Annotated in this window: 96 protein-coding genes, 3 pseudogenes and 1 riboswitch; of the genes and pseudogenes, 56 read left to right on the forward strand and 43 right to left on the reverse strand. The window is 71.0% G+C overall.

Annotated elements, in window-relative coordinates; translation table 11 throughout:
• Window positions 1-38: 38 nt before the first annotated feature.
• From Y09_RS04880 to Y09_RS04910, 8 genes and pseudogenes are all read right to left on the reverse strand, one after another.
• A pseudogene (locus tag Y09_RS04880) lies at window positions 39-752 on the reverse strand (transposase); the annotation flags it as partial.
• A gap of 118 nt (window positions 753-870) precedes the next feature.
• Window positions 871-1,497, reverse strand: a pseudogene (locus tag Y09_RS04885) (transposase family protein); the annotation flags it as partial.
• 168 nt (window positions 1,498-1,665) lie between these two features.
• Complete coding sequence (locus tag Y09_RS17110; RefSeq protein WP_148639528.1) at window positions 1,666-2,127, reverse strand: hypothetical protein; 462 nt, start codon at window positions 2,125-2,127, stop codon at window positions 1,666-1,668.
• 274 nt (window positions 2,128-2,401) lie between these two features.
• A complete protein-coding gene (locus Y09_RS04890) occupies window positions 2,402-2,779 on the reverse strand; it encodes a hypothetical protein (protein WP_053916521.1) in 378 nt (125 codons plus the stop codon).
• A 64-nt stretch (window positions 2,780-2,843) separates the two neighbouring features.
• The gene (locus tag Y09_RS04895) at window positions 2,844-3,584 is read right to left on the reverse strand and encodes a ParA family protein (protein WP_148639529.1); all 741 of its coding nucleotides are present in this window, start codon (window positions 3,582-3,584) and stop codon (window positions 2,844-2,846) included.
• A 66-nt stretch (window positions 3,585-3,650) separates the two neighbouring features.
• A complete protein-coding gene (locus Y09_RS04900; protein WP_234695636.1) occupies window positions 3,651-3,935 on the reverse strand; it encodes a single-stranded DNA-binding protein in 285 nt (94 codons plus the stop codon).
• A gap of 149 nt (window positions 3,936-4,084) precedes the next feature.
• A complete protein-coding gene (locus Y09_RS04905) occupies window positions 4,085-4,516 on the reverse strand; it encodes a hypothetical protein (protein WP_053916522.1) in 432 nt (143 codons plus the stop codon).
• 58 nt (window positions 4,517-4,574) lie between these two features.
• Entirely contained in the window at window positions 4,575-4,886 is a 312-nt protein-coding gene (locus Y09_RS04910) for a hypothetical protein (RefSeq protein ID WP_053916523.1), read from the reverse strand.
• Window positions 4,887-5,169: 283 nt separating this feature from the next.
• Between Y09_RS04910 and Y09_RS04915 the strand changes: the two genes are divergently transcribed.
• Together Y09_RS04915 and Y09_RS04920 are read left to right on the forward strand one after the other, a co-directional pair.
• Window positions 5,170-5,877: a DsbA family protein gene (locus tag Y09_RS04915; RefSeq protein WP_053916524.1), complete on the forward strand. Its 708-nt coding sequence runs from the start codon at window positions 5,170-5,172 to the stop codon at window positions 5,875-5,877.
• Window positions 5,874-6,101: a hypothetical protein gene (locus Y09_RS04920; protein ID WP_053916525.1), complete on the forward strand. Its 228-nt coding sequence runs from the start codon at window positions 5,874-5,876 to the stop codon at window positions 6,099-6,101. The genes Y09_RS04915 and Y09_RS04920 overlap by 4 nt, the downstream gene beginning before the upstream one ends.
• Before the next feature lie 92 nt (window positions 6,102-6,193).
• Here the strand turns inward: Y09_RS04920 and Y09_RS04925 are convergent, their stop codons facing one another.
• From Y09_RS04925 to glpX, 3 genes are all read right to left on the reverse strand, one after another.
• On the reverse strand, window positions 6,194-7,141 hold the full coding sequence (locus tag Y09_RS04925) for a VOC family protein (protein WP_053916612.1): 948 nt from the start codon (window positions 7,139-7,141) through the stop codon (window positions 6,194-6,196).
• A gap of 427 nt (window positions 7,142-7,568) precedes the next feature.
• On the reverse strand, window positions 7,569-8,270 hold the full coding sequence (locus tag Y09_RS04930) for an NUDIX domain-containing protein (protein ID WP_053916526.1): 702 nt from the start codon (window positions 8,268-8,270) through the stop codon (window positions 7,569-7,571).
• A 144-nt stretch (window positions 8,271-8,414) separates the two neighbouring features.
• Window positions 8,415-9,407, reverse strand: a complete 993-nt coding sequence (gene glpX / locus Y09_RS04935) for a class II fructose-bisphosphatase (RefSeq protein ID WP_053916527.1) — start codon at window positions 9,405-9,407, stop codon at window positions 8,415-8,417.
• A 387-nt stretch (window positions 9,408-9,794) separates the two neighbouring features.
• Here glpX and Y09_RS17115 point away from each other — a divergent pair, with 387 nt between their 5' ends.
• Together Y09_RS17115 and Y09_RS04940 are read left to right on the forward strand one after the other, a co-directional pair.
• The gene (locus tag Y09_RS17115; RefSeq protein ID WP_148639530.1) at window positions 9,795-9,980 is read left to right on the forward strand and encodes a hypothetical protein; all 186 of its coding nucleotides are present in this window, start codon (window positions 9,795-9,797) and stop codon (window positions 9,978-9,980) included.
• Between the two features lie 327 nt (window positions 9,981-10,307).
• Window positions 10,308-11,243, forward strand: coding sequence for an aldo/keto reductase family oxidoreductase (locus Y09_RS04940; RefSeq protein ID WP_053916528.1), 936 nt, complete (start codon window positions 10,308-10,310; stop codon window positions 11,241-11,243).
• A gap of 39 nt (window positions 11,244-11,282) precedes the next feature.
• Here Y09_RS04940 and Y09_RS18090 read toward each other — a convergent pair whose 3' ends face one another.
• Window positions 11,283-11,414, reverse strand: coding sequence for a hypothetical protein (locus Y09_RS18090; protein ID WP_255351642.1), 132 nt, complete (start codon window positions 11,412-11,414; stop codon window positions 11,283-11,285).
• 102 nt (window positions 11,415-11,516) lie between these two features.
• On the opposite strand from Y09_RS18090, the gene Y09_RS04945 reads away from it, so the two are divergent.
• The gene (locus tag Y09_RS04945) at window positions 11,517-12,557 is read left to right on the forward strand and encodes a Gfo/Idh/MocA family protein (protein ID WP_053916529.1); all 1,041 of its coding nucleotides are present in this window, start codon (window positions 11,517-11,519) and stop codon (window positions 12,555-12,557) included.
• Between the two features lie 154 nt (window positions 12,558-12,711).
• On the opposite strand, the gene Y09_RS17805 is transcribed toward Y09_RS04945, so the two are convergent.
• Both Y09_RS17805 and Y09_RS04950 read right to left on the reverse strand, forming a co-directional pair.
• A complete protein-coding gene (locus Y09_RS17805; RefSeq protein WP_010551855.1) occupies window positions 12,712-12,840 on the reverse strand; it encodes a putative transporter small subunit in 129 nt (42 codons plus the stop codon).
• A gap of 101 nt (window positions 12,841-12,941) precedes the next feature.
• The gene (locus tag Y09_RS04950) at window positions 12,942-14,657 is read right to left on the reverse strand and encodes a sodium:solute symporter family protein (protein ID WP_053916530.1); all 1,716 of its coding nucleotides are present in this window, start codon (window positions 14,655-14,657) and stop codon (window positions 12,942-12,944) included.
• A 484-nt stretch (window positions 14,658-15,141) separates the two neighbouring features.
• Between Y09_RS04950 and Y09_RS04955 the strand changes: the two genes are divergently transcribed.
• Window positions 15,142-16,059 (forward strand): RimK family alpha-L-glutamate ligase, encoded by a 918-nt coding sequence (locus Y09_RS04955; protein WP_053916531.1) that lies wholly within the window; start codon window positions 15,142-15,144, stop codon window positions 16,057-16,059.
• Between the two features lie 102 nt (window positions 16,060-16,161).
• Here the strand turns inward: Y09_RS04955 and Y09_RS04960 are convergent, their stop codons facing one another.
• A complete protein-coding gene (locus Y09_RS04960) occupies window positions 16,162-17,532 on the reverse strand; it encodes an LLM class flavin-dependent oxidoreductase (protein ID WP_053916532.1) in 1,371 nt (456 codons plus the stop codon).
• Window positions 17,532-18,335 carry a 3-oxoacyl-ACP reductase gene (locus Y09_RS04965; RefSeq protein ID WP_053916533.1) on the reverse strand — a complete coding sequence of 268 codons (804 nt, stop codon included), beginning with the start codon at window positions 18,333-18,335 and terminating at the stop codon, window positions 17,532-17,534. Before Y09_RS04965 ends, Y09_RS04960 begins: the two co-directional genes overlap by 1 nt.
• A 213-nt stretch (window positions 18,336-18,548) precedes the next feature.
• Window positions 18,549-18,642, reverse strand: a riboswitch (TPP riboswitch).
• Window positions 18,643-18,825: 183 nt separating this feature from the next.
• Here Y09_RS04965 and Y09_RS04975 point away from each other — a divergent pair.
• Entirely contained in the window at window positions 18,826-19,731 is a 906-nt protein-coding gene (locus Y09_RS04975) for a hypothetical protein (RefSeq protein ID WP_053916535.1), read from the forward strand.
• A gap of 711 nt (window positions 19,732-20,442) precedes the next feature.
• Complete coding sequence (locus Y09_RS04980; RefSeq protein ID WP_053916536.1) at window positions 20,443-21,273, forward strand: C40 family peptidase; 831 nt, start codon at window positions 20,443-20,445, stop codon at window positions 21,271-21,273.
• A 76-nt stretch (window positions 21,274-21,349) separates the two neighbouring features.
• Here Y09_RS04980 and Y09_RS04985 read toward each other — a convergent pair whose 3' ends face one another.
• A complete protein-coding gene (locus tag Y09_RS04985) occupies window positions 21,350-21,760 on the reverse strand; it encodes a four-helix bundle copper-binding protein (protein WP_053916537.1) in 411 nt (136 codons plus the stop codon).
• Window positions 21,761-21,989: 229 nt separating this feature from the next.
• Between Y09_RS04985 and Y09_RS04990 the strand changes: the two genes are divergently transcribed.
• Genes Y09_RS04990 through Y09_RS05005 form a run of 4 tightly spaced genes read left to right on the forward strand, consistent with a single transcriptional unit; the run spans window position 21,990 to window position 24,650 of the window.
• Window positions 21,990-22,574 carry a YdhK family protein gene (locus Y09_RS04990; RefSeq protein ID WP_053916538.1) on the forward strand — a complete coding sequence of 195 codons (585 nt, stop codon included), beginning with the start codon at window positions 21,990-21,992 and terminating at the stop codon, window positions 22,572-22,574.
• Window positions 22,574-23,227, forward strand: coding sequence for a CueP family metal-binding protein (locus Y09_RS04995; protein WP_234695645.1), 654 nt, complete (start codon window positions 22,574-22,576; stop codon window positions 23,225-23,227). Before Y09_RS04990 ends, Y09_RS04995 begins: the two co-directional genes overlap by 1 nt.
• A gap of 59 nt (window positions 23,228-23,286) precedes the next feature.
• Window positions 23,287-23,883: a TlpA disulfide reductase family protein gene (locus tag Y09_RS05000; protein ID WP_053916615.1), complete on the forward strand. Its 597-nt coding sequence runs from the start codon at window positions 23,287-23,289 to the stop codon at window positions 23,881-23,883.
• Entirely contained in the window at window positions 23,883-24,650 is a 768-nt protein-coding gene (locus tag Y09_RS05005; RefSeq protein ID WP_010534540.1) for a cytochrome c biogenesis CcdA family protein, read from the forward strand. Before Y09_RS05000 ends, Y09_RS05005 begins: the two co-directional genes overlap by 1 nt.
• A gap of 34 nt (window positions 24,651-24,684) precedes the next feature.
• Here the strand turns inward: Y09_RS05005 and Y09_RS05010 are convergent, their stop codons facing one another.
• Window positions 24,685-25,755 carry a cell wall metabolism sensor histidine kinase WalK gene (locus Y09_RS05010; RefSeq protein ID WP_053916617.1) on the reverse strand — a complete coding sequence of 357 codons (1,071 nt, stop codon included), beginning with the start codon at window positions 25,753-25,755 and terminating at the stop codon, window positions 24,685-24,687.
• Between the two features lie 67 nt (window positions 25,756-25,822).
• Window positions 25,823-26,503, reverse strand: coding sequence for a response regulator transcription factor (locus tag Y09_RS05015; RefSeq protein WP_082358639.1), 681 nt, complete (start codon window positions 26,501-26,503; stop codon window positions 25,823-25,825).
• 192 nt (window positions 26,504-26,695) lie between these two features.
• On the opposite strand from Y09_RS05015, the gene Y09_RS05020 reads away from it, so the two are divergent.
• The 10 genes from Y09_RS05020 to Y09_RS05070 all read left to right on the forward strand — a co-directional run bounded on the left by Y09_RS05020 (window position 26,696) and on the right by Y09_RS05070 (window position 37,094).
• A complete protein-coding gene (locus tag Y09_RS05020) occupies window positions 26,696-26,932 on the forward strand; it encodes an SHOCT domain-containing protein (protein ID WP_053916540.1) in 237 nt (78 codons plus the stop codon).
• 31 nt (window positions 26,933-26,963) lie between these two features.
• Window positions 26,964-28,466 (forward strand): multicopper oxidase family protein, encoded by a 1,503-nt coding sequence (locus Y09_RS05025; RefSeq protein ID WP_053916541.1) that lies wholly within the window; start codon window positions 26,964-26,966, stop codon window positions 28,464-28,466.
• Window positions 28,467-28,883: 417 nt separating this feature from the next.
• Window positions 28,884-29,228, forward strand: coding sequence for an NADH-quinone oxidoreductase subunit A (locus tag Y09_RS05030; protein ID WP_010534535.1), 345 nt, complete (start codon window positions 28,884-28,886; stop codon window positions 29,226-29,228).
• Window positions 29,219-30,460 carry a hypothetical protein gene (locus Y09_RS17815; protein WP_234695637.1) on the forward strand — a complete coding sequence of 414 codons (1,242 nt, stop codon included), beginning with the start codon at window positions 29,219-29,221 and terminating at the stop codon, window positions 30,458-30,460. The genes Y09_RS05030 and Y09_RS17815 overlap by 10 nt, the downstream gene beginning before the upstream one ends.
• Complete coding sequence (locus Y09_RS05045) at window positions 30,453-31,388, forward strand: complex I subunit 1 family protein (protein WP_053916544.1); 936 nt, start codon at window positions 30,453-30,455, stop codon at window positions 31,386-31,388. The genes Y09_RS17815 and Y09_RS05045 overlap by 8 nt, the downstream gene beginning before the upstream one ends.
• A 3-nt stretch (window positions 31,389-31,391) precedes the next feature.
• On the forward strand, window positions 31,392-31,955 hold the full coding sequence (locus Y09_RS05050) for an NADH-quinone oxidoreductase subunit J (RefSeq protein ID WP_053916545.1): 564 nt from the start codon (window positions 31,392-31,394) through the stop codon (window positions 31,953-31,955).
• A complete protein-coding gene (locus Y09_RS05055) occupies window positions 31,952-32,254 on the forward strand; it encodes an NADH-quinone oxidoreductase subunit K (RefSeq protein ID WP_010534530.1) in 303 nt (100 codons plus the stop codon). Before Y09_RS05050 ends, Y09_RS05055 begins: the two co-directional genes overlap by 4 nt.
• Window positions 32,251-34,164 carry an NADH-quinone oxidoreductase subunit L gene (locus Y09_RS05060; protein ID WP_053916546.1) on the forward strand — a complete coding sequence of 638 codons (1,914 nt, stop codon included), beginning with the start codon at window positions 32,251-32,253 and terminating at the stop codon, window positions 34,162-34,164. The genes Y09_RS05055 and Y09_RS05060 overlap by 4 nt, the downstream gene beginning before the upstream one ends.
• Entirely contained in the window at window positions 34,161-35,657 is a 1,497-nt protein-coding gene (locus Y09_RS05065) for a NuoM family protein (protein WP_234695638.1), read from the forward strand. Before Y09_RS05060 ends, Y09_RS05065 begins: the two co-directional genes overlap by 4 nt.
• Window positions 35,658-35,660: 3 nt before the next feature.
• Window positions 35,661-37,094, forward strand: a complete 1,434-nt coding sequence (locus Y09_RS05070) for an NADH-quinone oxidoreductase subunit N (RefSeq protein WP_200716757.1) — start codon at window positions 35,661-35,663, stop codon at window positions 37,092-37,094.
• Window positions 37,095-37,971: 877 nt separating this feature from the next.
• Here Y09_RS05070 and Y09_RS05075 read toward each other — a convergent pair.
• Window positions 37,972-38,598 (reverse strand): TetR/AcrR family transcriptional regulator, encoded by a 627-nt coding sequence (locus Y09_RS05075; RefSeq protein ID WP_053916548.1) that lies wholly within the window; start codon window positions 38,596-38,598, stop codon window positions 37,972-37,974.
• Window positions 38,599-38,855: 257 nt separating this feature from the next.
• Between Y09_RS05075 and Y09_RS05080 the strand changes: the two genes are divergently transcribed.
• The 9 genes and pseudogenes from Y09_RS05080 to Y09_RS05120 all read left to right on the forward strand — a co-directional run bounded on the left by Y09_RS05080 (window position 38,856) and on the right by Y09_RS05120 (window position 48,716).
• Entirely contained in the window at window positions 38,856-40,331 is a 1,476-nt protein-coding gene (locus Y09_RS05080; protein ID WP_234695639.1) for an MFS transporter, read from the forward strand.
• Between the two features lie 124 nt (window positions 40,332-40,455).
• On the forward strand, window positions 40,456-40,671 hold the full coding sequence (locus Y09_RS05085) for a heavy-metal-associated domain-containing protein (RefSeq protein WP_053916550.1): 216 nt from the start codon (window positions 40,456-40,458) through the stop codon (window positions 40,669-40,671).
• A 200-nt stretch (window positions 40,672-40,871) separates the two neighbouring features.
• On the forward strand, window positions 40,872-41,618 hold the full coding sequence (locus Y09_RS05090; RefSeq protein ID WP_234695640.1) for a hypothetical protein: 747 nt from the start codon (window positions 40,872-40,874) through the stop codon (window positions 41,616-41,618).
• 48 nt (window positions 41,619-41,666) lie between these two features.
• Window positions 41,667-43,940, forward strand: a pseudogene (locus tag Y09_RS05095) (heavy metal translocating P-type ATPase).
• Window positions 43,941-43,976: 36 nt separating this feature from the next.
• A complete protein-coding gene (locus tag Y09_RS05100) occupies window positions 43,977-44,240 on the forward strand; it encodes a YHS domain-containing protein (RefSeq protein ID WP_053916552.1) in 264 nt (87 codons plus the stop codon).
• A gap of 74 nt (window positions 44,241-44,314) precedes the next feature.
• The gene (locus Y09_RS05105; RefSeq protein WP_082358640.1) at window positions 44,315-45,508 is read left to right on the forward strand and encodes an FAD-dependent oxidoreductase; all 1,194 of its coding nucleotides are present in this window, start codon (window positions 44,315-44,317) and stop codon (window positions 45,506-45,508) included.
• 18 nt (window positions 45,509-45,526) lie between these two features.
• Entirely contained in the window at window positions 45,527-47,713 is a 2,187-nt protein-coding gene (locus tag Y09_RS05110; protein ID WP_148639532.1) for a heavy metal translocating P-type ATPase, read from the forward strand.
• A gap of 27 nt (window positions 47,714-47,740) precedes the next feature.
• A complete protein-coding gene (locus Y09_RS05115) occupies window positions 47,741-48,070 on the forward strand; it encodes a metal-sensitive transcriptional regulator (protein ID WP_053916555.1) in 330 nt (109 codons plus the stop codon).
• A gap of 196 nt (window positions 48,071-48,266) precedes the next feature.
• Window positions 48,267-48,716 carry an endonuclease/exonuclease/phosphatase family protein gene (locus tag Y09_RS05120; RefSeq protein ID WP_053916556.1) on the forward strand — a complete coding sequence of 150 codons (450 nt, stop codon included), beginning with the start codon at window positions 48,267-48,269 and terminating at the stop codon, window positions 48,714-48,716.
• Window positions 48,717-48,725: 9 nt separating this feature from the next.
• Here the strand turns inward: Y09_RS05120 and xylB are convergent, their stop codons facing one another.
• Together xylB and xylA are read right to left on the reverse strand one after the other, a co-directional pair.
• Window positions 48,726-50,135: a xylulokinase gene (xylB, locus tag Y09_RS05125; protein WP_053916557.1), complete on the reverse strand. Its 1,410-nt coding sequence runs from the start codon at window positions 50,133-50,135 to the stop codon at window positions 48,726-48,728.
• Between the two features lie 310 nt (window positions 50,136-50,445).
• The gene (xylA, locus tag Y09_RS05130; RefSeq protein ID WP_053916558.1) at window positions 50,446-51,639 is read right to left on the reverse strand and encodes a xylose isomerase; all 1,194 of its coding nucleotides are present in this window, start codon (window positions 51,637-51,639) and stop codon (window positions 50,446-50,448) included.
• A 203-nt stretch (window positions 51,640-51,842) separates the two neighbouring features.
• Here xylA and Y09_RS05135 point away from each other — a divergent pair, with 203 nt between their 5' ends.
• Window positions 51,843-53,006, forward strand: a complete 1,164-nt coding sequence (locus Y09_RS05135; protein ID WP_053916559.1) for an ROK family transcriptional regulator — start codon at window positions 51,843-51,845, stop codon at window positions 53,004-53,006.
• Between the two features lie 9 nt (window positions 53,007-53,015).
• On the opposite strand, the gene Y09_RS05140 is transcribed toward Y09_RS05135, so the two are convergent.
• The gene (locus tag Y09_RS05140) at window positions 53,016-54,059 is read right to left on the reverse strand and encodes a LacI family DNA-binding transcriptional regulator (protein WP_053916621.1); all 1,044 of its coding nucleotides are present in this window, start codon (window positions 54,057-54,059) and stop codon (window positions 53,016-53,018) included.
• Between the two features lie 312 nt (window positions 54,060-54,371).
• Here Y09_RS05140 and Y09_RS05145 point away from each other — a divergent pair, with 312 nt between their 5' ends.
• The 6 genes from Y09_RS05145 to Y09_RS05170 are packed head-to-tail and all read left to right on the forward strand — an operon-like array spanning window position 54,372 to window position 60,613.
• Window positions 54,372-55,700, forward strand: coding sequence for an extracellular solute-binding protein (locus tag Y09_RS05145; RefSeq protein ID WP_053916560.1), 1,329 nt, complete (start codon window positions 54,372-54,374; stop codon window positions 55,698-55,700).
• A 2-nt stretch (window positions 55,701-55,702) separates the two neighbouring features.
• Window positions 55,703-56,692, forward strand: a complete 990-nt coding sequence (locus Y09_RS05150) for a carbohydrate ABC transporter permease (RefSeq protein WP_053916561.1) — start codon at window positions 55,703-55,705, stop codon at window positions 56,690-56,692.
• Between the two features lies 1 nt (window position 56,693).
• On the forward strand, window positions 56,694-57,506 hold the full coding sequence (locus Y09_RS05155) for a carbohydrate ABC transporter permease (protein ID WP_053916562.1): 813 nt from the start codon (window positions 56,694-56,696) through the stop codon (window positions 57,504-57,506).
• Window positions 57,507-57,546: 40 nt separating this feature from the next.
• Window positions 57,547-58,770 (forward strand): Gfo/Idh/MocA family protein, encoded by a 1,224-nt coding sequence (locus tag Y09_RS05160; protein WP_082358641.1) that lies wholly within the window; start codon window positions 57,547-57,549, stop codon window positions 58,768-58,770.
• On the forward strand, window positions 58,767-59,528 hold the full coding sequence (locus Y09_RS05165; RefSeq protein ID WP_053916563.1) for a ThuA domain-containing protein: 762 nt from the start codon (window positions 58,767-58,769) through the stop codon (window positions 59,526-59,528). Before Y09_RS05160 ends, Y09_RS05165 begins: the two co-directional genes overlap by 4 nt.
• A complete protein-coding gene (locus Y09_RS05170; protein ID WP_053916564.1) occupies window positions 59,525-60,613 on the forward strand; it encodes a Gfo/Idh/MocA family protein in 1,089 nt (362 codons plus the stop codon). Before Y09_RS05165 ends, Y09_RS05170 begins: the two co-directional genes overlap by 4 nt.
• A 12-nt stretch (window positions 60,614-60,625) precedes the next feature.
• Here the strand turns inward: Y09_RS05170 and Y09_RS05175 are convergent, their stop codons facing one another.
• Window positions 60,626-61,300 (reverse strand): maleylpyruvate isomerase N-terminal domain-containing protein, encoded by a 675-nt coding sequence (locus tag Y09_RS05175; protein ID WP_053916565.1) that lies wholly within the window; start codon window positions 61,298-61,300, stop codon window positions 60,626-60,628.
• Between the two features lie 9 nt (window positions 61,301-61,309).
• Window positions 61,310-62,887, reverse strand: coding sequence for an aspartate:alanine exchanger family transporter (locus Y09_RS05180; protein ID WP_053916566.1), 1,578 nt, complete (start codon window positions 62,885-62,887; stop codon window positions 61,310-61,312).
• Window positions 62,888-63,175: 288 nt separating this feature from the next.
• Here Y09_RS05180 and Y09_RS05185 point away from each other — a divergent pair, with 288 nt between their 5' ends.
• A complete protein-coding gene (locus Y09_RS05185) occupies window positions 63,176-64,258 on the forward strand; it encodes a Gfo/Idh/MocA family protein (protein ID WP_053916567.1) in 1,083 nt (360 codons plus the stop codon).
• A 94-nt stretch (window positions 64,259-64,352) separates the two neighbouring features.
• Here the strand turns inward: Y09_RS05185 and Y09_RS05190 are convergent, their stop codons facing one another.
• Both Y09_RS05190 and Y09_RS18095 read right to left on the reverse strand, forming a co-directional pair.
• Complete coding sequence (locus tag Y09_RS05190; protein ID WP_053916568.1) at window positions 64,353-65,753, reverse strand: HNH endonuclease signature motif containing protein; 1,401 nt, start codon at window positions 65,751-65,753, stop codon at window positions 64,353-64,355.
• Between the two features lie 6 nt (window positions 65,754-65,759).
• Window positions 65,760-65,882 (reverse strand): hypothetical protein, encoded by a 123-nt coding sequence (locus Y09_RS18095; protein WP_255351644.1) that lies wholly within the window; start codon window positions 65,880-65,882, stop codon window positions 65,760-65,762.
• Between the two features lie 326 nt (window positions 65,883-66,208).
• Here Y09_RS18095 and Y09_RS05195 point away from each other — a divergent pair, with 326 nt between their 5' ends.
• From Y09_RS05195 to Y09_RS05225, 7 genes are all read left to right on the forward strand, one after another.
• The gene (locus Y09_RS05195; RefSeq protein ID WP_234695641.1) at window positions 66,209-66,742 is read left to right on the forward strand and encodes a MarR family winged helix-turn-helix transcriptional regulator; all 534 of its coding nucleotides are present in this window, start codon (window positions 66,209-66,211) and stop codon (window positions 66,740-66,742) included.
• 48 nt (window positions 66,743-66,790) lie between these two features.
• A complete protein-coding gene (locus tag Y09_RS05200) occupies window positions 66,791-68,080 on the forward strand; it encodes an MFS transporter (protein ID WP_053916569.1) in 1,290 nt (429 codons plus the stop codon).
• A 264-nt stretch (window positions 68,081-68,344) separates the two neighbouring features.
• Window positions 68,345-69,868 carry a mannitol dehydrogenase family protein gene (locus tag Y09_RS05205; protein ID WP_234695642.1) on the forward strand — a complete coding sequence of 508 codons (1,524 nt, stop codon included), beginning with the start codon at window positions 68,345-68,347 and terminating at the stop codon, window positions 69,866-69,868.
• Window positions 69,868-70,872 (forward strand): L-idonate 5-dehydrogenase, encoded by a 1,005-nt coding sequence (locus Y09_RS05210; RefSeq protein WP_053916570.1) that lies wholly within the window; start codon window positions 69,868-69,870, stop codon window positions 70,870-70,872. The genes Y09_RS05205 and Y09_RS05210 overlap by 1 nt, the downstream gene beginning before the upstream one ends.
• A gap of 38 nt (window positions 70,873-70,910) precedes the next feature.
• The gene (locus tag Y09_RS05215) at window positions 70,911-71,564 is read left to right on the forward strand and encodes a bifunctional 4-hydroxy-2-oxoglutarate aldolase/2-dehydro-3-deoxy-phosphogluconate aldolase (RefSeq protein WP_053916571.1); all 654 of its coding nucleotides are present in this window, start codon (window positions 70,911-70,913) and stop codon (window positions 71,562-71,564) included.
• The gene (locus Y09_RS05220) at window positions 71,561-72,526 is read left to right on the forward strand and encodes a sugar kinase (RefSeq protein WP_053916572.1); all 966 of its coding nucleotides are present in this window, start codon (window positions 71,561-71,563) and stop codon (window positions 72,524-72,526) included. Before Y09_RS05215 ends, Y09_RS05220 begins: the two co-directional genes overlap by 4 nt.
• Window positions 72,527-72,577: 51 nt before the next feature.
• Window positions 72,578-73,369, forward strand: coding sequence for an IclR family transcriptional regulator (locus tag Y09_RS05225; RefSeq protein ID WP_053916573.1), 792 nt, complete (start codon window positions 72,578-72,580; stop codon window positions 73,367-73,369).
• An 8-nt stretch (window positions 73,370-73,377) separates the two neighbouring features.
• On the opposite strand, the gene mgtE is transcribed toward Y09_RS05225, so the two are convergent.
• A complete protein-coding gene (gene mgtE, locus Y09_RS05230) occupies window positions 73,378-74,733 on the reverse strand; it encodes a magnesium transporter (RefSeq protein WP_053916574.1) in 1,356 nt (451 codons plus the stop codon).
• 94 nt (window positions 74,734-74,827) lie between these two features.
• Between mgtE and Y09_RS05235 the strand changes: the two genes are divergently transcribed.
• On the forward strand, window positions 74,828-75,568 hold the full coding sequence (locus Y09_RS05235) for a sulfite exporter TauE/SafE family protein (protein ID WP_053916575.1): 741 nt from the start codon (window positions 74,828-74,830) through the stop codon (window positions 75,566-75,568).
• Between the two features lie 85 nt (window positions 75,569-75,653).
• Here the strand turns inward: Y09_RS05235 and Y09_RS05240 are convergent, their stop codons facing one another.
• From Y09_RS05240 to Y09_RS05255, 4 genes are all read right to left on the reverse strand, one after another.
• Window positions 75,654-76,163, reverse strand: coding sequence for an SRPBCC domain-containing protein (locus Y09_RS05240; RefSeq protein WP_053916576.1), 510 nt, complete (start codon window positions 76,161-76,163; stop codon window positions 75,654-75,656).
• 116 nt (window positions 76,164-76,279) lie between these two features.
• Window positions 76,280-77,545 carry an MFS transporter gene (locus Y09_RS05245; RefSeq protein ID WP_053916577.1) on the reverse strand — a complete coding sequence of 422 codons (1,266 nt, stop codon included), beginning with the start codon at window positions 77,543-77,545 and terminating at the stop codon, window positions 76,280-76,282.
• A 10-nt stretch (window positions 77,546-77,555) separates the two neighbouring features.
• Window positions 77,556-77,735 (reverse strand): hypothetical protein, encoded by a 180-nt coding sequence (locus tag Y09_RS05250; RefSeq protein WP_053916578.1) that lies wholly within the window; start codon window positions 77,733-77,735, stop codon window positions 77,556-77,558.
• 64 nt (window positions 77,736-77,799) lie between these two features.
• A complete protein-coding gene (locus Y09_RS05255; RefSeq protein ID WP_010551897.1) occupies window positions 77,800-78,375 on the reverse strand; it encodes a DUF664 domain-containing protein in 576 nt (191 codons plus the stop codon).
• 135 nt (window positions 78,376-78,510) lie between these two features.
• On the opposite strand from Y09_RS05255, the gene Y09_RS05260 reads away from it, so the two are divergent.
• Window positions 78,511-79,488: a YafY family protein gene (locus Y09_RS05260; protein WP_053916579.1), complete on the forward strand. Its 978-nt coding sequence runs from the start codon at window positions 78,511-78,513 to the stop codon at window positions 79,486-79,488.
• Window positions 79,489-79,520: 32 nt separating this feature from the next.
• Here Y09_RS05260 and Y09_RS05265 read toward each other — a convergent pair whose 3' ends face one another.
• Complete coding sequence (locus Y09_RS05265; RefSeq protein ID WP_053916580.1) at window positions 79,521-80,363, reverse strand: sulfite exporter TauE/SafE family protein; 843 nt, start codon at window positions 80,361-80,363, stop codon at window positions 79,521-79,523.
• A gap of 196 nt (window positions 80,364-80,559) precedes the next feature.
• On the opposite strand from Y09_RS05265, the gene Y09_RS05270 reads away from it, so the two are divergent.
• A complete protein-coding gene (locus Y09_RS05270) occupies window positions 80,560-80,760 on the forward strand; it encodes a hypothetical protein (RefSeq protein WP_053916582.1) in 201 nt (66 codons plus the stop codon).
• A 78-nt stretch (window positions 80,761-80,838) separates the two neighbouring features.
• Here the strand turns inward: Y09_RS05270 and Y09_RS05275 are convergent, their stop codons facing one another.
• Window positions 80,839-81,510, reverse strand: coding sequence for a DAK2 domain-containing protein (locus Y09_RS05275; protein WP_053916584.1), 672 nt, complete (start codon window positions 81,508-81,510; stop codon window positions 80,839-80,841).
• Window positions 81,511-81,521: 11 nt separating this feature from the next.
• Complete coding sequence (locus Y09_RS05280; RefSeq protein ID WP_053916586.1) at window positions 81,522-82,520, reverse strand: dihydroxyacetone kinase subunit DhaK; 999 nt, start codon at window positions 82,518-82,520, stop codon at window positions 81,522-81,524.
• A 130-nt stretch (window positions 82,521-82,650) separates the two neighbouring features.
• Here Y09_RS05280 and Y09_RS05285 point away from each other — a divergent pair, with 130 nt between their 5' ends.
• Entirely contained in the window at window positions 82,651-82,962 is a 312-nt protein-coding gene (locus Y09_RS05285; protein ID WP_082358644.1) for a DUF3592 domain-containing protein, read from the forward strand.
• Between the two features lie 213 nt (window positions 82,963-83,175).
• Here Y09_RS05285 and Y09_RS05290 read toward each other — a convergent pair whose 3' ends face one another.
• On the reverse strand, window positions 83,176-84,288 hold the full coding sequence (locus Y09_RS05290; RefSeq protein ID WP_053916591.1) for a 3,4-dioxygenase subunit beta: 1,113 nt from the start codon (window positions 84,286-84,288) through the stop codon (window positions 83,176-83,178).
• Window positions 84,289-84,640: 352 nt separating this feature from the next.
• On the opposite strand from Y09_RS05290, the gene Y09_RS05295 reads away from it, so the two are divergent.
• Window positions 84,641-85,315 (forward strand): histidine phosphatase family protein, encoded by a 675-nt coding sequence (locus Y09_RS05295; RefSeq protein WP_053916629.1) that lies wholly within the window; start codon window positions 84,641-84,643, stop codon window positions 85,313-85,315.
• 72 nt (window positions 85,316-85,387) lie between these two features.
• On the opposite strand, the gene Y09_RS05300 is transcribed toward Y09_RS05295, so the two are convergent.
• From Y09_RS05300 to Y09_RS05325, 6 genes are read right to left on the reverse strand one after another with little or no spacing between them, the layout of a single operon-like run.
• Window positions 85,388-86,101 (reverse strand): sirohydrochlorin chelatase, encoded by a 714-nt coding sequence (locus tag Y09_RS05300; RefSeq protein ID WP_053916593.1) that lies wholly within the window; start codon window positions 86,099-86,101, stop codon window positions 85,388-85,390.
• The gene (locus Y09_RS05305) at window positions 86,098-86,964 is read right to left on the reverse strand and encodes a uroporphyrinogen-III synthase (protein ID WP_053916595.1); all 867 of its coding nucleotides are present in this window, start codon (window positions 86,962-86,964) and stop codon (window positions 86,098-86,100) included. The genes Y09_RS05300 and Y09_RS05305 overlap by 4 nt, the downstream gene beginning before the upstream one ends.
• The gene (gene cobA / locus Y09_RS16785; protein WP_234695643.1) at window positions 86,961-87,911 is read right to left on the reverse strand and encodes a uroporphyrinogen-III C-methyltransferase; all 951 of its coding nucleotides are present in this window, start codon (window positions 87,909-87,911) and stop codon (window positions 86,961-86,963) included. The genes Y09_RS05305 and cobA overlap by 4 nt, the downstream gene beginning before the upstream one ends.
• Window positions 87,908-88,294 carry a nitrite reductase small subunit NirD gene (gene nirD / locus Y09_RS17640; protein WP_053916597.1) on the reverse strand — a complete coding sequence of 129 codons (387 nt, stop codon included), beginning with the start codon at window positions 88,292-88,294 and terminating at the stop codon, window positions 87,908-87,910. The genes cobA and nirD overlap by 4 nt, the downstream gene beginning before the upstream one ends.
• The gene (gene nirB / locus Y09_RS05320; protein WP_148639533.1) at window positions 88,291-90,852 is read right to left on the reverse strand and encodes a nitrite reductase large subunit NirB; all 2,562 of its coding nucleotides are present in this window, start codon (window positions 90,850-90,852) and stop codon (window positions 88,291-88,293) included. The genes nirD and nirB overlap by 4 nt, the downstream gene beginning before the upstream one ends.
• On the reverse strand, window positions 90,849-91,817 hold the full coding sequence (locus Y09_RS05325) for a formate/nitrite transporter family protein (RefSeq protein WP_053916599.1): 969 nt from the start codon (window positions 91,815-91,817) through the stop codon (window positions 90,849-90,851). The genes nirB and Y09_RS05325 overlap by 4 nt, the downstream gene beginning before the upstream one ends.
• A 260-nt stretch (window positions 91,818-92,077) precedes the next feature.
• Between Y09_RS05325 and Y09_RS05330 the strand changes: the two genes are divergently transcribed.
• The 3 genes from Y09_RS05330 (at window position 92,078) to codB (ending at window position 95,159) form a co-directional block, all read left to right on the forward strand.
• Window positions 92,078-93,058 (forward strand): LLM class flavin-dependent oxidoreductase, encoded by a 981-nt coding sequence (locus Y09_RS05330; RefSeq protein ID WP_053916601.1) that lies wholly within the window; start codon window positions 92,078-92,080, stop codon window positions 93,056-93,058.
• A gap of 275 nt (window positions 93,059-93,333) precedes the next feature.
• Window positions 93,334-93,879: a nucleoside deaminase gene (locus tag Y09_RS05335; RefSeq protein WP_053916603.1), complete on the forward strand. Its 546-nt coding sequence runs from the start codon at window positions 93,334-93,336 to the stop codon at window positions 93,877-93,879.
• Window positions 93,876-95,159 carry a cytosine permease gene (codB, locus tag Y09_RS05340; protein ID WP_053916605.1) on the forward strand — a complete coding sequence of 428 codons (1,284 nt, stop codon included), beginning with the start codon at window positions 93,876-93,878 and terminating at the stop codon, window positions 95,157-95,159. Before Y09_RS05335 ends, codB begins: the two co-directional genes overlap by 4 nt.
• Before the next feature lie 37 nt (window positions 95,160-95,196).
• On the opposite strand, the gene Y09_RS05345 is transcribed toward codB, so the two are convergent.
• Complete coding sequence (locus Y09_RS05345) at window positions 95,197-95,442, reverse strand: hypothetical protein (protein ID WP_148639534.1); 246 nt, start codon at window positions 95,440-95,442, stop codon at window positions 95,197-95,199.
• A 129-nt stretch (window positions 95,443-95,571) separates the two neighbouring features.
• On the opposite strand from Y09_RS05345, the gene Y09_RS05350 reads away from it, so the two are divergent.
• Window positions 95,572-96,741: a DNA cytosine methyltransferase gene (locus Y09_RS05350; RefSeq protein ID WP_053916632.1), complete on the forward strand. Its 1,170-nt coding sequence runs from the start codon at window positions 95,572-95,574 to the stop codon at window positions 96,739-96,741.
• A 161-nt stretch (window positions 96,742-96,902) separates the two neighbouring features.
• Window positions 96,903-97,613, forward strand: coding sequence for a GIY-YIG nuclease family protein (locus Y09_RS05355; protein ID WP_234695644.1), 711 nt, complete (start codon window positions 96,903-96,905; stop codon window positions 97,611-97,613).
• Window positions 97,614-97,896 lie beyond the last annotated feature (283 nt).

A 97,896-nucleotide genomic window follows, 5' to 3' on the forward strand; every position in this document is an offset into this window, starting at 1 on the left:
CCGCGCCGCCATCTCCTACACCCTCATCTGTGAAGAGCCTTGAAACCGGAGAACCCGTCCATTGCGACGACCTCGACTCCGTCGCGGAACTCGGCGGTCTGGCCATCGAGCCAGGCCTTGAACACCTTCTTCGAGCGCCTCGGGACCATGTCCAGCAGTCTGGAGGAGCCGGTGCCGTCGCGGATCGGGGTCAGGTCAATGATGACGGTGACGTATTTGCTGCCCCGGCGGGTATGGGACCACACGTGCTCGTCCACGCCGATCACACGGACCCCGTCGAACCGGGTGGGATCGTTGATCAACAGTTCCTGGCCGTTGGCCAGAATCGCGTCGTTGGCGGTGTTCCAGGCGACCGCGAGCCCGGCGGCGATCCGTGCGACGGACAAGCGATCGATGACTACGCCCTTGAGCGCCCACAGCGCTGCATGCCGGGAAAGGACCGCGCGAGGTTCGGCGGCGGCCGAGGTGTCCTGCCGCCACACGCTGCGACAGTCCGGGCACCGGTAGCGGCGCACTCTGACCTGCAACATCGTGGGCCTCCAGCCCATCGGGACGTGGGCGAGGCGACGGACGACGGTTCCTCGGGAGACGCCCTGCTGACCGCACTGGTGGCACCAGTTGTCCGGGTCGAGCACGCGGCATTCGAGGATCGAGCGGTCGGCGCCGATCGACTGTTTGGTCGAGGTCAGGCCCAGCCGATCGAGCTGGCAGAAGGTATCGAGATCGGGCGCGGTGAAGGTAGCGTTGGGCACGTCGAGGTCTTCCAGATGGCGAGCGTAGGAACTTCCATCTTCGGGAGACCTCGACGTCTATCCCCGGACCGACGCGCCCACACCGCCATCGACCGCTACACCCTCATCTGTGAAGAGCCGCTTTCGAGCGGCCCTCGATCATGTCCAGCAGCCGCGCGGGACCCGTCTTGTTCCTGGTCGGCGTCAGATCGATGACCACGGTGACGTACTTGTCACCGCGCCGGGTATGGCGCCACACATGCTCGTCCACCCCGATCACACGGACGTCGTCGAAGCGTGTCTCGTCGTTGATCAGCACGCGTCGGCCCTCGGCCAGGACCGCTTCGTTCGCCGTGCGCCAGGCGACGCCCAGCCCGGCCGCGATCCTCGAGACGGAGAGGTGGTCGATGACCAGGGCCTTCAATGCCCACCGGATCCCGCCATGGGAGAGCTTCGCCCGTTCGGGTGCGGCAGAGGTGGTGTCTTCCCGCCACCGGGCTCCGCAGTGCTGGCAGTGGTAGCGGCGGACCCGCAGCAGCAGAGTCGTGGGCCGGTGGCCGAACGGCTCGTGCGCCAGGGACCGCGAGATCGAGCCGCGCGACGTTCCTCGAGCGCCGCAGCTGCGGCACCACGGATCCGCGACGGCCAGGCGACACTCGAGCACAGCGCGATCGGCCGTGATGCGCTGCCCGACAGCGATCAGGCCGAGATCGTCCAGGCCGGTGAAAGTCGTCAGATCAGGGGTCGCGAAGGTAGCGTGGGGCACGTCGAGGTCTTCCAGATGGCGAGCGTCAGAACTTCCATCATCGGGAGACCTCGACGTCTATCCCGGCACCGACGCGCCCACCCCGTGACCCGCACCTACACCCTCAGATGCGAAGAGCCGCTAAACTGGACACCCTCGAAGCGCGAGAGGCCTGACCTTATTCAAAGGTCAGGCCTCTCGGACTCGAACAAGTAGTGCTCCCGAAACACTCCACACTACTCCGAAAAGTGCCATGGCGATTGCCCCCCATGTTGCTCCAGGCGTGGTGAATCCAAGGTCCCACATCACATATAGAGCGCCAATCGACAGAACCGTGAACGCGGCGGCAAAACTGACCGAGGCGTACACGTAGCCCGACTCGACCACAGATGCCGCACTATCTCGATTACGAATCCTATCGAGTGCTGCGGCGGCAATCATCAGCTCGAGAAGCAGCAGCTGAACCCAACCCCATGCCAGGGCAGTGGAATACCACGGAGCAAGCTCCGGAAAAGCCCTAAGCGTACTTTCCGCTATTTCCGGAAGTGCCCACACTTGAATGCCGATAAGGACGGCAACGGCTACGCCTGCTGCGGCCAGCGTCCACCCCTTGGCGCTAACTCTCATAGTGAACTTCTCATCAATTGACATTGCCACTTCCAAATCTGTGATTGTGCGTAAATCGGTTGGGTTTGGACTGTTCGGTTGTCGGGAGAGCACGATTCGGCACAGTCCGCGATGGGTCCTCTTACTGGGTGGGGCTCCAAGTGAAGTCAGCGTGGGCGTTGTCGTGGTGGGCCTGCGCAGCGTCCACGGCATGCGCGAGACTCATCCGCTCGCGGGGCGTGAGCGCGACGGCCGCGGTTCTGACGGTGCGGGCGAGATGGGCGATGTCGAGAGGGTCTGAGGTCGTGCTAATAGCCTCTCACTCCCCCATCGGTCGACCGCGCGGGATGCTGCCGGCCTCGAGGTCGGGGAACGGCTTGCCGCTGTTGTACTTCTTCTCGCGGCGCTCCACCTCGGCCATGACGGCTTTGTGGATGAAGTCGGAGAGGCTGCGGTCCCCCTCCTCGCGGTCGGTGTGGCGGAAGGCTCCGCGCATCCGGGCGGTGTCGTCCTGGGGCTGGTAGAACGTGACCTTTGGCGGGTACTTCTTCCCGGTCGGGGCTGCCGCCGGGGCGAAGGTCCGCTCCGCGCGCGCCGGGGCCGGCGCCGGGGACTGTTCCGGGGCTGGCGTGGGCGGGTTGACGGGGCTGCCCCCGGCGAAGGGGCTGGTCTTGCGGGGCTTGTTGGTGGTGGCCATGGGGTCATGCCTCCTGGGTGATGGTGTGCAGATGGGCGGTGTAGAGGGCTGCGAGCTCGTCGCGCTATGCGCGGGGCATGGCGGTCCATTCGTCGATGCCGGCGCCGGCGGCCATCGCGGCGGCGATGCCGGCGCGGTATGGGATCGGGGGGTCCAGCAGTGGGAAGTCCATGGCCTCCGAGGCGCCGCGTAGTTCGTCGAGCCAGGTGCGGGCCTCGCGCTCGCGCGGGCGGTAGCGGTTGACGATGACGCCCGTCAGGCGCAGGGAGGGCCGGTAGTGCTGGCGGACCAGTCCGATGGTCTGGATGAGCTGCACGAGTCCGTGCGAGGCGAAGCGGTCGGCCTCGGTGACGGCTGCGGCGATGTCGGCGGCGGCCAGGGCGTTGATGGTGAGCTGATCGAGGCTCGGGGCGCAGTCGATGAGCACGAGGTCCCACGCCTCGCCGGCGGCGGCGAGAGCGTCGCGGAGGCGTCCCTCGCGGCCGATGGCGGTCTGGATTAGTTCATCGCGGACGAGTCCAAGGCTGCCGCCACCGGTGGTCGGCAGGACCTCGAGACCGGGCCAGACGCCCGGAACGATCACGTCGGCCACGGTCGCGTCGGTGCGGGAGCTGAGGACGTCTGCGAGGCCGGCTGCGTCCTGAGGTAGCTCCTCGGCGACTAGGGCGGTCGTGGCGTTGCCCTGGGGGTCGGCGTCGACCACGAGCACCCGGAGGCCTTGGCGCACGGCGGCGCGGGCGAGCTGCGCGGTGGTGGCGGTCTTCCCGACGCCGCCCTTCTGGTTGCACATGGCGATGGTCTTCACTGGTGGCGACCTCTCGGTGGTGGAGGGTGGGGAGGGGCCGGCGGTTCGGCCCCTCCCCTACTGCGGTCACTCGCTGGGCTGCTGCTTCTTGCGGGGCACATGGACGCCCTGGCCGCGGAAGCTGACGCCGATCTGGTCGGCCCGCACGTTGTGCTGCACCCGGGTGGTGCCGTCCTTGGCGGTGTACTCGGTAACGTAGTAGCGGGCGGCGAAGATCACGCGCACGTTGCCGTCACGCTCGGCGGTGGCCACCAGGCGCTCGGCGTCACGGCCGCTGACGGCGACGTCGTGGGCGATGGCCGGGCCGTCGACGAAGTCGTCGCCCTTCTTGATGCTGTCGGTGACGATCACGCGGGCGTAGGTGTAGCAGCCGCGCTCCCCTGCTGGAGCTTGGGGGTGACGGCGAGGTTTCCGGTACGGACGATGTAGCTCATTGGGAGCCCCCTTCGTATCGGTGCATCCATTGTTGTCAATGGAGTTACTGGGGTCAATAGTCCTGGCTAGTTCATCCCCTCCTCGCTATCGGCGGCGTGGGAAGCGGAGGGCGAGTGCAGCTCGTGCGGCAGCTCGCGGGGGTCAGCCTGCCAGGCGCTCACGGTGGACTCGGGCCAGCCGGCGGCTATGGCGCGCTGCGCCTCGTCGCCGTGGGCGAATCCCTGCCACTGCGGGTCGTCCGAGAGGGCGATGGCGAGGTGGCGACGGGTCAACCTCATGCCGGCACAGATGAGGCCAGCGGCCTCCTCGTGTACGCGGTGGCAGCGGGAGCCGTCGTAGCCGCCTCGCACGAAGATGTGGCCGCACCCGGGGCCCCTCTCCCCCGGCAGCAGCTCGCCGCGCTCGTAGCGGGTCTGGTAGCCATCGAGGGAGTCGTCTGCGGTGGCGGCGGCGACGTCCTGTCGCTCGATCTCGTCGAAGATGGAGAGCTGTTCCACGGTGGCCTCCTTGGTCATGGCTCTATTGCCCCTAATAGAGTTAGTGGGGTCAAGAGTGTTAGGCGATTCGGTGGGCGATCGCGGAGTGTCGGCGGCCGGCGTCGCCGGTGCCGCATCCGTCGCACGCCGTGGTGCTGCACGCCGTCGGGGCGGCTGCGGTGAGTTCGGTGGCGTAGGGGTAGCTCCACTGATCTTCCATCCACATGGCGGCCTCGTCCGTGGCGGGGTCGCCGGTGTCGGCGCTGGTGTGGCCGGCCAGGGCGAGTGCGCACTGTTCGCACGGGGAGAGCGTGAAGGCGTTGGGCGTGTCGGCGGGCAGCTCGTAGCGCTCCATGGAGGGGCTGATGTAAGTGGTGGCGGTGCGGGTCATGACGGCTCCTTGGCTGGTAATGGAGGTATTGGGGGAGGGGCCGGCGGTCGGCGCCGCCGGCCTCTGGGGGTGGTCAGGCGAGGTAGTAGCGTCGGCCGAGGCGCTGCGCCTCGATGCAGCGGGCGATGTGCTCGGCGTCGCCTGCGCCCCGAGCGAAACCCGACCCTCTCCCCTGGCCGCCCCCAGATCCCACCAGTACAGTTTTCAAGGACACAGCTTCCACGCCGCCCCGTCGGCCGCCGTTCCCGCGCTCCGACTGCACCCACTCCCTCCGGAGGATCCGATGACCACGTCCCAGGACGCCCCGACCGACGCCGCCCCGCTGATCACGGTCGACGTGTGGACCGACGTGGTCTGCCCGTGGTGCTACGTCGGTGAGGCCCGCCTCCACGATGCGATCGAGGCCGAGGGGTTGACCGGCCAGGTGCACGTGCGCGCGCATTCCTTCGAGCTCGATCCCACCTCTCCCGTCGGCGGCTCGCAGGACAACATCGAGCACCTGGTGCGCGCCAAGGGCATGCCGGCCGAGCAGGTGCGCGAGATGGAGGCGCAGATCAAGGCCATGGCCGAGGAGATCGGTCGCGAGTACTCCACCGAACGGCCGATGGCGAACACCCGCGGCGTGCACCGCGTGATGCAGGCGATCGGCGCGACGCACGGGGCCGACGCCGCGACCACGTTCTTCCTCGAGCTGCAGCGCGGCTACTTCACCGGCGCGCTGAACCCCTTCGAGGCCGACGTGGTCCTCTCCCGCGCGGTCGCCGCCGGTCTCGAGGAGCAGGTCGCGCGCGAGGCGCTCGAGGGCGGTGCGCACGACGAGGCGGTCGAGGCGGAGGTGCGAGAGGCGGCCTCGATGGGCGCCCGCGGCGTGCCGTTCTTCCTGTTCAACGACAAGTACACGGCGCCCGGGGCGCTGCCGACGGACGCCTTCCGTCAGGCGCTGCGGCAGATCGCCGAGGAGGCGCGGGCCGAGCGCGGGGAGCGGGCATGAGCGACACCGACCGCACGCACGACGACGCCGCCGCCGCCGAGGCAGCCCTCCGCCCCGCGAGCAGCGCCCACCCCGCACAGCCCGACGCCGCGCAGGCCGGCACCGTCCGATCCGAGGCGACCGAGCCCGAGGCCGCACCGCAGCCGCTGACCTCGCTCTCCTCGCTGCTGGGCGGATCCTTCGCGGGCGGACGGGCCTGCGACGCCGACGGCAGCTGCGACTGACGCGACTCCCGAACGACCTCCAGACAGAACGGGACCGACCTCCGGAGGGGTCGGTCCCGTTCTGTGTGCGGCGGCTCCGCGTCCGCGGGTGCTCAGCGGCCGAGCAGCTCCTCGGTGCCGGTGCCCGGCAGGCTCAGGGTCACAGGGGTGCCCCACGGGTCCTCGACCCGGACCGAGCGGCCGGTGTCGGCGAAGGAGAGGCCCGCGCGGCTGAGGCGGGCGGCCAGCGCATCGAGGTCCTCGCGGCCGGGGAGGGTGATCGCCACGTCGGCGAGACCCAGGGCGGTCGCGCGGGGGCCGGCGCCGCGGCTGTTCCAGGTGTTCATCGCGACGTGGTGGTGATAGCCGCCTGCGGCGGCGAAGAGCGCGCCCGGGTGGGACCCGGCCGTGGTCTCGAAGCCGAGGGTGTCGACGTAGAAGCGGCGGGCGATCTCGACGTCCCCGACCTGCAGGTGGACGTGGCCGACGATGCCGGGGCGCATGCCAGGGGTGGCGCCGACCTCGTCGGTCAGGTGCTCGGCGAGGTACTTGTTCGGGTCGATGAACAGGGTGTCCATCGCGACCTGGCCGTTCGTCCACTGCCACTGGTCGCGGGGGCGGTCCCAGTACAGCTCGATGCCGTTGCCCTCGGGGTCGGTGAAGTAGAAGGCCTCGGAGACGAGGTGGTCGCCGGTGCCGGCGAAGCGGGAGCGGGGGTCCTGCGCGGCGCGCAGCACGGTGCCAGCGAGGGACGCCTGGTCCTCGAAGAGGATCGCGGTGTGGAACAGGCCCGCCTGGCTCGGGTCGACGCCGGGCAGCCCCGGGGTCGCGACGAGGCGGAAGAAGGGGACGTCACCGCGGCCGAGCACGCGGTGGACCTCGCCGCCCACGCGGGCGCGCTCCTCGATCGGCTGCAGTGCGAGGGCGTTCTCGTAGTAGGAGCTCATCAGCTCGAGGTCGCCGACGCGCAGGGTCACGGCGTCCATGGCGAGGTCGGCGGAGAGGTGCTGCTCGCCGACGGTCCGGGCGGAGGTCGAGGAGGTCAGGGGCGAGGCGGTCATGGCGAGCCTTTCGTGCGGCGGGGGCGTCGGGACCAGCATGCGCCCTCCTGATAGACACTTCAAGCATTAACTGTTCGCGCGTGCTCCACGCCATAGCGTCGGATGCGACGGGGAGGGCGCTGCACACCTCATCCCGGGCAGGACCGAGGGCGGTGAGCACTGCTCACCGCCCTCGTGCCGAGTCCGCTCTCCCCTGCCGACCCGGGGTCCTCCCGCCACGACCCCCGTTGCCGGAGGGAGGCGATGCATAGACAGTAGGCCCGTCGAGGGCTCGTCCCGAGGGACTCAGGTCCCGTCGACCGGACGCCGCTCTGCCGGCGGTGTCGCGCACGGGCCGATGGTGAGGCGAGGTGCACACATGGCCGGCTCGCACCACCTTCGGCCCGTCGACGACACGAGAGGCTGCTGGTCGCAGCGCCGGTCCGGGTCAGTCCCCGGCGCGCAGCAGCGGGGGGACGAGCGAGGTGCCGGAGCCCGCGCGGTACAGCCGGGCCGGGCGTCCGCCCGTCGGCGCCGCGTGGCGGTCCAGCTCCATCAGGAAGCCTTCGGAGCGGGTGGCCTTGCGGTGGAAGTTCCCGGCGTCCAGCGAACGGCCCCAGACGCTCTCGTACACCCCGCGCAGCTGCGAGATCGTGAACTCCTCGGGCAGGAAGGTCACCGCCAGGGTCGTGTACTCGAGCTTGCTGCGCGCCCGCTCGATCGAGGCCTCGAGCACGGTGGCGTGGTCGAAGGCGAGGGAGATGCCGTCGAGGTCGGCGATCGACCACCAGCGCGCGTCGGCCACGTCCTCGCCGCGCAGGGGGTCGGGCAGGTCCGCGCCGAGGGCCATGAACGCGACGGAGACGACGTGCCCGCGCGGGTCACGGCCGGGGGCGCCGAAGGTGCGCACCTGCTCGAGGTGCACGGCGCCGCTGCCCAGGGACGCCTCGTCGGAGAGCACCCGGTAGGCGGCGCCGTCGAGGTCCTCGCCGTATTCGATGAAGCCGCCCGGGAGGGCCCATGACCCCTTGTGCGGCTCGTCGTCGCGCTGGATCAGCAGCACGCTCAGCTCACCGCCGCGGAGCGTCAGGATGATCAGGTCGACCGCGACGTGGATCTCGGGGACGCTGCTCTGGGGCGAGGAGGGCATGCGTCCACGATAGGCGGGGTTCTGGTCACTGTGACACCAGTTGGTCGGGCGACTCACAGGTAATCTCCGCGCAGGCGCGTGGCCTGCACGGACAGGTGCCGACGGGTCGCACGCCCCGGCGCGTCGCCCGTCGGCCCGTCCGGCTCACTCGGAGAGCCAGCGGCCCCACTTGTCGGCGCGGTGCTCGGCCTCGACCAGGCGGACCGTCCCGGAGGTGGAGCGCATGACGATCGACTCGGTGACGATGCGGTCGTGGCGGTAGCGCACGCCGCGCAGCAGGTCGCCGTCGGTGATGCCGGTCGCCGCGAAGTAGCAGTTGTCGGAGGTGACCAGGTCGTCCGTGGTCAGCACGCGGTCCAGGTCGTGGCCGGCGTCGATCGCCCTCTGCCGCTCCTCGTCGTCGGTCGGGGCGAGGCGGCCCTGGATCATGCCGCCGGTGGCCTTCACCGCGCAGGCCGCGATGATGCCCTCGGGGGTGCCGCCAGTGCCCAGCAGCATGTCCACCCCGGCGCCGCGGGCGGCGGCGATGGCTCCGGCCACGTCGCCGTCCATGATGAACTTGACGCGCGCGCCGGCCTCTCGGATCTCACGCACCATCGCCTCGTGGCGCGGACGCTCGAGCACGCACACGGTGACCTGGTTGACGGGCTTGTCCAGCGCCTTCGCGACGAGCTTGATGTTCTGCTCGATCGGCAGGCGGAGGTCCACGTACTCCGCCGCCTCGGGCCCCACCACCATCTTCTCCATGTAGAACACGGCCGACGGGTCGTACATGCTGCCCTTCTCGGCGACGGCGAAGACGGCGAGGGCGTTGTTGTAGCCGAGCGCGGTGAGGCGGGTGCCGTCGATCGGGTCGACCGCGACGTCGACGTCGGGGCCCGTGCCGTCGCCGACCTGCTCCCCGTTGAACAGCATCGGGGCCTCGTCCTTCTCGCCCTCGCCGATCACGACCGTGCCGTTCATCCGGACGGTGTCCATGAAGGAGCGCATGGCGTCGACGGCGGCGCCGTCGGCCCGGTTCTTGTCGCCCGCGCCCACCCAGCGGCCGCCGGCGATGGCGGCGGCCTCGGTGACGCGCACGAGCTCGAGGGCGAGGTTGCGATCGGGGGCGGTGGGTGTGGAGGCGGGCGTGGTCATCGGGGGTCTCCCTCGTCGTCGAGTGCGGGTCGTCGCATGCGTGCGCCGGGCGTCCTGACCTGCCGGGGCGACAGGCCGATCGGTGCCTGACGTGCGAGTCCGACTGTAACCGACCGGCGCCGCCCGGCGGGCTGCTCCGCCCGGGAAACCGTCCCGCGCCCGCGGCGGCCTGCCTCCACGGCGGGGCGTGCCTCTGGTGGAGGAGTTCGGCGCCGCGACCGGGCCACCGGAGCTGTTCGACAAGGACACCGACGCCGCACTCACGGCCGAGAACCGGTCCGCCGGGCAGCGGCCTGAGGAGAGGGTGCAGGAGGAGACGGTGCCGTACGTCCTCGCCGGTGCTGCGATCGGCTCGGCGGTAGGCATCGGCGGTAGCGTCCACCACGGGTGCTCGAAGCGCCGCACTGGGACGTTCTCGCCCCGCACGTGCTGGCGAGGATCGAGGAGCGGGTACGGCGGGACGCCCCGCCCGAGCAGGTGGCGATCGAGTCCTCGCAGCTCGGCGACGGGGTCGGCGCGCTCGGCGCGGCGGCGCTCTTCCTGCAGCGGGAGCTCTCCCCCGCCGTCCGCTGACCCTCCCCTCGCGCTGCCGCGCTGGCCCCGCCGCAGCCGACGTGCGAGTCCTGCCGCACACAAATGCGCTCTCTGCGTGACCTCAACCGCCATAGGGCATTGAGGTCACGCAGAGAGCGCAGAAGTTTGCGGGCGGCGGGGGCAGGGTGACGGGAACTGGGCAGGACCGGAGGCAGAGGACGGGGAGGCAGAGGACGGGGAGGCAGAGGACGGGGAGGCAGAGGCCGCGCGGCGGGGGCGCGTAGGCTTCTGTGCGGCGGCGCCGCACGGGCGTCCTGCGCCGCGCAGCACCGCGGCACCCGCCCCGAATGCCGACGAGGTCATGCCATGGAGCAGTTCACCCTCCCCCACACCGACATCACCGCGCCGAACGTGGTGCTCGGCCTGATGCGGATCGCCGAGAAGTCCGACGAGGAGATCCGCACCCTGGTCCGCACGGCCCGCGACGCCGGGATCGACTTCCTCGACCACGCCGACATCTACGGCGGACAGAAGCACCGCTGCGAGGAGCGCTTCGCCGAGGCGCTCGCACTGACCCCGTCGGAGCGCGACCAGGTCACGATCCAGACCAAGGCCGGGATCGTGCCCGAGGGTCCGTACTTCGACTACAGCTACGAGCACCTGGTCGAGTCGGTCGAGGGCTCGCTGCGCGCGCTGCGCACCGACCGCATCGACATCCTGCTGCTGCACCGCCCCGACGCCCTGGTCGAGCCGGAGGAGGTCGCGCGCGCCTTCGACGAGCTGCACGCGAGCGGCAAGGTGCGCCACTTCGGCGTCTCCAACCACACCCCGCGCCAGATCGAGCTGCTGCAGAAGCACCTGGACCAGCCGATCGTCGCCAACCAGCTGCAGCTGTCGATCACGCACTCGACGATCGTCGCGCAGGGCGTGGCCTCGAACATGCAGGGCAGCGACCAGTCGATCGTCCGCGACGGCGGCGGGATCCTCGACTTCTGCCGCCTGCACGACATCACGATCCAGGCCTGGTCCCCGTTCCAGGCGGGCTTCTTCGACGGGGTCTTCCTCGGCCATCCGGAGCATGCCGAGCTGAACGCCGTCATCGACCGCCTGGCCGCGAAGTACGACGTGACCCCCGAGGGCATCGCCACCGCCTGGATCACCCGCCACCCCGCGCAGATGCAGGTCGTGCTCGGCACCACCACCCCGCAGCGCGTCGCGGACTCCGCCGCCGGCTCCGACATCCCTCTGACCCGCGCCGAGTGGTACGAGCTGTTCCGCGCGGCCGGGTGGATCGTGCCCTGAGCCGGGCCCGCAGCGCCCTCCCGCGTCGGCGCGCCCCGCTCAGCAGATCCCGCCGACGATCCCGAACGCCCGCAGCACATGCACCACGGCCAGGAGCAGCACGAACCCGGACACCCCGAGCACGACCCCGGCGTGCATCGGCGAGTGATGGGGGCGGCGCAGGGCGGGCATCGCATGGCAACGGATACCGCTCCGTCACCCCACCGGAGAGAATGGCCGGGATTCTCTCTGTCCACCCAGGTGCCGCAGCGGAGCGGCGAGGAGGCACGGCTCATGGCGCAGCGTCGCATCGGTCTGATCGGCTACGGGGACGTCTCCGTCGTCCATGTCGGGGCGGTCGAGGCGATCGACGGGCTCGAGCTCGTCGGCATCGCGGACGTCGACCCCGCCGCGCGGGAGCGCGCCGCCGCCGACACGGGGCTGCCGACCTTCGCGAGCGCCGAGGAGCTGATCGACGCCCTCGGCCCCGACGCCGTGCACGTCACCACGCCGCACGACCAGCACGTCGGCCCCTCCCTCGCCGCGCTCGAGCGGGGCGTGCACGTGCTCCAGGAGAAGCCGCTCGCGCACACCCTCGCCGAGGGCGAGCGGCTGGTCGAGGCGCTGGCCGGCGCTTCCGGGCCGCGGGCCGACGGCGGAGCGGGCGCGCCGAAGATCGCGATCTGCTTCCAGAACCGCTACAACCGCGGCAGCCAGGGGCTGCACCGGCTGCTCGCGAGCGGTGAGCTCGGCGCGGTGCGCGGCGCCTACGCCTCGGTCGTGTGGTCGCGCTCGGCGGAGTACTACGCGGCCAAGCCGTGGCGCGGCCGGTGGGAGACCGCGGGCGGCGGTCTGCTGATCAACCAGGCGATCCACACCCTCGACCTCGTGCAGTGGCTGCTGGGCCCGGTCGAGCGGACCGAGGGCCTCGTCTCGCAGAAGAAGTTCGCGGGCGTCGTCGAGACCGAGGACACCGCCGACCTCGTGCTCCATCACGCCTCCGGCATCACCACCACCTTCTACGCCACCCTCACCGCGCCGGTCGCGCGGCCCGTCGAGCTCGAGGTGGAGACCGACAACGCCTATCTCGAGGTCCGCTCCGGCAGCGTCGGCGGGCTCACCGTGCGCTGGAAGGACGGCCGGGTGGACAGCTTCTCCGACCGGGTCGCGACCGCGGGAGGCCGCTCCTACTGGGGCGTCTCCCACGAGGAGCTGATCCGCGACTTCTACGCCGGGCTGGACTCCGAGGCGCCGTTCTGGATCGGGCCCGCCGAGGCGATGGACTCGCTGCGGATCCTCAAGGACGCCTACCGCAGCACCGGCGTCGGGAACTGACCCCGCCTGGCCCGGTGGCGTTCGCATCGCCGGACCGTCGGCACCAAGGGGCCTCCAGCGGCACGCCGCGACGACTGTCGTCGCACCGTGCCGCTGGAGGCCCCTTTCTGCAGGTGCCCGCAGCGCACCGGCCGCGCAGGCCGGCGAGCGGGTCTCAGATGATCGAGCGGCCCTCCTTGCGGGCCTCGCGCGCGTCCTTCGCGAAGCCGCGGACGATCGTGATGAGGATCCCGAGCACGAGCACGGGCCACATGAGCACGTAGGCGGTCAGCAGAGCGGTCATGGTGTCTCCTTCGAGGAGCGGGGCCGGCGCACGGCCGGCAGGAGCGGTGGTCGGGGCGGCCCCGTCGTCACGGGGCCGCCGGAGGTGAGGGTGCCGCCGGGTCAGCGGACCGGGCCGCGGCCCGCCATGCGGTCGTCGTCAGAGAGGCCCTCGAGGTCGGAGGCGGTCGTCTCCTCGTCGAAGTCGCCGGTGACCTTCTTGATCACCGAGAAGTCGAAGTCCTGCGAGGAGCGGACGCTGAGCGCCCAGCACACCAGGAACGAGACGGCGTAGGCGACCAGCGATCCCGAGAGGGTCTCGAAGTCACGCAGGTATCCGAACCCGAAGGGCAGCACCGCGATGGTCGCCGTCGCGCCGATCACGATCGCGGCGCGCAGCCCGAAGAAGCCGAACGCCATGATCCCCAGCACCACGCCCACGCCGACGATCGCCAGCAGCTCGACCACCAGCGCCCAGACGCCCTCGAGCGGGAGGAGCTCGAAGCGCACCGGAAGGAACACCACGAGCGCGGCGATCACGGAGAGGGTGAAGGCGCGGTTGGTGACCTTCTTCCAGTAGAAGGAGGCGATGACCGGGAACACGAGGCAGCCCCACAGGGCGCCCACGAACACCAGCAGGTCCAGGATGTTGAAGCGCGCGGTGGCGAAGTAGAGCGCGAGACCCGTCGCGACGATCATCGTGATCCGGCCGATGAGCAGCATGAGCTTCGGGTCGACGTTCTTCCGGCCGACCGACTGGCCGTAGAAGTCGGTCATCACGATCGAGCTCAGCGCCGCGAGGTCGGAGTCCGCGGTGGAGGACAGCGAGCCGATGATCATGACGAAGGCGAGCGCGACCAGGGCGACGGGCAGGTAGGTGCCGACCATCTGCGGCATCAGGTTGTTCACGTCGCCGCCCACGGGCTCCACGCCCAGGTACAGCGCCATCACGCCGAGCATGCCCACGCCGATCACGGTCGCGCCGTAGCCGACGGTGGCGGTGACGAAGGTGGGCTTGATGAGGTCCTCGCGCACGGCGAAGAGGCGCTGGGCGATGGTCTGGTTGCCGATCGCGTAGGCGAGCACCGCGGCGATGTAGGGGGCGCCCTGGTTCATGAAGGCGTCGGAGGAGAAGAAGCTCTCCTGCTGCGGGGTGACGTGCCCGGCCGCGACCCCCTCGGCGAACATCGAGGGGCCGCCGGCAAGGAAGAACACCGCCGGGATGATCACGACGGCCGCGCCGAGCATTGCCATGACCTGCGCGAAGTCGGTCAGGACGGAGGCGCGGAAGCCGGACCACAGGGTGTACAGGAGCACACCGCCGGCGATGATGAGGATGCCCGCGCCGAAGCTGAGCGGGGAGAGCATCGCGATGATCGCGCCGCCGGCGATGAAGTTCGAGGTCAGCGAGATGACGGAGCCGAGCACGTTGGAGCCGGCGAGCATCACCTGCGAGGAGCGGCCGTGGCGGGCGTACATCACCTCGGCGAGGGTGTGGGCGCGCGGGGCGACCTTCCGGATCCGCTTGCCGAAGGGGTAGATGAACAGGATCATCAGCGCGCCCCAGAGCCCGTAGTGGATGGGGCCGGAGACGCCGTAGGTGTACCCGGCGGTCACCGAGGCGTACATCGAGGACGCCCAGATCCAGGTGGCGGTCATGGAGGCGGCGGAGACGCCGAAGCCGATGCGGTTGCCGGCGGTCATGTAGTCGTCGGCGTTCTCCTGCTTGCGGGAGATCGCCACGGACATCCACATCGTGCCCCCGTAGAACAGGAGCAGGAGCAGGGCGATCCCGATGATCCCCAGCTGGATGATCTCGCCTGAGGGCGCGGGCGGCATGGACTTCCTCTCGTCGCGGTGGACCGGTCACGTGCGGCCGGTCCCCCGCGCCGCAGGGCGCGTCGGGCCAGACGGGGCCCCAAGCGGGGCCGACCGGCGATCGACCCCGTCGCGGATCGCGTCGAATCTCGCCCGGGCGAGGCCTCGCCTCAGCGCCGCATGGGGCGCACCCTGACGGCGGGGACGGGTGGGCCCTCCCGGGCCGCTCCCCCGCCCTCGATCACGCGTGGAGTCGCATAGATACTCGCACAACCCTCAGCGGATTGCCAGGTGACCACCCGAAGGCCGACCTTTCCCGCAGGTCATGAGCGATTGCCGATTGTCCGACATTCACAGACAAGCCACCGGTGCACCAAGGGCGCATGCTCCGCATACAGATGCAGCATCGACCGTCGGCGCACGCCTCGGCCGGGGTGCACGGTCCCGCCCGTCCCGGGGCGGACGCGGCGTCGAGCCGCTCACCACGCGCCCTACCCTCGATGCCATGACGCGCATCGGCATCGTGACCACCTCCCCCGGCGCCTTCACCTCCACCGATCCCGACCGCGACTGCGCCCCGCTGGTCGCCGCTCTCCGCGACCGCGGCGTCGAGGCGACCTCGCTGGACTGGCACGACGCGTCGGTCGACTGGGCCTCCTGGGATCTCGCCGTGCTCCGCAGCCCCTGGGACTACGCCCAGCATCCCGCCGAGTTCGCGGCGTGGCTCGAGCATGCGGGGACGCGGACCCACGTGCTCAACGAGCCGGAGCTGATCCGCTGGAACATGGACAAGCACTATCTCCTCGAGCTCGAGGCCGAGGGGATCCCCGTGATCCCGACGAGCTACCACCGCACGCTCGACCCGGTCCGCGACGCGCTCGCGGCGCCGACGCAGGCCGCTCACGTGGTCGTGAAGCCCGCCGTCGGCGCGGGATCGCAGCGCACGGGCCTGTTCGCGCGCGAGGACCCCGCCGCGCTCGCCCTCGCCCGGCAGATCCTCGACGCGGGCGGGACCGTCATGGTGCAGCCCGAGGTGCCCGAGCTCTCCGACGGGCTGGAGAAGGCGGTCTACACCCTCGACGGCCGCTTCACCCATGCGGTCGCCAAGGGCGCGCTGCTCGCCCGCGGCGGCGGACTGCGCGGCGGCCAGTACCAGGAGAACCCCCAGCTCGTCGGGGCCTCGGCCGACGAGCAGGCCTTCGCCGAGCGGGTGCTCGCGGCGGTCGCCGAGGTGACCGGCCTCGGCACGCCGCTGTACGGGCGGATCGACCTGGTCGACTCGGCCGAGCACGGGCGGGTGCTGATCGAGGCGGAGCTGTTCGAGCCGACCTACAACCTGCACCTCGCTCCGGAGGTGACGGAGCTCTTCGTCGACGCGATCCTGGGGCGGGTCCGAGCGACGGAGCCCGAGCGCTCGCTCTGAGGGCTCGGGGCGACGCCCCTTCCGCGGGAGGGGCCGGCGCCGCGAACAGGCCCCGTCCCCTCCCTCAGCGGTCCCGTCCGACCGGCCGCTCGCCAGCGTCGGTCAGCTCCCCGTCGGCGCCGGGATTCCCTGCGGCGGCCGCGGCAGGCCGAGATGGTCGCGCAGGGTCGTCCCCTCGTACTCGCGGCGGAAGCGCCCACGCCGCTGGAGCACCGGCACCACCTGGTCGACGAACTCCTCGATGCCGCCCGGCAGGGTGGGAGGCATGAGGTTGAAGCCGTCGGCCGCTCCTGCGTCGACCCAGCGCTCGATCTCGTCTGCCACCTGCTCCGGGCTGCCGATCACGGTCGCGTGGCCACCGCCTGCGGCGAGGAGCCCCAGCAGCTCGCGGACGGTCGGGCGGGCGATCTCGAGGATGCGCAGCACCGTGGCGTAGCGGCCCTTCGGCCCGGTGAACTCCTCCAGCGGCGGCAGCGGCGGGACCGGGGCGTCGAGCTCCCAGTCCGACGTGTCCTGGCCGACGAAGAAGGAGAGCTGGCGCAGCGAGTCCTGCACGGGCAGCAGGGCGTCGAGCTCGGCCTTGCGGCGTCGAGCCTCCTCCTCGGTCGAGGCGACGTAGGGGACCAGCCCCGGCATGACGGCGAGGGCGTCGGGGTCGCGTCCGAGCGCCGCCGCGCGGGAGCGGATGTCGTTGCGATAGGTGCGGGCGGAGGCGAGATCCCAGGCCACGGCGTAGATCCCCTCGGCGTGGCGGGCGGCGAGCGCGCGCCCGGGCTCCGAGGCCCCGGCCTGGAAGAGGACCGGGCGGCCCTGCGGCGGGGTCGGCACGTTCAAGGGCCCGTCGACGGCGAAGGCCTCCCCGCGATGCAGCGGCGGACGCAGGAGAGCGGGGTCTACGTAGGCGCCGTCCGGGTCGGCGAGGATGCTGTCCATCGGCCAGGACTCCCACAGCCCCTGGAGCACCTCGAGGAACTCCCCCGCCGTGGCGTAGCGCTGCGCATGGCCCGGCAGGGCGGTCATGGAGTGGTTGCGAGCCTCCTCGTCGGTCATCGAGGTGACGACGTTGACCCCGGCCCGGCCGCGCGAGATGTGGTCCAGGCTCGCCAGCAGCCGGGCGGCGTGGAACGGGTCCCAGAAGGTGCTGGAGACCGTCGTGACCAGCCCGACCCGTTCCGTGGCGCGGGCCATCGCGGTGAGCGCGGTGAGCGGTTCGAGCATCCAGGCGGGACCGCGCTCGACGCCGGCCGTGCCGATCGACTGGCCGTCGGCGAGGAAGACCGCATCGAGCCGGCCCCGCTCCGCGATCCGCGCGAGCTCCTCCCAGTACGTGATGTCCGCGAGGCGCTCCACCGAGGAGCCGGGCGCACGCCAGGCCGCGGAGTGGTGGCCGCAGGCATGGGCGAACAGGTTCAGTCGCACCGGGCGGCGGGCGGCGCCGGTCACGGAGGCATGGGCATGGCCGTGGGTGACCATCAGTCCATCACCAGCCCGCCGTCGACGACGAGGTTCTGCCCGGTGATCGCCCGTGCCCAGGGCGAGGCGAGGAGGAGCACGGCGTCGGCGAGCTCGGCGGGCGTGGTCACAGAGCGCAGCGGGGTGCTCGCGGCGATCGCGTCGAACACCGTCTCCGGGGTCGCGGAGCTCGCGTCGGTGGTGCGCAGCAGGCCGCCGCTGACCATGTTCACCGTGATGCCGCGGGGACCGAGGTCGGCGGCGAAGGTGCGGGTCAGGGCCAGCAGCGCCGCCTTCGCCGCGGTGTAGTCGTGGTAGGGCACGACGGGGTGCTGGAGGAGGTTCGTGCCGATGTTGACGACGCGTCCCGAGCCGGCGCGGTCGAAGCCGGGCAGGGCGGACTGGATGGTGTGCAGCGCGCCCTGCACGGCGCCGGAGAACTGTCCCGCGAAGGCCTCGTAGCCGATCTCGTGCGCCTTCGCGCGGGCGTCCCCGTCGAAGGAGAAGCCGGCCAGGGCGTTGTTCACGACGGTGTCGACGGGGTCGCCGAACTCGGCCTCGGCCCGGGCGAACAGGGCCTCGACCTGGTCGCGCTCGCGCACGTCGGCGCGCACGGCGATCGCCCGGCCGGGGTGCGCGTCGGCGATCTCCCGGGCGGCGGCCTCGCTGGTGAGGTGGTCGATGACGACCCTGGCTCCCTCGCGGAGGAACGCCTCGGTGAGGGCCCGGCCGAGGCCGCGAGCGCCGCCGGTGACGAGGACGACCTGCTCGGAGAGCGGCGGGGCGGTACGGGAGGCGCGGGTGGTCGGGGTGGAGGGTGTCATGGTCGTGCGGTCCTTTCAGGGCATGCGAGCACGCCCGCCGCCGAGCGGGAGGGACGTGTCGCGGTCGGAGCAGGGCCGGATCGGGGCGCGGCGCTGCGCGGGAGGCGACACGGGGACCGGGAGAGGGGATGGCGGCGTGCAGGGCGGCGGCGTGCCGGTTCGCGACCAGCACGGCCCTGGCCCGCAGGACCGTGGCCTGCAGGGCGACAGCGCACAGCGCATCGACGACATCCCTCCGCGAGCATGAACTCGATCAGGTTCTCCGGGTGTGCTCTCAGCCCCTGGCGGGGCACCCCGTGTCGATCACCGACTGTACCCGCCGCCGGCCGCTGGGCGCTCCCGGTCTCGTCGAGCTGCCTCCCAGCTCGTGGAGCTGCGGCACGTCCGCCTCCGGGGCGGGCGCACCGGGAGGAGCGAGCGGTGGACACGACGGGCCTTTCGACGTCCGAGGGGTGACGACGACAGCGTGGCGGGCCGAGATGACGAGCCGGTGGCCGCGGGGCTGGCCGACACCCTCATCGTCATCGAAGCCACCGACCCGGTTCAGGGCGGGGAACGACTCCAGCAACTGGTGCTGCCCACCGATCCGAAAGCCCCCATCACGTTGCAGGCCGCGTCGACACCACCGGTCAAGAATCCCCTGCTCGGAGCGCTGCAACTCGGCCACCACCGCGAGCACCTGACCGCGACTAGCCAACTCGCCTTCCGCACCGGCGCCGCCCATCCCCGACACCCGCTGCCACCGCATGCATTACGCGCCGCCTCGCGGCACCTGCTGCTGCCCGAACATCTTTCGACCGGGCGCCCGCTGACCGTCGCGCACATCCCCCAGGCGATCTGGACCGGCTCGCTGCCCCAACTCGATGCGTCCGATCCGATGGCCCACGCAGAGATCTCCCTTCTACTGGCCCGGATCGGCACCAGTCGCCCTTGGTCGCACCTCACCGTCGACCTAGGCCTCCCCCGCGCCTTCCCCTCCACCCTCGCCCGACGCATCCGCGCCAGACGCGCCCACGGAACCTGGCCCACCCTGCTGAGCCAACTCGAACAGCTCCTGGACGAACTTCAGGCGCACCCGCCGTGGGCCCACTACCGCCACCGCCGCATCCTCGCCGACGACCTCCGCCTGCTCTCGCAAGCCCTGACCTCGGCCCATCCCCGGCACGAGACGCCCATACTCGCCGTACAACGGCGGTTCTGGGAGCTCTTCACCGGCGGCGAAGCCTACTTCGCCCCGCGTCCCCTCGCCGTCCCCGCCGATCATCACGCCAAATGGAGGCAACGGCGCGAGGAGCTCGACGCCGAGCAGATGGAGCTGTTCGAGGCCGCCTTCCGGATCCTCGACCACTCCAGCCCCCTGCGACTCGGCAGACCGCTGAGCTGGCAGCCGCCTTGAAGCGGAGACTTCACTTACCAGCTCACCCCTCCAAACGGGGTACCCATCGGCATCGACGCGCTTCCCTACGTCCTCTCCAACAGCGCGCTGACCCTCCTCGACCAGCAATCCCACGAAGGCAACCGAGCCGCCGCCGCGAAAACCGCCTTGTCCCGCCGCAGCGGCCAGCCAGGTGCTCTCGACGCGAAGACCGCTGACTACTGGTCTGGCCCTCTCGCCACTCTCTACAGCGATCTCAAGAGCAACACCCTGATCCCCGACCGCCCAACCCTGCCCGCGCTACCCTTCCGGAACCGCTACCGCGCATGCTTCCCCGCGGAGCACCTCTCCGGACTCGACAGTCCGAGTCCGTCCAAGGAGGTTCAGTCACGGGCACGTGCACCTGTCCCTGATACCCCCAGCCAGGAAGCTCAGCACTCTCCACGCCACCCGAGAGGCTGAGGACAAGCTGGGTCCACGTTCCAACTCCGTACCCCTGAGGGGTAAAGCGGAGTCCTATCTCTGGGGGTATCTGGGGGATGGCGTCAAGCCTCAGTTAAATCCTCGCGCAGAGCCGTCCATCGCTGTTCTGCTGAGCCGCGCAGGGCCGTAGGTTGATCTCGCCGCCCACGACATGAGCCGTCCCCTCGATGCTCGCTCCGCTGTCGCTGTGGCCCCGACGAAGTCATCAACTCCCGCCCGACTCGAGTGGGAAATTTACGGAGTAGAACCATGGCCCAGAACAACACCCACCGCGCCGTCGGCCGAGCAGTCACGCCTGTCGGGACCGCCGGCCGCGCACTGCGGGGCACCGGTAGTGCCGCTGTGCTCGGCACGGTCGTCATCGGCTCCGCACTGCTCGCGGGCCCCGCGCAGGCCGCCCCCGCCGGCTCGCCCGCCGCACCTGCCGTTGCTGCGCAGGCTTCAGCCCCCACGGCACCGGCTCCTGCACATGCGACATCCGCGCTTGCGGCCGAGAAGCTGCGGTGGGGATCGCAGGGCTCGTCGGTCGAGCAGCTCCAGACGGCACTGAACGAACACGGTGCCTCGCTGTCGGTCGATGGCAAGTTCGGCAAGCTCACCCATGGGGCCGTGAAGGACTTCCAGCGCTCGCATGGCCTGAAGATCGACGGCATCGTGGGCCCCGAGACGCGCGGCGCACTGAACGGCGGCGCATCGACCTCGGGCGGTGGAACCTCTGCTCCCGCCCCCTCGAACTCCGCGACGAACTCGCAGCAGGCGATCGTCGACGCCGCGCGCAGCCAGATCGGGGCCTCCTACTCGTGGGGCACCTCCAAGCCGGGCGTCAGCTTCGACTGCTCGGGCCTGAGCTCCTACGCGTACGGACAGGCCGGCATCGACCTGCCCCGCACCTCGTCGCAGCAGGTCGCGGCCGGCACCACGATCTCCAAGTCCGAGGCCCAGCCCGGTGACCTCGTGGTGTGGCCCGGCCACCTCGGGATCTACGCCGGTGGCGACACGGTCATCGACGCGGGGCGCACCCCGGGCGCCGTCACCGAGCGGACCATCTGGGGTTCGCCGACCTTCGTCACCTTCCGCTGACCGCAGGTCGCAACGCCCGCGCAGAGGGAGCCCCGACCAACGGTCGGGGCTCCCTTTGCGTGCAGAGGCAGCGGTATCAGCTGATCGAGGCCAACAGCTCTGCACAGGCCTGCTCGCAGCGGCGACAGGCGTCCGCGCAGACCTTGCAGTGCTTGTGCATTTCAGCGTGCTTCTCGCACTCCTCGGCGCAGGACCGGCACGCCGCCTGACACGCCTCGAGCAGGGCACGGTTGAGGGCGACGTTCTTCCCGGTCTGGCGGGATAGGACCCGGCCGGTGACCTCGCAGACGTCGGCGCAGTCCTGGTTCAGGCGAATGCACTGGGTCAGCTCCGCCACCATGTCTTCGGCCAGGCAGGCGTCCGCGCAGGCGGTGCAGGTCTGGGCGCACTCGAAGCAGGCCTCGATGCATTCGGCGAGCTTCTGCTGGTCGATGGTGCCGAGGTCCTTCGGGTAGGTCTGAAGCATTGATGCGACGTGATGGGTCATGATCCTGCTCCTTCTCGTTCCGGACGGACCGGCGGATGCCGGCCCGTCCTGACGACGCTAGCCATCGCCCCCCGAAGGACGGAAGCGGATAGACCACTCGTTTGGAGGCGATGCGGAATGACTGGCCAACGTTGTGCTCAAGAAGTCAAGATCTGACCTTGAGGAGACCTTGATCTAGGGGTCATAGGCTGGTGCAAAGTGTCCTCTGACTATCTGACTAGGAGAAATCATGCGTTCTCGTCGCTCTCTCGGCCGTCTCGCGGCCGTCGTCGTCACCGGTGCGATTGTGTTTGCCGGCTGCACCGACAGCGGGTCTGAGGAGGGTCACACGCCGGGCGAGTCAGAAGCGTCGGAGGCGTCCGATGGTGGTGGCCACGGCGGCATGGAGCACCCGATGGATGGCGGCCCTGCGCCCGAAGGTATGGCGTCTGCGGAGGATCCCGAGTTCCCGGTCGGCACGGAGGTGACGCTCACGGCGGACCACATGGAGGGCATGGAGGGGGCGACGGCGACGATCTCGGGCGCCTTCGACACCACGACCTACTCGGTCAGCTTCACGCCGACCGATGGCGGTGAGCCGGTCACTGACCACAAGTGGGTCGTTCACGAGGAGCTCGAGAACCCGGGAGAGGCACCGCTGGCAGAGGGCACCGAGGTGGTCATCACCGCCGATCACATGACCGGGATGGAGGGTGCTGAGGCCACCATCGACAGTGCCACCGAGGAGACCGTGTACATGGTCGATTACGAGGCCGACGGGATGATGATGACGAACCACAAGTGGGTCGTCGAGAGCGAGATCGAGCCTGCGTGATGACCTCCCCGTCGAGCCCTCGAAGTGCGCTCGCCTCCTCCGGGGGTAGGCCCCGTCGTCGCACCGGCCGGTTGCCGCGCCGATCGCTCGTGCTCGGTGCCGGCCTGTTCCCGCTCGTGGTCGCCGGCTGCGGGGCCGGTGGGTCCGAGCCCGCATCCGTCACGAGCGATCAGGAGCTGCTTCAGGAACATGGCTTCGCCGACGCGGACGCGCACGAGATCATCGACCGGCTCGAAGCGCTCCCGGTGGCTGAGCGACCGCAGGACCTGATTGCCAGCGTCACCGCGACGTCTCTCCAGCTCCAAGACGATGCAGAGCGAAAGGCCGAGCTGCCCCTTCCCGAGGACCAGTTCTACTTGTCGGTGGCACCGTTCATCGAGACCACCCACGAGTGCGCCTTCCACAGCCTGACCACGTGCCGCGGAGAACTGCGCAGCCGCGAGCTCACCGTGAGCGTGGTCGACAGCAGCTCGGGCGAGGCCTTCGAAGAGGGCCCTCGCACCACGCATGACAACGGGTTCCTCGGTCTCTGGCTACCGCGTGGAATCACCGCGGAGCTCACGTGCACCCTCGAGGACTACACAGGGACCGCGTCCATCTCGACCCAGGCGGAGGATGATCTGACCTGTCTGACCAGTCTCCAGCTGACGTGAGCAGGCGAAGCACCCGGTCCGCCTTCTGGCATTCGGTGGTCGGCCCAACTGGGCGGAGCGTGACACCACGCCTGAGTCGGCGGACCACGCTGCGGCGGGGCGGTAGCCTGCTCGTCCTCGCGCCCCTTCTTGCGGCGTGCAGCGGTTCTTCGGATGCGGCGAGTGAGGCGAACGCCGGGTACGTCTCCGGTGATGGGGTTGTCGTCGAGATCCCCCCGGAGGGACGCGCCGATCCTCTGGAGCTTCGGGGAACCACCTATGACGGCGACGACTTCGACTCCACGGCGCTGCGCGGTGCACCCTTGCTGATCAACGTCTGGTATGCGTCGTGTCCGCCGTGCCGGGTCGAAGCACCGGCGCTGAAGGCCGTGCACTCCGAGTACAGCGCCCTGGGAGTGGAATTCATGGGCGTGAACACGCGCGACAAGGCCGGGCCGGCCGCCGCGTTCGAGGAGACCTTCGGCATCACCTACCCCTCGATCCCCGACACCGACGGCGCGGTGATCGCGTCCATGGACGGCAGCGTCTCGCCCAACGCCGTCCCCACGACTTTGATCCTCGATGCTGAAGGACGAGTAGCCGCCCGGATAGCGGGCGCAGCCGATCAGAGCACCCTAAAGAGCCTCTTGGATGCCGTGCTTGCGGAGGCCGCCTGATGGGTGAACTGTTCGCCACCACCGTGCTGAGCGGCCCCCTGGCCGCAGCCCTGCTGCTGTCGATGGTGGCCGGTCTGGTCGCGTTCCTCTCGCCGTGCGTGCTTCCGGTGGTCCCCGGCTACCTCGGATACATCACCGGGCTCACCGGAGGAAGCGCCGGGCCGCCCCGCACCGGCGATCCCGGGGAACGGCCATGGCGCCTGGTCACCGGCGCTGTGCTGTTCGTCGCGGGCTTCACGGCGGTGTTCCTGGTCATCGGCGGTTTCGTCGGTGCACTCGGGTCATTGGTGATCCAGTACACGAGCGCGATCAATCGGATCTCCGGGGTGCTGGTCATCCTCATGGGCCTGGTGTTCGTGGGAATCTTCCCCCGCCTCTCCGGTGTGAAAAGGATCCGGAAGCGCCCCGATGCCGGACTCGCCGGCGCCCCGCTGCTCGGGATCACGTTCGGCTTCTCCTGGACCCCGTGCATCGGGCCGACGTTCGCCGCAGTCGCCGCACTCAGCCTCGGGGAGGCCTCCGCGAGCCGCGGCGCTCTCCTGGCTTTCGGCTATGCGATCGGGCTCGGGATCCCGTTCATCCTCTTCGCTCTCGTGTTCCGGCGCGCCCTAGGAATCTCCAGAGTGCTGTCCCGGCATCGCCGCACGCTCCAGATCGTTGGCGGCTCCGTGCTCATCGCCATCGGACTCCTGCTGGTCTCCGGAGTGTGGGAGCAGTGGATGGCACTGCTCCAGGTGCGGATCGGCAACTTCACCACGATCGTCTGATCGCTGAGCCCGCCGTACGCGGCCGGCTCAGCGGTCAGACGATTGCTCGGGGCAACCGGATGGTGAAGGTGGCTCCCCGCCCTGAGCCCTCACTGGCCGCGGCCATGGTCCCGCCGTGCGCATCGACCAGGGCTCGACTGATCGTCAGGCCGATGCCTGAGCCGGAGTTCTCACGGGTGCGGGAGCTGTCGGCGCGGAAGAAGCGTTCGAACAGGCGAGACCGGTCCTCAGCGGTGAACCCTTCGCCGTCATCCGCTACCGCGATCTCCACCGTGCTGCCGTGGGTGGCTGCCGAGACCGTGACGGTGCCTCCGGGGGAAGTGTGCCGCAGAGCATTGCTCAGCAAGTTCCCAAGTACTTGGGCGAGGCGGTCCGGGTCCGCGTGGATCGTCACGGAGTGGGGCAGGGCGACTTCTCGTCGTAATGCCACACCCGCTGTCTCAAACCGTTCCTCCCATTCCTGGAGTGCTGATGCCAGCAAGTCATCGACGGCGAGGGGGTGCAGCTGTACCGGGAGCTGGCCCTCCTCGGCCCGGGACACCTCACTGATGTCGTCGGCCAACCGCGACAGTCGCACGGTCTGGCCGGAGAGGATGGGCATGGCCGCATCGGCTTCGATGACGCCGTCGGCCATGGCCTCGTGATGCGCGGAGAGGGTGGCGATCGGGGTGCGCAGCTCATGCGCGAGGTCGGCGAGCAGCTGGTGTCGGGTCTCTTCGACGGCATCCAGACGTGCAGCCATGTCGTTGAGCGTGGCCGCCAGCGAATCCAGCTCGGTCCCGGCTCCGACGGAGGGCACGCGTGTGGAGTAGTGGCCTCGGGACAGCTCATCGACAGCGGAGGTAAGGCTCTGAAGCGTCTGGCGGAGTCGTCGCGCCAGATTCCAGGTGACGAGGCCTGCAGCTAACAGAGAGACGACCAGGCCGACGCCCAGCGCAAGGGCAAGAGCGTCGCGGTAGGCACGTTCGATGTGGACGAGCTCGTCGCTGCCCACCGGGAGGTCGGTCTGGAGCAGGTGGTAATGGAAGACGGCAGGTCCGATGATCACTGTCAGGACCGTGATGGTGAGCGCACCGGCGAGCAGCACGATGAGCTGGCCGATCATCAGGCGCGAGGCCAAGCTGGTGCCAGGCCGGACCGTTCGAACAGAGGTACTGGGGGCGGTCACGAGCTCATCCCTTCCCCATCCGGTATCCGATACCGCGCACCGTGGTGATGAACCGTGCGGACTCAGCCGACTCGTCGAGCTTCCGGCGGAGGTTGGCGATGTGCACATCGACGAGATGGTCATCTCCGATCCAGCTGTCGCCCCAGACGGCTTCCATCAGCTGTCTGCGGCTGAAGGCCTGGCCCGGCCGGTGCGCCAGGGTCATCAGGAGCCCCCTCTCGGTGGGGGTCAGCGGGACCATCCGGCCAGCGAGTCGTACTTCCTGCGCAGCAGTGTCGATCTCAAGCTCGCCGAACGTACGCACCATGCCTGAAGCATTCCCTGACTCGGCGCGGGGCCTACGCAGCACGGCCTGGACCCGGGCGACGAGCTCACGCACGCTGAACGGCTTGGTGAGGTAGTCATCCGCCCCCACCGAGAGCCCCACCAGGCGGTCCACCTCCTCGGATCGCGCCGTCGTGATCAGCACGTAGCAGTCCGAGAAAGTGCGGATCCTGCGCATCACCTCCAAGCCATCTAAACCAGGCAGGCCGAGATCGAGGACGATCACGTCCGGCGCCAGGGCACGGGCCATCTCCACCGCCTCCGGACCGCTCCGCGCGCTCGCAGTCGCGTAGCCGGCCTTCGCGAGATACGCCTGGACGACGTCCGACAGCGCCGCTTCGTCCTCGACGACGAGAACCATCGCTGCGGCTCGAGCCGATTCACTCCTCATGAGCTCCAGTCTGGTCTCCGTTCCTGGACACCGCGCGTCTATGGAGGTGCAGGCGGACTATCTGGACCGGATCTTGAGGAACTCTCGACGAGATCTTCCCCCGCCCCGGGGGAACCTGGTGGGGACCGTGTCGCGTACGTACTCAACCAAGGGAGCTGCTCGATGATGCCGACCGATGCGATGTCGTGGCTGATGTGGGCGATGGTCGCCGGCCTCCTCGTACTCCTCTGGACCTCGGCGCTGCTGCTGGCACGCACCGTGTTGCCCGGGCGCCCCCGACGCGCTCGGGACGAGAACGAGGCGATCGGGGAACTCTCGCTGCGCCTGGCTCGAGGAGAGATCACGGCCGATGAGTTCGAGCAACGACGACGACTGGTCTTGGACGCCTTTCGGCCATGACACCACCCCTCGCTCTAGAAGGACTGCACCTGTGAAGACTTTTTCCCGCCGCACCGTGTTCTCCGGAGGCCTCGGCGCGGCAGCACTGACGCTCGCGGCATGTGGCGACCGAGCCGCTCCGACCGAAGTTGGAGGCTTCGCACCGCCTCCTGCCCTGACGCCGAAAGCCGGTCAGAACGTCGTCACCCAGACCCTCGCCGCGGCGCCGACGACGGTGGACCTCGGAGGGAAGACGGTCTCGACCTGGGCATACGGCGAGACCCTCCCCGGGCCGCCGATCCGCGCCACAGCCGGCGACCTGCTGCGCATCACGCTCGAGAACCGGCTGCCGGAGACCTCCACGATCCACTGGCACGGCATCCGTCTGCACAACGCCGCCGACGGGGTGCCCGGCATGACTCAGGACCCGGTCGAGCCGGACACCTCCTACACCTACGAATTCGTCGCCCCCGACCCCGGCACCTACTTCCTCCACTCCCACGTCGGCCTGCAGCTCGACCGCGGGCTCTACGCCCCACTGATCATCGACGACCCCGACGAACCCGGGGACTACGACGCGGAATGGATCGTGACCCTCGATGACTGGATCGATGGGACCGGGCAGACCCCCGATGAGGTCCTGGCCGCGCTGACCAGCGCCGGGCCTTCGGATGCAGGCGGCATGGACCACGGCAACATGCCCATGGGCGACGACGGACCTGGCGGCATGGACCACGGCGGCATGCCGATGGGGGACGAGCCCTGGGGCGACGCCGGTGACGTGGCCTACCCCCACTTCCTGGTCAACGGCCGGGTTCCCGAAGCACCGGAGATCTTCGAGGCGAAGCCCGGCCAGCGCGTGCGCATCCGTCTGATCAACGCCTCCGCCGACACCATCTTCGCTCTCGCGCTCGGCGACCACGACCTCTCCGTCACCCACTCGGATGGATTCCCCGTCGAACCGGTCACCGCCAAGGCGCTCTACCTCGGCATGGGCGAGCGCTACGACATGGTGGTCACCGTGAAGGACGGCATGTTCCCTCTGGTGGCGCGGCCCGTCGGGAAACCCAGCGGCGGCCAGGGACTCGCCGTGCTGAAGACCGGTGCCGGGGAAGTGCCCGCTCCGGACGTCCAGGTCAGAGAACTCGACGGGGAGGTCCTCATCGGGTCCATCCTGGAACCGGCCGAAGCCTCGCGACTCGAGGACCGCGCCGTCGACACCGAACTCGAGCTCGCATTCCAAGGATCGATGCAGCCCTACCAGTGGGCCATCAACGGAGCGCCCTACGGGCAGAACACTCCTCTCAGCATTCGCAAGGGACAGCGCGTGCGGATCATCGCGACCAACCAGACGATGATGAGCCATCCCCTGCACATCCACGGCCACACCTTCGCCCTGCCGTCGGGGCTCCGGAAGGACACGGTGATGCTCGCGCCTATGGAATCGTTCGCCCTCGACTTCGATGCGGACAATCCGGGCCGCTGGGCGGCACACTGCCACAACGCGTACCACCAGGAAGCCGGCATGATGACAGAGATCGATTACGAGTCCTGATGCCGTACGGCCACGCCCCCGAGGGCGCCACGGTGAGACCGGCTGCGTCACTGCGATCGATTCGACCGACCGTCACCTCATCGTCCGCGGCGTTCACGAACAGACGTGTGCCAGCGACCAACCTGCTCGCCGGAAGGCCCGCATGGAGCGTGCCTACCCGTTGTCCCCCGCCAGGGGAGACCCTCCGACGTTGTCGGGGGCTCTCCGAGGTGACCGACCTCCAGGTGAGCGCCCAGACGGTTCGCCTCGTCGTCACCTCCGAGAACGAAATCGACGACACCACGGTCCTCGGCGCAGTCGAGGAGGCCGGTTCAGTCAGATGATTCAGAGTGAGAGGGAAGATCTCGCTACGGTGGGTTCCTCCCTATCATGGAGCCCAGAGCTCTATGCCCCGCCCTGCCGAAAGGTCGGATCGTGATGTATTTCGGGATTGTGGCCATGGCCTTGGTGGCGATGCTGACCCTCGTGGCGCTGTTCGCGGCGCATCGTGTCTTGACGGTTCACGTCGATCCGTTGACCTCGTTGCCTGCCCAATCTGGATGGGTGCCCCAGGAGCACGCCCTATCGCGCTTCCACGTGCGTTGGTATCTTGCGTCCATCATCTTCCTGGCCTTCGACGTCGAGATGCTGTTCATGTACCCCTGGGCCGTGGTCGTGATTGAGAAGGGGCTCTCCGCAGTCGTCGAGATGTTCCTCTTTCTCGGCGCTCTGCTTGTCGCTGTGGCCTGGGCTTGGCGGGAAGGGGCGTTTCGATGGGTCTGAACGAACTCCTCGCCGGACTCGCCGTCCGTGCTGCCCACGTCCTCGTTGTCGAGCCGCCGGGCCAGTGGTCGATACGTGTGGAGCTCGAACATCAGATGCTGCGCCGTGGATGGCGACGGGCGTGGACCCCAGCCGATGCGGACGTCCTTGCGGTGTGCGGCGTGCCCGGCCCTGAACTGGCGGAACTGGTGGACCTCATCTGGGAGCAGATGCCCGGTCCACGGGTACGCACCAACATCAGCTCGCCCGACGCTGTGGCATTGGCTCTACGCACCGCCGCTGACCTCCTTCTCGACACTCCCGGTCATAGAGCAGATGCGCAGGGCCGACTGCAGGAACCTCAGCTTTCTGACGACTCCAACGACATGGACGACGGGGACCTCGACCATGGTGAGCACGACGGGACGTCCCCCGAAGAACACCCCGGTATGAGGAACCCAGACCATGGCGAGATGGAACATGACCAGGCGGGCCACGAGAACCACGACGGCCATGGCGGCCACGAGGGTCATGGCGGTCACGAGGGTCATGGCGGCCACGGCGGAATGGACATGGCTCCGGGGGGCATTCCGTTGGCCCAGGGCGGGGAAGACCGTGACGGTCTGGAGATGGATGTCCTGCATCTGGCGTTGGGTCCTGTCTTGCCGTTCTGGCCGGCAGGGCTGGTCCTTCGCTGCTCGTTGCAGGGCGATGTCGTGGTCGACGCCGAGGCAGCTGTGATCGATGGTGGGGGCTACGGGACTCCGGTGCAGGCGAAGCGTCCCGGCCCCGTGCCCCCGGCGGTGCGGTGTGACAATGCCCTGGCGTTGCTGGCACTTGCGGGGGCGGAAGATGCGGCAGCCCGTGCCCGCCATGCCCGGGACACACTGCTGCACGGCGAACAAGATGCTGCCCAGGACGCCGTTGAGCGGTTGTACCGCACAGTGCGGAAATCGCGGCTGCTGCGTTGGTCTCTGCGGAGCGTTCTGCCTCTCACCTCCGCTGATCTAGAGCGTCATGGCTTGCCGAGCCGTTGTCTCGGGGACGCCCACGACCGGTTGCTGTGGAGCCTCGACGTGATCCGGGCCGAGACACGCAACGAGGAGCCCGTGGCGCCGATCGAGACAGGTGTGGTGCCTTGGGAGATTGTGCCGCACCTGGTGCCAGGGGTGGAAGTGGCCTCTGTGCGGCTGGCGGTGGCGAGCTTGGATCTTGTTCCGTTCCCGGCCGTCCAGGAGGCGAGGCATGTCTGAGTCCGTGGTGACGACCGTCTCTGCCGGATGGGCCGTACTGGCAGCCATCATTCTGGGCGGCCTCGCGTTCTTCGCTGTTGCTCTGGAGGCGGCATTGTCCGCTCGCGCCCACGGCGCCTCCGGTGGTTGGGTGGCGCCCGTGGCCCGCACCGCGCGGCTGCTGCGGCAGCGGCGCCGGACCACCGTGGCCGCGGACACACTGCTGTGGCGGATCGGTGGCGCGGGCCTGCTGGTCGGGGCGTTCGTAATGGTCGCGGTGATCCCGTTGGGGCGCTGGACGCTGGCGGACCTGGACGTGGGGGTGGTGTGGTTCAACGCCGTGGACGTCATGGTCTGGGCCCTGGTGTGGTTGGCCGGGTGGGGCGCCAATTCGACGCACAGCCTGGTGGGTGGCTACCGGTTCCTTGCCCATGGGCTGGCCTACGAGCTCCCCTTGATGTTTGCGCTGGTGGCCCCGGCGATCGCGGCTGGCAGTCTTCGCGTCGGGGAGGTGGCTGCCGCGCAGGAGGGCCTGTGGTTCGTGGTGTGGATGCCGGTGGCGTTCCTGGTCTATCTGATCGGGGTGACCGGTTTCTCGGTGTGGGGCCCGTTCGCCCCGGCCCTTTCCGCGGACATTGCCGGTGGTGTGTTGAGTGAACTCTCCGGGGTGGACCGCCTGGTTTTCCTGGCCGGGCGCTACGCGTTGTTGGCTGCCGGGGCGGCCTTCGCGGTACCGCTGTTCCTGGGCGGGGGCGCCGGGCCCGTGCTGCCGGGCTGGGCGTGGGTGCTGGTGAAGACCGTGGCGGTGCTGACCGTGCTGGTGTGGCTGCGGCGGAAGCTGCCGATGTTCCGACCGGACCGGTTCATGGAGATCGGGTGGGTGGTCTTGCTGCCTGCGGCCGTGGCCCAGGACCTGGTCGTGTCTCTCGTCGTCGTCGGGAAGGGCTGAACCGTGCTGTTCACAATCGTGTTCTGGGTACTCGCCGTGGTGGCCGTGGCCGCGGGCGTAGCCGTGTTCGTGGTGGACTCCATGGCCCGGGCCACCTACGCCCTGGCGCTGTCGTTCATCGCCGTGGGAGTGCAGATCCTCCTCTTGCAGCAGAGCTATCTCGGGGTCATCACGATCTTGATGATGGTGATGGAGATGGCGGTGATGGCTGTTTACATGGTGATGTTCATGGGCATGAACCCGGCGCTGATGCCGATGGACATGACCCACGGGAAGAAGACGGCGATCGGCGCCTCGGCCGGCGTTTTCGGGCTGCTGGCTGCCGGCGCCCTGCTCATCCCCTGGCCGGAGCGACGCGGCGCCCCGCCCGAGGACCTCACGCACGCGATCGGCTTGGCGATCATGGGCGAGAAGATGCTGGTCATGGTCGTGGTGGGTGCGGTCCTGGTGGCAACCATCGTGTCCGGGGTGGTGCTGGCCGCTCATCGCACCCGCTACGACCGGTTCGGTGACGACCTACGCCGCCGGCCGGCCGACGATCCCCAGCCGGGGGGTGTGGGCCGATGACCCTGGAAGCCGTGCTGGTGGTGGCCGCCGCGCTGTTCGCGGTGGGCCTCTACGGAGCGCTGTCCCAGCAGGTGGTGGTGATGGTGATGATGGGTCTGGAGCTGATGATCAACGGGGTGTTGCTGGCCGCCGCCGGATTCTGGTGGTTCCTGGCCCCGGACCCTTCCGGGCAGGTGCTGCTGCTGGTCGTGCTGGCGGCGATGACCGTGGAGATGGCCATGGGCTTCGCCGTGGCCACGTTGCTGCACCGCCGGCGCCAGACCGACATGACGGACATGGCCGAGGAGCTGTCCCGATGACCGGGGCCGAGGGCGCGTTGCTCGCCATGGTGCTGCTCCCGGGGGGCATGGGCGCCGCGCTGGCCCTGACCCGCCGGTGGGAACGCGTTGCGACACCGATCGCGGTGGCCACCGCTGGGCTCACCACGGCACTGGCGGCAGTCGTCGCCCTGGCCAGGCCGGCGCTGTCGTCCCCGTTCCTGGCCGGCGCCGACTTCGCACTGGAGGTGGATGCCCTTGCGGCGCTGACCGCACCGATGATCGCCGCGGTGACCTTCCTGGTGCTGGTCTTCGCGGCTGGGAGCATCCGGGAGTCCCGGGCCCGCTTCCACGGGCTGATGCTGATCTTCTCCGCCGCGGCCTTGGTCACGGCCTCCGCCGCCAGTATCCCGGCGCTGCTGTTCGCTTGGGAGGTGATGGGCGCGACCTCCTACGCCCTGATCGGGTTCTGGTGGCGGGAACCGCACCGGGTCTCGGCGGGGCTCACCGCCTTCCTCACCACCCGCACCGCCGACCTGGGCCTCTACGTCGCCGCCGGCGCCGCCCTGGCCGGCGGAGCAGGAATGGCGCTGGCTGACCTCCCCGCCGCGACGGACCCGTGGCGCCACGTCGTCGCGGCCGGGATCCTGGTCGCTGCCCTGGGGAAGGCCGCACAGCTGCCCTTCTCGTTCTGGCTCTCCGGGGCGATGCAGGGTCCCAGCCCGGTGAGCGCGCTGCTGCACTCAGCGGCGATGGTGGCCATGGGCGGCTTTCTGCTTCTGCGCGTGGAGCCGTTGTTGGCTGCGACCGGGTGGGCCGGGCCAGTGGCCGCCTGGCTCGGGATGCTCACCGCGGTGCTGATGGGCATCGTGGCGCTGGCCCAGCGGGAGCTCAAACAGCTCCTGGCCGCCTCCACGGTCGCCCAGCTGGGGTTCGTCGTTCTCGCTGCCGGCGTCGGCGCGGTCAGTGGCGGCGCGGCCCATCTGGTGGCGCACGCCTCCACCAAGGCCCTGCTCTTCCTGGCTGCCGGGGCATGGTTGACGGCGGTGGGCACCGAAGATCTCGCGAGACTACGCGGAGTGGGGCGTCGGTGGCGGGTTGTCGGGGTCTGCGCGAGCGTGGGGGCGCTGGCCCTGGCGGGGATCGCCCCGCTGTCCCTGTGGGCGACCAAGGACGCCGTGCTGGCTGCTGCGCTCGAGGCCTCCCCGTGGCTCTATGCCGCCGGGTTGCTGGCGTCCGCCCTGTCGGCCGCCTATGCCGGCAAGGCCCTGTGGGCGATCTGGCGCCGCGGGGACGGCGCGGGAGTCCGTGCGGGCGGCACCGGCCAGGTAGGGGCCCTGGAGCAGGCGCCGCTGGTCGTGCTGGCCGCCGGCGCGGCCGGGCTCGTCGTGCTGGCTCTGCCCCCGCTCAGCCGGGCCCTCGCCCAGACACTGGGCGGGCACGGCGAGGTCTCGGCCGTCGAGCTGGCTCTCTCGGCCGTGATCGCGGCCGCCGTGCTGCTGCTGATGCTGCGGCTACGCGCCCCCGAGCCGAGATGGGCCCGTGAGTGGCTGGGGCTGGAGAGGATCGCGCATGCCGTCGTCGTCCGCCCGTCCCTGTCCCTGGCGCACGCCCTGGCTCGGTTCGATGACCACGTCCTGGACCGCACCGTGATGGCCGCCGCCGGGGCGGTGCCTGTGCTAGCGCGGATCGCCGCCCGTGCCGACGACCGGATTCTCGACGCCGGGGTCGACGCCACCGCGCACGCCGCCGAAGTGACCGGTCAGCTGGCGGCGAGGGTCGATGACGACGGAGTGGACCGTGGGGTGGAGATCCTCGCCGGTCGGGTCCGCCGGCTCGGGCATCTGGCCCGGATCCCGCAGACCGGAGCCATCCACCAGTACTTCCTCCAGGCCGTCGCGGTCCTCGCGATCGGCGTCGTGGCCTGGTCCGTCTATGCCGTGATGGGATGAGCATGCTGAGTCTGATCGTTTTCCTGCCCCTGGCCGCCGCCGTCGTCCTGGCGGCGATGCCGGCGATCGGCCCTGCGGTCGCCCGCTGGGCCTGGGTCGCCGTGAGCGCGGTCGAGCTGGTGCTCGTCGGAGTGCTGTGGGTCGGTTATGAGGACCCGGGGCAAAACGCACTGGCGTACGAGCAGCAGGTGCCGTGGATCCCGGGGGTGAACAGCAGCTATCACGTGGGCGTGGATGGTCTCTCGTTACCGCTGGTGGCCATGACGACGATCGTTTTCCTGGCCTGTGCCGTCTACGCCCTGCGCCAGCCCGACCGGCCCCGGATTCAGACGGCCCTGTTCCTGTTCCTGCAGGGCGTGAGTCTGGGGGTGTTCGTGGCAGCCGACCTCATCCTGTTCTTCGTGTTCTTCGATCTCTCGATCGTGGGCATGTACTTCGTGATCGCCGGATGGGGCCATGGCAACGCTGCCCGCTCGGCCCTGAAGTTCTTCCTCTACACGTTTCTGGGATCACTGGCCCTGCTGCTGGGCTTTATCGGGCTCTACGTGGCCGCCGCACCGCACACCTTCGACATCCCCGAGCTTGTCGCGGCCACCCCGCTCGATGACAGCCCGCTGACCGGGGGGCTGGTGCTGGCGGCGATCGTGGTCGGTCTCGCGGTGAAGACCCCCACCGTTCCCTTCCATACCTGGTTGCCACCGGCCCACACCGACGCCCCGGCGACCGGTTCGGCCGTGCTGGCTGCGGTGTTGCTGAAGATGGGGACCTATGGGTTCGTGCGCATCGCCATGCCGATGCTCCCGGAGGCGTGGCGGTCCTGGGCCTGGGTGATCGTGGCGATCGGTATCGTCTCGGTGCTGTACGGAGCGTTCGTGGCGCTGGCTCAGACGGACCTCAAGCGGATGGTGGCCTACACCTCCGTCAATCATATGGGCTACATCGTCCTGGCCCTGGGTGCGGCGGGTCTGGTCGCCGAGGGCGCCGAGCAGGCCCGCTCGGTGGCGGTCACCGGTGCGGTGGTGCAGATGGTCAGCCACGGGTTGATCACCGCCGCGCTGTTCCTGCTGGCGGGGGTGATGCAGGATCGGGCCGGCACCTATGACATGGGTTCCTACGGAGGCCTGGCCGGTCCCGCGCCGCGGTATGCGGCGCTGTTCGCGGTCGGTGCCTTCGCCTCCCTGGGCCTGCCCGGGTTCTCCGGATTCATCGCCGAGTTCCAGATCTTCGCCGGCAGCATCGCGGTCGCCCCGGTCACCGCCATCGCCCTGCCGGGCATCCTGGTCACGGCCGCCCTGTTCCTGCGGGCGCTGCAGCAAGTGTTCACCGGCCCCACGGAGGGCCGATCGCCCGGGTTCGCGGATCTGCGCGTCCGGGAGCTGTGGTCGGTCGGTCCGCTGCTGGCCCTGTCCGTGCTCATCGGGGTGCTGCCTCGAGTCCTGCTCGAGGTGATCGAGCCGGCCTCCGCGGCCCTGGTCTCCTTGGTCGGGAGGTAACCGGTGGAGGCCTCGATGCAGATGCGGCCCGCCCTGCTGCTGCCGGAGATCCTCGTCTTCATCGGCGGCGTGGTGGTGCTGCTGGGCGGCTCATTCCTGCCCCGCCAGCGGCAGTGGATCGCCCGCGCCGTCGCCGCGGTAGCCCTGCTCGGTGCCACGGTCGCCGCCGCCGTGGCGATGACCGGCCCCGAACAGAGCGCGTTCTCAGGCACCTTCGCTGTGGACGTCGCCACCGGAGCCGCCCGGATAATCGCGGCCCTGACGACCCTGTTGGTCCTCGGGGTGGCCTCCGGGGAACTCGCCGGCTCGCCGCGAGAGTCCGACACCTACGCGCTGCTGCTCTTCGCCACCACCGGGGTGATGGTGCTAGCCGGAACCACCGACCTGCTCGTGCTCGTAGCCGGATTCCTGCTGGTCAGCATCCCCTTGTACGGGATTATCGGCCTGACCGGCGGCCGGGCCGGGGCCGAAGCGGCGATGAAGACCTACCTCATGGGCGCGTTGTCCGGGATCCTGCTCATGCTCGGGGTCACCGTGCTCTACGCCGTGGCCGGGGGCACCGACTACGCCCTGCTGCGGGACGTGCTACCCGGGGCCCCGGCCGCAGCCGTGGGGGTCGGCGTGCTGGGCGTGCTCGCCGGGTTGCTGTTCAAGGCCGGCGGCGTGCCCCTGCACTTCTGGGTACCCGACGCCACACAGGGCACCGGCGGCACCGCCGCGACGTTCCTGACCACGGTCCCCAAGATCGGAGCGCTGGTAGCCGTCTACCGATTCGTGGCCACGATCTCCGAAGGCGACGGCTCCTGGCTGGTCGTCGCGGGCGTGCTGGCCACGACCTCCATGGTCGTGGGCAACCTTGCCGCGTACTGGCAGACCGATCCCCGCCGGCTGCTGGGCTGGTCGACCGTGGCCCAGGTCGGGTTCCTGCTCGTCCCGGTGGCCGCGGCGGGTCGCAGTGATCTGGCACTGCCCTCATTCTTGTTCTACCTCGCCGCCTATGCCCTGGCCAACGTCGCCGCCTTCGCCGTCACCGCAGCGCTGCCCCACCACCGCGAGCTGAGTGACTACCGAGGTCTGGCCCGGTCCCGCCCCGGGCTGGCCCTGGCTCTGCTCGTCGCGCTGCTGGGCCTGGTGGGCACCCCACCGCTGGCCGTGTTCGTCGGCAAGCTCACCACCGCCACCGCAGCCTGGGACGGCGGGCACGGCTGGTTGGCGCTGGTCGTGATGCTCAACAGCGTGCTCAGCCTGTTCTACTACCTGCGCTGGTTCGCGCCCGCGTTCGCCCGTCCTACCGATAACGGCGCTAGCTTCCCCCGCCCGGGCGGAGCGGCCACCTGGCCGGCAGCCACCGCCGGGGTGGCTGCCACCGCGAGCCTGGGGCTCGGCATCCTGGCCGGTTTCCTGTGGGCGGCCCTGGAAGGACCCCTGCTGTTCTAAAGACGGAGCCGGCATGGACGTCACCATCGCTGCCGTCGGCGTGATCCTCGCGTCTGACGCGCCACGCTCGTTATGGCCTCTCGGCCACTTGGGCACGGCTTATCCCAGCGCATTCTCGAGACGTTGAGCCTCTCCCGGCTTCGCCAACCCCTCGTGGCGGCACGTGTGAATCGGCTGTAAGTGTTCGTGGTGGCCGGCCCGGGGGCTGGCTGGCAGGGTTGGGGCTGGTAGTCCGGCGCCCGTCGTGACTCCTGAATCGGCTGACCCCTACGGGGTGTCATTCCCGGGATCTGTCCGGCAGGGACCGGGTGCCGGCGCCAGCCCTGGCACACTACGATGGCTTGATCAGAAGCATGTCCACCGTCGAGATCACGATCCCGACGGCGTGGCTCATTACAGGCCCACCTCGTAGTAACTCTCATCCTGGGCCGACGCCAGCAACGACGTCCCGTCCCAGCGATTCGAGAGGAACATCGTCATGAACACTCTGCCTGCCACTGTAGGGGACATCCACCAATAAGTCGTCGGCGTCGACACCCACGCCGCAACCCACTCCTACGCGATCATCGAAGTCCCGATCGGCGCTTTCATAGATCAGAACGTCTTCCCGATCAGCCCTGCAGAGCTGCGACGCGCCCGAGACTGGATCTCACGCCGAACCGAGGGAGATCTCGACGGTGTACTGATCGTTGTGGAAGGAACTGGCGCCTACGGAGCAGTTCTCAGCGACGTGTGGCAGCGAGCGGGGTACCGAGTCGTCGAGGCACCGACCCCGCGTCCTGACGACGTACGGTCACGCCCCTGACGTCGAGGGAGACGAAAGCGGGCACTAATGGGGCAGCGGGAGCGAGAGCCTCCTGCTGCACTCGTATGGCCTTCAGCGCATCTCGGGAACGGTGAAGGCTGGGAGCAGGGTTCCGATGATGAGGTCGGCGGCGTCCTTGAGCTCGATTCGGCCGGCGGTCACCTCTTCGGCGGCAGCGTTCATGGCCAAATGGGTGACGGCGAGCAGCCAGCTGACCGGAAGCTCTGCGCGGAACACCCCTTCACGCTGTCCGCGTTCGAAGAGACCCTGCATGCGCCCCTCGGCCACCTCATGCATCTCACGGATGCGCGCTGACGGCAGTTCGCGCTGTGCCACTACGAGCACAGAGCGGACGCGTTCCAGGAGAGACCAGCTCGACGTGATGAGGGCTTCGAGCGCTGCCACTGGGTCCCCGTCGAGGGGCACGTTCCCGAGGACGTCCTCGGCCTGCTCGAGGCTGTCCGCGAGGGTCGCATCGATCAGTGCCGCACGGTTGGCGAAGTGCCCGTACAGGGTCATGCGGCCCACGCCGGCTTCGGCGGCGATGTCGGCGACGGAAGCGTCCGGGTTCTTGCGCAGCGCGACCGGCGCGGCGGCGAGGATCTTCGCCCGGTTGCGCTGTGCGTCGGCACGCTGATTGACCCCCAGACCGCTCTTGCCGCGTTCACCTGCTGCGGTCGTGCCCTTGACGTTCGGCATCTTCCACCTCTAACTCGTACGGGAATGTATGGGTTACTCTATCGGTTGTAACCCGTACACCGATGTCTGAGTTTGGTGCCGTGGGGCCCCTCCCACGGGAACGCAGTCAAGGACGGAAGGGCCAGAGGCCATGAGAACGAAGAGGCATGAGACGAACGAGGTGCGTCATGTCTGAGTCAGATGCACCTGTGCCCCAGACGGGGGTGAAGCAGTGGTGGGGTCTTGCGGTACTCGTGATCCCCTCAACGCTGCTGTTCATGATGTTGACGATCCTGTTCCTCGCGGCCCCGAACATGGCCGCGGACCTGAGCCCGACGAGCGCACAGCTGCTATGGATCCTCGACATCTACGGGTTCGTGATGGCCGGGTTCCTCGTCGCGATGGGCGTCCTCGGCGACCGCGTCGGCAAGCGCCGGCTCATGGTGATTGGCGCCATCGTGTTCGGGATCGTCTCGATCGCCGCGGCGCTGACGACGAGCCCAGAGCTGATGATCCTCTGGCGAGCCGTTCTCGGGCTCGGAGGAGCCATGATGCTTCCCTCCACCCTCGGGCTGATCTTCGTGCTGTTCGCCGACCCGAAGGCCCGCGGCATCGCGGTCGGGGTGTGGGCCGGCGGCATCTCCGCAGGCGTGGCGCTTGGCCCCCTGCTCAGCGGGCTCCTGCTCGAGGCGTTCGGCTGGCAGTCGACCTTCCTGGTCGCCGTCCCGGTGATGGCGCTGGTCGCGATCGGTGCCCCGCTGCTACTGCCTGAGCACAAGGATCGTACTGCGAAGATCGACCTGTTCAGCGCACTACTTCTCGTCACTTCGCTACTCGGGATCATCTACAGCATCAAGCGCTTCGCTACCCAGGAGCCGGTCGGGCCATCGATCGGACTGCTGGTCGCCGGAGCGCTGATCGGTCTATGGTTCGTGATCCGGCAGCTGCGCGCCACACACCCTCTACTGGATGTGCGACTGTTCGCCAACCGCACCGTCAGCGGAGCGCTCACCGTTTTCCTCCTGTCGGCTGCGGCATTGGGAGGGGTGTACTCCCTGTTCACCCAGTACCTGCAACAAGTTCAGGGGCTCTCCCCGATGCAGGCGGGGCTGTCGATCATCCCCGCCGCGGCGGTCCTCATCGTCGTCTCCACCCTCTCCCCGATGCTGGCCCGGAAATTCCGTCCTGGCAACGTCATCGCGCTCGGCCTGCTCACGCAGGTCGTCGGGTACATCCTGTTCACGCAGCTGGACGCCATCACGGGCCTCGCACTCGTGATCGCGAGCTTCGTGATCACATACCCGGGGGTTGCACCCTCGATGGCACTGACGACGGAACTGGTCGTCAGCTCGGTCCCGCCGGAGAAGGCCGGCGGCGCCTCCGGCTTGGCGACCACCGTGAACGACTTGGGCATCTCCCTGGGGGTGGCGGTCATCGGCAGCATTGGCATCGCCACCTACCGCGGCCAGATCACCGACACCATGCCCGACGGCATGCCAGCAGAAGCAGCGGCCGCCGCGGAGTCCGGCATCGACGGAGCCCTCGCCATCGCGGAACAGTTACCCGACACGGTCGGCGCAGCTCTGACCACCGCGGCGCAACAAGCGTTCACCAGCGGGCTGAACACCGCCGGCATGGCTTCCGCCGTCATCGCCGCTCTCGCCGCACTCATTGCCGCTACACGGTTGCGCCATATCCGACCCACCGGCGAGTCCGCGTCCGAATCGAGGTCCGCCGAGGAATCCGTGCGGTGAGTGGAGCCGGCGAGCCGATGCCCGGCACTCACAGCCACATGCCTTGCGTGATACGGGGAGGGGGTATAGCCTCAATCCTGGATTGATACCCCATGGGGGTATACAAGATGAGAGGAGCACGGCCATGACGACGACGAACGAATTTCAGGTGACCGGGATGACCTGCGGGCATTGCGAGATGTCCGTCCGCGAGGAGGTCGGCGAGCTCTTCGGCGTGACCGACATCCAGGTGAGCGCCCAGACGGGCCGGCTCGTCGTCACCTCCGAGGAGCCCCTCGATGACGCACAGGTCCTCACCGCGCTCGAGGAGGCCGGCTACTCGGCGGTCAAGGCCCGATGAATGCCGCGGGACGACTGATCGCCTACGGCGCTGCGGTCGCAGTGACCTTCGGCGGCGCATTCGTCGCAGCCGGCGCCGTCGTCCCGGACCGGGTCGTCGAACGATGGTCAGCGCAGGCAGCCGACACATCGCACGACGATCCCGACCACGGTGGAGGCGCGGATACGCAGCCCGAGGCTGCACCGCAGAAGGGAGTATCGATGTCATCGCAGGGATACATGCTGTCCGAGGTCGCCGCTCCGCAGTCCGCTGAGCAGGCCGGAGAACTCGCCTACACGATCACCGGCCCCGACGGGAGCCCCGTCACGGAGTATCAGGAGGCCCACGAGAAGGAGATGCACCTGATCGTGGTCCGCACCGACGGCACCCAATACCGCCATGTACACCCGGAGCTGGACCCGTCCACCGGGAGCTGGTCCCTGCCCTGGCAGTGGGAGGAAGCCGGGACGTACAAGATCTATGCCGACTTCGCCCCCACCGGCGACGGCGAGGACACCCTGACGCTGTCGCGGACCGTTGACGTGGCCGGCGAACTCACGCCGGTCACCGACCGTCCCCTCTCCGCGAAGGACGAGGTCGACGGATTCGAAGTGACTCTGGACGGGGACCTGACTGCCGGGACCTCCAGCGACCTCACACTGAGCGTCACCCAGGACGGCGCCCCCGTGACCACCTTGGAGCCCTACCTCGGCGCCTTCGGCCACCTCGTTGCTCTGCGCGAGGGCGATATGGAGTACCTCCACGTCCACGCCGAGGGCGAGGACCCGGTACCCGGGGAGACCTCCGGCCCGGAGATCTCCTTCATGGCGGAGGCCCCCACGGCCGGCCGCTACTACCTCTACCTGGACTTCCAGATCGATGGCGAGGTGCACACCGCGCAGTTCGTCGTGCAAGCGGAGCAGGGCACCGAGAACGAGAGCGCCGATGCGCACCCGGATGGTCACTGACCCCATGGAGCCGGATCGACCGTCGCAACAGATCGGAAAGGACCTGCAGTGAACCCCGAAACACCGCTCATCGCGGAGGCGGGCATCGAGCTGGAAATCGGCGGCATGACGTGCGCATCCTGCGCGAACCGGATCGAGCGGAAACTCAACAAGCTCGACGGCATCACCGCGACCGTCAACTAAGCCACTGAGAAAGCCAAGGTGACGGCCCCGGAGGGCTACGATCCGCAGCTGCTCGTCAGTGAAGTCGAAAAGACCGGATACACCGCCGCACTACCCAAGCCCGCCACCCGCAAAGACTCAGCGAATACGCCTGGGGACGATCAGGAGAGCTCCGACCCGGAGCTGACCTCCCTGCGCCACCGGCTGATCGGTGCGGTCGTGCTGACCGTCCCGGTCATCGCGATGGCGATGATCCCCGCCATTCAGTTCCCCTACTGGCAGTGGCTCTCGCTGGCGCTCGCGGCCCCGGTCATCGTGTGGGGTGCCTGGCCGTTCCACAAGGCAGCCTGGACGAACCTCAAGCACGGCGCAGCCACGATGGACACGCTCATCTCGATGGGCACCTCCGCTGCCCTGCTGTGGTCCCTGTACGCACTGTTCTTCGGAACCGCCGGCACCCCAGGCATGACTCACCCCTTCGAGCTGACGATCGCGCCCTCCGACGGGGCAGCGAACATCTACCTCGAGGTCGGTGCGGGCGTCACGATGTTCATCCTGGCCGGCCGCTACTTCGAGAAGCGCTCCAAGCGCCAGGCCGGCGCCGCACTGCGCGCCCTGCTCGAGCTCGGCGCGAAAGAAGTCTCCGTGCTGCGCGGAGGCCAGGAGCAGAAGATCGCCATCGACGACCTCGTAGAGGGTGACGACTTCATCGTCCGCCCCGGCGAGAAGATCGCCACCGACGGCACCGTCGTCTCCGGCACCTCCGCGGTCGACGCCTCCATGCTCACCGGCGAGTCGGTCCCCGTCGAGGTGAGTGAGGGGGACGCCGTCACCGGCGCCACCGTCAACGCCGGCGGACGCCTCGTGGTCCGCGCAACCCGCATCGGCTCCGACACCCAGCTGGCCCAGATGGCCAAGCTCGTCGAGGACGCCCAGACCGGCAAGGCCGAGGTCCAACGCCTGGCCGACCGCATCTCGGGGATCTTCGTGCCGATCGTCATCCTGGTCGCCGCGCTGACCCTCGGCGCGTGGCTCGGCGCCGGGTTCCCCGTCACCACGGCCTTCACCGCCGCCGTCGCCGTTCTCGTGATCGCCTGCCCCTGCGCGCTTGGTCTGGCGACTCCGACCGCGCTGCTGGTGGGCACCGGCCGCGGAGCTCAGATGGGGGTGCTCATCAAGGGCCCCGAGGTGCTCGAGTCCACCCGTAAGGTCGACACCGTGGTGCTGGACAAGACCGGTACCGTCACCACCGGCAAGATGACCCTCACCGATGTCGTCACCGATGAAGGCACCGATCGCGCCGAGCTGCTGCGACTGGCCGGCGCCGTCGAGGACTCCTCCGAGCACCCGATCGCCCAAGCGATCGCCAAGGGCGCCACCCAGGAGGTCGGCGAACTCCCGACACTCTCGGACTTCACCAACCTCGAGGGCAAGGGTGTGCGCGGCACCGTCGAAGGACGGGCTGTCGTCGTCGGCCGCGAGAGCCTCCTCGCCGAGACGCAGATGGCCCTGAGCCGCGCGGTCGCTGCCGCCAAGGCGGACGCCGAAGAGCAGGGCAAGACCGTCGTCGCCATCGGCTGGGACGGAATCGCCCGGGGAATCCTGGTGGTCGCCGACACGGTCAAACCCACCAGCGCTGAGGCCGTCGCCGAGATGAAAGCGCTGGGGCTGACCCCGGTGCTGCTGACCGGTGACAACGAGGCCGTGGCCCGCCAGATCGCCGCCGAGGTCGGCATCGACGAGGTCATCGCCGAAGTCCTGCCGTCGGAGAAGGTCGATGTAGTCTCCCGCCTCCAGCGCGAGGGCCGCACCGTCGCAATGGTGGGCGACGGCGTCAACGACGCCCCCGCCCTCGCCCAGGCCGACCTGGGACTGGCGATGGGCACCGGCACCGACGTCGCGATCGAGGCCAGCGACATCACCCTGGTGCGTGGCGACCTCCGCAGCGCCGTCGATGCCATCCGCCTGTCCCGCAAGACGCTCTCGACCATCAAAACCAACCTGTTCTGGGCCTTCGCCTACAACACGGCCGCGATCCCGATCGCCGCGCTCGGCATGCTCAACCCCATGCTCGCCGGCGCCGCGATGGCCTTCTCCAGCGTCTTCGTCGTGGGCAACAGCCTGCGCCTGCGCGGCTTCACCTCCATCGCGAAGAACTGACCCCTCCCCGCACGAAACCCCTATGGAAGGAATCCCATGAACGACACGACCGACCAGAACTCCAGCTGCTGCGGCCACACCTCCCACTCCCCCGTGGAGTCCGAGGGGCGCCCGAACCTGATGGGCGCCACGGAGGACGACATGGCCACCTGTCCGGTGATGGAAGGCAGGCCCGTCGTCAAGAGCACCGCCGAGGCCGCGGGCTTGTTCCGTGACTACGAGGGCACCCGCTACTGGCTGTGCTGCGCCGGCTGCGGCCCCCTTTTCGACGCCGACCCACAGAAGTACGTCGCCGCCTGAGGACCACCGCTCAGCGGGAGGGGGCGCACTGTCAGGCAGTGCGCCCCCTCCCCCATATAGATCGGAGCTCGGCAATGCCCGACACGACACACGTTCTCGTCATCGGTGCAGGAGCTGCGGGGTCGGCCTCCATCCGGGAACTCGCCCAGCACGAAGAGATCACCACAACCGCGATCATCGATACGGAAACCACCCCGTATAACCGCACTCTGATCAACAAGGCTGTCGCCACCGGCCTCCTCGAACCCCATCACGCACATCTGCCAGCACTGCCCGCTCCACCAGTCCGGGATCGCGTCGAGGCGGTGGACCCCCAAGAGCAGACCGTTCACCTGCGCACTGGAGCCCGCGTGGACTATGACGCACTGATCGTCGCTACGGGAAGCGCGCCACGCGCCCTGCCTCCGAGTATTGCCAGCCCTGCCGCCCTGGAGAGCGGACGGGTGACGCATCTGCACTCCCTCGACGATGCGCTCCGTGTGCGGGCCGTCCTCGAGCGCACGCGCTCTCCACGGGTTCTCATCTACGGGGCCGGAATGATTGGAGCCGAGACCGCCGGGATCCTCCGCGACGCTGGATGCAGGGTCACGCTCGCTGCCTCTTCGCCCATCCCAGGGGCCACCGCCTTCGGCTCCCAGGTCGCAGGACAACTTTCCCAGGCACATCGGGTCACTGTCGACACGCACTTCGGTCACGCGCTGACGCGCCTTGAGCTCGTCGAGAGCGAGCTGCACGCCGAGTTCACCGACGGCCGTGACGTTGCCGCGGACCTGGCCATCACCGCCCTTGGAACGCGCCCACTCTCCCCCTCCCCCTGGGGTGGAGCGATCGCTGTCGATTCTCGGCTGCGCAGCCGTGACCACGAGAACGTCTACGCCGCAGGAGGCGTCGCGGTCCACGAGTCTGACGGCACGATCTGGCGCATCGATCATTGGAGCGACGCCGAGGCACAGGGCGCGCACGCCGCGCGCAGCGTCCTGGCCTCGCTCGGGCTCGCGGACACCCCCGGGCCCTACCGACCCCGCGCCCTCTACAGCGCACAGATCCACCAGCACCTCTACGTCGCTGCTGGACATACAGGCCGATTCGGGACGACGCGCGCCCTCTCTACCTCTCCCCTCGTCCTCACCCACGACCGAGCGGGCCGGCTCGTCGGAGTCAGTGGCTTGGACGCCGGCCCCGACGTGATGGCTCTCGTGCCGCGCCTCCACACCTCGATCACGCCGATGCTGACAGCGGAATCCAACCCCTCGACACATACCCCCTAGGGGTATATGGTCGGGTGCATGAACGCTGGCAACCACCCACACCGTCACGACCACGGAGAACCCGGCATGCAGCACTCTCATCCTTCCCCCACGCCTCATGGCGCCCACACCGGTATTGCTGAGCACGACGCACCCGACGCGCATCACGACCACGGAACTCACGGAGACCACGAGGACCACTCGGAACACGAGGGCCATTCAGGGCACGGGGGTCACGCCGGTCACGGGGACCACGTCGGGCAGTTCCGGCGGTTGTTCTGGATCAACCTGATCATCGCGGTCCCAGTTGTCGTGTTCTCGCCGATGTTCGCGATGCTGCTCGGGTACAGCGTTCCCGAGTTCCCCGGCGCTCTATGGATCGCCCCGGTTCTCGGCACCGTCATGTACGTCTGGGGCGGCCGCCCGTTCCTCACCGGTGCCGTCTCCGAGATCCGCTCTCGTCAGCCCGGGATGATGCTCCTGATCGGGCTCGCGATCACGGTCGCGTTCATCGCCTCTTGGGGTGCGACTCTCGGGATCCTCGACCACCAGCTGGAATTCTGGTGGGAGCTCGCCCTGCTGATCGTGATCATGCTGCTGGGCCACTGGGTCGAGATGCGCTCCCTCGCCCAGACCACCTCCGCGCTCGACTCTCTGGCCGCACTGCTGCCGGACATGGCAGAACGCATCGAAGGCGACGAGCTCGTGAGCATCTCGCCCAACGAGCTGCAGCGCGGCGACCTCATCCTCGTCCGCCCCGGCGCGAGCGTCCCGGCCGACGGCACGATCCGGGAAGGCCGCGCTGACGTGGACGAGTCCATGGTCACCGGCGAGTCCCGCCCAGTGACGCGCTCCACCGGAGACTCTGTCGTGGCTGGCACCGTCGCCACCGATTCCAGTCTCCGCATCGAAGTCACCGCCACGGGCGACGACACCGCCCTCGCCGGTATCCAGCGCCTGGTGACCGAAGCGCAGAACTCCTCGTCCCGGGCACAGCGCGTCGCGGATACCGCCGCGGCGTGGCTTTTCTGGTTCGCTCTCGGTGCCGCTGCGATCACCGCGATCACCTGGTCTCTGCTCGGCATGCCCGATGACGCCGTGGTGCGCACGGTGACGGTCCTGGTCATCGCCTGCCCCCATGCGCTGGGGCTCGCGATCCCGCTGGTCGTCTCGATCGCGACGGAGCGGGCTGCCCGCGGCGGTGTCCTGGTGAAGGACCGTCTGGCCCTGGAGGCCATGCGCACCGTTGACGCCGTCCTGTTCGACAAGACCGGCACCCTGACCAAGGGTGAGCCCGTCCTCGCCGAGATCATCACCCGCGGTGCGGACGAGACCGAGGTGCTGGCCCTGGCAGCTGCCGCCGAGGCGGAGAGCGAGCACCCGCTCGCCCGCGCCATCGTCGCCAAGGCACAGGCCGAGGGAGCCCAGATTCCTGCGGGCTCTGACGTCAGCTCCACCCCGGCACTGGGCGTGAGTGCCCAGGTCGATGGGCACGAGATCCGCGTGGGCGGTCCTCGACTGCTCGAGGAGACCGGAGTGAGCGAAGTCGACGAGGCTGAGGCCTGGCGCCAGGAGGGCGCGATCATCCTCCACGTCCTCCGCGACGACGAGGTGATCGGCGGTCTCAAGCTCACCGATGAGGTGCGCCCCGAATCTCGCGACGCCATCGATGCCCTGCACAGTTTGGGCGTCGAGGTCGTCATGATCACCGGCGACGCCGAGGCGGTCGCGAACAGCGTCGGCCGCGAGCTCGGCATCGACCGCGTCTTCGCCGGGGTGCGACCCGAGGACAAGTCCTCGAAGGTCGCCCAGCTCCAGAAAGAGGGCAAGAAGGTCGCGATGGTCGGAGACGGCGTCAACGACGCCCCTGCCCTCGCCCAGGCCGATGTCGGCATCGCCATCGGCGCCGGCACCGACGTCGCAATCGCTTCCGCCGGGGTCGTGCTCGCCAGCTCCGATCCACGCTCGGTGCTCTCGGTCATCGAGCTCTCCCGCGCCGCCTACCGAAAGATGAAGCAGAATCTCTGGTGGGCAGCCGGCTACAACCTGATCTCCGTGCCACTCGCGGCCGGAATCCTCGCCCCCATCGGATTGGTGCTGCCGATGTCCGTCGGAGCGATCCTCATGTCCCTGTCCACTATCGTCGTCGCACTCAACGCCCAGCTCTTGCGACGCCTCGACCTACGCCCGGAAGCGACCGTCGCGGCCGTCCGACTTCGCCACTGATCCCCCCCTCACCGAATGGAATCACCCATGAGCACTGCAACTGACCCCACCGAGGAACATGCCTGCCACAGCGGACCCCACGGCTACGTCCAGGACAAACCCCGCTACCTCAACCGCCTCAAGCGCATCGAAGGTCAAGCCCGTGGAATCTCTCGGATGGTCGATGAAGATGTCTACTGCATCGACATCCTCACCCAGATCTCCGCTCTGAACAGCGCGCTCGAGAACGTTGCACTGGGACTGCTCGACGACCACCTCCGTCACTGCGTCCTCGATGCCGCTCGCGAAAGCGGGGACGAGGCCGAGAAAAAGCTGAAGGAGGCTTCAGACGCAATACGGCGCCTCGTCAAGTCTTAAATTATTCCGCCACCACCGACAACCCATCGATCACCGGCACAGCCTTAGATTCGGCCAGGTTGCCCTCGGGCACCACTCACCGCCTTGAGGAACCCGGCAGCTTCATGAGAATTCGAGCAGGCAACCTCCTTGTCGGGCCGCAGTTCACGGCGTCGCACCCCTGACAGGTCGCGCGAGAACCTACACGCGGGTCGCGGTGTGGGCGCGCTTCCGCGACCGCGACACCGGCGGGGATCTCGTACACCTCGACATCCACCTCGACCACGTGATCACGCAGGCGAAGGTCAAGGGCGCCCAGCTCATCGCCGACCACCTGCGCCAGTTCCACCTCCTGCACCTGCCGGCGCTGGTCACCGGCGACTTCAACTCTGTCGCCGGGGACTCCTCCGCCTACACGGTGCTGGTCGAGGAGTTCGGCCTGCAGGACACCTGGCGGGAGGCGGCCGCGCGCACGACGCCCGGCTGGGGCACCTTCCCCCACTTCGGCGAGGTCGAGGTCTCCGACTTCCGCATCGACTGGATCCTCGCGAGCCCCGGCGTGGAAGTGCTCGAGGCGTCGATCAACGCGGCCCGGCCCGGCGGGGTGTTCCCGAGCGACCACCTGCCGGTGCAGGCGAGCGTGCGGGTGCCGCTGACGGAGAGCTGAGCGGGGCCCTCAGCTCCAGTCAGCGGTGCGCTCTTTCAGCTCCCGGTACGCGCCCAGCACCTCCGGCGTCGCGTCGGCCGTGACCACGCGCGAGCCGCTGATCTCCCAGGCCGGGGGCTCCTCCGTGCCGGCGAGCGCCCAGGCGGCCTGACGAGCGGCACCGAGCGCGACGAACTCCCCGTCGGGCGCGATCGTGACCTCGCGGCCGAAGATCGCGGGCGCGAGCTGCTGGACAGCGCGGGAGCGGGCGCCGCCGCCGATCAGGGTGATGCGGCGGGCGGCCGTGCCGGTGCGCTCCTCGAGGGAGGTGATGCCGTCGGCGAGGGAGCACAGCAGGGCCTCGACGTAGGCGCGGGCCACGTCCTCGCGGGTGGTGGAGGTGCTCATGCCGGTCAGGGTGGCGCGGGCGTGGGGGCGGTTCGGGGTGCGCTCCCCGTCGAAGTAGGGCAGCAGGGTCACGCCGTTCGCGCCGGGCTCGGAGGCGAGCGCCAGCTCGGCCATCTCGTCGTGGCTGACGCCGAGCAGGGCGCGGCCGGCCTCGAGGATGCGGGAGGCGTTGATGGTGGTGGTCATGGGAAGGAAGCGGCCGGTCGCATCGGCGAACCCGGTCACCGTCCCGCTGGCATCGCCGGGACGCGCATCGCTGACCATCGCGCACACGCCGGAGGTGCCGATCGAGACGGAGACGTCGCCGGGGCCCAGCGACAGGCCGAGCGCGGCGCCCATGTTGTCGCCGGTGCCGGCCGCGATCGCGGCCCCGCCGCGGCTCGCGGAGGTCGCAGCGGTGCGGGCCATGACCTCGTTGGGGGCCGAGGGCAGGCGCGGCAGCTCGAGGTTCTTCCCGAGCGCGGCCTCGACGAGCTCGGGCTTCCATGCCTCCTCGCGGGTGGAGTAGTAGCCGGTGCCGGAGGCGTCGCCGCGGTCGGTGAACGGGGCGGTGCCGGACTCGGCGAGGTGGAGGGAGACGAAGTCGTGCGGGAGCAGCACCTGCGCAGCACGTTGCGCGTTCTCGGGCTCCTCGTCGCGCACCCAGCGCAGCTTGGACGCGGTGAAGGAGGCGACCATGAGGCTGCCGATCTCCTCGACGCTCGCCTGCGGCCCGCCCATCTCATCGATCAGCGTGGTCGCGGCGTCGGCGGAGCGGGTGTCGTTCCACAGCAGCGCAGGCCGCACCACCTCGCCCGCCTCGTCGAGCAGCACCATGCCGTGCTGCTGGCCGCCGACGGCGAGCGCGTCGGCCCGCTCGAGCAGGGGGCCCGCCGCCTCGTCGACCGCCCGGAGCCAGGCGCGGGGGTCGACCTCGGTGCCGTCGGGATGGGTGGCGCGACGCTCCTCGAGCACCTGCCCGGTCTCGGCGTCGACGAGCAGCGCCTTCGTGGACTGGGTGGAGGAGTCGATGCCGAGGACGAGCGGGGCCATGAGGGGTCCTTTACGAGCGGGTCGGGACGGAAGAGCAGGTGGGGCGAGCCTGTCAGGCGGCCAGCGGGGCGCGGACGCGCACCGCGCACGAGGCCAGGGTACGGGCGAGGAGCGACCGGCCGCCCCCGGGAAGCCGGCCGCGGCCCGGGGGCAGTGCCGGACGATGCGCGGGCCCGGGCCTCTGCATCCGGTGGCGCTCAGCCCGCAGCCACCCGGCATTTGGCCGATGGCTGCGGGCTGAGCGCCCGTGGAAGACACGGGCCCGACGCAAGGCCCCCGCCGACCAGCCTCGGGCCGCGGGCCGGGATCCTCAGGCGCAGAAGCCGAGGAGGTGCTGCATGGCCAGCTGCTGCAGGCGCACGAAGCCGTAGTTCCGCTCGCCGGCCTTGTCGGCGTCGAAGTCCTCGAAGGTGGAGCGGTCCGCGAGGAGGTCCGCGAGGGTCTCGCCCTCGCCGAGGGTGGGCTGGGAGAGCTCCTCGATGCCGGAGTAGGCCATGGCCTCCTGCACCTCGGAGTCCTGACGGAACGCGATCGCGCGCCCCTTGAGCATCAGGTACATCTCCATGTTCGCCGCCGCAGAGTCGTACTGGCCCTGCTCGTGCTCGGTGCGGGAGGGCTTGAAGTCGAAGTGGCGAGCGCCCTCGTAGGCGCCGGGCTTCGAGGGGAAGCCGTTCTCGAGCAGGTCCACGGTGAAGAACGCGCTGATCAGGTCGCCGTGACCGAAGACGAGGTCCTGGTCGTACATCGGGCCGTGCTGGCCGTTGAGGTCGATGTGGAAGAGCTTGTCGCTCCACAGCGCCTGGGCGAGGCCGTGGGTGTAGTTCAGGGTCGCCATCTGCTCGTGGCCGGTCTCGGGGTTGATGCCCACGATGTCGCCGTGCTCGAGCTGCTCGATGAAGGCCAGCGCGTGGCCGACGGTGGGCAGGAAGATGTTGCCGCGGGGCTCGTTGGGCTTGGGCTCGAGGCCGATGCGCAGGTCGTAGCCCTTGTCCTTGATGTAGCCGGCCACGGTGTCGAGGCCCTCGCGGTAGCGCTCGAGCGCGGCGTGGAGATCCTTGGAGCCGTCGTACTCGGAGCCCTCGCGCCCGCCCCACATCACGAAGGTGCTCGCGCCGAGCTCGGCGGCGAGGTCGACGTTGGCGAGCACCTTGCGCAGGCCGAAGCGGCGCACGGAGCGGTCGTTGGAGGTGAAGGCGCCGTCCTTGAAGACGGGGTGGGCGAAGGTGTCGGTGGTGAGCATCTCGATCACCAGTCCGGTCTCCTCGGTGACCTTCTTGAGCTGGTCGATGATCCGCGAGCGCTCTTCGGGGGTGGCGTCGAAGGGGATCACGTCGTTGTCGTGGAAGGTGAAGCCCCAGGCGCCGAGATCTGCGAGGCGGCGGATGTGGGCGGTGAGCTCGAGCGGCGGGCGGGTGGCGGAGCCGAACTGGTCCTGGGCCTGCCAGCCCGTGGTCCACAGGCCGAAGGAGAACTTGTCGTCACGGGTGGGGGTGGGTGCGGTCATCGGGGTGCTCCTCGGTGGTGGTCGACGGCGTCGTCGGGGTGCTGCGCACGGCGGCGGTCCGCCATGGCGGGGGTGCACCCCTTCCCTTAGTAAGTTTCCGTTACTAATCTACGCATGGGAGGCTGTCCCGCACAACCCGGGGCGCCGACGAACCCCGAACGCCGACGACGACGAGCACGGACGAGCACGAGAGGACGGACCCGATGCAGTCCACCCACCTGCGCGAGCACAACCTCTCCGCCGTGCTGCGCGCCCTGCAGACCGCCCCCTCCCCCACCTCCCGCGCGGGCCTCGCGACGCTCACGCAGCTCACCAAGCCCACCGTCTCCAAGCTCGTCGAGGAGCTGATCGGCGCGGGCCTCGTGACCGAGGGCGAGCCGGTCGCGGCGGGCGCCGGGCGGCCGATGGTGCCGCTGCGACCCGCCTCCGGGACCCTGCTCGCGATCGGGCTCGAGATCGCCGCTGACCACATCTCCTGCCTCGGCATCGACCTCACCGGCGCCGAGCTCGCGCGCCGCACCACCTACCACCGCATCGCCGAGGGCACGGCCGAGGACGCCCTCGCGCTCGCGGCCCAGCTCGTCCACGAGGTGCGGGAGGAGGCGCCGGAGCTGCCGGTGGTCGGCGTGACCGCCGCGATCCCGGGCCGTCTCTCCCCCGAGGACGGCCGGATCCTCTCCGCCCCGGGCCTGGACTGGGCGGATGTCCCCGTGATCTCCCGACTGCATGAGCTGCTGGCGCCCGCGGCCTGGCCCGTCGGCGCCCAGAACGACAACCGCCTCTCGGTGCTCACCGAGATCGACCGCCGCCCCGGCGAGTCGTTCCTCTACGTGCGCGGCTCGACGGGCGTCGGCGGCGCGGTGGTGCTGGACGGCGCGGTGCTCGAGGGTGCGCACGGCTGGGCCGGCGAGTTCGGGCACACGATCGTCGCGCCCGACGGGCGGCAGTGCCGCTGCGGGCGGCGCGGCTGCCTCGAGGCCTACATCTCCTACCTCTCGCTGGTGCGCCAGGCCGGCCTCTCCGACGAGGTGCGAATCGAGGACCTCGTCGAGGAGCTCGCGCGCAGCTCGAGCCGTGCCGAGGTGATCGGGGTGATCGGCCGCTCGCTCGGCCTCGCGATCGCCAACGCCCTGAACGTGCTGGACCTGTCCACCGTGGTGCTCTCCGGCTATCTCGCGCCGATCGCGGAGGAGATCACCCCGGTGGTGCAGGAGACCGTGGACCGCCACGCCTTGGCCGCCGAGGCCGGGCCCGTCGCGATCGAGCGGGCCGACGCACTCGCGGACCCCGCACTGCACGGCGCGGCGCGCGCGGCGCTGCAGCCGGTGTTCGACGCGCCGGGAAGCTGGATCGAGAAAGAGCGCTGAGCCCGCGCCTCAGCCCTTCTCGGACCGCCCAGAATCCGGCCGCGCCGTCGTCCCCCGCACCACCAGGCGGGTGCGCAGCTCGAAGGGGTGGGCGAAGCGGCGCGGGTCGTCGAGCAGGGCGAGCAGCCGCTCGACCGCGACCTGCCCCATCTCGAACAGCGGCTGGCTGACGGCGGTGAGCTGAGGCTGGGTCCAGCGGGTGATCATCGTGTCGTCGAAGCCGATGATGCTGAGCTGCGCGGGGATCTCGAGCCCGTGGGCGCGGGCGGCGCGCATCGCGCCGTGGGCGAGGTTGTCGGAGGCCGCGAAGAGCGCCGTCGGCGGATCGGGCAATGCGAGCATCCGCGCCGTCCCCTTCTCGCCGAGCTCCGCGCTGAAGTCGCCGCCGTGGATCAGCTGCTCGTCGACCTCGATGCCCGCCGCGGCGAGCGCACTGCGGTAGCCCTCGGCGCGCTGGCGACCCGGGACGGAGCCGGCGGGACCGTTGAGCAGCCCGATCCGACGATGCCCGAGGTCGAGCAGGTGCTGGACGGCGCTGCGCCCGCCCTCCCAGTTGGTCGCGGAGACGGCGAGGAGCCCGTCGACCTCGTCCTCGCGCAGGATCGGGTCGATCACGATCAGCGGCAGGTTCAGGCTCCGGCTCCAGCGCACGTGGCGGGAGTCGATCGGGGTGGTGAGGGCGACGACGCCCTCGACCCCGTCGCCGGCGGCCTGCGCCATCCAGGCACGGGAGAGCCCCTGCTTCTCAGAGCTGATCACGAGCAGGTCCGCGCCGGCACCTCGCGCCGCGGCCTCCGCCCCGGCCAGGACTCCCATCACATAGGGGCTGTCGGGGACCTCGAGATGGAGGGCGATGCGGCGCCTGCCCTGCGCACGGCGCGGGCGCAGCGCGTAGCCGAGGGACTGCGCGACCTCGGCCACCCGTTCGGCGGTGGAGGCGCTGACCGTGCCGCGGCCGTTCATCGCCTTGGACGCCGTCGCGAGGGACACCCCCGCCGCGTCCGCCACCTGCGCGAGCGTGACCTGCCCGCGCGTCCTCCGTGTACTCGCCATGGCGCGCATCTTACCTCCACCACCGAAACTTTCTGCCGCTGCACCACCTCCGCCCGACAGCCCCTGCACCCGACGGCCGCCACCCCCACACCCGGGCCGGATGACGCGCCGCAGCCCGCCATGCCGCCCCGAAGATCACCGTCGTGACGTGCTTACCAGCAGGTCACAGGACCCCCATTCCGGCCAAGGTCTCGATCCGGCCACCCTGTTGACCCACCTCGCCGCCGTTGGTAAATTGCACTTACTTACCGGCGACGTCCACGAGATCGACGCCGAGCACGGCCCCGTCAACGTCGACACCAGGAGTAGGTCATGCGAAACATTTCACTCTCTCGTCGCGGTATGCTCGGCGCCACCGCCGGGCTCTCCGCCCTCACTCTCGGCGCCTGCGGCACCTCCGGACCCGGCGGCACCGGCGGAGGAGGCGGCGGCGCCGGCGCGAGCTACTGGTCCGTCTCCGGCGAGCCCAACGAGACCATCTACGGGGACTCCGTGACCGCCTTCAACGAGGGCGATGCGGGGCAGGTCGAGGTGACCTTCTTCCAGAACGACGCCTACAAGCAGAAGATCCGCACCGCGATCGGCGCGGGCGAGGCGCCGACGATCATCTACGGCTGGGGCGGCGGCGGCCTGCGCACCTACGCCGAGGAGTCCCAGGTCGAGGACGTCACCGCCTGGCTCGAGCAGGAGTCGGACTACAAGAGCCGCTTCGTGGAGTCCGTGTGGGACGCCGCGACCGTCGACGACAAGATCTACGCCCTCCCCCAGGGCGCGACCCAGCCGATCATCCTGTTCCAGAACACCAAGGTGCTGGGCGACATCGGCGCCGAGGCCCCGGAGACCTGGGAGCAGCTGCTGGACGTGATCGAGAAGGCGCACTCCGCGGGCGTCGCCCCGATCTCCCTGGCCGGCCAGTCCCGCTGGACCTCGATGATGTGGCTCGAGTACCTCCTGGACCGCATCGGCGGCCCGGACGTCTTCGCCCGCATCGCCGCCGGGGACTCCGAGGCGTGGCTGGACGACTCCGTGATCGCGATGGGCGAGAAGGTCAAGGAGCTGCTGGAGGTGAGCGCCTTCGTCGACGGCTTCGAGTCGATGGCCGCGGACTCCAACACCGACCAGGCCCTGATGTGGACCGACCAGGCCGCCCTCATGCTCCACGGCGGCTGGACCTTCGGCGGCATGAAGGCCAGCGGCGGCGACTTCGTCCCCTCGGGCCGGCTCGGCTACGGCCCCTTCCCCACCATCGACGGCGGCAAGGGCGAGCTGACGAACCTGGTGGGCAACCCCTGCAACTACCTCTCGATCTCCGCCGCCGCGAGCGACGAGGAGAAGGAGGTCGCCAAGGCCTTCCTGAAGGACGGCGCGATGAGCGACCAGGTCGCCGCCGACCTCATCGCCTCCGGCTCCGCCCCCGTCATCGTCGGCCAGGAGGAGGCGCTCGCCGCGAGCGAGGACGCCGACTACCTGCAGTGGGTCTACTCCTCGATCCAGGAGGCCCCTGCCTTCACGCAGTCGTGGGACCAGGCGCTCCAGCCCACCGAGGCGGAGACCCTGCTGGTGAACATCGAGCAGCTCTTCCTCGGCCAGGTCACCCCCGAGCAGTTCGCCGAGAACATGGCCGCCGGCAAGGGGGCCTGACCATGACGGCGCTCTCCCCCGCCTCGACTCAGCTCGCCGCCACCGGCGCGGGCACCGAGGCCGACGCGGCTCCCGCGCGGCGGGCCCCGTCGGCCGCCGGTGCTCGCCGCCCCTGCGACGAGAAGCTGCAGACCTCCCATGTGCTCTTCGCCCTGCCGGCGCTGGCGTTCTTCGCGGTGTTCGCGCTGCTGCCCCTGCTGGGCGTGGTGGTGCTGTCCTTCACCAGCTGGAACGGCATCGGCGCGATCGAGTTCACGGGCCTGACGAGCTGGACCGAGGCGCTCACGCGCCCCACCACCTGGCAGGGCCTGGGCCTGGTGCTCCTGCTCGTCGTCGCGACCTGGCTGCTGCAGACGCCGATGAGCATCCTGCTAGGCACCTTCCTCGCGGGTCAGCAGCGCTACCGCAATGTGCTCGCGGTGCTGTACTTCCTGCCGCTGCTGCTCTCCTCCGCGGCGATCGCGATCACCTTCAAGTCGCTGCTGGACCCGAACTTCGGACTCGCCAACGGCCTGGACATGCCGCTGCTCAAGCAGAACTGGCTGGGCGACCCGGTGCTGGTGTGGATCGTGCTGCTGTTCATCATCTCCTGGCAGTTCATCCCCTTCCACACCCTCATCTACCAGGGCGCGGTGCGGCAGATCCCGCAGTCGATGTACGAGGCGGCGCAGATCGACGGCGCCGGGCGGGTGCGGCAATTCTTCTCGATCACCCTGCCGCAGCTGAAGTTCACCCTCATCACCTCCTCGACGCTGATGGTGGTGGGAGCCCTGACCTACTTCGACATCATCTTCGTCCTCACCCAGGGCGGTCCGGGCATGGCCACCCGGATCCTGCCGCTGGACATGTACCTCACCGGCTTCCGCGGCAACGAGATGGGCGTGGCCAGCGCCCTGGCCGTGATGCTGGTGGTCATCGGGCTGGGCCTCGCGCTCGGCGTGCAGAGGCTCGGCGGCAAGGACGCCTCCGCGAGCCAGATGGAAGGAGCCTGACATGCGGCGCAACTGGATCGGCGGTGCCTTCGGCTGGCTGTGGCTCGTCGTCGTCCTGCTCCCGATCTACTTCGTGCTCATCACGAGCATCAAGTCGATCTCCACCTACTTCGGCTCGAACCCGGTGCTGCCCTCGCTGCCGGTCGCGGTCGAGAACGTCACGGCGGTGCTCGAGGCGGACTTCGTCCAGTACCTCGTCAACAGCGTCCTGGTCGCCGTCGGGACCGTCGTGCCGCTGGTGATCATGGCGTTCATGGCCTCGTACTCGATCGTGCGCGGCACGCGGCGGGTGTTCGGCCCGGTGCGGAGCCTGTTCCTGCTGGGGCTCGCGATCCCGGTGCAGGCCACCATCGTGCCGATCTACCTGATGATCACCTCGATGCGGATGTACGACTCGCTGGCCGCGCTGATGATCCCCGCGATCGCCTTCGGCCTGCCGCTGAGCATCCTGATTATCTCGAACTCCCTGCGCGATGTGCCGAGGGAGCTCTTCGAGGCGATGGACATCGACGGCTCCACCGAGTGGCAGAAGATGTGGCGCCTCGCCTTCCCGATCGTGCGCCCCGCGCTCGTGACGGTCGCGGTGTACCAGGCGCTGATGTCCTGGAACGGGTTCCTGTTCCCGCTGATCCTCACCCAGAGCCCGGACAAGCGCACCCTGCCGCTGGCACTGTGGAGCTTCCAGGGCGAGTACGCCACCAACGTCCCGGTCGTGATGGCCGCCGTGGTGCTGTCCTCGATCCCGATCGTGATCCTGTACGCCTTCGGCCGCCGCTACCTGGTCAGCGGCATGACCGCCGGCTCCGGCAAGTGACCCCCGACCCCGCTCGCGAACTGCAAGGAGACGTCCCCTCGTGACCTCGACGCCCACCCGCTCGACCCCCCTGAACGTCGGCCTGATCGGCTACGGCTTCATGGGCGCCGCCCACTCCCACGCCTGGCGCACCGCGCACCGCTTCTTCGACCTTCCGGCCTCCCCGGTGCTGCACACCATCGCGGGCCGCACCGAGTCCGCAGTCGCCGATGCCGCCGAGCAGTACGGCTTCGCCCGCCACACCACGCGCTGGCTGGACCTGATCGAGGACCCCGAGATCCATGTCATCGACATCTGCACCCCGGGCGACACCCACCACGAGATCGCGCTCGCGGCGCTCGCGGCGGGCAAGCACGTGCTGTGCGAGAAGCCGCTGGCGAACTCGGTCGCGGAGTCCGAGGAGATGGCACGCGCGGCAGCCGACGCCGCCACCCGCGGCATCCGCTCGATCTGCGGCTTCTCCTACCGCCGCACCCCGGCGCTCGCCTACGCCCGACAGCTGGTCGAGGAGGGCTTCGTCGGCGAGATCCGGCAGGTCCGCGCCCAGTACCTGCAGGACTGGCTCTCGGACGCCGACGCCCCGATGACCTGGCGGCTCGACAAGGACAAGGCCGGCTCAGGGGCGCTCGGGGACATCGGCGCGCACGTCATCGACCTGACCCAGTGGATCACCGGCACCCAGATCGAGCAGGTCTCCGGCACCCTCGCCACCGTCGTCCCCACCCGCCCCGCGGCCGGGACCGCGCAGGGCCTCGGCGGGAAGGGCGATGCCTCCGGCGAGCGCGGCCAGGTCACGGTCGACGACGTCGCCCTGTTCTCCGCCCGCTTCGCCGGCGGCGTGCTCGGCGCCTTCGAGGCGACCCGCATGGCGCAGGGCCGCAAGAACGCGATGCGCGTGGAGATCAACGGTGCGAAGGGCTCGGTCGCCTTCGACTTCGAGCGGATGAACGAGCTGGAGATCTACGACGCCACCGCCCCGGCGGGCCGCCAGGGATTCACCCGCGTGCTGACCACCGAGCCGGAGCACCCCTACGCCGCGGCCTGGTGGCCCACCGGACACGGCCTCGGCTACGAGCACACCTTCACCCACGAGATCGCCGACCTGGTCCGCGCCATCGGCGAGGGCACCGACCCCTCGCCGTCCTTCGCCGAGGCGCTGCACGTCCAGCGCGTCCTCGCCGCCGTCGAGGCCAGCGACGCCGACGGCTCGCGCTGGACCGCCGTCGGCCCCCAGCACCCCACCACCGAGGAGACCACCGCATGAGCACCGCCCCCACCCGAGTCGCCCTCGTCGTCCGCGGCGGCTGGGACGGCCACCAGCCCGTCGAGGCGACCGACATGTTCCTCCCCTTCCTCGAGGAGAACGGGTTCAGCGTCCGCATCGAGGAGTCGCCGGCGATCTACGCCGATGCCGAGTACATGGCCACGGTCGACCTGATCGTCCAGTGCAACACCATGAGCACCATCGAGCGGCCCCAGTTCGAGGGGCTGCGCGCGGCGATCGAGGCCGGCACCGGCATGGCCGGCTGGCACGGCGGGATCGCCGACAGCTACCGCAACGAGTCCGACTACCTCACCCTCATCGGCGGCCAGTTCGGCTGCCACCCCGGCAAGCACCCCGACGAGCGCCGGGGCGAGCAGGCCGACAACTACGTCCCCTACACCGTGAACCTGCTCCCGGAGGCCGCGGACCACCCGATCACCGCCGGGATCAGCGAATTCGACCTGGTCACCGAGCAGTACTGGGTGCTGGCCGACGACTACTGCGACGTCCTCGCCACCACCACCCAGAAGGTCCGCGACTGGGACCCGTGGCACCGCGAGATCACCTCCCCGGCGCTGTGGACGCGACTGTGGGGCAAGGGGCGGATCTTCGTGACCACCCCCGGGCACCGCGTCGAGGTGCTCGAGGACCCGAACGTCCGCACCATCGTCGAGCGAGGCCTGCTCTGGGCCGCGCGCGGCAGCGACATGCCCTACGGCGACCACGGCAGGACCCGAGCGAAGGAGGCGACCCGATGAAGATCGGCATGATCGGCTGCGGGGTCATCTCGCGCCAGTACCTGGAGAGCTTCGACCGCCTGCCCGACGTGCAGCTCGTCGCCGTCGCGGACCTCGACCGCGTCCGCGCGGAGGCCGCGGCCGAGGGGCGCGAGGGGGTGCGCGTGCTGAGCGTGGACGAGCTGATCGCCGACGCCGAGGTGGACACCGTCCTGAACCTCACCATCCCCGCCGCGCACGCCGAGGTGGACCTGCGCGCGATCGCCGCGGGCAAGAACGTCTACTCGGAGAAGCCCTTCGCGGTCACCACCGAGGAGGGTGCCCGCGTGCTGGAGGCCGCCGCGGCGGCGGGGGTCCTCACCGGCTCCGCCCCGGACACCGTGCTCGGGACCGGCACGCAGACCGCCCGCGCCGTGATCGACGACGGCGTGATCGGCATCCCGATCGCGGCGACCGCCACGATGGTCACCCCGGGCCACGAGCGCTGGCATCCGCAGCCGGACTTCTACTACGTCCCCGGTGGCGGCCCGCTGCTGGACATGGGCCCGTACTACATCCACGCCCTGGTCACCCTGCTCGGCCCGGTCGAGGCGGTGATCGGTGCGGCGAGCCGGCTGCGCACCGAGCGCACGATCGGCTCCGGTCCCCGCGAGGGCGAGACCCTCCCCGTCACCACGGACACGCACGTCACCGGGGTGCTGGTGCACGAGTCGGGGGTGCTGTCCACGCTGGTGATGAGCTTCGACGCGGTCGCGACCGCCGCGCACCCGATCGAGATCCACGGCACGGCCGGGTCCCTCGCCGTCCCGGACCCGAATCGCTTCGACGGGGACGTGCGCCTGCACCCGCTCGGCGGCGAGGGCTGGGAGACCCTGCCCGTCACCGGCGGGTTCGAGCAGGCCGGGCGCGGGATCGGACTGCAGGACATGGCCGTGCGCGGCGCGGACCTGCGGGCCTCCGGGGAGCTCGGCCAGCACGTGCTCGAGGTGATGAACGGGGTGCTCGAGGCCGCCGCGTCGGGCACGCGCGTCGAGATCACCAGCACCGTGGAGCGTCCGGCGGCGGTGCCGCTGACCGCGGCCGACGGCGCGGTGGTCGCCGGCTGACGACGGGCCCGCTCACCCGAAGGACAGCGGCAGCATCCCCCCGCGCGGGCCGAGCTCCTCGAGCTCGGCCCGCTGCGCACCGGTGAGACTCTCCCGCCCGGTCGCTCGGCGCAGCGCGTCAGCGTCGGACCATCCCGCAGGCAGCCGCACCCGAAGCCGGCGCTCGACCATGTCCCGCGCTTCGGCGAGACCCTCGACGGGCGGAGGGGCGGGGGCGTCCTCGGGGTCGAGGCAAGCGATCAGATCCAGGTGGTGCAGCGTCCACTCGAGCACGTAGGCGTGCAGGTAGTCCCGCACGGTCAGGCTCATGCCCTGGGTGGCGACCGGGAGGTCCGGCTCCGCGAGCAGCGCGGCCCGCTCAGCGGCCCCGCCGAGGTCCTCGAGGTGGTCGCGCAGCAGTCCCGGGTCCTCGTACGCGGCGGCGAGGCGCACGGTGAGGGCGTCGTGCGGATCGGTGCCGTCGGGCGGGGTGGGCGTCGGCGTCCAGCAGCTCAGCGCGTCCGCGGTCGGGGCGGTCTCCGCCGGGGTCGCCAGCGTGATCAGCACGTCCTGCGCGTCGATCACGAGATGAGAGGCGAGGTCGCGCACCAGCCAGCCGCGGCATCCCGAGGGCAGGGCGAAGGCGTGCTCGGGCAGCTCGTGGACGGCGCGGCGCAGCGCGGCCCAGCTCGTCGTGAACAGCTCCATGGAGAAACGCTAGCCCTGCACGTTCCAGATGACCGGGACCAGCAGGATCTTCACCACCATCGCGAAGGCGAACAGGGTGGCGTAGGCGGTCTCGATCCGCTCGTCGGCCTTGCGGGAGTTCGCGGCGTCCAGCACCGCGGGCTGGCCGAGGAAGCCCGCGACAGCGCCGGCGGAGCGCGCGGCGGAGAGGTCCAGCACCCAGCGGGCGGCCAGCAGCAGCACCACGCAGGAGAGCGCGGAGACGACCACGGACAGCAGCGCGGCGCGCCAGGCCATCGGCGAGGCGAGGACGGCGGCGACCTCGGCCCCGGCGGTGAGGCCGAGCGCGGCGAGGAACAGCAGCAGCCCCAGCTGGCGCACGGTGGTGTTCGCACCGCCCGGCAGGGACCAGACGATCGGGCCGGTGCGGCGCAGCGCCCCGAGGGCCATACCGACGATCAGCGGTCCCGCGGCCGGGCCGAGGGAGAAGGCGCTCCCGCCCGGCATCGGCACGGTGACCATGCCCAGGCCCACGCCGAGCATCAGCCCGAGGCCGAGGGAGAGCACGTCCAGCTCGCTCACCCGGCGGTCGGAGTCGCCGAGGAAGCGGTGCACGGCGTCGAGCTCCGCCCGGTCCACGACCACGGCGATGCGGTCCCCGGGCTCGAGGATCAGGTCGTCGCGGGCCAGCAGCTCCAGGTCCCCGCGCCGCACCCGGGTGACCACGGCGCCGAAGCGGACGGGCAGGTTCAGCTCGGCGATGGAGCGGGAGGCGAGGTCCGGGTTCGAGACGGTCATGCGCGTGAACTCGACCAGGGAGCGGTCGTGGGCGACGTGCCGGGTCGAGCGCTCGCCGAGCTCGGCGACGACCTCCTCGACCGCCTCGGGCATCCCGACGGCGACCACCTCGTCCCCCGCCAGCAGGTCCTCGCCCGGCACGATCACGCGCACCGTGCCGTCCCGGCGCAGATAGGAGAAGCGCACCCGCTGCTGGTACCACTGCGGCACGTCGCGCAGATTCACGGTGCGGTGGACGAGCACGGTGGTGGAGGCGAGGCTGGTCCCGGCGAGCGCGGGGGTGTCGCCCCGCCCGGGCCAGGCACGGCCCACGACCATGGAGACCAGCACGATTCCGACGATCACGCCGATCGGATAGCCGAAGGAGTAGCCGACGGACGGGCCCGCCGTGCCGGTCAGGCGCGAGGCGGCGTCGAGCGCGGGGGCGGCGGTGAGCGCGCCGGTGAACAGTCCCAGGCCCAGGTCCCGCTCGATCCCGAGGGCGTGGCCGAGCAGGATCGTCGCGAGCGCGGCGATGACGGTGGCGACGGTCGCGGCGCCCAGCAGCGGCAGCTGCTTGTTCAGCGTGGCGAAGAAGGTGGCGCCGGCGGAGATGCCGACGGTGTAGACGAACAGGGCGAGCCCGAGGGTCTGCACGATCTGCATGCCGTCGCCGAGCTGCGGGGCGATCGCGGACAGGGCCAGGCCCGTGAACAGGGCGCCCGCGGCGCCGAAGCGCATCCGGCCGAAGGGGATCGCGCCGAGCACGGCCCCGGTCGCGACGACCAGGAACAGCGTGAGCAGGGGGCTGTTCGCGAGGGCGTCGATCACGGGGGTCCTTCCCGGGCCCGCCCTCGAGCGGGACGGGCGCGCTCGTGCACGGGCACCGCAGTGTGGGGGTTCAGGTCCACGATAGGCCCGTCGGCCGTGCCCGACGAGCCGGGGTTGTCCGAGGTCACGCCGGAAGGGAGGGCCGACGGAGGTCGCGGCCCGCGCGGCGGCGCCGCCCCGCGCGACTGGCAACCCCCGGCACTCCGCGCCATCGCACCTCGTGGTGCACGACACTGGTGGCGACTATGACCGGGCCCCAGCCCGCACTCTCGACCGAAAGGACTGTCGATGGCCGTCTCCGAAGGTGCCAACTACGCCCCCGCCGCGATGCCGAAGCCGGTGGTCGAGCCCGGGGAGTTCGTGTTCGCCGCGATGCATCTCGACCACGGCCACATCGGCGGGATGACCCAGGGTCTGCTCGGTGCGGGCGGCACGCTGAAGTGGGTGTTCGACCCGCAGCCCGAGCGCGCCGCCGCGTTCAAGGAGCAGTTCCCCGAGGTCACCATCGCCTCGAGCGAGGAGGAGGTGCTCTCCGACCCGGAGGTGCACCTCGTCGCCGCCGCGGCGGTCCCCGTGGACCGGGCCCCGCTCGGCATCCGCGTGATGGAGGCCGGCAAGGACTACTTCACGGACAAGACCCCGCTGATCTCCCTCGAGCAGCTCGCCGAGGCGAAGGCGGCCGTCGCGCGGACCGGGAAGAAGTACATGGTCTACTACTCCGAGCGCATTCACGTGGAGGCCGCGGTGCTGGCCACCCAGCTCATCCAGAAGGGTGCGATCGGTAAGGTCCTGCAGGTCACCGGCATGGGCCCGCACCGCTTGGGCGATCCCTCCTCCCGCCCCGACTGGTTCTTCGAGCGCGCCCGCTACGGCGGCATCCTCACCGACATCGGCTCGCACAACTTCGAGCAGATGCTCACCTTCACCGGCTCGGACGACGCGGAGATCCTCTCCTCCTCGATCGGCAACTTCGGCAACCCCGACCATCCCGAGCTCGACGACTTCGGCGACGCGCACGTCGCGCTCTCCTCCGGGGCGACGGGCTTCGTCCGCGTGGACTGGTTCACCCCGTCGGGCCTGCGCACCTGGGGCGACGGCCGCACCTTCGTGGTGGGCACCGAGGGCTACCTCGAGCTGCGCAAGTACGTCGACGTCACCACCGACAACGGCCCGAACCAGGTGATCCTGGTGGATTCCGAGGGCGAGCACCGCCTCGAGGCCGACGGGAAGGTGGGCTACCCCTTCTTCGGCGAGCTGATGCTCGACGTGCTGCACCGCACCGAGAACGCGATGACCCAGGAGCACGCCTTCAAGGCCGTCGAGCTCGCGCTGACGGCGCAGGAGCAGGCACGGGAGCTCACCGGTCGCTGAGCCTCATCGGCCGGCGGACTCGTCGGCCGCCGGGCCGAGGCCACCACGAGAGGGGCCTGATGCGCATGTGCGCGTCGGTGCTCGTCGGCTGAGGTCAGGCGACGCGCGAGAGCACGTTCTCGCACAGGGCCTGCACGCAGTCGGCGAGGCGGAACCCCGTCCCACCCGTGGTGGCCGCGATCCGTTCCGGGTCGCGGCCGCTCGGCGTCCCGGAGTCCTTGCCGCTCCCCGGAGCCTCCTCGCTTCCCGGCAGCTCTCCGCTCTGCGGAATCCTTTCGCTCGCCGGACCCTCCGGGTCCACATCGCCCTCCGCGGGATCGGGGCGGAGGATCAGCCGCTCGAGCATCGCGGGCCAGCGCGCCTGGACCGGATGCCCGTCGGCGTCAAGCACGAGGAACCGGGGGCCGAGGCCCGCGGGGACGGCGCCGGACGAACCCGAGCGCGACCGCACGAGCCGCAGCCCGCCCTCGTGGACCATCACGTGGTGGCGCCGGCACAGCAGCGCGAGCTCGTCGAGATCCGTCGGCCCGCCCTCCGACCAGGGCGTGAGGTGGTGGGCGTCGAGGTGCTTGCTCTGGTGGCAGCCGGGGAAGACGCAGGTCCCGTCGCGGAGTCGCAGGGCGCGGCGCTGGGCCCGGGAGGCGAGGCGCCGGGCGCGGCCGAGGTGGAGGATCTCGCCGTGGACGTCGGCGAGGGCGAGCGAGACCTTCCCGGTGCAGGCGAGGCGTTCGGCGGTACGGGGCTCGAGGGGTCCGCCGCCTGCGACTCCGCAGCGCGGAAGCGTTCCCGCGGGAACGCTTTCGGAGAGTGACTCGGCGTTGACCTGCACGACCACGAGATGGCGGTCCTCGCCGGAGCGGTCATCCGGCTCGGCGGCGAGATAGGTGCGGGCAAGGTCGTGGAGGGCGTCGGCGCGACGCTGGTCGAGGGTCGCCTCGGTCGTGATCTCGGCGCAGCGCTCGGCGATCGCGGAGCATGCGGCCGTCTCAGTGCTCGAGGGTGGGGCCGTGCCGTCGCGGTCCAGCGCCAGTTCGAGGGCGGTGAGGAGCTCGGCGCCGGTCTCCGCGGGCAGGACCGCGCGGATCTCGACCATGCCGTCCTCCCGCACATGCCAGCGCGCCTCGCGCCGCGAGTCCTGGTCGAGCCGGGAGCCGTCGACCGCCCGGAACGAGGAGACCGTGCGCGCGAGCTGGGAGGCGGTCATCGCGCGGGCCATCTCGACCAGGACCTCCTCCTCGACGCGATCCGCGACGCGGGTGATCTCGCGGACCTTGGAGTAGGAGAGCCTCCCTGCACGGAACTCGGCGACGGTGAGCGGCAGCGCGGGCAGCGCGCGGGCGACGCGGAGGTGCTCCCGCGCGGTGCCGGCGGCCATCGAGCAGGCCCAGCCGAGCCAGTGCGCGGTCGACTTCAGCCCCTCGTAGAACCGCACTCCCTCGCGCGCGTCGAACTCCGCGAGCATCAGCAGGAACTCGCACGTGGCCTGGGCGATCACCGCGGCCTAGTTCTGGATCCGTCGGCCGAGCCGCTCGGCGTGCTCGCGGTCGAGCCGCGGGGGCGGAGCGGAGCCGGGCGAAGGCGGGTCGACGTCGGGGCTGGGCGGTGGTGGGGCGATGAGGGTCATGACGTCCTCCGACCGAGTGACGGGAGTGCGGTCCTCCAGTCCAGTCGAGAAAGGCCTGGAGTTCATCCCCACCTGCGCCGATGTGGATCGATGCCCGCTGTGGAGGAACGGTCGCGCAGACGCGAGTTCGCGCGGAGGAGAAGAAGGCGGACGGCAAGGAGGCCGAGACGCACGGCCGACGGCTTCGCGCTCCACGAGGAGCGGTCGCGGGGGCGGGCACGGGACGAGGTGCGGGACGGCGAGGAGGGTGCTCGGGACGACAAGGGGAGGCGAGGCGGCGAGCACCCCCTTGCCATAGTTAGCAATGCAAACTACTATCGGTCGTCGTGACCAGAACACCGCCTTCCACCCCCTCCCCGCAGACCCCTGCCGGCACCACGTCGGGGCCGGAGGGCGATGCCGCACTGGACGCCGCGACCCCGTTGGCCGTCGACCCCGTCCTCGCCGAGCTCCCCCAGCACCTCGCGCTCGTGTGCAGCCAGTTCGCCCGGCTCGCCGCGCGCCGCTCCGAGGTGGGCGTCGGCTCGGTGTCCTGGCGGGTGGTGGCGACGATCGAGCGGCTCGGACCGCTGCGGCTGAGCGCGATCGCCGAGCGCGAGCGGGTCTCACGCCCCACCGCGACCACCGTCATCAAGCGCCTGGAGGAGGAGGGCCTGGTGCGCCGCGAGGCGGACCCCACCGACTCCCGCTCCTCCCTGGTCAGCACCACCGAGGCCGGCTCCACGCAGCTGGCCGCCTGGCGCGGGCAGCTCGCCACCGGCGTCGGCGCCCTCCTCGAGCCCTTGCCCGAGGAGGACCTGGCGACCCTCGCCCGTGCCTCCGAGCTCCTGGCCCGGGTCCTCGAGTCGCACGACGGCTGAGCCGCCGCACCCCGCCCGCCCCGTCCCCTCCCCGGAAAGAAGTCCCGCATGACCACGACCAGCCAGGCCGCCGCGCAGGCGGTCCCGTCGGCGCCCACGCTGCGCGACGCCTTCCACCAGCCGCGCGCGGTGTGGGCGATCGCCTTCGCCGCGACCGTGTCCTTCATGGGCATCGGCCTGGTGGACCCGATCCTCCCCGCGATCAGCGAGCAGCTGGACGCCTCCCCCTCGCAGGCGATGCTGCTGTTCACCAGCTATCTCTTCATCACCGCGATCGCCATGTTCTTCACCAGCTGGTTCGCCTCCGCCGTCGGCGTGAAGCGCACGCTGATGATCGGCCTCGTGCTCGTGGTGCTCTTCGCGGCGCTCGCCGCTGGCGCCGGGTCGGTCAACGAGATCATCGGACTGCGGGCGGGCTGGGGGCTCGGCAACGCGCTGTTCATCTCGACCGCGCTCGCCGCGATCGTCGGCGCCACCGCGGGCCCGAGCGGCGGCGCGATCATCCTCTACGAGACCGCGCTCGGGATCGGCATGGCGCTCGGGCCGCTGCTCGGCGGCCTGCTCGGCTCGGTCTCCTGGCGCGCCCCGTTCGCCGGCACCGCGGTGCTGATGGGCATCGGCGCGCTCGCGATCGCGGTGCTGCTGCAGCGCGAGGCGAAGCCCGCTCACGTCTCCCCGCTCGCAGCCCTGCGGGCGCTCGGGAACCCGGCGCTGCGCACCCTGGCGCTGACTGCGATCTTCTACAACTTCGGCTTCTTCACCCTGCTGGCCTACTCCCCCTTCCCGCTCGAGGCCGCCGCGGCCGCGCACGGCATGGAGTTCGGCGCGATGGACATCGGCGGGGTGTTCTTCGGCTGGGGCCTCGCGCTCGCGATCACCTCGGTGTTCGCTGCGCCCGTGCTGACGCGCCGCCTGGGCCTGATCCCGACGCTGCTGACGACGCTCGGCCTGCTCACCGCGGTGATGGTGGCGCTCGCCCTGGTCCACACCTCGATGACCGCGATGATCGTGCTGATCGTGATCGGCGGGCTGCTGCTGGGCATCATGAACACGGCGCTGACCGAGACGGTCATGGAGGCCACCGACCTGCCGCGCGGCGTGGCGAGCTCGGCGTACTCCGGCGTGCGCTTCCTGGGCGGCGCGATCGCCCCGGCCGTGGCCGGCCCCCTCGCGGCGGCGACCACCGCCGGCGCCCCCTACCTGCTCGCGGCGCTCACCCTCGCGCTCAGCATGGCCATGCTGATGATCGGCCGACGGCACCTCGCCGCGGTCGGCCAGGAGCACCACCTGAGCGCCGCCGAGGAGGCCGAGGCGATCACCGTCGGCGACGAGGTGTGAGAGCCGGCAGGCCGGCCGGTGCGCGGGTCGGCCGACGGGCGGGGCCCCGGGATGCGAGGAGGCGTCCCGGGGCCCCGCTCGTCGGGCCGACGGTGGTGGAGATTCTCGTCGGACGCCCGCCTTGCTAAGCTGTTGCGTGTTCCGAAACATGCGTTCTGTTATGCAAAACGCCCGACGGGGTGCGATGCTCGAGCAGCAGCCCTCACCGCCGTCGGGACACCGCATCGCGGCGTCCCCGCGATCTCGCATCGACCAGGAGGTCCCGTGTCCGACGTCGCCCCCGCACCCCGGCTCGACCGCTCCCGCCTCGGCTCCTTGCCGCAGCTGGGCGCCTCCGCTCCGCTGGACCCGGCGCGTGCCGGCATCATCCACCTGGGCCTCGGCGCCTTCCACCGCGCGCACGCCGCCGTGCACACCGCCCGTGCCCTCGCCGCGGAGGAGGGCGACTGGGGCATCGTCGGCTTCGCGAACCGCTCGCGCTCGGTGATCGAGCCGATGGCGCGACAGGACGGGATCTACTCCGTCCTCGAGATGTCCGACGCGGGCACCCGGGCGGACCTGGTGGACGTGCATCGCGGCTTCGGCGTGATGACCGAGGAGCCGGGCCGGGTGGTGCGCGAGATCGCGGACCCGCACCGCCGCCTGCTCACACTCACCGTCTCCGAGGGCGGCTACTACGTCTCCCCGCGCACCGGCCGGCTGGACACGGACGATCCCGCCCTGCGCGCGGATCTGGAGGGCGCCGGCACGCCGCGCACCGTGATCGGCCTGCTCGCCCGGGGCCTCGCAGCCCGCGCCGAGGGCGGGGAGCCGTTCACGGTGCTGCCCTGCGACAACGTCTCCGCCGCCGGCCGCACCGCACGCCGGATGGTCGAGGAGTTCCTCGAGCTCTCGAACGCCCCCGAGGACGTGCTGCGCTTCGTGCGGGAGCGCGTCTCCTTCCCCGACGCGATGGTGGACCGGATCGTCCCGGCCACCACCGCGGCGACGAGCGACGAGGTCGCGGCGCTGCTGGGCGTGCGGGACGAGGCCCCGGTGCGCGCCGAGCGCTTCTCGATGTGGGTGGTCGAGGACGACTTCGCCGCGGGACGCCCCGCCTGGGAGCGCGGCGGCGCGATCCTCACCCCCGACGCCTCCGAGGTCGAGCGCTACGAGCAGGTGAAGCTCCGCCTGCTCAACGGCCCCCACTCCCTGATCGCCTATCTCGGGGCGCTCGACGGCCGGGTCATCATCCCCGAGTCCTTCGACCAGGACTGGATCGCGGAGGCGACGATGCGCCTGATCCGCGAGGAGATGCTGCCCACGATCGAGCTGCCCGCGGGATTCGACCCCGACGCCTATCTCGAGGACCTCGCGCACCGCTGGCACAACCACGACCTCGGCCACCGCACCCGCCAGGTCGGCTCCGACGGGTCGATGCGGCTGCCGCAGCGGATCCCCGTCCCGGCACTGCACCACCTCGAAGCCGGCCGCACGCCCGCGCTGCTGGCCCTCACCGTCGCCGCCTGGTTCGCCTGCGTCGCCCCGCCGCGCGGGTTCGATCCCGGCGAGCAGGCGCGCGCGATGACCGACCCCGCCCAGGCCCGTCTGCAGGAGATCGCCGCCCGGGCGATCTCCCCGGCGGAGCACGCGAGGATCCTGCTCGAGAGCGGCTGCCTCACCGAGGAGCTCGCCGCCCGCGAGGAGTTCACCGACCTGGTCGGCGCACTGCTGACCACCCTCGTCACCTCGGGCCCGCGCGCCGCGGCCACCGAGGCCCTGGACGCATCCCTGAAGGAGAACCGCTGATGAAGGCCCTGTTCATCCACGCCGCCGAGGACGCCCGCCTCGAGGAGGTCCCGACCGTCGAGCCCGGTGAGGGGCAGGTGCGGCTGAAGGTCGCCTACGTCGGCATCTGCGGCTCCGACCTGCACTACTACTACAACGGGGCGAACGGCGCCTATGTCATCACGGAGCCGCTGATCCCGGGCCACGAGCTCTCCGCCGTGGTGGACCTGGACCCCAGCGGCGAGCTCGCCCCGGGCACCCCCGTCACCGTGCACCCGGCCCGCTACGGCACCAGCGCCCCCGGCATCGAGGACCGCCCCCACCTGTGGCCGGGCGGCGACTACCTGGGCAGCGCCTCGGTGACCCCGCACCGTCAGGGCGCCGCCGCGGAGTTCCTCGTGATCGACCGCGCGAACCTGCGCGTGCTGCCGGACTCGCTGCCGCTGGAGCGCGGCGCCCTGGCCGAGCCCCTGGCCGTGTCCCTGCACGCTGTCACGATCGCCGGCGACGTGGCGGGCAAGGACTGCCTCGTGCTGGGAGCGGGACCGATCGGCCTGCTCGCCGTCGCCTCGCTGCTGCACCGCGGCGCCGCCTCCGTGCACGTCACCGACGTGCGCCCGGAGCCGCTGGAGCGCGCCGCCGCGCTCGGCGCGGAGCGCACGATCCTGGTCACCGAGGAGATGCCCGAGGCGAACTCCTACGACGTGGTCCTCGAGTGCTCGGCCGCGCCGGTCTCGCTGTCCTCCGCGGTCCAGGCCGTGCGTCCCGCGGGGATCATCGTGCAGGTCGCGATCCTCCCGGACCAGGACATCCCGGTGAACCTCGCCGCGCTGGTGTCCAAGGAGGTCCAGCTGCGCGGGACCCAGCGCTTCGACGTCGAGATCGACGAGGCGATCACGCTGCTCGAGGGCGACGCGCGCTTCGACGCCGTGGTCACCCAGACGATCCCGCTCGACCAGGCGACGGAGGCCTTCGCCACCGCGCGGGACGCCTCCCGCTCCGCGAAGGTGCTGCTGGCTCTCTGAGCCCGTCCGCCGCCCGCCCGACCTCCCAGGAGACCCGCATGTCCGACACCGCCCGCCCCGCGCTCCCCGAGCGCACCGCCGCCGCCCGTCTGATCGTCGTGATCCGGGGCCGCGAGGCGGACCAGTACGCCCCCGTGCTCGAGACCCTCGCGGGCGCCGGCATCCGCTCGGTCGAGCTGACGCTGTCCACGCTCGGCACGCTCGAGGCGCTGCCGGAGCTGCTCGAGCGCTTCGGGGACCGGATGGACATCGGGATCGGCACCGTCACGGACCCGTCGGACCTGGCCACGGCCGTGCGGCAGGGCGCGCACTACATCGTCACCCCGATCACCCGTGCGGACCTGCTCGAGGCGGCCGTCGACGTCGGCATCGCGATCGTGCCCGGCGGGCTGACCCCGAGCGAGCTGCACGCGGGATGGGCCGCGGGGGCGGCGGCGGTGAAGGTGTTCCCCGCCTCCGTCGTGGGGCCCGGCTACGTGAAGGACCTGCGCGGTCCCTTCCCGGGGATCCGCGTGGTGCCCTCGGGCGGCGTGGACCTCGAGGCCGCGCAGGCCTGGCTTCGCGCCGGGGCCGACGCGGTCTCCGTCGGCGGACCGCTGCTGGGCGATGCGCTCTCCGGCGGGAGCCTCGAGGCGCTCGCGGAGCGGGCGGCGCAGTTCGTCGCCGTGACCACGCGCGAGGCCGGGGCATGAGCGCACGCGCCCGCGTGGTGACCGTCGGCGAGACCATGGCGCTGCTGCGCAGCAGCACCATCGGCTCGCTCGCGCATCTCCCGTCGGTCGACATCTCCCTGGGCGGCGCCGAGTCGAACCTCGCCATCGGGCTGCAGCGCCTGGGGGTGCAGGCCGCCTGGATCAGCCGGGTGGGCGCGGATCCGCTGGGCACGCGCGTGGTGCGGGAGATCCGCGGCGAGGGCGTCGAGGTGCGCTGCGCGGTCGATCCCGAGCGGCCGACGGGGCTGATGCTGAAGTCCCGCCCGACGGGCACGACCACCCGTGTGGACTACTACCGCGCCGGCTCCGCCGCCTCCGCCCTCTCCCCCGCCGATCTTCCCGACGGGTTGATCGAGGAGGCGGAGATCCTGCACGTCAGCGGCATCACCCCACTGCTGTCACCGTCCGCGCGGGAGGCCGTGCGCGTCGCCGTGGAGCGCGCGGTCGCGGCGGGCACCACGGTGAGCCTCGACGTGAACCACCGCTCCCGCCTGGGCTCCGCCGAGCATCTCGCCGAGCTGCTGGAGGACGTGCTCGAGCACGTGGACGTCCTCTTCGGCGGCGCGGAGGAGCTCGCACTGCTGGCCCCGCAGGTCGACGGGAGCGACGCCCGCGCGCTCCTGCCCGCGCTCGCACGGCCCGGCCGCGAGGTGGTCGCGAAGCTCGGCCCCGACGGCGCGGCCGCGCTCGTGGACGGGCGGCTGCACGAGGCCGCCGGGCATCGCGTGGACGTGGTCGACACGGTCGGGGCCGGGGACGCCTTCGTCGCCGGCTACCTCAGCGCGCGGCTGGACGGACTGGACGTCCCGGGCCGGCTCGAGCGCGCGAACGCCTGCGGGGCGCTGGCCTGCACCGCTCCCGGGGACTGGGAGGGGGCGCCCGACGGCGCGGCGCTGGAGGCGTTCCTGCACGGCGGGGAGGCGGACCCGGTCTCGCGGTGAGGGCAAACAGGCAGGTGCGATGCCGTACCCCGGCGACGAGAGAATGGACCCATGACGACGACGCCCTCCCCCGGCCCCTCCCCCGTCGGCAGCGTCGACAAGGCGCTGTCCCTGCTCGAGGTCCTCGCCGAGGCGGGGCCCGAGGGGATGACCCTGCGCGACATCTCCGCCGAGAGCGGCCTGAACAAGGCCTCGGCGCACCGGCTGCTGCGCGCGCTGATGCATCGGGGCTTCGCCGAGCAGGCCGTCACGGACCAGACCTACCGCCTGGGTGCCGCGCTCCCGCTGCTCGCCAGCCGCTTCGAGCGGGAGGAGAACCTGCCCGTCCTCATGGCGCCGGCCCTCGCCGCGATCTCGCAGGAGGTGCAGGAGCTGGTGCACCTGGGCCGGCTCGACGGTCCGCACGTGCTCTACCTCGACAAGGTCGAGCCCGAGCGCGCGCTGCGAGTCTGGTCGCGGGTGGGCAGCCGGGCCCCCGCGGCCCGCACCGCGATGGGCCGGGCGATCCTCACGGCCGACGGTGTCCGCGGTGCGGGGCTGGAGTCCTATGTACGAGCCACTGAGAGGGACGACGACGGCCGCGCCGTGACATCTGCCCATCTCACGGAGGTCATCGCCGAGGCGGAGCAGCGCGGCTGGGCCTCCGAGATCGAGGAGAACGAGGCGGGGATCGCCTGCGTCGGCGTGGCACTGGTACGGCCGGGCGGGCGCTCGCTCGCGGTGAGCGTGACCGGACCGATCGAGCGCATGGACGCGGCGCGGCGCGAGGAGGTCGGCGCTCTCCTGCGGGAGCAGCTGGCGGCGCTCGCGCCGACGGGTTTCAGCGTCGCGGCCCTCGGCTGAGCCCCCGCCTACAGCCCCAGCACCACCGTCGCGATCGTGAAGTAGATGATCAGCCCCGTCGCGTCGCAGAAGGTCGAGATGAACGGGTTGGAGAACACTGCCGGGTCAGCGCCGATCCGCTTGGCGACCAGCGGCATCAGCCCGCCGACGATCGCAGCCATGATGCAGATGGACAGCAGCGTCAGCCCCATCACGAGCCCGATCGACAGGCCGTAGACGAGCCCGGAGACGGCGAACCCGAGGCACCCGAGCACCGCCCCCAGCACGGCGCCGACGCGCAGCTCCTTCCACACCACGCGCGGCAGGTCCCGCACCCGCACCTCGCCGACGGCGAGGGCGCGGGTGACGGTGGTCGCGGCCTGGTTGCCGGTGTTCCCTCCCGTGCCGGTCAGCAGCGGGATGAACAGCGCGAGCACGACCACCTGCTCGAGGCGGTCCTCGAAGATCTCCAGCACCTGCACGGTGAGGATCGCGGAGACCGCCAGCACCAGCAGCCACACGATGCGGGAGCGGACCACGCGCAGGATCGGGGTGGCGAGATAGGAGCGGGTCAGCGGCTCGGAGCCGCTGGTGCGGGCGGAGTCCTCGGCGTTCTCCCGCTCGATGATGTCCACCGCGTCGTCGACGGTGAGCACTCCGACGAGCCGCTCCTCCGCGTCGACGATCGGCATGGCCAGCAGCTTCGCGGCGAAGAACCGCCGGGCGGCCTCCTCCCGGTCGTCGGTCGCGCGGGCGCGGACGGCCTCGTGGGCGAGGTCACCCACGCGCTCCTCCGGCGCGGTCAGCAGCAGGCGGCGCAGGCCCACGACCCCCAGCAGCACGCGGGAGGAGTCCACGACGGGCAGGAGGTACACGGTCTCCGCGTCCTCGCCGCGCTCGCGCACCTCGGCGAGCGCCTCGGCGACGGTCTGCTCGGGGCGCAGCGCGAGCACCTCCGGGGACATGTACCGTCCGATCGCGTGGCGCGGGTAGCCGAGCACCGCGGTGGTCATCGCCCGCTCGTCGGCGTCCAGGCCGTGCATGAGGCGCTCGGCGACGGAGGCGGGCAGCTCGTCGAACAGCGAGGCGCGGTCGTCGGGGTCGAGGTCGCCGATGATCTCGGCGACCTGCGGGGTGCGCAGGGCGGAGATCAGCTCGGCTTGGTGGTCGGGGCTGAGGCCCTCGAAGACGGCGAGCGCTCGCGCCTTGTCCAGCACCCTGAACAGCAGCGCGGCCTCGGTCGCGGGGCGGGTGTCGACGAGGTAGACGAGCTCCCCGGCGGGCAGGAGCTGCGCCTCGCGGGCGAGGTGCTCGAGCTCGGCCTCGCTCTGCGGGTCCGCGCGCAGCAGGTCGAGGACGGTGTCGAGGGAGGCGGTGGAGGTCACGGAGCCATTGTGGCCGACGGGCGCTGTGATGCAGGCGGGGTTCGTCGGCCGGCGGACCGGTCGGGCGCCTCGAGCGGCACGTAGCCTGGAGCCCATGACCGGACCGCTCCTGCTTCCGCTGCTGGGGCTCGCCGTGACGGTGCTGGTCGGGGCGCTCGCGCAGCGGTCCACGGGGATGGGGTTCGCGCTGCTGTCCGCGCCGTTCCTGGTGCTGGTGCTCGGCCCCTTCGAGGGGATCCTGGTGACGAACCTGTGCGGGGCGCTGTCCTCGGCGCTGAACCTCGCCGCACAGCGGCACGACGTGGACTGGCCGCGAGCGGCGGTGCTCGTGCCGATGGGCGTGGTGGGGGTGATTCCGGGCGCGGTCGCGGTGTCACTGATCCCCGAGGCGCCGTTGATGGTCACGGTCAGCGCCGTGGTGATCGCGGGTCTCGCGCTGACGCTGCTGCTGCGCGGTCGCACCCTGCCGAGGTCGCAGTCGCTAGGCGCGGTGGGCGGGCTGGCCTCCGGGTTCATGAACGTGACCGCCGGTGTGGGCGGTCCGGGGGTGGTGATCTATGCGCGGGCGACGGGGTGGCCGCACCGGCAGTTCGCGGCGACTGCCCAGCTGCAGTTCCTGGTGCTGAGCATCGTCTCGCTCCTGGCGAAGCGGGCGCTGCCCACCCTGCCGCCGGTGAGCTGGGCGGTGCTCGTCCTCGCGCTGCTCACGGGCACGATCGTCGGGTCGTGGCTGGGGCCGAGGATCCCGCCGGAGCGGGCGATGCGGATCGTGATGGTGCTGGCGGTGGCGGGCTCGCTGCTCGCGCTCGTGCGCGGTCTCGTGCTGCTGGGCTGAGCGCCGCGCGCCCGGCGCGCGAGGTCCGATCGACGGGCGCCCGGCCGGCGAGCGCCCGGTCGGCGAGCGCCCGGTCGGCGAGCGCTCAGTCGGCGAGCGCGGCGTACGCGGGGGCGCGGCTCATGTACTCCGCGTCCCACACGTCCATGCCCGGCACGCGGGAGCCGGTGACGGCGCCGACGAGCCGGTCGAGGTACCACTCCCAGCCGGGGCCGATGTGCTCGACCATGTCGGCGGGCACGTCGTGGTGGCGCAGCGCGAGGTGGGTGAGGTCGCCCGCGGCGCCGCCGGCCCCGTCGGAGCCGCCCTCGAGCTCGAGCGAGAGCTTCCAGACCTGGTCGCCGAGGGCGGAGCTGACGATGAGCAGTCGCTCGCGCTCGCAGGCGTGGATGCTCCACGGGGAAGTGGCGGGCTCACCGGGCTCGGCGGTCATGGTCACCTCGACGACGCCGCTCGCGGGGTCGCCGGAGTAGGTCCCGTACCAGGTGGCGAGGCGGTCCGGGTCGGTGAGGTGCTGCCAGATCCGCGTCCGCGAGGCGGGGACGGTGCGGCGCAGCACCAGGTCGCCGCCGTCGAGTCTTCCGGTGATGCTCATGTGCTCTCCCGAGGTCGGTCGCGGCCGGGCCGGCGCGGTGGCGGCCCCACCGTAGCCCGGGGACGGGGCGGGGTCGATCCCACCGCGGCGAGCGGTCCGCCCGTCGGCCGGGCGGCTCATGCGGCGGCGGCCAGCCGACGGGAACGGTCGGCCAGGTGCCAGGCCCACAGCAGCGCCCCGACGATCACGCAGCCGAGCGCGGCGAGCGCCACCACCGTGAGACTGCCGGTGATCAGCGGGGCGATCACGCCGGAGAGCAGCGCGTTCATCACGAGGGTGAAGAAGGTGCCCATCGAGGCGGCGGCGCCGCGCTGGTGCGGGAACAGCTCGAGGATCTCCAGCTGCATCGGGGCGAAGAAGAGGGAGGCGGTGAAGGACATCAGCGCGGGGCCGACGAGGACGGGCAGCAGCGTGAGGTCCAGGCCGCCGGCCGGGTCGGGCGCCAGGAGCACGAGCACGAGGTTCAGCACGCTGGTGGCGAGGGTGCCGATGTAGCCGATCGTGATCAGCCGGCTGCGGTCCATCACGTCGGCCGCGCGACCGACGACCAGGGAGCCGGCCATCATCCCGATGATCAGCGGGGCGAAGAGCACCCAGAAGTCCTGCTCGCCCAGGCCCAGCAGGCGCACCACGATGATCGGCGCGGCGGCGACGAACACGAAGTGGGCGGCGAAGCCGAAGGCGGTGGCCAGCGCGATCCGCAGCATCATCGGGGAGCGGCCCACCTCCCACAGGGACCCGAGCACGGCGCCGATCCGGAGCGGGATCCGGGCCTCCTTCGGCAGCGACTCGGGCATCAGGGCGGTGAGCACGAGGACCAGCACGCCGTAGAGGCCGACGCCGGCGAACACCCAGCGCCAGTCGCCGAGCAGCAGCAGCCAGCCGCCGAGGACGGGCGCGATCACGGGGGCGAGCGCGAAGATCATCATGATCCGGGCCATCAGCCGCTGCGCCTCGGCGCCGGCGAACAGGTCCCGCACCACGACGCGGGAGACGATCGTGGCCGCGCCGGCGCTGACGCCCTGCAGGATCCGCAGAGCGATGAGCGCCCCGAGCCCGGTGGCGAGCACCGCCCCGAACATCGCCACGATGTAGATCGCGAGCCCGGCGAGCATGACCTTCTTGCGGCCGAGGGCGTCCGAGAGCGGGCCGTGGAACACGCTCATCACCGCGAAGGACGCGAGGTAGACGCTGATCAGCTGCTGGAGGACCACGTCGGAGGCGTCGAACTCCTCGCCGATCTGCGCGAACGCGGGGAAGACGGTGTTGATCGTGAACGGGCCGAGCATGCCGAGCGCGGCGAGGGTGATCGTGACGCGGGCCCCGGCGGTGCGGCGTCGGGTCAGGGTCGGCGGTGCCTGCTCGGCGTCGGGGATGCTCACCCTGCCGAGCCTATGGGCAGGCGTTTTCCCTGCCCAGGGAGGTCCACACCCTGGCCGTCCGGGCGGCAGGGCGCTTCGGTGGCGGCGCGCCTGTGCCGCGCACGGCGAGCACGCCCACGATGACGTGGCCGAGCCGCCAGGCGATGGAGGTGAACGGGGCGGGGGTGCGGTCGGCGTCGTCGTCGGTCATGGCGTTCCTCCTGGGGCCGACCGTGAGCAGGGATGGTCGGGGGCGGGGCGCGGGCGCCTGGCGCTCACCACCCTGCCGGCGGCCACTCCTGGCCGGCGGCGAGCGCGTTGAGCTCGTAGGCGCCCTTCCCGTCGATGCTCTCGCGAAGGATGTCGGCGTGGCCGGCGTGCCGGGCGTTCTCCTCGATCTGGTGCAGGGCGTACCAGCGCAGGCTCCAGCGGGTGCGGCCCTCGAACCAGGGCGCGTCGGGGACGGGCGCGAGCATGTCGAGGTCGGCGGCGCGGATCGCGGCGGCGAGCTCCTCCCCCGCCTGGTGCAGCTGCGCGATGAGGGAGGCCGGGGTGTCCTCGGGGCGCAGGGCGTCGGGGGCGAGCCCACCCTCGGCCTGCAGCTGCTCCGGGGTGCGCTCGGGGTCGGAGCCCGGTCCGGGGGCGGCGGCGATGGACAGCGCCGCGCCGCCCGCGATCAGCAGGACGTGGCGGGCGAGCGCGCCGAGACTCATCCCGGAGGCGCTCGGGACCAGGGCGAGCTGCTCCTGGTCGAGTCCGTGCAGGGCGGTGGCGACCTGCTCGATCTGCTGCTGGGCGAAGGTGGCGAGGCTGTCACGCTCGTCGGTGGTCTCGGCGGTCAGGAAAGGCATGGGGTGCTCCTCGGTGGGTGCGGATGCTGACAGGCCCCACCCTCCGCACCGATGCGGACAGATCCTGTCCGCGAAGCGGGGCAGACTGTGCACCACCAGGACCGGACACCGGTCGACGCGGGACGAGGAGGCGCGATGAGCGACGTGACCACGAGGGCGCTGCGTCTGCTGGCGCTGCTGCAGTCCCGCTCGGTGTGGACCGGGCCCGAGCTGGCCGACGAGATGGGCGTGACCACGCGGACCGTCCGCCGGGACGTGGATCGGCTGCGGCAGATGGGCTATCCGGTGCTGACCTCGGCCGGGCACGGCGGCGGGTATCAGCTCGGCGCGGGCCGGGCCCTGCCTCCGCTGCTGCTGAGCTCCCCGGAGGCGGTCGCGGTCGCCGTCGGCCTGCGGCTCGCCGCCTCGTCCGGTATCGACGGGCTGGACGAGGAGGCGCTGCGGGCGCTCGCGGCACTGGACCGGATCCTGCCCGCGTCCGTGCGAGCGGAGGTCGGTGCGGTCTCCGAGGCGATGGGCGTGATCTCCCGTCACGCTCCCGGCGCCCGCTCGGAGGTGCTGCTGTCCCTGGTCACCGCGGTGCGGGACGGGGTGCGGGTGCGGGTGGACTACGAGCGGGCCGACGGGGAGCGGTTCGAGCGGCGCCTCGAGCCGCGCCGGGTGCTGTCGATGGAGGGGCGCTGGTACCTCTTCGCCTGGGACCTGGAGCGGGAGGACTGGCGCACCTTCCGCCTGGACCGCATGCACGAGGTGAGCGCCTCGACCCTGCCGATCACCGACCGCCCCGTCCCGGACATCGAGGCCGCGGTGCGGGAGTCGATCACCGTCAGCTCCTACCCCACCGCCTGCACCGTGCGGATCCTGGCCCCGTACGACCAGATCGCACCCCACGTCCCGGCACGCTCCGGCACGCTCGAGGCCGACGGGGAGGACGCCTGCGTGCTCCGCGCCGGCGCCGATGACCTGACCTGGGTGGCGCTGCACCTGGCCCGGATCGGCGCGCCGGTCGAGGTCATCGACCCGCCCGAGCTGCTGGAGGAGATCGAACGGCTCGGCCGCTGGGCGGCGTCGGCCGGGCCGGGCGCTGGCGCGGGGGCCGACGAGGAGCCGTGACGGGCCGAGCTGCGGTGAGGGCCCGACCCCGGTCAGGGAATGAGCAGGCCGATCGCGGCGAGGACCGTCAGGCCCAGCACCAGCTTGTCGAAGACCGACTGGGAGATGCGGCGGGCGACCTTCGCGCCCGCGAAGGCGGCCAGCAGCACGACCGGCACGAGCAGCGCGTCCATCGCGAGGGTCTCGGCGGTGAACAGGCCGAGCCCTGCGGAGAAGGGCAGCTTGAACAGGTTGATCACGGCGAAGAACCACGCCGAGGTGCCCAGGAAGGTCAGCACCGGCATCCGCATCATCAGCAGGTACAGCGACATGACGGGCCCGGCGGCGTTGGCGACCATGGTGGTGAAGCCGCCGAGCAGGCCGTAGCCGATGCCCTGCGCGGTCGCGGCGGCGCCCTTGCGGCGGCCGCCCTCGGACTCGGCGCGGGTCGCGGGCCCGGGGGCCGAAGAGTGGTCCGACGCCTCCGACTCCGCCGCGGTGCGGCGGGCGGCCTGGGCGCGGCGGACGAGGGTGAGGGTGACCAGCGCCAGCAGGATCACGCCGATGGTGACGCGCACGGTGGTGTCGTCGACCGCGGCGAAGAAGAACACGCCGATGATCACGCCGACCATGGCGCTGGGGAGGAGGCGCACGAGGGTGCGCCAGTCCGGTTCGCGTCGGTACACCCACAGCGCCGTCATGTCGCCGAGGATCAGCAGCAGCAGGAGCGCGGCGGTGGACTCCTTCGCGGGCATGGCCAGTGCGAACGCGCCTGCGGCGAGGGTCCCTGCGCCGGGCAGCGCGGTCTTGGAGAAGCCGACGATCAGCGCGCCGAGCACCACCAGCAGCCACGAGGTGGTGCTGAGATCGGGGAGCAGGGCGGCGAGGTCGGACACGAAGAGCGAACCTACCAGCGGGCGAGTCTGCGGTGCGCGAGGTGTCCGGAGCCGTCATCCACAGTCCTGCGGAACGAGATCCTCATCCAGGAGATCCTCGAGATGTCCCGGAGCGCGCCGGCGCCGCCCGCCATCCCTTCCGGCCGTGCGGGGCTCCTCGGTAGACTCGTGTCCGAACCAGCATGAGGAGATCGCGATGACACTCGGCTCCCGTCCCCGCCCCGATGACAGCGCTCGGACCTACACCGTGCAGATGGAGTCCCGCGGCAACGAGCGCTTCATCGTGGAAGACCGTCTCGACGCAGAGTTCCTGGAGCTCGCCGACGAGTTCGCGATGAAAGCACGCAGGATCCTCGCCGAGAACCCGCGGAAGACTCGGCGTCGAGCGCGACGCTGAACCGATCCGCCGCGTTCCGCCGATGGCCCGTCGCCGGCCGAGCTGCTGAGCTCGAAGGCACGAGACGATGCGCGGGCCTCACCCGATCCAGTCGGCGCGGACCTCTCCCCCGTCGGCCCCGGCCGCGGCGCGCAGCGCGCCGACGACCAGCGCCATCGCGCAGGCTCCGGGGTCCATGACGCCTTTCGCGCTGTCGCCGACGTAGCTGGCGCGGCCGCGTCGGGCGGTGAGCTCGGCGGTGCCCTTCGCGGCGTCGATCGCGGCCTTCTCCGCGGCGCCGAGCGCGTGCACGGCATCGGCCCCGGAGCCGGCGGCCTCGCGCAGCGCGGTGACGGCCGGGGCGAGGGCGTCGACCATGGTGCGGTCGCCCACCTCGGCCTCGCCGTACTTCTGGATCACGGCCTGCCCGGCCGCGAGCGCCTCGGCGAGCGCGGCGAGGTCCGGGGCCTCGCCGTCGCCGGCGGCCCTCGCGAGATCACGGTAGAACATGCCGAACAGGGGCCCGGAGGTGCCGCCCACGCCGAGCCAGGCGCGGGACATGGCGGTGACCCAGCCGCGGTAGTCGGCGGGCTCGCCGCCCTCGAGCTCGCGGCCGAGGTTCTTCATGGCGACGCGGACGTTGTCGCCGAAGTCGCCGTCTCCGGCACGGCGGTCGAGGTCGCCGAGCGCGGGCGCGGCACCCTCGAGGCTCTCGCGAAGGGTCGTGACGACGAGACGGCCGAAGTCGTCGGGCAGGGCGTGGTCGGTCATCGCGGTGCTCCTCACCAGGTCAGGGCAGGGGTCTGGACGGGCGCGTCCCAGAGACGGCGCAGCTCCTCGTCCAGCGGCATCAGCGTCAGCGAGACGCCGTGCATGTCGAGGCTGGTCACGTAGGAGCCGACGAGGCTGCGGCCGACAGCGAGGCCGGCGTCGCCCAGGCGGTGGTGGAGGCGACGGGCGACGAGGTTCAGCTCGAGAGCGTAGGTGCCGCCGAGGCCGCCCACGATCGCGAGCACCTCGGCGCCGCGCTCCAGGCCGAGCTCCTCCAGCAGCGGGTCCAGGAGCAGGTCGGTGAGGCCGTCGGCGGTGGTGAAGGGGACGCGCTGGGCGGCGCGCTCGCCGTGGATGCCGACGCCGAGCTCGACCTCGTCGTCGCCGAGGGCGAACTGGGGCTCCTCATCACCCGGATGGGTTCCGGCGGTCAGTGCGAGGCTCATGGTGCGGGCGGAGGCGGCGGCGCGTCGTCCGACGGCGGCGACCGCGGCGAGGTCCTGGCCCTCCTCGGCGGCGGCTCCGCACACCTTCTCGACGATCACGGTGGCGGCGGTGCCGCGGCGGCCCGGGCCTCCCCCGTCGGCCGTGTCGGTGGCGAGGTCGTCGTCCACCAGCACGATCTCGGTCTCCACCTCGGAGTCGCCGCTGATCTCGCCGGCGATGCGGAAGTTCAGCACGTCGCCGGTGTAGTTCTTGACGATCTGGACGACGCCGTGGCCGGAGTCCGCGGCCTTCGTGGCCTCGAGGACCTGCAGCGCGGTGGGGCTCGCGAAGACGGCGCCGGCGACCGCCACGTCGAGCATGCCCTTCCCGACGAAGCCTGCGTGCAGGGGTTCGTGGCCGGAGCCGCCGCCGGAGACGAGGCCGACCTTGCCCCTCGCGGGCTCGGCGCGGCGCACGAAGCGGTGCTCGGCGTCGAGGGCGAGGCGGCCCGGATGGCTGAGGACGAAGCCCTCCAGCGCCTCGGGGACGAGCTGGTCGGGGTCGTTGACGATGCTGCGTCGCATGAGGGTCCTTCCCGCTGGCGGATGCTCGATCCCGACTCTAGCCCCCGCCGTCCCGCGCCGCACCGTGCCAAGTACGCTCGGTCGCAGGGACACGTCGGCGGGGGCCGACGGGTGAGAGCAAGGGGGAACCATGGACGGGGTGCGCATGGGCTTCGGCGCGTTCGGAGCGGTCTTCGGGCTGGTCGCACTGCTGCTGGTGCTGGTGGCGCTGTGGATGATGTTCTCGGCCGTGCGTGACCTGCTGCGGGCGCGGCGTCTGGCCTCGAGCGGGATGCGGGCCGAGGGGCGGGTGATCTCCTCGCACGTGCACTACAGCGGCACCCGGGAGGATCGCTCCAGCCGCGTCGTCGAGACGATCGAGTTCACTACCGATCGCGGGCAGACGGTCCGCGCGAACCCGGTGGTCAGCGATGCCGGGACCCCTCGAGGCGCGGTCTCCTGAGGTGGCATCTGCAGAACAGGGACTCCAGCGGCACGGCGAGGAGCTGAGCTCCGCAGCGTGCCGCTGGAGTCCCCTTTCTGTTGATCACCCTGCCGCCGTGGGCAGCTCGTCCGGGCCAGACCTGCTCGTGCCGGGTCACCTCTCTCCAGGCCGCATCAGCTCGACCGGAGCCGCGTCTGCCCTGTTCGCCGCATCATCCCTGCTGGTGCCGCGTCAGCTCTGCGACGTCCCGCTGTCGTCCTCCGAAGTCGCACCGCCCGGTGCGCCCTCGCCCGGCGCACCCTCGGGCGGGGTGCCGCCGGGTCCGCCCTCGCCGCCGCCCATCCCCCCGCCGCCCATCCCGCCGGCCTCGGGCTCGGTGGTGGTGTCGATCGGGACGTCGATGGCGAAGGAGTAGCCGGAATCGAGGTCGCCGGAGAGGGCCGCGAGCTGCTGCTCGTAGCCGTCGGAGAAGATCCCGTCGGTCTCGAGGGTGAGCTGGGAGAGGTTCTCAGCGCTGCCCGCGTACTCGGTGAGCTCGTAGACGCCGTCCGCCTCCGTCTGGGGCAGCGCGATCTGCGAGGTGAGGATCGCGTTGGTCGCGTCGACGATCGACTCCGCGTCGGGGAACACCTCGAAGTGGAGGTGGGGCCAGCGGCCGGCGTAGCAGCCGGGGAAGATGGAGGTGAAGGTGACCTTGCCCTGCGCGTCGGCGATCTGCACGCCGCGCAGGTAGGTCTCCTCCTCCACGCCCTCGGAGTACATCGAGTACTGCCCGGCGGCGTCGCACTGCCACAGGTACACGGCCGCGCCCTGCATCGGCACGTCGCCGCCGGCCATGTCGATGATGGTCATGGTGATGTCGAGGGGGATGCCCTCGGCGGTGGTGTCCGAGTCGATGGAGGAGCGGATGTCGGAGCGCTCCACGCCGCTGGTCTCGAGCACGTCGGCGCCGTTGGAGCCGTCGCCCGGGTAGGGGCCCGCAGTCTCGCCGGGCGTCTCGGTGAGCTCGGACGTCGCGCTGGAGCCGCCGGCATCGCTCGCCCCTCCCCCATCGCTCGCGGCGCCGGTGGTGGAGGCGGAGCCGCCGGTGCAGGCGGCGAGGACGGCGGTGACGCTGCCCGCACCGAGCACGCCGAGCGCGCCGCGTCGGGAGACCAGAGTGCCGACGTCGAAGGCGAGGCCCTGGTCCTCGACGTCCTCGTCCGGGTGGTGGAGGGGCCGGCCCTCGAAGCTGTTGCGCGGTGCAGTGCCCGAGGGAACCGCTCCGGCGGAGTTCCGTGCGACGGTGTGCTCGCGCGCCTCGGGATAGGGGCGGCCGACGCGGCGGGGGTCGGTGGTGTCCATGACGGGTCCTCTCGGTCTCCTGGTGTGGAGCCGGAAAGCTAGAAGCGCAGGCTGTAGAGCCGCTGTCAGCTATCCGTGATCTGCCGGGAGGGTGTCGGGGAGCTCGCTGGGAGTCGTGGGCGGCACGGTCCCGGGGGCAGCGGCGAGGGGTCGGACAGAGACGGCCGCGGAGTGTCGGTCACGTCGGTCCTGACCTGCGGCGGGGGCGCGGTCCCCGGCGACCGGCGAGCGCGGCGGCGAGACGCTGGAGGCGCCGCCCCGGGAAGCAGCCGAGGTCGAGGGCGCTGTGATGCAGAACGCCGCCGAGAGCGCGTCCGTGCACGCTCACGACGGATCTCGTACGGTGCTGAGCATGCGCCTCCTCCTTCTCCGCCACGGCCAGACGCCCTCCAACGTCGAGGGGATCCTCGACGCCGCCTATCCCGGGCCGGGGCTGACCACGCTCGGTCACGCCCAGGCCCGTGCGGTCCCCGCCGCGCTCGCGCACGAGGACATCGCCGCCATCCACGTCTCCCGCCTGCTGCGCACCCACGAGACCGCGGCCCCGCTCGCCGCCTCGCGCGGGCTCAGCCCGCGCCTGACCGAGGGGATCGAGGAGATCCGCGCCGGGATCCACCAGGGCCGGCAGGACGCGGAGGCCGTCGACGCCTATCAGGACAACCACCACCGCTGGAGCGCGGGCGAGCTCGAGGGCGGGCTGCCCGGCGGCGAGACCGGCCGAGAGTTCTGGGACCGCTGGACCCGGGCGCTGCGGCACATCGCGGATCAGCACGCCGAGGACGCGACCGTCGTCGTGATCAGCCACGGCGCCGCGATCCGCGTGTTCGCTTCGGTCGCCGGCGGGCTCGGCGCCGCCTCGCTGTCCGAGCGGCCGCTGTACAACACGGGCCTGGTCACCCTGGTGGGGGGCCCGGCGGCGGGCTGGCGCGTCGAAGACTGGATCTCCAGCCCTGTCGGCGGCGATCACCTGCTGGGCGGGACCGCGCACGACGTCACCGCCGACGACGAGGCCGACGCGAAGGTCTGAGCGAGGACGTCGTCCGGCGTTCCCGCGGGGACGCCTCGACGCTGGGACCACCGCACCGCCGGCCGGCCACGATCAGCCGGCGACGGGAGCGGCGAGGATCCCGCACGCCTCCCGGAACCGTGCCGCCGCCACGGCGATCACCGCGGGATGGTCGCCGAGCGGGGCGGAGACGAGGTCCGCCCCGGCACGTTCGACGAGCCCGGCGAAGTGCCCCGGGGCCAGCACGTAGCTCGCGGCGATCACGCGCCGCGCCCCGGCCGCGCGAGCCGCCTCCACGGCCTCGGGGAGCGTGGGTGCGCAGCCGGCGCCATAGCCGATCGTGACGGGCGCGGGCAGGCGTGCGGCGAGCAGGTCGCGCATCCGCTCGACCGCGCGGGCGGCGGCCGGGTCGGTGGAGCCGGCGGCGGCGAGCACCACGTGGTCGCCCGGGCGGTGCCCGGCGTCCCCGCCGCTCACGGCGGCCAGGCGGTCCCGCAGGGCCCGCACCAGCTGCTCGTGGGGGCCGAGCGGGTCGGCGGCCGCCGCGCCGGGGTGCGGGGCGACGGCGGCGGCGATGTCCACGGAGGTGTGGAATCCGGTCGAGAGCAGCAGCGGCAGCACCACGACGGGCCCGTGCGCGGCGGCCTCCGCGACGACGCCGGCGACCTCGGGCTGCTCGACGTCGACGTAGGCCTCCCGCACCTCGGTCCCGGGGACCGCGTCGGCGAGGGCGGCACGGATCCGGGCGACGGCGGCGCGGCCGGCCGGGAAGCGGGTTCCGTGCGAGCAGGCGACGAGGGTGGTCATGAGGCGTCCTCCTGGAGGCGACGGCCGGCGTCGGCGGGATCGAAGTGCTGGACGACGGTGCGCACGAGCGCGCCCATCCGGCTGCGGGCGGGCAGCAGCGCAGGGATCCCGCGCGCCTCGAGCGGCCCGGCGGTGAGAGGGCCGACAGCCGCCATCAGCAGTCGCCCGGCGCGGGCGTGCGCGACGATGCCGGGCAGAGCACCGGCCCGTTCTGCCGCGGTGAGCCAGTTCTCGGTGCCCGGTGCGGCGGTGAACAGCACCGCGTCGACCTCGCCGGCGGCGGCGGCGAGCGCGGAGCGGTGCACGGCCGCGGGATCGCGGGGCGGTCCCCAGCGGTAGACGGTCAGGGCCGTGACCTGCGCCCCGGCCTGCTCGAGTGCCTCGTCGAGGCCGTCGGCGCCGGAGCCGTGGTGCTGGACGGCGGCGCGGATGCCATGCAGGTCGCGGCCCGCGAGGTGCTCGATGATCTCGGCGGAGGTGCCGTCGACCGCGACCCAGTCGACGGCGAGGCCGACGTTCTGGGCGGCGCCGCGGGCCTTCGGGCCGCGGGCGAGGACGCGGGTGCCGGCGAGCGCGGCGCGCAGAGCGGGGGCGATGCCGGCGGCCTCGGCCGCCTCGAACCAGCCGCGCATCCCCACCCCGGTGGTCGCGACCAGCAGCTGCGGCGGGCGGGCGACGAGCTCGGCGGTGCGCTCCAGCAGCAGCGGGTCGTCGACGTGCGGGATCATGCTCATCGCGGGGGCGTGCTGGATCGCGGCGCCGTGTCGCCGGAGCGCGGCGGCGAGCTCGTCGGCCCTGCGGTCCAGGGCCAGGACGAGGCGCCGCCCCTCGAGCGCGGACGAGAGGCGCGCGGGGGCGCTCACGCCCCTGGCCCCGTGGCCGACAGCCCCGTGACCAGGGTCGAGGCATCGGCGGAACCGACCGTCGGGGCGAGAGACGCGACCGACGGAGCACGAGGCGCGACCGGCGGGGCAAAGGGCACGGCCGGGAGTCCGACCGGGGCGCCCGCGAGGACGCCCGCGCCGAGCACCGCCGGCTCCTCCTCGAGCGCCGGGGGCTCCGCGCCGAGCAGCCCGGGCCGGGCGACCTCGCCGATCACGATCACGGCCGGGCTGCGCACCTGCGCCTCCTCCGCGGCGCGCACGGCGCGCTCGAGGGTGGTGAGGGTGGTGCGCTGGCGCGGGGTGTGCCCGTTCTCGATGATCGCGACGGGCCGCTCCCCCGGCACGCCGTGGGCGCGGGCGGCGGCGACGAGGGCGGGCAGGGTCCGCACCCCCATCAGCACCACGGTGGTGATGCTGTCGTCGGCGAGTGCGGCGAGGGTCGCCGGGGACGGGCCGTGCGGCCCGGCGGCGTCGTGACCGCTGACCACGTGCACGCCTGCCGAGGTGCCGCGATGGGTGACGGGGATCCCGGCGGCCTGGGGCACGGCGAGGGAGCTGGAGATCCCGGGGACCACCTCGACCTCGATCCCCGCCGCCCGGCAGGCGAGCACCTCCTCCCCGCCGCGGCCGAGCACGAAGGGGTCGCCGCCCTTGAGCCGCACGACCGCGCGCCCGGCGAGGGCGTGCTCGACCAGGAGCGCGCTGATCCGCTCCTGCGGGACGGGGTGATGGCCGGGGTGCTTGCCCACGTCGACCAGCAGCGCGTCGGGACGCAGCTCCGCGCGGATCTCGGCGGCGGGGCCGAGCCGGTCGGCGATCACCACGTCGGCCGCGCGCAGCAGGCGCAGGGCGCGCACGGTGAGCAGGTCCAGCGGACCGGGCCCGCCACCGACGAGGGCGACGCGGCCGGGGACGGCGCCGCTCACCGCGCGCCCCCGCGCAGCACGTACAGGTCCCCGTCGAGGGTGCGCACGGGCCAGACGCGCAGCCGCTCCACGGACTTTCCGCGGGTGTCGACGCAGGTGCCCGAGCGCAGGTCGAAGACCTGCTTGTACATCGGGGAGGCGACGGTGGGGCGTCCCGCGCGGGAGCCGACGATGCCGCGGGAGATGACGTTCGCGCCCGAGTAGGGGTCGTGGTTGTCCACGGCGCGCACGTCCCCGCCGGGCAGCAGGAACAGGGCGACCTGCTCCTCGCCGAGGAGCGCGGCGCGTCCGCGCTCCACCTCGAGGTCCGCCAGCGGGCACAGGCGCTCCCAGTTCGCGGCGAGCTGGGGGGCGAGGGTGGGGGTGGTGAGGGTCGTGGTCATCGTCGTACCTCCAGGGTCGTGCCGGCGATCAGGACGCGGGCGTCGCCGCGCTCCTCGGGCCGGGCGGGGCGGAGCTGGCCGCGCTCGGGGACATGGGCGAGGCCGGGGTCGGGGGTGGTGGGGGCGTTGACGAAGGAGCGGAAGCGGGCGAGCTTCGCGGGATCGGCGAGGGTCTCGGCCCATTCGTCGCGGTAGGCCGAGACGTGGCGGGCCATGGCGGCGTCGAGGTCCGCGGCCAGCCCCAGGGAGTCCTCCATGATCACCGCGCGCAGGGAGTCGATCCCGCCGTCGAGGGACTCGACCCAGGGCGCGGTGCGCTGGAGCTTGTCCGCGGTGCGGAGGTAGTACATGAAGTACCGGTCCAGCGTGCGGATCAGGGTGTCGTCGTCCAGGCCCTCGGCGAGCAGCTCGGCGTGGCGCGGGGTCGCACCGCCGTTCCCGCCGACGTACAGGTTCCAACCCTGGGCGGTGGCGATGATGCCCGCGTCCTTCCCGCGCGCCTCGGCGCACTCGCGGGCGCAGCCGGAGACGCCGAGCTTGAACTTGTGCGGGGCACGCAGTCCGCGGTAGCGCAGCTCGAGGGTGACGGCCATGCCGGTGGAGTCCATCACGCCGTAGCGGCACCAGGCGGAGCCGACGCAGGACTTCACGGTGCGCAGGGACTTGCCGTAGGCGTGGCCGGACTCGAAGCCGGCGTCGACCAGGCGCTGCCAGATCAGGGGCAGCTGCTCGAGGCGGGCGCCGAACATGTCCACGCGCTGGCCGCCGGTGATCTTGGTGTACAGCCCGAAGTCGCGGGCCACCTCCCCCACCGTGATCAGGCCCTCGGGGGTGACCTCCCCGCCGGGCATGCGGGGGACGACGGAGTAGGTGCCGTCCTTCTGCAGGTTCGCCATGACGTGGTCGTTGGTGTCCTGCAGCGTCGCGTTCTCGTTGTCCAGCACGTGCTCCCCGCCGAGGACGGCGAGGATGCTGGCGAGGACCGGCTTGCACACGTCGCAGCCGCGGCCGCGGCCGAAGCGCTCGATGACGGCGCTGAAGGTGGTCAGGCCCGAGACGTGCACGGCGTCGAACAGCTGGCGGCGGGTGAGGTCGAAGTGCTCGCACAGTCCCGTGGAGACGGCCTTGCCGAGCTTCGCGAGCTCGCCTGTGACCAGGGATTTCACCATGACGGTGCAGGAGCCGCAGGTGGCGCCGGCCTTGGTGCAGGCGGTGACCTCGGCGGCATCGGTGCAGCCCTGCTCGCGCACGGCGTGGCGGATCGTCCCGGCGCTCACGGAGGAGCAGGAGCAGACGATCGCCTCATCCGGCAGCTCGGGGGTGGGGGCGGAGCCGGCGCCGGCGGGCAGGAGGTGCACGGCCGGGTCGGCGCCGAGCGCTCCGCCCACGAGGGGGCGCAGGGAGCCGTAGGCGGAGGCGTCGCCCACCAGCATCCCGCCGAGCAGGGTCTTCGCGTCGTCGGAGAGGACGAGCTTCTTGTGGACGCCGCTGACGGGGTCGGTGTAGACGACGTCGAGGGCGCCGGGGGTGGTGGCGAAGGCGTCGCCGAAGGAGGCGACGTCCACTCCGGAGAGCTTGAGCTTGGTGGAGAGGTCGTAGCCGTCGAAGGTCGCGTCCCCGCCGAGGATCCGGTCGCTGACCACCTCGGCCATGGCGTAGCCGGGGGCGACGAGGCCCACGCACTGCCCGTCGAAGGCGGCGACCTCGCCGATGGCGTGGACGGAGGGGTCGGAGGTGGTGCAGGCCGCGTCGATCCGCACCCCGCCGCGCTCCTCGCAGGAAAGGCCCGCCGCGCGGGCGAGCTCGTCGCGGGGGCGCACGCCGACGGTGAGGACGACGAGGTCCGCGGGCAGCTCGGTGCCGTCCCGGAGGGCGACGGCCCCGACGGCCCCGTCGGGCCCGGGCCGGATCGCGGTGGTGCGGGCGTCGGTGCGCACGGCGATGCCGCGGGCCTCGATGAGGCGGCGCAGCACCGCCCCGGCGGGCAGGTCCAGCTGTGCGGACATGAGCCGGTCGCTGGACTGGAGCACGGTCGCCTCGGCGTCCATGCCCTGCAGGGCGCCGGCCGCCTCGAGGCCCAGCAGTCCGCCGCCGACGACGACCCCGCGCACCGGGCGTCCCAGCGCCGCGGCCCGTTCCTGCACGTGGCGCTGCAGGGAGTCGACGTCGGCGAGGGTGCGGTAGACGAAGCAGCCGGGCAACTCCGCGCCTTCGACCGGGGGCCGGGCGGCGACCGAGCCGGTGGCGAGGACGAGGTGGTCGTAGGGGTGGACGGCTCCGGAGGCGGTAGTGACGGTGCGGGCAGCGCGGTCGATCGCGGCGGCCGGGTCGCCCTCGTGGAGGGTGACGCGGGGGTCGGCGAAGATCGTGTCCGGGAGCGCGAGCTCCGCGGGGCTCTCCCCGTCGAAGAAGCGGGTCAGGCCCACCCGGTCGTAGGGGCGGCGGCCCTCGTCGCCGAGGACGGTGATCGTCAGGCGGTCCTCCGCGCGGGTGACCAGGGAGTCGACCAGGCGATGCGCCGCCATCCCGGCGCCGATCACGACGATGCGGGCGCTCATCGGGTCGCCCCCACCAGGTCAGGGGTCTCGGTGGGCCCGTCGGCCGACGGGTCGGCGGGCGAAGTGGCCGACGAGCCGGCGGGCGAGACGGCCGCGGGGAGATCGGCGGGAGCCTCGGGGGCGACCGCAGCGGCGTCGGCCGTGATGACGGGGGCGGTATCGGCCGTCGGGGCGGAGCGGCGGCGGTGGGCGAGGTAGAGCGGCAGGCCCACGAAGGCCAGGCCGCCCACGAGGTTGCCGATCACGGTGGGGATCTCGTTCCAGATCAGGTAGTCCATGAGGGTGAAGTCCGCGCCGAGCAGGAGGCCCGAGGGGAACAGGAACATGTTCACGATGGAGTGCTCGAAGCCCATGTAGAAGAAGAGCATCACCGGCATCCACATGCAGGCGATCTTCCCGAGCATGCTGTCGGACATGAACGCGCCGACCACCCCGGTGGAGACCATCCAGTTGCACAGCACCCCGCGCACGAACAGGGTGAGCATCCCGGCCGCGCCGTACTCGGCGTAGCCGACGGTGCGGCCGTGCCCGATCTCGGAGATCGCCTCGCCCACGGCGCTGGGCTCGGTCGAGAAGCCGTAGGTGAAGTAGATGGCCATCAGCACCGCGACGGCGATCGCGCCGATCAGGTTGCCGAGGAACACCAGACCCCAGTTGCGCAGCATCGCGGGGAGGGTGACGCCGTCTCGGCGGGCGAGCCAAGCGAGGGGCACCAGGGTGAACACCCCGGTGAGCAGGTCGAAGCCCATCAGGTACAGCATGATGAAGCCGACGGGGAAGAGCAGCGCGCCGAGCAGCGGCTGGCCGGTCTGGGTGGAGACGGTGACGGCGAACGCGGCGGCCAGCGCCAGGATCGCGCCGCCCATGATCGCCCGGAGGATCGTGGCGCCGGTGGAGTAGGAGGCCTTCGCGGCGCCGGCGGCGGTGAGCCGGTCCACCAGGTCGGCGGGCTGGACGTAGGACATGGCAGCTCCTGGGACTCGGGGAGAGTGGTCATGTCCCGTGCGCCTGCAGCGGGATGCGGCCATCCTGTGGCTCCCGGGCCAGGGGGCGAAGACCAGGAGGGGCCCGTGACCTTCTCGTGACATGGGGTCTCAGGGGAGGTCCGCGGCGGGAGCCCCCTGCTGCTCCCGGGAGCACGGGAAGAGGAACGGCACGTGAGGCGTTGATCCCGTGGGTGCCGGGCCAGCCGGCACGGCACCCTCACTCGACGAAAGGTGCCCCCATGCCCGTCCCGCTCTCGATCCTCGACCTCGCGACCGCCGCCCGGGACCAGTCCCCGGCCGAGGCGCTCGAGGGGACGGTCGCCCTGGCCAGGAAGGCGGAGGAGACCGGGTACAGGCGGGTCTGGTACGCCGAGCACCACAACATGGCGAGGATCGCCTCCTCCGCGACCTCGGTGCTGATCGCCCACGTCGCCGCGCACACCAGCACCATCCGGCTCGGAGCGGGCGGCGTCATGCTGCCCAACCACTCCCCGCTCGTGATCGCCGAGCAGTACGGCACCCTCGAGACGCTCCACCCGGGCCGGATCGACCTGGGCCTCGGCCGTGCGCCGGGCACCGACCAGAACACGATGCGTGCGCTGCGCCGCAGCGGCGCCTCCGCCGACTCCTTCCCCGAAGACGTCATGGAGCTGCAGGGCTACCTGCAAGGCCGGTCGCGGATCCCGGGCGTGGACGCCTATCCCGGCAAGGGCACCGACGTCCCGCTGTTCATCCTCGGCTCCTCGCTGTTCGGCGCGGGCCTCGCCGCCGCGCTCGGGCTGCCCTATGCCTTCGCCTCGCACTTCTCCCCCGGCGCTCTCCACGAGGCGATCGCGCTCTACCGCCGCGAGTTCCAGCCCTCCGAGCAGCTCGAGAAGCCCCACGTCATCGCCGGCTTCAACGTGATCGCCGCCGACGATCGGGCCGACGCCGAGCGCCAGCAGCACGAGATGATGCGCGGCCGGGTGGCGCTGCTGCTGCGCCCGGGCACTGAGTACACCGACGAGCAGGCCGACGAGCTGCTCGCCGCGCCCCAGGCCCAGCACCTGCACCAGATGGCGACCTACAGCGCCGTCGGCACCGCCGACGTGGTGCGGGACCAGGTCGCCGAGTTCGCCGAGGCCACCGGCGCCGACGAGCTGATCATCGCCCACCAGGGCCCGCGGGTGGAGCAGCGGCTGCGGTCGGCGGAGCTGCTGGCGGAGGCGTACATGGGCTGAGACGGCGGTGCATGCCGGGCTCCGTTCGGCGCCTGTGCAGGCGGCGCGGGAGGTCGAGCGCGGCGAAGAGCGTGGGGGTGCGGGCGGGACGGGCGATGAGCATGCTCCATGGGCGCACGGCGGTGTCGGAGGCCACGAGCACCGGCGGCCTGGCCGGGCGGGAGTCGCGCCGCAGGTCGCGACTCGGTCACGACGGGATCGGCCACTGCCTGCGCGCGCCGCACGCCGTACTATGCCGTGCGACCCCTCCCCCCACCCCGCAGGAGCACTCCGCCATGACCTGGACCCCCACCGCCGAGGACGACCGCCGCTTCCTCTCCCTCGCGATCGAGCAGGCGCGGAAGAGCTGGGACGAGGGCGGGGTGCCGATCGGCGCGGTGCTCGTGCACGACGGGGAGGTGCTCGCCGCCGGTCACAACCAGCGCGTGCAGAAGGACTCCGCGATCCTGCACGGCGAGACCGACACGATCGAGAAGGCGGGCCGGCTGCGCGCGAGCGTGTACCGGGAGTCGGTGCTGTACACGACCCTGTCGCCGTGCATCATGTGCTCCGGCACCGAGCTGCTGTACGAGATCCCGCGGATCGTGGTGGGCGAGAACCGCACCTTCGAGATGGCCGAGGACCTTCTGCGCGAGCGCGGCGTGGTCGTGGACGTGCTCGACGACCCGAACTGCATCGCGCTGATGGAGCGGATGATCGCCGAGCGTCCCGAGATCTGGAGCGAGGACATCGGCGTGGAGGCCGACGAGCTCAGCGCGTCGGCCGACGGCGCGCGCGCTGCAGGCGCCGAGGACTCCGACGTCGACGGCGCCGATCGGTGACCGCGGCCGAGCTGCGCGAGGAGGCGGGCACGGAGCCCGTCGACCCCGACTACCCGGTCACGCCCGTCCCCGCCTCGGCGCGGCGCGGCGTCGTCTCGATCTCGGTGGTGCTGATCGGCTTCACCGTCTTCGCGCCGACGCTCATGGCCGGCGCCTCGATCGGCGCGGCCTTCCGCTTCAGCGAGTTCCTGGCGGTGCTGCTGGTCGGCTCGGTGGTGCTCGGCGCCTACGTCGCCGCGATCGGCTTCCTCGGCGCCCGCACCGGCCTGACCACGGTGGTGATGTCGAGGTACACCTTCGGCACCGCCGGGTCGAAGCTCGTCTCCGTACTGCTGGGCGGCACGCAGATCGGCTGGTACGGGGTGGCGGTCGGCTCGATCGGGCAGATGACCGCGCTCGCCTTCGGCTGGGAGAGCGCCTGGGCGCCGGCGCTGGTGATGATCGGCGTCTCCGCCCTGATGATGCTCACCGCGCTGTACGGCTACGAGGGCATGTACTGGGTCTCGCTGATCTCCACCCCGCTGATCCTGGTGCTCGCCTTCTGGATCACCGCGCTCGCACTCGGAGAGGTGGGCGGCTGGCGGGGCCTGTTCGACATCGCCCCCACCACCTCCATGACCTGGGCCGCGGCCGTGACGACCGTGGTGGGCACCTTCGCCTCTGCCGGCACGCAGGCCGCGAACTGGACCCGCTTCGCAAAGCGCGGCCGCGACGCCGTCATCGCCTGCGGGCTCGGCTTCGTGATCGGCAACGGGCTGATGGTGTTCTTCGGCGCCGTCTCCGCGCTCGCGTTCGGCGAGGGCGACTTCACCACGCTGCTGCTGGGCATGGGCATGATCGGCTGGGGCCTGTTCTTCCTGTTCGGGAACCTGTGGAAGTCCAACGCGGATGCCGCCTACGCCTTCGGCGTCGCCGGGGCCGAGCTCGCGAACGCGAAGCGCAAGGGCCCCTTCATCATCGGCGGCGTCGCCATCGGCACCGTGCTCGCGCTGCTCGGCGTCGAGGGACACATCGTGGGCTACCTCAGCCTCATCGGCATCCTCATCCCGCCGGTCGGCGGAGTGCTCATCGGCGACTGGATCGCGCGCTGGCGCCACGGGCAGCCGCCGCTGTCCACGCTCACCGAGAAGGTGCGCTGGCAGGCGCTCGTGCCGTACGTGCTCGGCTGCGTGGTGGCGTGGGTGAGCAATGAGTACGGGATCGGCATCGCGCCGCTGAACGGGATCGTCGTGGCACTGGTGGGGGCGTGGGTGCTGGGGGTGCGGGCGGGGCGGCGCTGAGAGCGTCGCGCACGGCCGACGGGCGGCGTCTGAGGGCTCAGCCCCAGGCGCCGCCCTCGCCGTCGGCGACCGGGAGCGTGCCCTCTGCGCGGTGGCGCTCGTACCTCTGGCGCAGTCCCTGCGAATACTGCGGATCGTCCCCGGCAGGCTCCATCGGCGGCAGCGCAGACAGCAGCTGATCGGCGATCTTGTCCCGGTCCCACCAGGTGGGGATCATGACGCCCGCGAACTCACGGGCCGTCCTCTGTGAGGCGTCGACCGAGGTCGAGAGGATCAGTTCCAACGTGCTCGCCTGATGTGGTCGGAGTGCCTGCCGCCCCGCATGCGAGCGCGAAACTGCAGTCAGCAGGCTCACTCGACGATGAGCCTCGACGCTGCCTCAAAAGTCGGCCGCTCGACTAGGCTCGGACAGATGGGAGAGATCACGCCGCTAAACAGCGCCCGACCGAAGGTGCTCGAGTTCTTTGCGGGCATCGGGCTTGCCCGGATGGGGCTCGAAGCCAGCGGATTCAGTGTGGCCTGGGCGAACGACTACGAGGCCGACAAGAAGGCAATGTACGAGGCCCAGTTCGGGGAGACCAGCGACCACAGCTTCGCACTCGGAGACATCGGCCTGGTCAGTGTTGACGAGCTCCCTCACGATGCATCGCTTGCCTGGGCCTCCTCTCCCTGCACCGACCTCTCCCTCGCGGGCGGCCGCGCCGGCTTCGCCGGCCCTCAGTCAGGCACCTTCTGGCACTTTATTCGCCTCCTGAAGGAGCTCGATGGCAACCGGCCTACGGTCGCCGTCCTGGAGAACGTCACTGGACTGGCCTCCTCACACGGCGGCGACGATCTTGCTGCCGCGATCCGCGCCTTCAACGAGCTTGGCTACTCGGTCGACGTGCTTGCGATCGATGCACGGCGCTTCGTACCCCAGTCACGCCCTCGCCTCTTCCTCGTTGCCGCCATGAATCCCCCAGCCGACGTTCCGGATCCGAACTCCGAGCTAAGGCCAGACTGGCTGCAATGGGTGTTCGGCGACGAGAGCCTCCGGACGCATCGTGCCCCGCTCCCCGCACCACCGCCTCCCCTCACCGAGGGGCTGGGAAACATCGTCGAAGAGATGCGTCTGGACGATGAGCGCTGGTGGGATGCAAGTAGAACTCGGTCGTTCGCCGACTCGCTCTCACCATTCCAGCGTGAGCGCGTCGTTGCAATGCGTCGCTCACGCGGAGTCAAGTACAGAACCGCCTACCGACGAACTCGAAACGGAGTCGCCGTCTGGGAAGTGCGCCCTGACGACATCTCGGGCTGCCTGCGCACCGCACGAGGCGGCTCGTCCAAGCAGGCTGTCGTGCGCCTTGGGAACGGGCGGATGCAGGTCCGCTGGATGACCCCGACCGAGTACGCGAGGCTGATGGGCGCTGGCGAGTACGACTTGAGCTCGGCACGAAACAATCAGGCCCTTTTCGGTTTCGGCGACGCCGTCGCCGTGCCTGCCGTCTCATGGCTCAGCGAGAACTATCTCCTCCCCCTCGTGAACGGCAAACTGGCTGACAACCGCCAGCGGCAGCTCGAGTTCAACGTCGAGGCACTCTGATGGCCAGCCGAGGAGTCGCCAGCTACAACGACCCTGACCGCACCCCGCCGACCAAGAAGTCGATGCCCACTCGATTCGTGCGTGGATTCCGTGAGCTACTCTCCAAAGCACTCAATGCCATTGACCCCGAGAGTGGAAATCGACTCGGAAGGTGTATCGGGGTGTACGCCTTCTACGATTACGACGGCGAGCCAATCTACGTCGGCCAGACCACAGAGGACTTTGCAACTAGGGTCGGAAGGCATCTTCGGGGGCAGCGATCCGACACACTTGCATATCGTATCCTCGACCCGTTTGAGGTCGCCGACATGGAACTCTATCCGCTGGAGAGCCTCCGATCGCTTCCGACAAAGGAGCGAAACGCTCGGGTCGATACCGTCGAGTACTCGGTGTACGTGAATGCAATCCGAAACTCCAAGTATCAGGCCATCCTTAACGAGAAGATCCCCCCTGTCTCGCCAATAGCCGACTTGCCGCCTGCGCATCGCTTCACACTCGTCCCGGAGGACATGCGCGAGGATCGCGAGCATCCTGACGTGCGCATCGCCCGGCGTGCAGAGACTCTTGCCCGAGTCGCCGCGGTCGCCCATGAACGAGGCGAGGTTTCTGCGGGCCTGCGTCGCGTCATCGTGATCCAGGCGGTACGCCTTGCGGATCTCGCCGCTGCTCGCTTGGCGTACTCCGAGGGACGACGCCGCCCCGCCGCTGACGCCATCGACGTGCCCGAGCTCGTTGGCAGCGTCATGGCAGAGAACAGTGAGAGTTCGAGTGCGCGGTATCGAGCTGACTTCGCTCCACTCGACTCACCTTCGACGTCCGGGCAACCTCGAGGGCAGCTCTCCCAAGATACCGAAGCCGAAACCCACACGTAACGGCCCATGCTCGCTTTCAACGCGTAGCGAGTCCCGGGCACTCCGACACCTAGGCGAGGGTGGAGCATGCGCTGCGGGACGGACCCTCCGCACAGCGACACGAAGACGCTCCAGGCATTCACAGATCGACTCGGAGGCCTGTTGATGATGGAACTGCACTCAATATGGACGACTACGTCCTAAGCGTGCCATTGGAGCGTCCCAACGGAATCGACCACCCAAGGCAGTATGGGTGAACCACCGCCCCGGGGGCAGTATAACACTCTCGCATGCGGCACCGGAT

The sequence above is a fragment of the Brachybacterium sp. SW0106-09 genome (assembly GCF_001293905.1).
GTDB classification, from domain to species: domain Bacteria; phylum Actinomycetota; class Actinomycetes; order Actinomycetales; family Dermabacteraceae; genus Brachybacterium; species Brachybacterium conglomeratum.

Coding starts and splice junctions, on each gene's coding strand:
- Y09_RS17110 (WP_148639528.1), bottom strand. CDS start 2,127: ATGTCAATTGATGAGAAGTTCACTATGAGAGTTAGCGCCAAGGGGTGG.
- Y09_RS04890 (WP_053916521.1), bottom strand. CDS start 2,779: ATGGCCACCACCAACAAGCCCCGCAAGACCAGCCCCTTCGCCGGGGGC.
- Y09_RS04910 (WP_053916523.1), bottom strand. CDS start 4,886: ATGACCCGCACCGCCACCACTTACATCAGCCCCTCCATGGAGCGCTAC.
- Y09_RS04915 (WP_053916524.1), top strand. CDS start 5,170: ATGACCACGTCCCAGGACGCCCCGACCGACGCCGCCCCGCTGATCACG.
- Y09_RS04920 (WP_053916525.1), top strand. CDS start 5,874: ATGAGCGACACCGACCGCACGCACGACGACGCCGCCGCCGCCGAGGCA.
- Y09_RS04925 (WP_053916612.1), bottom strand. CDS start 7,141: ATGACCGCCTCGCCCCTGACCTCCTCGACCTCCGCCCGGACCGTCGGC.
- Y09_RS04930 (WP_053916526.1), bottom strand. CDS start 8,270: ATGCCCTCCTCGCCCCAGAGCAGCGTCCCCGAGATCCACGTCGCGGTC.
- glpX (WP_053916527.1), bottom strand. CDS start 9,407: ATGACCACGCCCGCCTCCACACCCACCGCCCCCGATCGCAACCTCGCC.
- Y09_RS04940 (WP_053916528.1), top strand. CDS start 10,308: ATGGAGCAGTTCACCCTCCCCCACACCGACATCACCGCGCCGAACGTG.
- Y09_RS18090 (WP_255351642.1), bottom strand. CDS start 11,414: ATGCCCGCCCTGCGCCGCCCCCATCACTCGCCGATGCACGCCGGGGTC.
- Y09_RS04945 (WP_053916529.1), top strand. CDS start 11,517: ATGGCGCAGCGTCGCATCGGTCTGATCGGCTACGGGGACGTCTCCGTC.
- Y09_RS17805 (WP_010551855.1), bottom strand. CDS start 12,840: ATGACCGCTCTGCTGACCGCCTACGTGCTCATGTGGCCCGTGCTCGTG.
- Y09_RS04950 (WP_053916530.1), bottom strand. CDS start 14,657: ATGCCGCCCGCGCCCTCAGGCGAGATCATCCAGCTGGGGATCATCGGG.
- Y09_RS04955 (WP_053916531.1), top strand. CDS start 15,142: ATGACGCGCATCGGCATCGTGACCACCTCCCCCGGCGCCTTCACCTCC.
- Y09_RS04960 (WP_053916532.1), bottom strand. CDS start 17,532: ATGGTCACCCACGGCCATGCCCATGCCTCCGTGACCGGCGCCGCCCGC.
- Y09_RS04965 (WP_053916533.1), bottom strand. CDS start 18,335: ATGACACCCTCCACCCCGACCACCCGCGCCTCCCGTACCGCCCCGCCG.
- Y09_RS04980 (WP_053916536.1), top strand. CDS start 20,443: ATGGCCCAGAACAACACCCACCGCGCCGTCGGCCGAGCAGTCACGCCT.
- Y09_RS04985 (WP_053916537.1), bottom strand. CDS start 21,760: ATGACCCATCACGTCGCATCAATGCTTCAGACCTACCCGAAGGACCTC.
- Y09_RS04990 (WP_053916538.1), top strand. CDS start 21,990: ATGCGTTCTCGTCGCTCTCTCGGCCGTCTCGCGGCCGTCGTCGTCACC.
- Y09_RS04995 (WP_234695645.1), top strand. CDS start 22,574: ATGACCTCCCCGTCGAGCCCTCGAAGTGCGCTCGCCTCCTCCGGGGGT.
- Y09_RS05005 (WP_010534540.1), top strand. CDS start 23,883: ATGGGTGAACTGTTCGCCACCACCGTGCTGAGCGGCCCCCTGGCCGCA.
- Y09_RS05010 (WP_053916617.1), bottom strand. CDS start 25,755: ATGATCGGCCAGCTCATCGTGCTGCTCGCCGGTGCGCTCACCATCACG.
- Y09_RS05015 (WP_082358639.1), bottom strand. CDS start 26,503: ATGGTTCTCGTCGTCGAGGACGAAGCGGCGCTGTCGGACGTCGTCCAG.
- Y09_RS05020 (WP_053916540.1), top strand. CDS start 26,696: ATGATGCCGACCGATGCGATGTCGTGGCTGATGTGGGCGATGGTCGCC.
- Y09_RS05030 (WP_010534535.1), top strand. CDS start 28,884: ATGTATTTCGGGATTGTGGCCATGGCCTTGGTGGCGATGCTGACCCTC.
- Y09_RS17815 (WP_234695637.1), top strand. CDS start 29,219: ATGGGTCTGAACGAACTCCTCGCCGGACTCGCCGTCCGTGCTGCCCAC.
- Y09_RS05045 (WP_053916544.1), top strand. CDS start 30,453: ATGTCTGAGTCCGTGGTGACGACCGTCTCTGCCGGATGGGCCGTACTG.
- Y09_RS05055 (WP_010534530.1), top strand. CDS start 31,952: ATGACCCTGGAAGCCGTGCTGGTGGTGGCCGCCGCGCTGTTCGCGGTG.
- Y09_RS05060 (WP_053916546.1), top strand. CDS start 32,251: ATGACCGGGGCCGAGGGCGCGTTGCTCGCCATGGTGCTGCTCCCGGGG.
- Y09_RS05065 (WP_234695638.1), top strand. CDS start 34,161: ATGAGCATGCTGAGTCTGATCGTTTTCCTGCCCCTGGCCGCCGCCGTC.
- Y09_RS05075 (WP_053916548.1), bottom strand. CDS start 38,598: ATGCCGAACGTCAAGGGCACGACCGCAGCAGGTGAACGCGGCAAGAGC.
- Y09_RS05080 (WP_234695639.1), top strand. CDS start 38,856: ATGATGTTGACGATCCTGTTCCTCGCGGCCCCGAACATGGCCGCGGAC.
- Y09_RS05085 (WP_053916550.1), top strand. CDS start 40,456: ATGACGACGACGAACGAATTTCAGGTGACCGGGATGACCTGCGGGCAT.
- Y09_RS05090 (WP_234695640.1), top strand. CDS start 40,872: ATGTCATCGCAGGGATACATGCTGTCCGAGGTCGCCGCTCCGCAGTCC.
- Y09_RS05100 (WP_053916552.1), top strand. CDS start 43,977: ATGAACGACACGACCGACCAGAACTCCAGCTGCTGCGGCCACACCTCC.
- Y09_RS05105 (WP_082358640.1), top strand. CDS start 44,315: ATGCCCGACACGACACACGTTCTCGTCATCGGTGCAGGAGCTGCGGGG.
- Y09_RS05110 (WP_148639532.1), top strand. CDS start 45,527: ATGAACGCTGGCAACCACCCACACCGTCACGACCACGGAGAACCCGGC.
- Y09_RS05115 (WP_053916555.1), top strand. CDS start 47,741: ATGAGCACTGCAACTGACCCCACCGAGGAACATGCCTGCCACAGCGGA.
- xylB (WP_053916557.1), bottom strand. CDS start 50,135: ATGGCCCCGCTCGTCCTCGGCATCGACTCCTCCACCCAGTCCACGAAG.
- xylA (WP_053916558.1), bottom strand. CDS start 51,639: ATGACCGCACCCACCCCCACCCGTGACGACAAGTTCTCCTTCGGCCTG.
- Y09_RS05135 (WP_053916559.1), top strand. CDS start 51,843: ATGCAGTCCACCCACCTGCGCGAGCACAACCTCTCCGCCGTGCTGCGC.
- Y09_RS05140 (WP_053916621.1), bottom strand. CDS start 54,059: ATGGCGAGTACACGGAGGACGCGCGGGCAGGTCACGCTCGCGCAGGTG.
- Y09_RS05145 (WP_053916560.1), top strand. CDS start 54,372: ATGCGAAACATTTCACTCTCTCGTCGCGGTATGCTCGGCGCCACCGCC.
- Y09_RS05150 (WP_053916561.1), top strand. CDS start 55,703: ATGACGGCGCTCTCCCCCGCCTCGACTCAGCTCGCCGCCACCGGCGCG.
- Y09_RS05155 (WP_053916562.1), top strand. CDS start 56,694: ATGCGGCGCAACTGGATCGGCGGTGCCTTCGGCTGGCTGTGGCTCGTC.
- Y09_RS05165 (WP_053916563.1), top strand. CDS start 58,767: ATGAGCACCGCCCCCACCCGAGTCGCCCTCGTCGTCCGCGGCGGCTGG.
- Y09_RS05170 (WP_053916564.1), top strand. CDS start 59,525: ATGAAGATCGGCATGATCGGCTGCGGGGTCATCTCGCGCCAGTACCTG.
- Y09_RS05175 (WP_053916565.1), bottom strand. CDS start 61,300: ATGGAGCTGTTCACGACGAGCTGGGCCGCGCTGCGCCGCGCCGTCCAC.
- Y09_RS05185 (WP_053916567.1), top strand. CDS start 63,176: ATGGCCGTCTCCGAAGGTGCCAACTACGCCCCCGCCGCGATGCCGAAG.
- Y09_RS18095 (WP_255351644.1), bottom strand. CDS start 65,882: ATGACCCTCATCGCCCCACCACCGCCCAGCCCCGACGTCGACCCGCCT.
- Y09_RS05200 (WP_053916569.1), top strand. CDS start 66,791: ATGACCACGACCAGCCAGGCCGCCGCGCAGGCGGTCCCGTCGGCGCCC.
- Y09_RS05210 (WP_053916570.1), top strand. CDS start 69,868: ATGAAGGCCCTGTTCATCCACGCCGCCGAGGACGCCCGCCTCGAGGAG.
- Y09_RS05215 (WP_053916571.1), top strand. CDS start 70,911: ATGTCCGACACCGCCCGCCCCGCGCTCCCCGAGCGCACCGCCGCCGCC.
- Y09_RS05220 (WP_053916572.1), top strand. CDS start 71,561: ATGAGCGCACGCGCCCGCGTGGTGACCGTCGGCGAGACCATGGCGCTG.
- Y09_RS05225 (WP_053916573.1), top strand. CDS start 72,578: ATGACGACGACGCCCTCCCCCGGCCCCTCCCCCGTCGGCAGCGTCGAC.
- Y09_RS05235 (WP_053916575.1), top strand. CDS start 74,828: ATGACCGGACCGCTCCTGCTTCCGCTGCTGGGGCTCGCCGTGACGGTG.
- Y09_RS05240 (WP_053916576.1), bottom strand. CDS start 76,163: ATGAGCATCACCGGAAGACTCGACGGCGGCGACCTGGTGCTGCGCCGC.
- Y09_RS05250 (WP_053916578.1), bottom strand. CDS start 77,735: ATGACCGACGACGACGCCGACCGCACCCCCGCCCCGTTCACCTCCATC.
- Y09_RS05255 (WP_010551897.1), bottom strand. CDS start 78,375: ATGCCTTTCCTGACCGCCGAGACCACCGACGAGCGTGACAGCCTCGCC.
- Y09_RS05260 (WP_053916579.1), top strand. CDS start 78,511: ATGAGCGACGTGACCACGAGGGCGCTGCGTCTGCTGGCGCTGCTGCAG.
- Y09_RS05270 (WP_053916582.1), top strand. CDS start 80,560: ATGACACTCGGCTCCCGTCCCCGCCCCGATGACAGCGCTCGGACCTAC.
- Y09_RS05275 (WP_053916584.1), bottom strand. CDS start 81,510: ATGACCGACCACGCCCTGCCCGACGACTTCGGCCGTCTCGTCGTCACG.
- Y09_RS05280 (WP_053916586.1), bottom strand. CDS start 82,520: ATGCGACGCAGCATCGTCAACGACCCCGACCAGCTCGTCCCCGAGGCG.
- Y09_RS05285 (WP_082358644.1), top strand. CDS start 82,651: ATGGACGGGGTGCGCATGGGCTTCGGCGCGTTCGGAGCGGTCTTCGGG.
- Y09_RS05290 (WP_053916591.1), bottom strand. CDS start 84,288: ATGGACACCACCGACCCCCGCCGCGTCGGCCGCCCCTATCCCGAGGCG.
- Y09_RS05295 (WP_053916629.1), top strand. CDS start 84,641: ATGCGCCTCCTCCTTCTCCGCCACGGCCAGACGCCCTCCAACGTCGAG.
- Y09_RS05300 (WP_053916593.1), bottom strand. CDS start 86,101: ATGACCACCCTCGTCGCCTGCTCGCACGGAACCCGCTTCCCGGCCGGC.
- nirD (WP_053916597.1), bottom strand. CDS start 88,294: ATGACCACGACCCTCACCACCCCCACCCTCGCCCCCCAGCTCGCCGCG.
- nirB (WP_148639533.1), bottom strand. CDS start 90,852: ATGAGCGCCCGCATCGTCGTGATCGGCGCCGGGATGGCGGCGCATCGC.
- Y09_RS05325 (WP_053916599.1), bottom strand. CDS start 91,817: ATGTCCTACGTCCAGCCCGCCGACCTGGTGGACCGGCTCACCGCCGCC.
- Y09_RS05330 (WP_053916601.1), top strand. CDS start 92,078: ATGCCCGTCCCGCTCTCGATCCTCGACCTCGCGACCGCCGCCCGGGAC.
- Y09_RS05335 (WP_053916603.1), top strand. CDS start 93,334: ATGACCTGGACCCCCACCGCCGAGGACGACCGCCGCTTCCTCTCCCTC.
- Y09_RS05350 (WP_053916632.1), top strand. CDS start 95,572: ATGGGAGAGATCACGCCGCTAAACAGCGCCCGACCGAAGGTGCTCGAG.